This is a genomic window from Lysobacter sp. M2-1 (genome assembly GCF_022662495.1).
Taxonomy (GTDB): Bacteria; Pseudomonadota; Gammaproteobacteria; order Xanthomonadales; family Xanthomonadaceae; genus JAKPBU01.
The window spans coordinates 56,813-172,155 of the sequence record NZ_JAKPBU010000005.1 but is presented as its reverse complement, the minus strand read 5'-3'; the positions used below and the strand labels follow the sequence as shown (position 1 = coordinate 172,155).

The window sequence follows — 115,343 nt, the reverse complement described above, 5'->3', positions numbered from 1 at the left end:
GTAGCCGAGCTCGAACAGGTCGGAGTAGAAGAACGGCAGTTCGACATAGGGTTGCGGCTGGCCTGCCATCGCCAGGCCCGCATGATGGCCGGTGGCGATGGCCGCGTTCTCGTGCTCCACGCGCAATCGGCCCAGCGCCGGGCTGGGGAAGCTGGCGACGTCGCCGGCGGCGAAGATGTCCGGCACGCCGGTGCGCAGGTATTCGTCGACGTGGATGCCGTTGTCCACGACGGCGCCGACGGCTTCGGCCAACCTGGTATCCGGCACGATCCCCAGGCCGGCGACCACGGCGTCGGCTTCGAGCATGCTGCCGTCGTCCAGCGTCAGCGCGACGCGCGCACCGCGCTGTTCGCCACCGGCGGCGCGGCGCCCGGGTCGCATGTCGATGCCGTGCTCGCGGTAGTAGTCATCGAGGAAGCGGCTGAGGCCGGCGGGATACACGCGCGCGCCCAGCGCGTCCTCGGGGAAAACCATCGTCACCCGGCAACCGTTCGCGGCGAGCGCGGCGGCGATCTCGCAACCGATGAAGCCCCCGCCCACGACCGCGACCTGCGCGCCTGGCTGCGCCAGTTCGCGCAGGCGTCGGTAGTCGTCGATGCCGCGATAGGCGAGCACTCGGTCGCCCTCAAAAAGCAGGCGCCGCGGCGCGCCTCCGGTGGCGAGCAGCAGCTTGCGGTAGCGGTAGGTATCGCCGTGGTCGTCGGTAACCGTATGTGCCCCGGCGTCGATGCCCACCGCGCGACGGCCAAGATGCAGGCTGGCGCCGCTCTTGCCGACCGGGCGCCAGATGCTGTCCTCGGCGGCGTCCTTCCACAGGGCCTTGGTGAGCGGCGGACGGTCATAGGGCGGATGGTGTTCCGCGCCGATCATGCCGATGGCGGCGGCCGGATCGGTGTCGTGGATCGCCTGCGCGGCGGCTTCACCGCACATGCCCGCGCCGATGATGAGGTGGTCGTATTCGTGGCGCATGCGTTGTTCCTCCGGCTGGCCAAACCGACGCCGCGGGATTGTCGCGCAGCGCGTGCGACGCTGCCGTCACGCGACCTTGCCCCCGATTCCAGCGCTTTAGGGCGGACCGTAGGGTGGGCTCAAGCCCGCCTGACATGGGCTGCTCGTCGCCTCGAAGCTTCCATTGCCTCGGCCCCTTTGGTTCCAGGTATCAGGCAATGCTGCGTCACACCACCCACGCCATCATCGAAGGCGGGCTAGGGCCCGCCCTACGTCGCCGCCCTGTGCAAGACTCTGCGTCTCCCCGTCACGCGAGCGTGCCCATGGCGCTGCCGTCGTCGTTGTCCGAGCCCGTGCTGCTGCTCGACGAGGCCCGCGTCCGTCGCAACCTGAGGCGCATGGCCGAGCGTGCCGCTGCTGCGGGGGTTCGCGTGCGTCCGCATTTCAAGACGCACCAGAGCCATGCGGTCGGGCGTTGGTGCCGCGCGCTCGGGGTCGAGGCGATCACCGTCTCCTCGCTGGCCATGGCGGAATATTTCGCCGCCGACGGCTGGCGCGATATCACCCTGGCCTTTCCCTTCCATCCCGGCATGCGCGATCGGGTCGAGGCGCTGGCCGGGCGCGTCGCCTTCGGGATCGTGCTGGCCGATCCGCTGGCGCTGGACGGCATGCGCTTCTCCGCGCGGGTGGACGCGTGGCTGAAGATCGATGTCGGCAGCCATCGCACCGGCTTCGCGCCCGAGGATCCTGACGGCCTGCGCGCCCTGGCCGCGACGCTGGTCGGACGCGACGATATCCGTCTGCGCGGCCTGCTCGCCCATGCCGGCCATAGCTACGATGCGCGCGGCGCCGAAGCGATCACCGTCGTGCGCGACGACACCTTGGCGCTGCTCGGCCGCCTGCGCGAGGAACTCGCCTCCATCTCCGGCCCGCTGGAGCTTTCGGTGGGAGATACGCCCACTTGCTCCACAGCCGATGCTTTTCCGGGAGTGGACGAGATCCGTCCGGGCAACTATGTCTTCTACGATCTCTCGCAGTGGCAAATCGGCGCCTGCGGCGTGGACGATATCGCCGTGGCCATGGCCTGCCCCGTGGCGGCGCGCCACCCGGCGCGCGGCCAGCTGGTGGTGCATGGCGGCGCGGTGCATTTCTCCAAGGACGCCATGCAACTCGACGGGCAGCGCGTCTTCGGCCTGGCGGTGGACGCCACGCCCGATGGCTGGGGCGCGCTCCGTCCCGAGATCCGTCTGGTCGGGTTATCGCAGGAGCACGGCATCGTCGCCGCGCCTGCCGATGTCATCGCCCGTCTTCGCCCCGGCGACACACTGCTGTTCCTGCCGGTGCATTCGTGCCTGACCGCAGACGCCATGGGGCGCTATGTCAGCTTGACGGGCGAATCCATCGAAATGATGGGATAGAACCGTAAGGCGGGCGTAGCTGGCGTGGGGCGTGCTCAAGCCGCCTTCCGCGGGTCCGTAGAAACCATCAGGGGCGATGCGATGGCGGCGACAAGGTGGCACGCCGTAGGTCGACCGTACGTGGCCGATGTCGCAGGCCGCGCGGCGTCGGGGATGTGGTCCCGACCCACACAGAAGCGCGCGTCCTGTGTAGGAGCGCTTCTCACGCGCGACCGGAAAACCGGGCGTGCGAGTCGCGCCTGAGAGGCGCTCCTACAGGGATGGCGAAACCCATCAGGCGCATTCGCTTCTGACGAGGAAAGCGGCGCGCCGTAAGTCGGCCCTACGTGGCGACGCCCTCGTCATTCCCGACCCGTTTCCCCTGCATCCGCAGCCTCATCCTTCACGAACCCGATGGCATCCAGCGCGGGTTTGATCTCTGGGTTGGCCATGAACAGATTCCAGAGCATCCCCGTGCGGTGGTTCTCGATCATCACCGTGATCGGCGCCTGGTTCAGCGCCATGTACACCTCGTCGTACCAGTTCTGGGTTTCGTTGAAGCCGTCGTGGAAGCCGTAGATGCCCCAGACCTTGGCGCCGAGATCGCGGTAGTAATGCTTCAGCGCGGCCAGCGATTCCTGCGGCGTGTACGGCATCGACGCGAGCGATGCCATCACGTTGATCGTGCCGTTGTCGTCGCGCGGCTGCGGCCGGCCGCCGCCGGTATTGATGCCGGCCGACAGGCCCCAGGTGTCCGGACCGTAGCCCTTGAAGCCGCGCGGATTCTCGATGGCATAGGCGTGGCTGATCAGCGCGATCGCACGGTTGTTCCGGAAATAGTTCGTGTAGCGGTCGCGGATGCCGCGCGGATCGAAACCGAAGAAGGAGAAGTGGGTGAAGAACAGATCCGAACCATTGCCGACTCCGACATCCAGCTTGTGGCCGTACCAGCTGCCACCGTTCGTGTAGCGGTTGCCGACCGTGGTGCGGCTCCAGTTCTGGCGATACTGGATATGGCGCTCGGAGGTTCCGGCCCAGCCGGTGTGGTAGAGCTCCGCCGGCACCGGATGGGTCGGCGATGCGATGGCCAGCAGGTAGACGATCATCGTCTCGTTCCAGCCAATGAGAGGGTGATTGATGTGGAAGCCGTAGTCCGGCGACCAGTGCCAGTACAGGACATCGCTGTCGGGCGTCTGCCGGTACCAGGCCCAATCGACCTCGCGCCATAGCCGCGTGACGGTGTCGCGGATTTCGCGCTCCACCGGTGTGTCGCCGTCGAAATAACGGCGAGCCGCCAGCAGGCCCTGGATCATGAAGGCCGTCTCGACCAGATCGCCGCCGTTGTCGTACTTGCCGAAAAACGGCACCGCCTTGCCCGTGTCGCCGTCCAGGAAATGCGGCCACACCCCGCGGAATCTGTCCGCGCGCTCGAGGAACCGCACGATCTTCAGGATGCGCTCGGCCACCGCATCGCGCGTCGCGAACCCGCGTTCGGCGCCGACCAGCATGGCCATCACCCCGAAGCCGCTGCCGCCCAACGCCAGCAGGTTCGCATCGCCGGGGAGCACCTCGGGCGCCAGCCCGGCGACCGGGTGCCCGGCTTCCCAGTAATAACGGAACGACGCTTCCTGCACCATCGTCATGAGCTCGTCGTCGGTGAACGCGCGCGTGCTCGCGGCGGTGGAGACCGGCGACGGCGCCGACTCATTGCCCGCCAGATCCAGCGCGGTGACGCGATAGAACGCGGTGCGCGGCGGCGCGCCGACGAAATCGGTGAAACGTGCGCGCGAGCCTTGCTGCGTGCCAACCGGTTCGAAGGTCTTCCCGTCCGAAGAACGATAGATGCGATACGCCAGCAGATCGTCCGCGGCAGCCGGTGTCCAGCTCACGTCGAAGTGCCGCTCGTACCCACGCACCGTAATCGCCCCCGGCACCGGCGGCGCGGTGGTGTCGTCGGAGTCGATGTCGCGGATCTGGAAGTCGTCGAGGTAGAGCGTGTGTTTGCGATTGTCGTCCAGGCCCTGCACGAAGGTCACGCCCACGGTCTCGCGCACATCGAAGCGGGGGTCGTCGGTGCCCCTGGAAGCTGCGAGCGCTTCGGCGAACGGTAGTTTGACCTGCGTCCATCGCCCGGCCGGGATGCGCTCGCCCTCGTTAACCAGTGCGACGGCAGGCGTGCCGTTGTCGTTGGCATCCTTCAGGTAGACGCGCGGCGAGTTGGCCGCGGTGATCTCGGAATCCGAGTAGCACCAGAACGTGAGCGCCTTGCCCTCGAAGCGGTACGGGCGCGCATAGCGCTGGCCGATTCCGATGGTGGCCTCCCACGCGCCGCCCGGTGCGGAAGTCCATGCCAGCCTGAGCGCGTTCGGCGGGCTCACGAAGCGCCCTGTCTCCACCGGAACGGTGTCGTCAACCAGCTCGAGCGCACTGGGCGCGACGAACCAGCCATTGCTCGACCCATGCCCGCCCACGGACTCGCTGTTGTCGAAAATGACGTGGCGGTCGTAGAACGACGGTGTGCCCTTGCCTACCGCCAGAAGCGCGGGGCTTGCGAGGCCGAGCAGCACGAGGACGAGCAATTTCGAGAGCGGCCGGTTCATCTGTCTACCTCAGTGGAGGGTTTGCGGACGATGGTCCGGTACGGACAGTGTTTCAAGTCACTTGAGTCAGGGTACGTTGCTGGACCGGATTCGAACAGGCAGTCCGCCGCGGCGTTGCAGGCCCGCTTCCGGAAAATGCTGCAGCACACCAAAGGCTTCAGCCATGCCGCGTCGCGCGGGCCAGGCATCACCGACGGCGGGCCTGGGTCCGCCTGCAACACTGCGCGGCGCGGTATGTACGACGCGAATGCAGGGCCGTCGCAGGACGGGCTCAAGCCCGCGTTACATGAGTTACACGGGTTTTTCGCTGCTCCGGTGGGAAACTTCAACTTCGCTTCACACATCCCACATTCCATCCTCGCAGCGCGCGGGCATGGTGCAGGCATGCCTTCCGCCGCATGCGGCATGCCCGCCACCGCAACCTCGTTCGCCTTCGATGTCGTGGTCGTGGGCGCCAGCTTCGCCGGCGCCGCATGCGCCATCGCCGCCGCGCAGCGCGGGCTGCGGGTGTGCGTGCTGGAACGCAAGCGCGACCCCGGCGACAAGCTGCGCACCACCGGCATCATCGTCAAGGAGGCGGCCGAGCAGACCCTGCTCAACCAGCTCCCCGCCTCCCTGACGCGCCGCATCGAGGAAGTGCGCCTGTACGCGCCCAGCCTGAAGCAGGTGACGCTGGCCGCACCAGGTTATTACTTCCTCACCACCGACACGCCGTCCGTGATGCGCTGGCTGGCCGAGCAGCTGCGCGTATCCGGCGTGGACCTGCGTCTGGGCAGCGCCTTCACCGGCTGCACGCGGCTCGCCGAGGGCGCACAGGTCACGGGCTGGCAGATCGAAGGCGTGGGCGTTGCGCGCTATCTGGTGGGCGCCGACGGCGCGCGTTCGCGCGTGGCCCGATGTTGCGGTCTGGGCGAAGTCCGCCGGTTCCTCTTCGGCATCGAATACGAGTTCCCCGGTGCCCGCCTCGCCCGCCCCGGTGCCCTGCACTGCTTTCTCAGCAAGCGCTACGCACCAGGTTACATCGGCTGGCTGGCGCAGAATCCCACTGGCGTGCAGGCCGGACTGGCGTTGCGTCACGACCCGGCCAACGCACGCGTGCCAGACATCGATGGCTTCCTGCTGCGCGTGGGCGTGGCGGGTGGTCTGCCGCGCCTGCTCAAGCCTGGCCCCATCCGCGCCGGCCTGATTCCCTGCAGCGGTCCCGTGTCCGGCCTGGCCCGCGACCGTGCCATCCTCACCGGCGACGCCGCCGGCATCGTTTCACCCGTCACCGCGGGCGGCATCCACTCCGCGTGGCAACATGGCTGGGCCGTCGGCGCTGCCATCGCTACGCACCTGCGCGATGGCTGCACGATCACGCCGGAGCAGGCCGCCGTCGATGCCGCGCCGCGTTTTCGCAGCAAGCGCGTCCTGCGCTGGGCCTACGACCGCCTGCAGTACGACTGGCCCTTCGATCTGCTGTTGCATACCGCGCCGCTGCGCTGGGCGGCGGAGCGGGTGTATTTCCACAAGCGAAGGTGCTGAAGGTTCGGTCGATGCAATTCGCCCTTTCGCGGGGCATCAGCCGGCGGCGTAACCCACCAGGAGGTCGGCCAACTCTTTCGGGTGGCTGAGCGCAACGCAGTGACAGCCGGGAATCTCGTTGGGGACGATGCCCAGGCGCTCTGCCGCAAGCCTGCGCAGGAAGTCGGGCGGGAAAAGGTGGTCGTCCGTGCACAGCACAAATTTCGTCGGCACGTCTGGCCATGCGTCGAGCGGCCAAGGCATAACCCAGGCCGTCGACGACTCTTCGCGTGCCCTGCTCAACGCCTCCTCGGCCAGGGCGCGTGGCACACCGTTGTAATAGCTGACGAAGGGGTCATCGCTGCCGGTCTTGCCGCCATCGCGCGCGGCCTGTTCCTTCGCGGCCAGGCTGTAGCCGGTGTTGGACCACCAGTCTTCCGGGGTCTCCCCCGGGGACGGGATCATCGCGGCCAGCAGAACCAGCACCTTCACCGGGAGCCGATCGGCCACCAGCGGTGCGGTGAAGCCGCCATACGATTGGCCGACCACAACCAGGTCTCTCCGCCCACCGACTGCCTCGACCACGGCGTCCGCGTACTCACCCAGGCCCGCGGAGTCGTCGTCGCACGGCAGGTCGGGGGCAACTACATCGTGCCCGCGCGAACGCAACTCCGCCTCCAGCAGATGCCAGTACCAGCCGACGTCTCCGCCACCGTGGATCAACACGAAGGTCGTCATATCCGCGAATCCCTGCACTTGTGGTCGCCATTCGGGCGAAAAGGTATCAGGAACAAATTGTCCCGTCCCGCCGCACGAGATTGGCTCTTCTGACCACCGTTTCATTGGTTGCGAATGATTCCATCCGCAACTTGCACCCAATCCGCCTGTACAGTTCAACCGTGTGACCAGCAACCTCATCACCCGCCATGACCATCGATCATCTTCGTCGCAACTTCCTGCAGAAGCTGGTGGCTTCGGCCGCAGTCGTGCCGATGCTGTCGTCAACCAACGCGTTCGCCCAATCGGATCGGCCCGGCACCACCGATGGCCGCCAGGGGGCGACGTTGCGCGTCGCGCTCATGGGACTGGGCAGCTATGCCGAACGGGTGGCGGAAGCCATGCAGTCGAGCAAGCGCGCCAGGCTCACCGGACTCATCAGTGGAACGCCTTCCAAGCTCCAGGAATGGGGCACGAAGTTCGGCGTGGCGGAAAAGCACCGCTACAACTACGAGAATTTCGACCGCATCAAGGACGATCCGGACATCGATGCGGTTTACATCATCACCCCCAATACACTGCATCGCGACCAGGCGATCCGCGTCGCCAGGGCGGGCAAGCACGTCATCTGCGAAAAGCCGATGGCGGTCAACGCCAGGGAAGGCCAGGACATGGTCGACGCCTGCAGCGAGGCCGGGGTGAAGCTGCTGGTGGGCTACCGCATGCATTTCGAGCCCAAGACGCTGGAAGTGATCCGCATGCGCAAGGCGGGTGATTTCGGAAGCATCCGGTTCTTCCAGGGCCTGTGCGGCTTCCGTATCGGCGACCCCGGCCAGTGGCGGCTCGACAAGGCGCTGGCAGGCGGCGGGGCAATGATGGATATCGGCATCTACGCCATCAATGGCGCCCGCTACATGGTGGGCGAAGAGCCGGTGTGGGTGACCGCGCAGGAAACCAAGACCGACCCAGTCAAGTTCAAGCAAGGCGTGGACGAAACCATCCAGTTCCAGCTGGGCTTCCCCAGCGGCGCCGTGGCCTCGTGCCTGTCCACCTACCAGATGAACCATCTGGACCGCTTTTTCATGACCGGCGAAAAAGGATTCGCCGAGCTGCTGCCCGCCACGGGCTATGGCCCGATCGAGGGACGCACCCACAAGGGCGAACTCACGCAGCCGCACGTCATGCACCAGACCCTGCAGATGGACGAGATGGCCGGCATCCTGCTCGACGGCAACACACCCGTGGTTCCTGTCGACGGCGCAGAAGGCCTGAAAGACCTGAAGATCATCGATGCCATCTACGCCGCCTGTGCCACCGGCCGCAGGCAGGAACTACGCCTGGGCTGAAGGGCGGGAAGCTGCGCCCACAGCGCTGGAAGGCGGAATTCACTGCGTGAGTTCCGCCTCACGAATCAACGCGCCTTGCGGCTTTATCCTCCGCTTTTGCGGCGGCGCGAAAGCAGGCCGCCGATACCAGCCACAGCACCGTGAATGCGCCGCTGAACAGCAGGGCTCTGAATCCGCCATCCGGCGTGCTCGCGGTCGACGGCGCGGTTGCAATGGCTACGCCCAACAATACCTGCATGACCGCCACGCCAAGCATGGCCCGCGCCATGCCCGCGGGCTGAAACCAGGCAGCGAACCCACCTGTGGCTGCCGCCAGGATCAGCAGGAAGAAGCCGATGCCGGTGCCATCGTCGCGAACGATCGTGGTCCACACGGTCAGGAACGACGTGACCACCGCGACGGCAACGCCTGCGCGGAAGGGCCGACTGCCGCTCGCCCGTTCGGCGATCTCGTAGAGCAATCCGGCTCCGCCGATCATGATGCCGGCAAAGATGAAGCCGCGCGGGGTCCAGTGCCATTCGTCGCTGATTTGCATCATCACCAGCGGCATGAGCAGCAAGGCCAGTGCTGCACTCCAGCGCGCGATCCACCAGTAATTCCGGCGCCGCGTGGCAACACGTTCGCCCGACCCGGTCATGTGTGCGTCTCCTTTGGAAACCTGTAGTTCCATCCTGGCGCACACCCGGGTGGGCAGCATGAGCGGAATGTGTGGCGGAAGTGAAGCGCGAACTTCCGCAGCGACGTACCGGGTACGGCCGGCGACCGCACCCGGGCTGCTTTCGCAACGAGCCCGGGTGCGCTACGCGTGCCCGGGCTACGCCGTCTTCGGCACCTGCGTCCGGCGCGGTCCTTCGCGCCGGACGCCGGATGCGCGAACCGCTACGCCGTCGGTGCCAGCACGAAGGCACGCACGTCGCCGTCGTCGTACTGCGACTGCCGGCTCCAGCCGTCGGTGGCCATCGCATAGACGTGCAGGTTCTCGCTGAAGCCGGCCACGGTGCAGCCGCCCTCGGCGCAACCCGGCGGCAGGTTGTCATTCATCAGCTGGTAGACCGTGCGCGTTGCGCTGAAGCTGCCGCCGGCGACCGCACCGCTGCTGCTGAAGACGCCCTGGGTGCCGCGCACCACGCCGAAGCCATAGGTGGCGTAGCCATGCGGGTGGCTGGCCGTCCACGGCATGGTGACGGTGTCGCCCGGGCCGTATTCGAGCACGCCGCAGCACGGATCGGCGGTAGCACCACCGATACTGGGCGCGGCGATGCCGGCGTTGCAGGCCTCGTTGTTGATGTGCAGGGTGATCACCATCGTGTTGCCTACCACCAGGTTCAGTCCGGGCACCGACGCATCGACGGTGTGGACGGTGCCGCTGAGATCGGTGGAGGTCGGCACGAAGTAGCGGATCCCCTTCGCGGCGATGTTCACCGCCGCGCCCGCGTTGTCGAACAGCTCGACGCGGATCTGGATCTTGCCGTCCAGCAGCGGCGTGCCATCTCCCGCCGGGCTGTTGAAGATGCCGCTGGCGGTGTCGGCGACGACGTCGGGGAGACTCCACTGTCCGAGCGGCGGCACCGCCGGCGGGATCTCGAACAAGCCACCGTTGCCGCCCACGGTGTTCGGGCCAAGCGGATAGGCATCGAGCACCAGGTCGGTGCCCACCATGTGCGCGTAGTGGCGGGCGATGTCGCCGACCAGCGGCTTGTAATCGCTGTCGGCCTCGGCATTGCGTTTCCACGACAGCCGGTAGTACTTGACGCCCAGGCTCTCGCGCAACGCATTGTCGAACTCCAGCCGCGGCCGCAGCGTGCCGCCCCAGGGCGCCAGTGCGCTGGTGAGCCCGCGGTTGGTCGCATTGGTGGCCGGGATCAGGCTCTGCCCGGTGCCGTGGATCAGGCTCAGCGGATGGTTGCCGATCGCCATGAACAGCACCCAGTTGTCGCCAGCGACGATCGGCGGGCAGGGCTTGCAGGTGATCGCGAGCGGATGGGTCACGTGCAGCGTCACTTCGCTGCCGCAGGTGTAATTCCACCAGGTGTGGCAGGCGATCGGCGTCGGCGCGTAGATCACGACATCGAAGAAGCCGAAGATGCGCTGGCGCACCTTGAAGTACAGGTCAGGCTGGTCGTGGTTGTGGCAGCCCTTGAAGATCAGCGTGCGGAAGTGGCCGCAGTCGTCGGTGGTGACGGTGCGGATGCGCTGCATCGTCACGAAGCGCGGGAACAGCCAGCACAGGATCGGGCGGATCAGCGCCGCATGCTCGATCAGCGCCTGGCGGAAGGCCAGATCGCTGCCGCTGATCGCTGCGAAGCGCAGCGCGCCGGTGCCGCTGGCGGCATGCAGGGCCTCGATCGCCTCGGCGTCGACGCGATGCGTGCTCGCCGAACGTTGCGCAGTGGTCTTGGCAGCGAACGTGCGGAACGGCGGCGGATCGGGTTCCGGGATCGGCGGAATCGGCGGAACCGGCTCCGGGAACGGATCCGGCAACGGTTCTGGAATGGGCGGGATCCTCCCGGTGATCACCTCGCGCAGACGATCGATCACCAGCGGCGGCAGCTTCGGCAGGATCAGGTAGAACGGATCGACTTCGTAGATGTCCACCGTCGCATGGCAGACCGGGAAGTCGACCGGGATCCCGTCGCGCACGATGCGCTTGAGCACGGTGCCCTTGACCACGCACAGGCCGAGCAGCCAGCAGTGCCAGACGTCCGGGAAAATCTCGAACTCCAGCGCCGACAGCTCACCCCTGGGCTCCACGCGCAGATGGCGCTCCACCGCGCCGCGACGCAGCAGTTCCTCGAGCTCGGGCTCTTCCCCGCGCGGCAGCGCCGGCCCGACCAGCACGCGTACGCCGGTCGGTTCGGACGAGGTGGGGAGTTGCAGATTCGCGTGGCCGCTTTTCGCGTCCACTTCGGCAGAAGCGAGCAGGCGCCCGCCGGCCGAATAGGCATATGCGGCGCTTGCTGGAAGTTTTCCGTCCGCCGGACTCTCGACGAACGTCGTGTTGATGCGAAGTGAGCGGGTGTCGCTCGATACCTTGGCCATGACAGGGCCTCCTGAAAGGCTGCGCCTGAAGAGCCCCCTGTCGAATTCACCTCGGGTGCCGCGATGTGGACGAATGACCCGGATCGGGAGACCCGGGCGGGCGGCAGCCGGACGCGAAAACATCACTGGTGCCGCGGCTGCATTTACGGGAACGCCGGCCCGGATCGAAGGCGGTCAGCGGAACAACTTCGATGCGAAAACTGTGATCAATTGCTCTAAAAAAAGAAGAAGGAAGCTTCTCGATTGCGGGACAACTCTCTTTGACCAGCAGTGGTCGCTGACCGGCGCGCCAACGCATTGCGCCAACGCGCACGGCCAGCACGTCGACGGGTTCAGAGCTTGGCATTAGCCGAACGGCGATGTGATCTTCTTCGGCCCGGCGGCGGATCATTCCCATCGCCTGATCAGAATCATGCACGGCGTAGGGCGGGCTCAAGCCCGCCTGCGCGCATTTCACGCCCTGGACCAGTTACCCGCGCAACAGCAGCACCGGCAGCGCCACCAGCCCCAGCAGGAACAAGATGGCGAGCACGGTCAGCACCACGCGCACGGGCTCGGTACGCAGCACCGTCCAGAAGGTCTGCGCGGTGCCGGCACGCACCGCGGCGGCGTGTTCGGCGCGGACGCGGGCCTGCCGCTCTTGCTGGTAGTCGGCCATCAACCGCTTGGCCTGCGCGATGTCGTCGTCCTCGGTGACGAAGATGCCGCCCGCCGAGATGCCCCACAGGCTCGGCGGGGTTTCGTAGAAGGCGATGCGGTGCGCGTCGAGCATCGCGCGCACGTCGTCGGCTTCGTCATCGGGAACGTGACGCAGATTGAGCAGCAGCTTGGACATGGCGCGATGATAGCGGGCGCAGGGTGGACTCAAGCCTGCCCTACCCGCTCTTCCGGGTTGAGGACGCATGGCACGGCCCCCAGCTCTGGAATCCCGCCGTACGACATCGGATGCACTGCCGTGACCGACTGGTTCAAGGCCCTCACCAGCATCGTTAATCACCACGAACCCGTTGCCGATCCGCATGCGCTGCCCAGGGCCGCCGCCGCGCTGCTGCTGGAGATGGCAGTCACCGCCGACGGTGGCGATGAGGTCGAACTGGACGTGGTCCACGAGGCGATGGCCACGGTCTTCGGCATGGCCCCGGCCGAACTCGCATCGCTGATCGATCAGGCCCACCAGGCACGGCGGCAATCGATCTCGCTGCATGAATTCACCCGCGGGCTGCGACCCGGCCTGGATCCCGGGCAGCGCGCCGAACTCGTCGAATGGCTGTGGCGGGTGGCCTTCGCCGACGCGCGCCTGGACAAGCACGAGGAACTGATGGTGCGTCGCGTGGCCGACCTGCTCGGCGTGCCGCATGCCGAATTCATCCGGCGCAAGCTTCTGGCGAAGGCGAGCAGCAGCAAAGCAGCGTCGTAGGGCGGGCTCAAGCCCGCCTTGCGCAGATCACGATTGCGTCCCCGGCGTGGTCGTCGGTACCCCGAAAAACGAAACAAATGAGGGGGACGCTTTTTTCCCACCCGGTGAGCACCCGGGCCAGTGTCCCCTCAACTCACAGGAAGGGAACCAGCGGAACATCGTCGGGAAGCGGCCCCGGCAGGTCGATGTCCGGCAAGGCGTTGTCGAGGGTCGGCAACGGCGCCACCACCCATTCCACGCCCGGCGGCATCCAGGACTGCTCCGTGGCCCGCTCCCACAAGCGCTGCGTCTGTGTCCCGACCTCCAGGCCGGGCCCGAATGGCGTGAACGCAAGAATCCCGTTGTCGTCCACATATTGCTGGCCGGTGGAGAGCAGGATGTCGGGTACGTCATCAAGTTCCAGCTCTCCGCCCGTGATCAGCGACTGGTCGATGCCTTCCTGGCTCAACACGTCGTTGATGTCCGGCGTACCCGCGATGACCAGGAGATCCTGTGCCGGCAAGTCGTACAGCCCCGAATCGACGTAGGCGTCTGGATGGGTTTCGAAGGCGAACCTGCGAAACGCGTCCGGATCACGCTCGAGTTCGGCGAATCCCTCGGGATCGCTTATCCGCTTGTCCTCGATCGCCTGCTGCAGCGCCACCAGGGTCTTGTCGCGCCATGCCAGGCCTTCGTCCGAAAGATCCCGGTCGTCCAGCGAGCTGAAGCGGTCGGCGTACTTCTGGCCATACTCCAGATAGTAGTCAGGCGGATCCACGCCAGGATTGCGGCTGACGAAGTCATCGTACCGCTGCCGGTAGTAATCGGGCGTCCCCGGCTCCACCGCCGCAGGCTGGGTGGTGGTCGTTGGAACGTATGGCGTTTGTCCGATCCCATCGATGAGCATGGTCAGTCTCCCGGAGTCGGTGGAAGCCTACCGGTGGGATTGCAGGCACGGTACTAGGGGCGCCCCTAGCGTCCCATCGCTGTCCAAGGCATTGTTGCCGGCCTGCCTGCCCCGCCTGGCGACCGAACATCAGGCTCCGATGCTGGTCGGTATCAGGGAATGCCGCGCCGTACATGGCGTGCAGTTATCGAAGGCGGGCCAGGACTTGCCACGAACCATCGATGCGAAGGCCGGGCAGTGTCAGGGCAATTCTTCGAGCAACGTGGCACTGGATTAGGGTTCCGTGACTCGGCGCGGCAGCCTTAGGCAGGCCCGTAGACCGCGTCCGTTGGGACCGGATTCGAGCGTGAGTGTTCCGCCGTGCAGCTGGGCGGTGCAATCGGCGATCGCCAAGCCCAAACCGCTACCCGGCTCCAACGTGCCGGGTATTCGGAAGAAACGCTGCTTGGCATGCTCAAGGTGCTCGGCAGGAATGCCGGGGCCGTCGTCGGTTACGACCAGCATGACTACGCCCTCTTCCTCAACCAGGTCGATCGACACGTGCGACCCGGATGGCGAGTAGCGAATCGCATTGTCGACGAGGTTGTCTACTGCCGCCATCAGCGTGTCCTGGTCAAATCGATACCTGCACGTTCGTGGACAATGCAAGTCCAGCTCGATGTTCTTGGCGATGGCACGGCTGGCTGCCGCTGCGACACGCTCTTGCAGCGGTGGGACAAGATCTCCCTCCTGGAGGAATGCCGCCGGGGCGGTCGCCCCCGCTTTTGCCAACATAAGCAATTGGCGTATCAGCGTGGAGACGCGCTGCAATCCCTCTTCCAGGTGCGTGGCCGCTTGTTCGCGCGAATGATCATCATCAGCCACGCGAAGAACGTGCGCCTGCGCCTGGATGACGGCGATGGGTGTCAGCAGTTCATGAGCGGCATTGGAGAATGCATCGCGTTCCACCAACAGAAGCTTCTGAAGTTGACCCAGCAGCCGGTTGGTCTCCGAGACCAGCGGCGCGATCTCGCTATAGTCGACATCCGGCCGCAACGGCGAGAGATCCGTCGAGCTTCTGGCGCCGATCAGGCGAGCCAACCGATGCAGCGGGGACATGGTGTAGCGACCGATCAACCATGTCATCAGAACTGCTAGGGGCAGGATCCAGGCGCCCTGAATCAACAGAGGTCCGAGCGAAACCAGAACGACCTTGCGTGCCCAATCGCCTGGGATGCCGGCTTGGACTTCGTTACCCCGTGCGTCCCGCAGCCGGACGAGGCGCCAACGCTTGCCGGCGATCTCCACGTTTTCGAAGCGCGGTTCGCCCCAGGTCGATTCAATGGGCACGGGCCCAAGGGCGGAAGCGGCGCTGGCCGATTGCTGCGTCCGCAATGCCAGCGGGGCGCGCATGTTTCGCGCGCCACCGGTCGCCTGGCCAGGCTGCGATCTCCCTATGCCCGGGCCCGCTGGAGGTGACGGATACTGCATCACCCCGGTGCTGAACTTCGCCGATGGCGAACCCACGTCAAGTTCGAATACCGGCCGGCCTCGCGCACCCGGGGGCGGCGCCAGGCCTTTTTCTTCCAGTTCACGCGCAGTGAGTTCGCGGGCAGTTTGGTTGGCTGTCCGCACGTGGCCATCGACGTCAATTTCCGCGGACCAGTGCGCCTGCTCGCCAGCCCCGCTCGGCGCCACTGCACCGGTCGGGCTGGGCCCTGCGCCCTTCGCTGTCCTGTCCGGGAACATTGGTAGCGCGGGCGCGTCCGCGGACCGGATAAGCAGCTCGTGCCCGGCATCAAACAACTGATACAGCAGTTGCGGCTGCTCCTTCACGTCGAAGGCGCTGCGCATGCTTTGCGCATGATATCCGACGATTTCATCCGCAAAGGCGGCTGCTGCGGGAGGAGAGGCTTCGGCGATTGGCATCAGACTCGCGGCAATGCCGGTGGCGAACAGTTGAAGTTGCCCATCGATGCGCTGGGAGCCGGCAATGTAGAAGGCCACCGTCACGACCGCCGCCGCCAAGGCAACGATCGAGGTCTGTGCAAGCACGAGCCGCGCCGAGAGCGAGTGTCTGTTTCGTCGAAACTTCATATGTTCAGCATGTAGCCAACGCCGGGGACGGTGCGAATGGCACCCGAGAGTTCGCCCAGCTTTCGCCTCAGGTTATGAACGTGAACATCGAGCAGGTTGCTCCCGGCGACATCGGCCGCGGGGAGCATCACGGTTTCCAGCTGCGCTCTCGTAACGACCTTTCCAGCCTGGCGGGCCAGCTCGAGAAGCAGGGTGAACTCCTTCGGAGAAAGCGGCAGAAGATGATCGCCGACCCACACTTCGCGCCGGTCTGGCGCGATGCGCAAATTCCCGACCTGCCATTCCGAACTGGCTTGCCCGGCGCCCCGTCTGATCAGCGCACGAATGCGTGCCAGCAGTTCGACCACCGCAAAGGGCTTGATCAGATAATCGTCGGCGCCCGCATCCAGACCACGGACACGGTCGGCAATGTCATAGCGCACCGTCAGGAACAGCGCCGGCGTGGTGTCTCCCCGGCGGCGGGCATCTCCAAGAACATCGAATCCGTTGCCGTCCGGCAGCTGGATGTCCAGGATCATCGCGGCGAAACCGCCGCGCTCAAGGGCTTCCCTGGCTTGCGCAGCCAACCTGACCCATACCGCATCAAATCCAGCATGGCTCAGCGCCTGCCGCAAGGCATCGCCCAGTTGCAGATCGTCTTCGACTAGCAGTACACGGGACATGTCCAGTCCTCTCCTCTCCGTGATCGTACTGCGGGTCTCCGGCCGCTCCAACTTCGCTGCACGCAGCCGATCTTCGGCGAGGTTTTCGCCTGGCGGGAACGCCACCCGGCTCACGCGTTTCGTCATTTAGAGCCGATTCGTGGCACAGGACATTAAGAGCGCCTTAAGACGCCTGACTTGCGCTCCGAGCGAGCCCAAGCTCACGCCAAAGGACTTAATCGGTTCTTCATTTCAAAGGCGCCATGGCTACCTAGCATCGGGACCTTCGTACTAACGGAGGTCGCGACACCCTTACTCGCTCTTGCGCTTGCGCTGCCGACGGCGCGCCCGCTTGTTTCCGCTCTTGGTTCTCTTCCTTCATGGCGTGCGCACGTGACTGCATGCACGGGGGCCCGTCCCAAGCCAGCGCCTTGAGGCCGGCCGCCCCACGTCAATCAACTGTCCACACGAGGTCATCCAGATGACTGGCTTGTTCAGTACTCGAATCATTCGCACGTTGTCGCTGGGGGTGGTGCTCGCCTTCGTAGGTGCTGCCGTGGCGGGTGCGCCACCGGGCAAGGTCAAGACCCGCGCGAACGCAAAGCAGCCGATCGCATCGCCGAAGGCGCCGCAATCGGCCAAACGTTTCATCGTGACGTATCGAAAGGGAGCTTCACGACAATACAACGACGCCAAGGTCCAGAACCTGGTCGGCGTGGCCGGGAGGGCGCTCGGCGTCCGCATGCACCGGTTGCGGCGCCTGGCCGTGGGTTCCGACGTGATCGTGGCCGACCGTGCCCTCGACAGTGCCGGCATCGGGCGCCTCAGGAAGGAACTGGCGAAAGACCCGAACGTCGCCTACGTATCGGTCGATGCGCTATGGAAGCCGATGGCGGTTCCGAATGACCCGATGTATCCGCAGCAGTGGCACTACCGCAACGGCTTGGGCGGCATCGACGTGGAAGGCGCGTGGGATGTCACCGCCGGTGCCGGCGCCGTGGTCGCGGTGGTCGACACCGGCATCACCGACCATCCCGATCTGAATGGCAACGTGATCCCCGGCTACGATTTCGTCTCCGATGTCTTTAACGCAGCTGACGGCGATGGTCGCGACCCGGATGCGCACGATCCGGGAGACGGCTCACCATTCCGTTCCTCGAGCTGGCACGGTACCCATGTCGCTGGAACTATCGCTGCGGTCACCAACAATGGCCTCGGCGTCGCCGGCATCGCGCATCAGGCCAAGGTCCAACCCGTGCGGGTGTTGGGTGCGTATGGCGGCTTCATGTCCGACATCATCGACGGCATTGTGTGGGCATCTGGCGGCGCCGTCGTGGGCGCACCGGACAACCCAACCCCCGCCGACGTGATCAATGTCAGCCTGGGCGGCTTTGGTGGCGGGCCCAACTTCACGTGCGATCCCGCGACGCAGGCGGCGATCACGCTTGCCGTCGGCAACGGAGCGACGGTGGTCGCAGCCGCCGGAAACAATGGGGCGCCGGCACGCTACTTCTCCCCCGCGAACTGCATCGGCACGATCACCGTCGGGGCAACCGATCCGAATCGCGCGCGTTCGTTCTTCAGCAACCTGGGTGAGAAATTGGCCATCTCGGCGCCGGGAGGGCTCGGCTATGCGCCAGCCGAAGCCAACATCCTGTCCACGCTGAACGATGGCATGATCGCTCCTGGAAACCCCACCTACCGGTGGTATGCCGGCACCTCGATGGCGGCACCGCACGTCGCGGGCGTGGCGGCCCTGATCCAGGCGGCCTCGGCGACGCGCAAGACCCCGGCTGAAGTCGAAAAGATCCTGATCAACACAGCCTACGACGGCAGCCTAGGCTTCCCCACGGGTTGCTCCTTGGACTTCCAGTGTGGCTCGGGCGTATTGAACGCGAGTCGCGCGGTCGCCGTCGCCGCGGGGCGTCTACCGCTCCCGCCCGCGCCGCCCGCCTACCCGGGACCGACCAGGCCAATGGTCCCCATGGCCAATGGATCCGAATTGAGCGGCTTGGCTGCGAGCGACTCCACCAACGATCCGGACGATGCGCAGTACGTTCCCAAGCCGAACGACAGCCTCTGGTACACCGTTGAGGTGCCACCCGGTGCCAAGCATCTGCTGATCCAGAGCTGGGGTGCCAGTGGGGATCTTCGGATGTTGGTCCGGCAAGGCAAGCTGCCGCATTTGGGCGAATCCGACTGCAACTCAGGAAATGTTTCAGAGCATGCATGCGGTTTTACCGCGCCGATTCCCGGCACCTATTACATCAGGCTGATGCCTTTTGGCACCAATGCATCGTTTTCCGGGGCATCCCTCTACGCGGCATTCGAGGACGGCAACTGGCCGAGAAACCTGCAAGCCAGCGCCGGGCAATACGGCAAAGAGGGTGTACGCGTCACGCTCACGTGGAAAGCGGGTAAGCGGCGCGTCGACCTGTACCGCAACGGCGCCTTGCTGCGCACTCTGAACAACACGGGCTCAGCTACCGACTCGTTCCGACCTTCCGGTAGCGGCCGATCGATCTACACGGTTTGCAACAGCGACACCACCGAGTGCGCACCGACGGTGACCGCCAAGTACTGACGCCGCTGAGCCGCAAACCACCTTCATTCAATGAGGTTGTCCATGAATCATTCCCTTAAGTGGCCTCGCGCATCTGCCTTGGCGCTTGGCGTAATGCTCGTCTTCACCCAGCAGGCTCTTGCGGGTGGTCCACCCGACCAGCCGGCATCGAAGACCTCTCGATCCGGCGCAAAGCGCGTCACCTTCGGCCCGACGGCAGCCAAAGGCACAGCAACGGTCAAGGGGTCCGATCAATCGGCCAAACGTTTCATCGTGATGTACCGGCCCGGAACGGAAAAGAACTACAACGCCGCCAGGGTCCAGAGATTGATCGGAGGCGCGGGAAAAGCGCTGGGGCTGCGCATTGGTCGCTTGCGGCGGCTTGCCATCGGCGCTGATGTAATCGAGGTCGAACGTGAACTCAATAGCGCGGACATCAAACGCCTGAAGAAGGAACTGGTGCGAGATCCGAACGTCAAGCACGTATCCGTCGATGCGATCTGGACTCCTTTGGGTACTCCGAACGATCCGCTCTATTCGCAGCAATGGGATTACCACAGCAGCGGAGGCGGCATCGCCGTCGAGGGCGCCTGGGATATCGCCACCGGCCTGGGAACGGTCGTGGCGGTGATTGATACCGGCATCACTGACCACCCTGACCTCAATGCCAATGTCATCGCCGGCTATGACATGATTTCGGACCCGATCGTGGCGGGCGATGGCGACGGTCGAGATCCCGATGCGCATGACGTTGGCGACTCGTTTCAGGGTCGCCCGTCAAGCTGGCACGGCACCCATGTCGCCGGCACGATCGCTGCCGTTACCAACAATGGTATCGGCATGGCCGGCATCGCGCACCACGCCAAGATTCAGCCGGTTCGGGCGCTGGGCAAGCAAGGTGGACACCAATCCGACGTTCTCGACGCGATCGTCTGGGCTTCGGGCGGCACGGTGCCTGGCGTGCCTGATAACACCACACCTGCGGATGTCATCAATCTGAGCCTGGGTGCATCGCAGCCTTGCGATCCGGCGGCTCAGGCGGCGGTGACGAGAGCCATCTCCAATGGCGCGATCGTGGTGGCGGCCGCCGGCAACAACAACACGGGCGTCCGTTACGCGACGCCTGCGAGTTGTGATGGCGCGATTGCAGTGGCCGCTACCGGTCCAGAGACCGAGCGGGCCTTCTACTCGAATTTCGGTGAGCGCGTCACGGTGGCTGCTCCTGGTGGCTCGGGCCTCTGGCCCATGGAGTCCAACATCCTGTCGACACTGAATGATGGCGTGACCGGAGTCGGAAACCCGATCTACGCCTGGTACGCCGGCACGTCGATGGCGACGCCCCACGTTGCCGGGGTCGCCGCCCTCATGCAGTCGGCAGCGGCCACACCCAAAACCCCTGCCGAGATCCGAAAGATCCTCGCCTATACGGCTTACGACACGGGCCTTGGATTTCCCAAGGGTTGCTCGTTTGATTTCCAGTGCGGGACAGGCGTGGTGAACGCGACCCGCGCGGTCTCCGTTGCCGCCGGGCACACGCCCCTCCCACCGGCACCGCCGGCCTATCCCGGGCCGACCAGATCCATCGACGTGCTTCGCAGCGGCTTGGAGTTGACGGGACTTAGCTCAAGCAACACCGTGCCACCTACCGAAGCGACCTTCAATCCCGACGACAGTCTTTGGTACGCCATCGACATACCGCCAGGCGCCAAACATTTGCAGGTCAAGACCTGGGGTGGCGCGGGCAGGGTTGGCATGTTCGTGCGGCGGGGCAAGCTGCCCACACTGGGCGACAACGACTGCGAATCGGGCGACGGAGCAACCACGACATTCTGCGCGGTCGTCGCGCCGACCCCGGGGCCTTATTTCGTGCGGCTCGTTCCACTCCACTCGGGCACGGCCAATGGATTCACCGGAGTTTCGCTGTACGCCTCGTTCGTCGACAACCTCTGGCCACGGAATCTGCAGGCCAAGAGTCTCCGTGGCAAGCAAGGTGTCCGCGTGACCCTGAGCTGGGACTCCGGCAAGAAGCAGGTCGATGTCTATCGCAATGGCGCCTATGTACGCACCGTCAGGAACGACGGCACCGCAACCGACTCGTTCCGGGCCACAGCTGGCGGGCAGGCGTCGTACACGGTGTGCAACACCGATACCACGGAGTGTGCGCCGTCGGTCACGACAACGTACTGACTTGGAACATGGGACGCACAGGTTAGCGCCTGCGCCTCCTTTCCGTGCCCCGAGAAGCCTCGGGGCCGGGGCAAAGCGTACGGAGCTTTTCAGTGTGTCTGCACCTGCGACAACCCGGTATCGAGCCATCAACTGGGGATTCGAAGGATCTCCGCCCTTAAGCAAACTACTCGGAGCATGCGGTCTCCCCCTCTCCCCTCAATTCCCGCATGCGAAAGCACGTGTGACCGAGTATTGCCGAACCCCCGGCTATTACCTCGTCTGGCCGGGGGCTTTTTTGACCAAGAGATTCGTCATCGCTGTATTGTTTTGCGCAGCTACTGCTTCTGGTTCCGTAGTTCAGGGGGCGCGCCCCAAAACAGATGACGGCAAGTTCGAGTCCCAAACAGATGAACATGACAGCATTCCGGCCGAACTGCAGCGGTCTTTTTCTGTCAAACGCTGGACATCACACGATAGTGAGTTATTTGTCAGGAGCCGTATGGGCCACTCCATCTTGTGGGCGTTGACCAGTACGCCAAGAACGATGCCTAATAGCCCATTCAAGCCGAAGCCGATCGCAGAGCGTCGGATTACATGCGGCAACCATCATGACAAGAAGCGAACTGCTCAAGATTCGTACGGCATCGGTCAGCGATCTAGTCGCTATTCAAATCATCGGAAGAGAAACATATCTCGATCATTTTCCGTCCATCTGGTCCGAGAGGGGCTTGCAGGAATTCTTACAGCAGGACTTTTCTGAGCCTGCACTGCAGCGCTCCCTTTCGTCGCCTGATCATATGTGGCTGCTCGCCCAAGACGCCAGGGACGCCGTCATTGGCTACGCCAAGATTAACTGGAATAGGCCGGCGCCGATCTCAGGCGCCATAGGCGCAGAGCTTCAGAAGATCTACTTCCTCGCCTCTGCGACCGGCAAGGGATATGGCGAACAGCTTGTTGACTTCATTGCGCACGCAGCAACAGAGCGTGGCCAGGATCTGATATGGCTCGACGTGCTCAAGTCGAACCTAGGCGCACAGCGCTTTTACGCGGGCAAGGGGTTCGTGAAACAGGGCGAGATACCGTTTAGAACCGATCTTCGTGAAATGAGCATGGTGGTCATGCTGCGTCAATTGACGATTGACGGCTGACAATTCATTCCAATGGAGTCCGCCTCGCCGGGTCGTCTTAATTCAGGCAGTCCCACAACCAGGTTCGTGGAGTGCTTATGACAGATTTTGGTATTCGCCCCGCTACGCCGGCCGACCTGCAAGATCTGCTTGATCTAATCAATGAACTGGCCGTTGCAGAGGAATTCCCATTTCCAGTAACGGTCACGGCAGATGACCTTGCCGAGAGCCTATTTGGCCAAGAGCCTGTCGCCGAGGCTGTCCTTGCTTTCGCCGGGAAAAGGTTGGCCGGATTTGCAGTTTTTTACCAGACCTTCGCAACAACGACTGGTAGACGCGGCCTTCATTTGGATGATTTGTTTGTTCGGCCAGAGTTCCAAGGCCTTGGCTACGGTCGCTTGCTGCTGCGCCACCTCGCTCGAATCGCACAAGAGAAGGGCTGCGTCAGATTTGAGTGGTGGGCGCTCAAGACGAACACCAGCGCCATCAAGTTCTTCAAACATGTTGGCGCTCGCCCAATGGATGAGCTCCTGATCTTCAGGACCAGTGGGTCAAGCCTCGCAGGCCTGGCTTCCGGCGAGGCCTAACAATCCGTTCAAGCCGAAGCCACTTCGCGGCTGGACATCTTGGTGCGCTCCGGGAATCTTTACTGAAAGAAAGGAAAATCCGCATGAAGCTTGTCTCGCATAACCCAACCGCTGGGATTTATCCGGCCACACCAGATTACGTGCATGCCATCGAGGTTCAGGAGCCCAAGCGGATCCTATTTGTCGCCGGCACAATGGGCCTGGACGAACATGGCGTCGCTGGCACGACGCTCGACGAACAACTCGAATTGATCTGGTCGAATATAAGGACGATTCTCGCCAGCGCTGACATGACCATCGAGAATATCGTGCGGTTGACCAGCTATCTACGTGACCCGTCATATGCCGAGGCTAACGGTGCCGCACGCACGCGTGCGCTAGGCGATCGCCGCATTCCGACGACGGCGATCGTTGCACAAACCCTGATGACCGATTGGCTGGTTGAGATCGAAGTCATTGCTGTGGCTTGACCGCGTGAGCATCTTTGATCGAAGGTCGGCGTCCGCGACCTCCGTGCGAGGATTGTCCCCGCTTCGTGGTGTCCGAAAAAACTCGGACAACCCCACTCTGACCCCTTTTTCTCCTTCTTCCTGACGACCCTTCGAACCCTGGCTACACGCCCATCGCGATTTCAAGAAGGATGCGCCAGGCATTCATTGGCAACCATTCGTCGTATCCGTCCCATGTTTCGTACTGCGGCAGCTTCACCGTCATGGGAACCTGCATGAACGGCGTGCCCTGCTTGAGTTCAGCCAGTACCGCGGCCCGCAGGTCCTGCAGATACCTGAGTTGATCCGCGACGCTCGACCGCGGCCCCACGGCCGCGTTGTGCGCGTACATCACGCGGTCGAAATCGAGTGCGCCCATCTCGGCGAGCGTGCGTTCCCACTCCTTCGGCGAGAAATCGGGCATGTAGGTGAAGCCCACGCGCTTCGGCACGACGAGGTCGACGGTGTAGATCGTCTTCTCGCGCGGAAACAAAAACACGGTCATGCCTTCGCCGTGGTTCGCGCCAAAGTAGAGGAGATCGATCTGGCTGTGCCCAAGCTTCAGTACGGACCTGGTCCCGGACCACGTCTCGTCGGGCATGACCACGTCCGGGCTCGGATGCGCCCTCAACCAGGCGGCGGCCGTTTCGTGACTCAGAATCTTCGCGCCTTCGGCCTTGAACACGGCGCCGCCGCTGATGTGGTCGTAGTGGTTGTGCGAATAGACGAGATATCGGATCGGCTTGTCGGTCAGCTTGCGGATCGCCGCGAGCGATGCCTTGGCGAAGTCCTCGTCGAAACTGTCCATTACGATCACGCCATCGTCGGTGATCATGAACGCGTTGAACGCCATCCCGGCGCCGAAACTGTAGAGCCCGGGCGCGATTTCGATGCTCTCGTAGGGAGGACGCGCGTGCGCGCGGCCGGCGGACAGGCCTAGCGCCAATGCGATCACGGCACCCGTGAAGAATGCGCCGAAGAGACGGTTGAGCGACATCGGTATGCGACCTCGTATCCAGGGATGGTGACGACCCGCGGCGCGGGGCGGGATGTGCCACTTCCACACGATAGGGCAGGCGGTCGCGCGGCAAGGAGCCACTTCCGACAAATCATCCAGAACGGCCCGGAGCCATTCGTGCGGCAGGAAATGCCTCTGACACCGCTTCCACACATTTCCTAGGCAACGAGCGTAGGAGCCTAGCGGGGGATCGCTATGCGACGAGGGCCTTCGTTCAACCAGCGCTCCATCGCATCGGAGGGGAGCGCTTTACCAAACAGGTAGCCTTGCGCGATATCGCAACCGCTGGCGCGCAGGGCTTGGAACGTCGCATCGTCCTCGACACCCTCGGCTACCACCGACATTCCGAAACGATGGGCCAGATCGATGATCAGGTTGGAGATATGACCTTTGGCCTGGTCCGTGAGCAGCCCGATGACGAAGGACCGATCCACCTTGAGCTCGTCGGCCGGCGTGTTCTTGAAATAGGCCAGGCACGAATATCCGGTACCGAAGTCGTCGATCGACACTTTGGCGCCGAGCTCGCGGATGCGCGAGAGGATCTCGAAACTGTGCTTCGAGTCCATCAGCGATCGTTCGGTGATCTCCAACATCAGCCGGATATCCTTCCTGCCCCATAGTTTCATCGCGTTTTCGACCAGGTCCGGCAAGTCGTCCTGGGCGACGAGTCCGGCTGGAATGTTGACGGCGACAGAAAGCTCGCCCCAGTCGTGCTTCCAGTTGCTGGACTGGCGCAACACGGTATTCAGTGCCCACACTGTAAGCTGCTTGATCTGGCCGGTGCGTTCGGCGATCGGGATGAACACATCGGGCGACACCGGACCGCGCGAGCGACTGTTCCAGCGCATCAGGGCCTCGGCTCCGACCGGTCGCATGTCGGACATGCGCACCTGCGGCTGGTAATGCATGACGATCTCGCCGCGTTCGAGCGCGCCGTCCAGCTCGATCTCGATATCCCAGAACTCGGACAGGCCTTCGACTTGCGGCCCATCCGGAGCAAACGCGCAGCGCTGCCCGGTGACGCGCGCCGTGTCCACCGCTTTCTCGGCCAGGCGCAACAGGTACTCGGGATGGGTGGCATGAGCGGGGCATAGCGCCACGCCGACCGTGACCGGAATCCTGAGCTGGTGCTCGCCGGAACGGAACGGAACGTCGAGCAGGCGGTACAGCTTCTGCACCGCCAGCTCGGCATGGCCCGCGTTCATGACCCGCGGCAGGATCAAGGCGAAACGATCGCTGCCGATCCGGGCTGCGTAGTCGTACTTGCGGACCGCGGCGCCAAGTTGCTCCGCCAGGTGCTGCAGCAGCGCGTCGCCGAATCCATAGCCGTGCGCACCATTGATCCGCGCGAAGCCGTCCACGTCGACGACGATCAGGGCAAGATTGTTTTGCCGGTCGTTGGCATAAGCGATATGCCGACGCAGCAGCGACAAGAAGCTGCGGCGATTGTGCAGACCGGTCAGCTCGTCCTCGGGCGTGCTCATGATCGTGCTAGTCGAGGAAGAGTTCGACCGGATCGATGCCGTAAGCGCCTAGCGGCAGCCCACACTTGATGCTGAGCGGGCGCCCATGAGCGTCCTCCTTCATCTCGCCAAGATCAATGGTACGGAACTGCGGCAACGGCAGCTTGTCTTCATCCAGCAGCAACATGACGCTGGGCCGCAGCCGCTTCAGGCTGTGCACGGCGGTGACGACCCCGACCTGGCCATTGGAAAGCTCGACCAGCGACCCGGTCGGGTAGATACCGCAGGTCAGAATGAATTGCTCGACCAACTCGGACTGGAACAGCGTGCCCCGGCATTTGTACAACTCGGTGACCGCCTGGTGCGGCGACAGGGCATCGGCGTAGAGACGGTTGTTGGTCAGTGCATCGTAGCTGTCGATCAGGCCGAGGATCCGCCCTTCGATGGGGATGTCGCTGCCGCTGAGGCCGCGCGGATAGCCGGTACCGTTATAGCGCTCGTGGTGCGTGGCCACCATATCGATGATCTTGCGCGACACCCCGGGTGTGTTCTCGAGGATCTCCAGGCTTTGTTCGACGTGGCCCCGCATCTGCTGGGTTTCGCGCGCATCGAGCGATGCTTTCTTGGCCAGAATTTCGGCTGGCAAGCGGGTCTTGCCGACGTCGAACAGCAGTCCGCCGAGCGCCAACTCGCGCAGCTCCTCGATTTCCAGGCCAAGGTGCCGGCCAAAGGTGGCCGCCCAGATCGAACAACCCAGCGCATGCTGGTACGTGTAGTTGTCCTTGCGCTTGATCTCCTTGAGCCAGACGAACGCCGACGGGTTGCGCGTGATCGAACCGATCATGGCCTCAACGCCGTCGTGCAGTTTCTGCAGGTCCAGTTCACGGCCGCCCTTCAGGTCCTGCATGACCTCCTCGATGCCACGCTCCAGCGTGTCATGGGCCGCATCGGCGTGCACCAGCTCACTGTTGAAATCGTTCTGGATGCTCCAGTCGGTCTTGCGCAGCTCGGCGAGCTCGTCATGGCCGCGCGCACCCTCGACCAGCGCGGTCTCCTCGAGCTCGACGAAGCGCGGATCGGGCGAGCGCCCCGACGCGATGTCGACATAGACGTGACTGCAGATGCGCTGCAGTTTCTGCAGCTCTTCCTCTGTCTTGATCTCGAAGCCTTCCAACGGAAATGAGGTCTCCAGCCAGGGGCGATCCAGGCGGCTTACAAACATGCCCAGTTCGATACCCTGGACGCTGACCTTGAAGACCTGGCGCATTTTGTCCATGACCATCCCCAGATCGGCCCACGGTAGCAAAGGACCTTTGGCGTAGACATGAGTGCGGGCCACGTCTTCAGCTTTGTCTTGCTATCCGCTATTCCCGGGCCATGGTTTCAACGATGCCGGCAACCGGTCTCAGACCTCTCTGACACCGTTCTTGTTTCGATTTCAGGAGACAGCTTGCCAATCAAAGGGTTCAGGTTCATTTACCCGCTTGCGGCGTGAGTCCGACCCATGCCCCCGAACCGGTCGGTGCCGAGCGCCTTCCGCTGCGGGTCGGCGCGAGTGGCGTAGCCCGTAGTGCGGGCGTAGGGCGGGCCCTGGCCCGCCTTCCGCGGGTTTCAATTGCCTCCGTCTGCGTTGCCTCGGATCTTCATTCCGAAGCGTTTGACAAGCAGTGCACCGGTCACCGCCACGGGAATGCTGACGCCAAGCCAGACCAGAAACGCGGGATCGTACGCACTGGGCCACGGTTCGTGGAACACCATGGTGGCAATCCCGGATTTGCCGCTCATCCCGAGCACTTCGTGCAGAAGCACATTTCCAAATACGTGCAGTCCGACTGCTGTCCACAACGAGCCGCTGAGCACATAGCCATAGGCAAAAACAAAAGACATCGCGCCCGTGGTGCAGACCATCTTGACCGCCTGCATGCCAGACAGGCCGGGAAGATGAAACAGGCCAAATAACACCGCGCCGATCAACAGCGCCCTCGTGAGCCCGAGGTAACGCGTGAGCACGACCAGCATGTAACCGCGAAACGCCAGCTCCTCGCCGAAATTGCCGGCAAAGTACTCCGCGGTTTTCCAACCGAGCTGCGACCACGCCATCGCGCCGCGCTCCCAATGGAACGGCACCAACAGCCAGAGCGCTCCGGCCATCGCGAGAATCACGGGCACGATCAGCATGGCGCCAGCGAAGAACCAACCGATTCGGCGGAGGCCCAACCCCAGCGTGTCGCGCGGGAACCCATCGCGCATCAGAAACGTTCGATTGAGGGCGATCAGTCCGATCACGACCAACAGCGGAATGAGCACACGCGCCGAGTGCGCGAGGACGCCACGTTCCGGAAAGAACATCCACGCAGGGATCGCAAGCATCCGCAGGACCACCGCACCCACCACAAACCAGACAAGCGACGCCATCGGAAACGGTCGCTTCTCGTCGCGAAGGGCATGCGCACTAACGGCGGAAATTTCCATGACGCGCCGTGTACCACTGCGCAGACACCACCGTCAACGTGCGATCGCGTTGGCCAAGCAACCGCGCATCTGCTCGATCCGCCGCAGGAGACAGGCATTGTCGAGCGCACGCCGACCGGAACGCCGACCGCGCCAGGCGCAGCAGCTGCTGGGCGATACGCCCAGCGCTGCGCTGGGCGTGTGTACCGGATACCTGGCCTGGTCGCGGATCCAGATTTACTTCACGGCAGCTCCCGCTGTGCGGCTTTCCGCCTTACGGCTTTGCCGACTCCACGGCTGGGGCCGGATCGTTGGACGGATGATCCACTATGTACAGCCACTTGCCGTCGATCAGCTTTTGCACGTCCACATAGCGGCCGTGCTCGACCGATTCCTTCTGCGTCGTCTTGTGCGCGCTGGTGATCGTGTAAGTGCCCCACGTGGTGCGGGTATCGGCCGAGGCCGCCTCGCCCATCTGGGTCAGGCTGGCGTCTTTGATCTCGAACTCCCCGAAATGGTGCGCGAACCCGTCGCGGATCGCGGTCCGGCCCTGCGCCATCGGTCCGCCCGGGAACCAGATGATCGCGTCTTCCGCATAACAGGCCGCCACGGCGTCGGCATCGTTGGCCTTGAAGGCCGCCACGAAGCAGTCGCCGGCGGGGGGCGGATCCGCCGCCATCGCGGCGCCGGTGGCGGTCACGAACCCGCACAGCAACAGCGCGGCGGCCAATCGATTGCGCATGGACATGGCGTGGTCTCCATTGGATGGTGGGCTCGGAATGGCCCAGCCAGGGGAACGCGCGCTCAGGCGGCCAGCGGCCACCGCGCCCGGGTCTCCACGCAATGCGTCCCGGGTGCGCTGCGCTTACCGGGCTACGCTGGATTTGGTTTTATTCTCGCCCTTCGCAATCGGACCAGGAGCACGCCCATGCCCAAGCCAACCGCAGGCGCATCCAACCGAAAGCCGCCCGAGCCATCGGGCAGCCACGCCGAGGTCGCGGACTGGCTGACGCACGTGACGCCGGACCTGCAGCCCATCGTCGCCGACCTGGACGGACTGATCCGCAAGACCATCCCGGGCCTGCAGTACGCCGTGAAATGGAAGAAGGCGTATTACGGCTTGCCGAAGAACGGCTGGATCATCGAGATGGTGGCGTACGACGTGTCGGTGAACCTGGTGTTCTTCGCCGGCGCGAAGTTCGACCCGCCGCCGCCCCAGGGCGAAGGCTCGCGGTACGTGAAGATCCGCACCCTGGACGAAGCGCGCGCCCCCGAAATCCGCGACTGGATCGCGCAGGCGGCGAAGCATCCCGGCTGGAGTTGAGGCGTTCGTTTCCCGCACTCCGGCGGGTGCGCCACAGGCCGCGCATCAGCTTTCCTTCCGCGCCAGCAGGGTGCGCCACGCGCCGCCGCGGCCCTGCATGGTGGTCTCCCATATGCCGGCCAACCCCGCCTGCGCGAGACGCGCATCGAACGCAGCGGGCAGCCATCGCACCACGCGGTAATCGCCCGCGGTGCCGTGCTCCCACTGGTCGGCCTCGCCTTCGGGATACATCAGGAGCATCAGCCCGCCCGCTTCCAGCGCCCTGGCCAGCTTGGTCAGCGCGCCGTCGAGCTGGGTGCGCTCGAAGTGCTGCAGCACGCACAGCATCATGACGCCGCCGTAGCGCCCGTCGATGGGGTCCGACAGCAGGTCGAGCCGATCGCAGTGCTTGCCGCGTTCGGCCTGGAACTCGCAGAACGCGGAGGCCGCATCGGTGCGGTAAACCTCCACGCCCAGCGCTTCCAGGCGATCGGCGTCCCAGCCCGGGCCGGAGCCGATTTCGAGCACGCGCGTGCCCTGCTTCACCGCCGCCGCCAGCCGGCGCAGCGCCTCTTCGCTGGCCGACGCCCTTCCGTCCACGGTCTCCACGTAGTCGCGCACCGTGCGCTCGTAATCCGCGACGGTGCGCGAGTTGTTGGCATGGCGAGCCTCAGGCATCGTCGCGCCTCCGGAAGGCGGGCGTTGTCGCTTGGGAGAGTGTCCTTGGCACCATCTTCGTCCCCACTGATTGCCCCTTTCCTGGCTGAAAGCCAGGACACGGGGCTTTGCCGGCACCGGGCCCGCCTCCGGCCGCCCAGGACCCGGTCTACCGATCGGTGAACCTGACCCGCTTTCGGGCCCGCTTTCGCGCCCTTCGGCGCTAGACCTTCTCGAGATGTTGCGCGGCCTGGGCCGCGGCTGCCTGCAACGCGCGGGCATAGGCGCTGTAGATCCGTCCCTTCGCGCGGGCGGCGGCTTCCAGCCCCTCGATATATGTGGTGAGCAGGTCGCGGGCGTTGTACTGGTGACCGAGCGCCTCGATCGTCCTTGACACGGTTTCCCGCAGGTGCCACTCGATGTTGCCGCCGATCTCGGCCTGCTTGGCGAGATCGACGACGCTGAGCAGATGTGGCGTCACGAGATTGGCGACGGTGGCCTTCATTTCCCTGTCCCTGTTTGCGAACGCCCGGAAAGATACCGCGAACCGGCGGCGATGGCGCCGGGCGACCCCTGGGGCCCAAAGGTCCGCGCCTTTCGCGGATCGCCGGACCGCCGCGCTACGAGACGGCATCACGCCTTGCGGCCCTTCCGTCTCAGCGCCGACCTGGGGCAAATCAATTCCCCGTCCCCTATCGTCCGACAGTGCCGCCCTATACTCGCAGGCCCGCAGGCTATGCACTGAAGGACCCGGATCATGACCGATCGCTCGCGCCGCGATGTCCTCGTCGCCGCCACCGCCCTGGCTGCCGGCGTGGCCGCCACCGCTCCCCGCGCGGCCGCTTCCGCCCCCGCCAGCAAGGCATCGTTCGCGCCGGTCGTGCACCACGTGTTCTTCTGGCTGAAGAATCCGGATTCCAAGGAGGACCTCGCCAGACTGCTCGCCGGACTGCGAACCCTGGCGGGCATCGACACCGTGCGCGGCATCCACATCGGCGTGCCGGCCGATACCGAGCAGCGCGGCGTCGTCGACGGAAGCTACAGCGCCTCGGAACTCCTGTTCTTCGACGATGTGGCCGGGCAGAACGCTTATCAGGTCCATCCCATCCACAAGCAGTTCGTCGCCGACTGCGAGCACCTGTGGGAACGCGTGGTCGTGTACGACGCCACAGCCGTCGCGCCATAACTCATTCTGAGCAGGGACGGCAAAGAGGACGACGGCAAAGGGGAGGTATGTCAGGGCAACTGGTCCTGACCGGCGGCCGGCCGGCCCGACGCGGGCTCCGGAAATTGTCCCTGACACCGAAGGATTGGCCCGGGTGGCACCACGCCGCAGGTCCATGGCGAGCAGCAGGCGCTTCCGGTCTCGGGCTGGCGGTCCTTGGAGCGGGTCTGGAGAAACTGTCTCTGACACCGTTCTCCTGCTCCGCGGGACATACGAACGAACGCCAGGCGCGCTGCGCTTGGCTGGCCGGGGTGAGGGCGTGCCCGCGCTTCGCCGGTGCCGCCCTTCACTGCGACCAGATAAAGCGCGCGCCGTCGCTGTCGTCCGGCATGGGGCCGGGACTGTCGGCCCGGATATCCCGGGTCCGCGGATCGATGCGCAGGAAGCGGTTGGTGGCCAATGACATCAGCACCAACTCGCCCGTCGGTGTTTCGATCCATTGAAAGGTTTGCGCCGTGCCGGGCTGGCCGGCGGCAAGCGTCACCGCTCCGTCCTTATCGACCGTGACATAGCGTGTGCCCGATCGCAGCGCGACGCGGCCCAGTTCGCGGTCGACGATCTCGAACCGCGTCGGAGCATCCGACGCCAGGCGCCCTTCGCTTGCGGCTAGTCCGGTGGTCGCGCGAAACGACGTCAGCCGGATCGATCGGCCATAGGGAACGGGCCGCATCAGGCCGTGGGTATGCGGCTGATGGACATCGATGCTGTCGAAGTCGGCAAAACCGCCCTCGGCGCCGCTCGCGTTGTAGTTGAACAATCCGTAGCGGACGCCCTGGAAAGTGAAGGTCTGGTAGAACAGCTCGACCTCGTTGCCGATCGGGGTAAAGGTGATGCCGTCGAACGAATAGCTGAAGCGCGCCCGTTCGGTGAGGAAGTCGCAGTCCGCGCGAAGCCAGATGCGCGTCCCGCTCATCTTCACCCGCACCCGCTGGTCCAGGCGCTGGTCGTAGAAGACGACCTTGAGTTCGTCGGTGAGTTTTTCGACGCCCAAAGTCGCATAAGGCAGATTGAGCAGGCCCAGACCCGCCGTGTCGCCCGGCTTCAGGTGCGACGCATCGAGCAGGACGCTCGGCGCCGACATCGGCCCGATCGCCCGCTGCGTCAGCGTATTGCGCGCGTCGTAGAACGAAGTCGCCGGCAGGGCGTGAAGCCGCAGGAAGCCCGGGCGTTCCGACAACGACCACTTGTCGTCGACCGGGACATGGTTCCACTGCCATATCGGCTGCAGCCGCGGCGCCGAAAAATCATCGCTGCGCTGATAGGGCACACGCACCGGCTGCGGTGTGGCGATTTTGGGCTTCACCCAGGTCCGCGGCGTGCGCGTCAGATTGCCCGGCAGTCCGAAATAGGGCCAGCCATCCTTCCAGGTGATCGGAGACAGGCTGAGCAGGCGACCGACGGAATTGAAATCCATCATTGAAAGGCCCCACCACTCGCCCCCGGGCGTCTGGACGATGCCTCCCTGGTGCATCGCCAGGCTATGTTTGGCGGCGGGGTCAGGCCCCCAGAACTCGAACGGCGGCTTGGGCGTACCCAGGCGCCTGCTCGACGCCATGCCGAAGTCCTCATGCGAACTGATCGATTGATGGACCTCGTAGGGCCCCAGCACATGATCCGCCCGCGCCGCCGGCATGCGAAAGCCGCCTTGCCAATTGGCGCTGATGATGTAGTACTTGCCGTCGATCTTGTAGAAATGCGCGCCCTCGCCCATCCCGGCGTCGTCGGCGAACAGGGCGCGCTCGGTGCCTGGAACGATGTCGGTCAGGTCGTCCGTCAGCTGGGCCAGGCGCATCGACTTGTGGCCCCAGACGACATAGGCCTTGCCGTCGTCGTCGAACAGGACGGACAAGTCGTGGAGGCTGCGTTTCATCGGCATGCGCGTCCACGGCCCCTTCGGATCGGTGGCCGTGAACATCTGGGTCATCTGGTCGTTGACGTTCGAGAAGATGTAGAACTTGCCTTCGTGATAGCGGAAGGACGGCGCCCAGATACCCTGGCCGTAGATGTTGCGGCCGCCCTCCAGCCGGTAGGCCGGGCCAAGGTCAAGCTTGTCCATGGCATAGGCGACGAACTCCCAGTTGACCAGATCCTTCGAGCGCAGGATCGGCACGCCCGGCATGGCGTGCATGGTGGTGCCGGTCAGGTAGAACCAGTCGCCGACGCGGATCAGGTCCGGATCCGAGAATTCGTCATAAAAGAGAGGATTGGTGAAGGTGCCGTTGCCGTTGTCGGGCGTCCAGGTCGCGGTCGACATGCCCTTGGGCGCGCTCGCCACCGGACCCTCCCGGTTCATCGCAGATGCCGGCGACGCGCATGCAATCAGCGTCAAGGCCGCGCATAACAGCAGCCCGGATATGACAACTGCGGGCGATTTCGGTCGATGCCGCATGACGCTTCACCTTTCAGGCTGACCAGTTCACGCAGTCGGAACCGCTACGCGCGGTCCGCCCTCCGCGGTCTGGTTGCCGGCTGCTACCGTTGTGTCACGAACTGCCTTGGATCAACTTCGAGGGGAAGCATAGGCAGGCGCGTCGTCTCATCTCCAATGAATTGTTCAGCGCGAGCTATGTCCTTTTTCGCAGGCGCCAGCAACAGTTGTTGTCAGAACCTGTCCTTGGCACCTTTTTCGGCATCCTGTGACGTCTCGGCGACAGCGCGATGGCGACGCGGATCATTGCCAACGTCGCTCCACAGGTCTATACCATCGCCGTAGCCGATGGGATCGGTTTGCACGGGCCGTCGCCCGTTCGGGTCCCTTGCCCCCAGGCACCATGGACTTCGCCGTTACCAGTGGTGGAAGCGCATTGAACGAACCAGGGTCTGCAATCGGCAATGAAGACCGGGGACAGCCCCCCGATCTTCATCAGCTATGCGACCGCCGACCGCGAACTCGAAGTCCACGGAGCGGCAAAGGGGACCGGAATTGCACTGCGTCCGGCTTCGTCTAAACCATCTGGGCCCAGAAACGCACCCCATCGGGGGGATCGAGCGGAGATAGCCATCATGAGCCACGCATCGCGCGTCACCATTGCGGCTCTCCTGTTGGCGCTGGGCGCGACCGAAGGGCGCGCCCAACCCGCGGACGACGGGCGCGACCTGCACCTAATCGAAGGCTTCGAGCAGCAGGTCGAGGCGCACCGCCGGGCGCTCGGCATTCCCGGCATGTCGACCGTGGTGGTCCGGGACGGCGAGGTGCTGTCCGCGCGCGGGTTCGGTTACGCCGACCTGGAGCGCCGCGTCCCTGCCACCGCCGACACGCTCTACCACCTCGCGTCGGTGACCAAGACCTTCACCGCGGTGCTGGTGCACCGGCTCGTCGAGCAGGGCAAGCTCGGTCTCGACGAACCGGTGGCGCGTTATTCGCCTGAGTTCAAGGACAACGGGGCGCAGGTGCGGCACGTGCTCAGCCACACGTCCGAGAACACGCCGGGCGACGCCTTCAACTACAGCCCCGACCGCTTCGAGGGTCTGAAGGACATCCTCGAGAAGAAATACGGCAAGCCGCTGCGGCAGATCTACGTCGAGGCGTTCCTCGAGCCGCTGGCGATGCGCGACAGCGTGCCCAGCCATGACGTCGCCGACGATGACACCACCCACGCCGCGCTGGGCCTGGACAACCTCGCGCGTTATCGCCGCAACCTCGCGCACTTCGCCAAGCCGTACACGTACTGGGCCGAAGGCAACGGCACGTCCGAGTACGCGGGCTATCCGCCACGCGAGCTCTGGGTGTCCGCCGGCCTGCTGTCGACGGTGCTGGACATGGCCCGGTACGACAAGGCGATAGACGACCACACGCTGCTGAAGGCCGAGACGCTGGCGCACGCATGGACGCCGGTCCTGTCCAACGCGGGCAAGCCGTTGCCGTTCGGGCTGGGCTGGTTCGTCACGGACTACCGCAGTGAGCGGCTGGTCTGGCACTACGGCCACTGGGGCACGGGCTTCTCGTCGCTTTATCTCAAGGTCCCCGCGCGCCGCCTCACCCTCGTCGCGCTGGCCAACAGCGAGCACCTCGCCGACCACCCGTACAAGCTCGGCGACGGCGACGTCACCAACAGTCTGTTCGCGTGCAGCTTCCTGGCGAGCTTCGTACGGGGCATCTCGAATGCCGCCCGCGGCGCGGCGCCACCGGCGAACCTCGAGGCGCTGCTCGCGGACAAGCAGGCGCGCAACGCCTTCGCCAAGTCGGCGGAAGACCCCGGGTGCGAACTGACGTCCCGCATCGCCTATGCCAACTGGCGGGACCTGCGTCGCGAGGAAGCCGCGAAGCGCAAGCCCATCCCCTACGACGCGGCCCTCGCCGCCGAATATGCCGGCACGTACCGCCTCCCCCACCGCGACATCCATGTCACCAACGAAGGCGGCCGCCTCTTCATCAACGTCCCGGCCGATGGTGGCCACACCGAGATGTACGCCATGTCGCCGACGGAGTTCTTCATCCGCATCCGGCCGTGGGACCTGCGGTTCGTCAAGGAAGGCGGCAAGGTCGTGCGCCTGGATTTCGTCGAAGGCGACGTGACGGATTCGGCACCGCGGGTCGAATGACGCGGGGCGTCCGACAAAAGTTGGCGGGGACTATTCCACAGAACCGCAGGGCGGGCTCAAGCCCGCCTTCCGCGGTTCTATTCCTTGTAAGCAATAAAGAGCGATCCCCACGCGGTTGAGGTGGAGCTACTTCTTCGAGTCGCCGACCAGCTTGCGGATCTCAGCTGCTCCGTCTCTTATCTTCCACTCCAGGAACATCTTGCCCAAGTCGGGAGACGATCGACGGGGGTCACCTTCAACACCGACCGTACCCAATGACAAAGGGCTGCCCGTTGGCGGCACCGGAGCGCCTACGACGATCTGGCCTGGGCGAACATAATCGGGATCGACAGCCCAGGTGAGCGACGTGTCGGAAACGCCGCCGTGCCGGCTCGGGGGGTAGCCATTTGACTTGAGGTATTCGTCTATCTCTTTGTTCGCTTTCGCGTAAGCGTCGCTGGAAAAAAACACGCGCACGCCATGGGCGCGATGCTTCTCGTCCAGCTTGGCGGCAAGCGCACGAAGCGGGGGCTGGTTGCCGTCGTGATCGCCCATCAAGACGATGTACTTGAATCCGGCTTTCACCATGCTTTCCGCGACATCTTCGTTGACGCGCGAAAATGTCTCCGCGGACAGGTTTACCGTCCCCGGGAAGCGGCTCTCGTCAGAAGTGGGTGCAAAAGGTATGACGGGCGAAACGAGCGCATTGCCTAGTTCTCGAGCGATGTGCTCACCGAGGTACTGCGCCCGAACAATATGCTTTCCAAGCGCGATCGCCGGGCCGGTCGCTTCAGTGCTGGCATTGAAGATCAGCACCGTCGTTTTGCCGCCTTTGATGGCGTCGCGGATTTCAGCAGTCGTCATTCGCTCCATCATCACGGGTGCAGGGCGTGGCGGTGCGGCTGACACGTTGAACACGAAACTCAGGAGTGCTGCAGCGATTGCCAGCAACGAGCCCTTCATAAATCCTCCTCGAAGGAAGAACTTTCGTATCCGTCCATGGGTGAACGATTTGCCCGTGATCCTTCCCACCCAGACCCCGTCGTACGCCATCACCTGGGAGCCAGGGTGAAGTCGATCCGTGCGATCGGATTCGCTTCGGTGAGCGGTGTGCCTTGCTTGTCGGGAGTGAATGCCAGCGACCCCAGGAAGGGGCGGCCACGCGGCCCGTTGTCCCACGCAACGCTGACAGCCGGGGTCAGGATGTATCCGCCATTCATGTTGTGGCCGTGGCCGTCGCGCGGATAGGCGTCGAAGCCCAGCAGGGACAAGCCTCGCACCACGTAAGCGACGGCGGGTCCGGTGTCGTCGGAAGCGTCGTGGAACCGGACCACGCAATCGCACGGTTGCGGTTGCGCAGGGTAAGGGTCTTCGGCCCGGGTGACCTCAAGGCGCTCGACCTGGATCGCGAACGCCTGATCCAACGGACCTTCGGGCCTGCCGATCCAGCCCTCCCAGCGGATCGTCCCGAGGATCATCGGGACGGCGCCGGTACGCTGCGGGTCGATATCTTCGACGGGTTCGAGGGGATCCAGGCCGCCCTGGCGATGGGTCGGAAAATCGTGCTTGTCCCGGTGCATGGCGCTCGACTCCTCTGGGTTTGCCAGGGCCAACGCGCTGCGCGTCCGCATACGGCCGCCAGGCCCGGCGACCGCCCCCGCACCGGGTCGTATATCCGACACCCGCAGGGAAAGGGGCTAATGCAACGCCTCTAAACCCTTTCTCGTTCACAGCCATCTCAATCCGCAGGTATCTACGGAATATGTCAATGCAGACCACCTTCGATCGCCTCGCGCCGTGAACGGACTCGCCATGACATCGAACGGCGTTCGCGCGCTAGTCGCGGCGACCCTGCTGTTGCTATCGCTCAACGTCGCCCATGGCGAAGCGGGCAAGCCACACCGTGGCCCGTGGGGATTTGATCTGGCCGGCATGGATCGAACGATCAAGCCGGGAGACGATTTCTTCCGCTATAGCGGCGGGGCATGGATGACCAATACCCCCATCCCGCCGGATCGCGCGTCATGGAGTACGTTCTCAATTCTGCGCGCGAATGCCGAGACGGCTGTCAAAGCCATCGTCGAAGCGGTCGCAAGCCGGCCGAATCCGGCGGGATCGATCGAACAGAAGGTCGCCGACTACTACAACTCGTACCTCGACACGGAAGCCATTGAGAAGGCGGGATTCGCACCGATCCGCGACGACCTGGCCGCGATCGTTGCAGCGCGCTCGCATGAGGATGTCGCGCGCCTCATGGGACGCCGCGACATCGACGTGGGCGGCCCCGTCTCGATCACGCCCTGGCCTGACGCAAAAAACCCCAATCGCTACGCGGTGAACATTGTGCAGTCCGGCCTGAGCCTTCCGAACCGCGACTACTATCTGAAGGACGACGCAAAATTCGCCGAGATACGCCGCAAGCATCACGCCTACATCGAGGCACTGCTGTCGATGGGCGGCTATCCACAGGCGGCGCGTTCCGCCAACGCCGTTGCCGCGCTCGAAACGAAGATCGCGACACTGCACTGGTCCGCGGAGAAGCGCGCCGATCGCGATCTGACCTATCACCCCAAATCGCGGGCCGAGCTGGTGGCGTTCGCGCCGGATTTCCCGTGGCTGGCGACCTTGTCCGCGGCAGAGATCCCGCATCAGGACTTCTTCGTCCTGAAGGAACGCGATGCCATCGGTGAGCTTACGAAACTATTCCGCGCGACACCCGTAAAGACATGGCGCGCGTACATGGCGTTCCAGTACCTCAACGCCATGGCGGATGTATTGCCGAGAAACCTCGACGACCTTGCATTCGACTTCAACGGCAAGACGCTCTCAGGACAACCGCAGAAGCGTGAGCGCTGGAAACGCGCGACCGTAGCGTTGAATGCCGCGCTAGGCGAAGCCGTCGGCGAGTTCTATGTGCGCAAGCACTTCAAGCCGGAAGCAAAAGCGCAAGTGGCATCGCTGGTCGAGAACTTGCGTGCCGCCTACCGCACGCGGATCGCGCGTGTGACGTGGATGTCCGAGGAAACGAAGCAAGCGGCATTTCGAAAACTCGATACGTTTCGCGTCAAGATCGGCTACCCGGACACGTGGCGCAACTACTCGACGCTGGATATTCGCTCCGCCGATCCCGTCGGCAACCGCAAGCGCGCGAGAGCGTGGGAATGGCGTCGCCGCATCGCACGCCTCGACCAGCCGACGGACCGCGACGAGTGGGGCATGACACCGCAAACCGTGAACGCCTACTACAACGCGTATTTCAACGAAATCGTGTTTCCCGCAGCGATTCTACAGCCCCCCTACTTCGATGCCGAGGCCGACCCCGCGGTCAACTACGGCGGCATTGGCGGCGTGATCGGCCATGAGATGGGGCACGCGTTCGACGATCAAGGATCGAAGTCGGATGAAAACGGCATCCAGCGCACCTGGTGGAAAGCCGAAGACGTCGCCCACTTCAAGACGTTGGTCGCGAGCCTCGCGACACAGTATTCGCAATTCGAACCCCTGCCCGGCACGCACCTCAACGGCAAGCTGACCCTCGCCGAGAATATCGGCGACAACGGCGGTCTCAGCGTCGCGCTGGAGGCCTATCAGATTTCATTGCGGAACAACGAACCGCCCGTCATGGACGGCTTTTCGGGGCTCCAGCGTTTCTTCCTTTCCTGGGCCCAAACCTATCGCGAGAACATTCGCGAAGCGCAACTGCGCGCCAACCTCACCGCCGACCCCCACAGCCCCGCGGAATTCCGCGTCAATGGCGTCGTACGCAATATGGACGCGTGGTATGTCGCGTTCGACGTCAAGCCCGGCGACAAGCTCTATCTCGCGCCTGCAAATCGAGTGCGCATCTGGTAGGAACCATCAGGAAATCAGAGCGTGCAAATGGCCGAATTTGAGCGGCGCCCCCGCTTCTCACGCCTCCATGTTGAATCTCGTGGACCTTGCGCAGTTGGACATAGCCAACCCGCGCAAGTCCAAGGGAAAGTCCGCCGCGGCCGCGATCAGTTCAGCCAGAAACTGAAATACAGATACATGCCGAGGACCAGCGCGACGATGAGCCCAGACAACACTTTATTGCCGGTGTCCCAGCTGCGGCTGATCTCATCGCCGTGCAGCTCGCGGATCGAGGCGTAAGTCAGGCCTTTGATCTGCTCGTCCGCCGGCGGCTCGCTGGTCAGAGAGCCCACGATCATCAGAATGGCGCTAGCGACGAACAAAATGCCGGTCGCGTACAGGAAATTGAAATCGCCGATCGCGGCCAGGAACGCCGGCTCTTCAATCTTGCCTGCGCCAAAAAACGCCTGGCAGGTCAGCTTGAACATGCCGAGCACGAAGCCGCCGGCCAAGGCCCACACCGCGCCCTGACCGTTCAAACGTTTCCAGAATAATCCGAGCAGGAACACCGCGGTGATCGGCGGCGCGAGATAACCCTGCACACTTTGCAGATACTGATACAAGCCGCCGCCGGAGATCACTTTCATTACCGGAATCCACAGCAGGCCCGCGACGACGACCACCGTCGTCGCGATGCGGCCCACGGCCAACAAGTGCCGCTCCGACCGACCCGGCCGAAGCTTCTCGTAAATATCGACGGTGAACAGCGAGGCGCTCGAGTTGAACAGCGACGCGAGCGAGCTCATCAGCGCCGCCAGCAGGCACGCGACGATCAAACCGCGGATGCCCGAGGGCAGCAACGTGGTCACGAGCGTCGGGAACACCGTGTCGCCGTCGATCACCGAGACGCCATCGACCATCTTCATGGGCAGCGCCAGCAAGCCCTTCTGATGCAAGGCCCATCCGATCATGCCGGGCACCAGGAAGATCAGCACCGGCCACACCTTGAGCAGGCCGCCGAACAGCGCGCCACGACGCGCCGACTGCAGATCCTTGGCCGACAGCGCACGCTGCACGATGTATTGATCGGTACACCAGTACCAGATGCCGATGATGGGCGAGGCGATCAGGACGCCGAGCCAGGGGAAATCGGGATCGCTCAGCGGCCGCCACAGGGCAAACTGCGCGGCGTTGGCGCTCGCGGTGCTGACCAACTCGCCCCAACCTGCGCCCACACCGGCACCGGCGCCGAGCCGGCTCAAGCCCGTCAACGTGATCACCAACGAACCGAACAAGATGATCACGGCCTGTGGTGTGGCGGTCGCCATGATCGCACGCATGCCACCGAACACCGTGTAAATGCCCGTGAGAATCACGGTGGTGAATGCGCCCACCCAGAACGCGTTGTCGCGCGAGCCGAAGGTGTCCGGCAGCAGCGCCTGAAACACGATCGCGCCGGCGTACACGGTCACGCTGACCTTGGTGAACACATACGCAACCAGCGAGACTACCGAGAGGATGGTGCGCGCCCGCGCGTTGAAGCGGCGCTCCAGAAACTCGGGAATCGTTTGCACGCCGGACTTGTAGTAGAACGGCACGAAGAAGCCGGAGAGCAGGATCAGCACCCACGCGTGCAGCTCCCAGTGCGCCATTGCCATGCCGGTCGAGGCACCCTGGCCCGCGAGGCCAACGATGTGTTCCGAGCCGATGTTGGACGTGAAAATCGAGGCGCCGATGGTAATGAAGCCGGCGTTGCGGCCAGCCAGAAAGTAATCGACGCTATCCTTCTGGTGCCGGCCGTACCACCACGCCACCACCCCTATCACGGTGAAGTACAACCCGATGACGAACCAGTCCAAGGTGGTCAGAATTGAGGTTTGCACGTCGGTCCCTTGTATTGTTGAGGCGGCGATACCGGGCGCCTTGAATCCAGGCCGCGGCCCCAGCCGTGCCTCGAGCTGTTGTGTCACGACCTGTCATGGATCAACTTCGAGCGAAGGATAGGCAGGCGCTTCGCGTCATATCCAATGAATTGTTCAGCGCGAGCTATATCGGTTTTTTTATGCGGCGCTGCACCACATGCCCGTTCCGCTTCAGTCAAGACAATAAAGCAATCAATGGGTCAGGTTCATTTATACGTGGACCAAACATCAGGTTTCAATCGGATACGCACACCTCCCTTCTTTCCAGGCTGCCTCATCCCCTCTGATCAAGTGAACTGGCCGCTCTTACGTCGCTTCGCCGGAGCCCGGCCCGCGCACCGGCCGCCCAGGTGCAACTCATCCGACAAGTGAACCTGACCCCGCTCTTGGCAATCGAGCCCTGTCCGATTCCAACTTGCGGCATCGTTTTCCTGCTTGCAGGGGTCACTAGCAATGGAGCAGGCACATGCGCATCGGAATCACGTTTCTATGGGCTTCTCTCCTCGTACTGACGCTTGCGGGCTGCGGAAGCAGGCCGCCTCCCGGCAGCGACGGCATGGAGAAGCGTATAGCCGACCTGGAGAAGGGAGCCGCGGCCATGCAGGAGCAAAACCGCGACCTGAGGGCGAAGCTGCGAGCCGCACATACTTTCGGGCGCTCGCCGCTGGAGGACTTCTTTGCCAGCCCGGAGTTCTGGGAATGCACGTACGACTCAAGCTGGTCCGACTGTTCCAGTCGCTGCTCCAAGCAGACTGCGGACGGCTACCAGGCATGCATCAACGCGCATCCCGAAGGGCCGGAACGCGTGGCGTGCATCGAGGAAAATTCAACGCGCGGCTCGAACTGCCTGAAGAGCTGCCCCGTGCAAGTCTCGCCAACCAGTCCCCCCACGTGCCGTGGCGGAGGCGGACCCATGTGAGATCCGCTGGGCCGACATGGGGACGAGGCAACTCGGGAAGAACAGGGGTCAGAGTACAAATTCATCAATGCAAAATGGATCTCTGACCCCTATTTCCCCCGGCTCTTGTGTCGATAAAGTAAACCTGACCCCGTTTTCAGGGCGGATCGGCCTTCACGTGGCGCTCGATATAGGCCGCATGGCCTGGCATCTCGGCCACCGTGCCGGCAATCGCCTGGCGTAAGCGCATGAAATGGGCCAGCAGCGCCTGCTCGTCCACGTGCTCGACGAATGGAGCAAGCCGATCGGGCCGCAGGCCCAGGCCGAGGTACATGGACACCCACGAGGGCTCCAGGAACCCCAACTGGTGGTGCATGACCACTCGCCCGGTGCCGCGGAACATGTCGATCTGGTGCGCCAGCGTCTCGGGCAGCTTCATGTTCGCGCAGTAGCGCCACAGTTCGGAATCATCGCGCTGCGTCAGGTGGTAGTGCATCGCGATGAAATCGCGGGTCGACTCGAACTGCTCGGCGTGCTGGCGGTTGAATTCGACGGCCAGCGAGGGATGGAAGTCGCGATCCGGGAAGTACTCCACCAGCCAACCCACGCCGTCCATGATGATGTGGATGCTGGTGGACTCCAGCGGCTCCACGAAGCCCGCCGCCAGCCCGAGGGCGACCACGTTCTTGACCCAGGCACGCTTGCGCCGGCCGGTCACGAAGCGCAATGGGTTGGGCACGCCCTGTGGCTTGCCTTCGAGGTTGGCGACCAGCAATGCGCTGGCCTCGTCGTCGGAGATGCAGTCGCTGTTGTAGACCAGGCCACTGCCGGTGCGATGCTGCAGCGGGATCGTCCATTGCCAGCCGGGCGCGTGCGCGGTCGAGGTGGTGTAGGGCCGCAGCGGCTCCGTGCGTTCACTGGAAACCGCGAGCGCGCGATCGCAGGGCAGCCACTTTCGCCAGTCCTCGTAACCGGCCTTCATGGCGCCTTCGATCAGCAGGCCTCGGAACCCCGAGCAATCGATGAACAGGTCGCCCTCGATGCGCCGACCGTCGGCCATGCGAACGGCCGCCACGAATCCGTCCTCGGGCCGCAGCTCGACGTCGACGACGGTGCCAAGCTCGCGCTGCACGCCACGCGCCATCGCGTACTCGCGCAGGTAACCCGCGTACAGCGAGGCATCGAACTGGTAGGCGTACGAATACGAATTGTGGGCCGATCGCGGCCCGGCCAGTGGCGGCGTGAACTTCATGTGCCGCGCCATCACGCTGGACGTGGACCAATCTTCATACGACGGGAAGTCGGGGTGCTTCGCGCTCAGTCGCAGCCAGTGCTGGTAGGGCGCGCGGTTCTGGATCGGCGGGCCGAAATCGCCGAAGCCGTGGAAAAAGCGGTGACCGATGCGTCCCCAATTGCGGAACTCGATCCCCAGCTTGTAGGTCCCCTGGGTGCGCTTGGTGAACTCGGTGTTGTCCAGGCCCAGCAAGTCGTTGAAGACGCGGATCGGCGGAATGGTGGCTTCGCCGACGCCGACCGTGGCGATATCGGGCGCCTCCACCAACACGATCTCGCAACCCATCGGCCCTTGGCGGGGCAGTCGCTGCGACAGGGGCGCCGCCGCCATCCAGCCGGCGGTCCCGCCGCCGACGATGATGATCCTGCGTATGTGGCGCTCGTTCATGGCCATGCCTCCCCGGAAACGGGGTCAGGTTCACTTCCGCCACCTTGCCTGACGGCATCGACCGACGGCAAGACGTTTCGGGAACGGGGTCAGGTCAAAGGGGTCAGAGAATCTATCGGTTTCAAACAGATATGTTCTCTGACCCCTTTTTCGGCAAGGTAGAAGTTCAGCCGCATCAGCTGGAGGTCATCGACCTCTTCACCGGAATTCTCTACACGGCGCGCGAGCCGCGGGCAGAGACGCTCTGGACGTTGGAAGAGATGGCGCGGTTGATCGAAGGGCAGTGGGAAACGATCTAGCCGTTAGGCTTCAACTGTGTTGGAAAAGGGGCCGCAATCCGGCCCCTTGTCTTTTTCGAGGTGATCGTCATGAGCCAGATCGAGAACGAGAACCCAACCACTTTCCCCATGAAATAGTTCTCTGACCCCTGTTTTCGTGCTCTGACCCCTATTCCCCCGGCGGCGTAGGGCGGGCTCAAGCCCGCCTTACGCGGGTTACTGCCTTCAATTCGGGAGGCGAAGAAGATTTGGCGACTCAACTACCTCGTCGTTCCCACCAGTGCCAAGTGGAATCAAGGTCACAGCCACATTCGTCTGGCTTGATACATTTCGCGAGCATGCCATTGGCAGAATCGTCGCTCAGCGCATGCATTCGCAATCACAGCCAAGGAGGAGTACGACATGAAAGCATCAGTGCTTTTCACGCTTGCAGTTGCTGTCGTTCCGGCATTCGCGATCGGGGCCGCCCATGCCCAGACAGCGCCCCGATGCTCATGTGAGCACTACGGTAATCCATACGACGGGTACTGCGAGGCATGGCCCCAGAGCGGTACAGAGACCTACGGATGGCAAACGACAGGCAATGCCTACTTTCCATTCCAACCCAGCCCAACTCAGCCTGCGATGGTGTACGGCTGCCCCTTAAACCACCCAGATGGTTGCGGTTTGAAAGTAACGATCTCTCGGCCAGGCTATTCTCCGGTCACCAAGAATTGTCTCAATGGCACGCCGCCCAACTAAGTGGCGCATTCGTCGGGGTTGCCTGCAACCCCGACGTTCTGCGCAGGCGTAAAGGAGAAGGGAGGGTTTCTGAGTGCTCGGCAAGAAAGTCAGATAACAGGGCGAAGAACAGGGGTCAGAGTACAAATTCATCAACGCAAAATGGATCTCTGACCCTATTTCCCCTCCTCCTTTCGATTTACAAAAAAGTACTCTGACCCCTATTTCCCCTTCGTTGTCGAACGAGTGTTGGGCGCAAACCGCGTGGGCCGCGTGAGCGGCTAGATCTCGAAGGGTGACGGAGGCGGCGGTACCACTTCGAACCGAAACACTGCGGCAGCCGGGAGGGCGTGGCCGGCTGACAATTGCGAGACTTGTATCCTAGTTCCGACGCTCTGCACGCACTACTGAGTTATTAGGGTTGTTATAGAGGGCAGTATAGAAAGCGTGTCCTCGTGCGCTATTGATAAACTGCTCCAGGGTAACGTCGTCGCCGATCACCTCATTCGGCAGTACTCGTTGAACACTAGTCCGCCAGGCAGTTTTATAGGCAGCTTTGTAATGACCATCTGCCTCGGTTTTGCGGTACCCGATACCTACCACGTCCTCGCTCTTAACATCTATCCCAACGGACTCCGGCCAAGTGGTCCACAGATCTTCCGGCACGAACGCTCGGCCACTTGGGCGACTATTCGTGCCCGTCGTGAATTTTTCCCATTCGACATTTCCGATTTGTTCTCCGATGAAATCGGATGCCACAAGGGACTGCCGGGTTCCGGTTATGATGCCGCCGTCGCCGAAATCAAGGAGGTAAACCTTGGTGTCAAACGAGGCTACGTCGAGCGGGGCAACTGCACCATTCTTGGCAGTGAGCTCCCATACCGCGTTCTGTCCATGGTAGCCGGCTACGAGAGTTAGACCGGTTATAAGGTGCATCTTGGCAAATGTCTCGGCCGCATCTTCTACATATTTTCTCAAGAAAACCAGCCGTTGTTGTTCCGTGATGGGTCCCGGCCGCTCTTGCGGCTGGATTGCGAGCTGCGGAACAACATCCATCCAGAAGGTGTTCACGGCGAAACCCGGAACAAGCCAGGAACGATCATGGAACTTGTATTCACGGTACACCGTTCCGTGCGTTTCTCTATTCTCGAACTTGCCGCACGTGTTGAACCTGCTACAGAGGTGGGTGCCCGTGTTGTCTTGTCCGACCTGCCTTTCCTCCAAGAGGTAGGCATACTCATCGTAGATCATGTTCGGGAACAAATCTTTGAAATCGTCTCTGATGCTAAGTTGGAGCGCCTTCACATACGCACTGACGGCTATCGTTTTGCGCAACTCGGTTCTCTCCATTTGCTTTATGTCGAGTCCACGGTCGTCGATTGCTTCTCCGAAGTTGAACGTCTGGGACGTCTTCCAAGACCACAATGACCCTTGGCCGGCGGTGGTTGGGTCCATGAATACGCTTCGCGATGCACTGAAGTACTGCCGCCCTACCCCCGCAGATCCAAACAATTGACTGTAGTTCACCTTGTTTAGCATCCGAATGGGACAAATTTCCTTGTCGCCGTTTATTTGATCCTTGGTCGTCTGAGCGAGTCCCTCTTCGGGGGCGATGTAAATGTCTAGATGCCCATTGGTCGTCACCGGCGGTGTTCTACGCCCTTCCTCCGCCGCGGCAAAGTATTCGGTGAGTAACACGGGCAGTTGGTTTCCGAAGGCAGTCTTTGGCACATGGAAGAAATGTGTAGGAACGTGAAGGTTGACTGGAAGTGTTGGAATTGTTCGTGCGTTGGTCAAACTAATCGTCGCTCCCTGACCATCAACGATCTGATGTGTAGTGCCTCGTTTTTCGAACTGCTGTAACTTGACCGCCGTGACTGTATCGCTGGGCTGAAGCCCGCACGCTAGATTTTTTGTTTCTCCTACGCCAGCCGTTTGCGGAAAAAGGTTGGTTGTCTCTGGGAGCTGGCTTAGCCAGCTGTTTCCGCACGTCTGGAGGTAGACGAACAGGCCCTTGCGGCCCTGTTCCGATTGAATATCGTTTGGTAACTCTGATATCGACGCTTTGAAATCATCTACCATCGCCTGGTAACCGTTAGCACTGCGAATGCAGGTCGCTGCCTGGGCGGGCCGAGCGAAGGTCGCCACCAAAGACAAAGTGACCGCACCGGCTATCCAGAGGGACCGAATCGTCGTGGAGGTCGAGAACGAGAAGGTATGCATGACATCCCCTATGGTGGTGGTCGGTGCGGCGCGTCTGAGAGCGCCCAGCGCAGCAAGTAATATGGTCTGCATTTCCTGTCTATTTCGCATGATGCGTACTCCCGAAAATTGACTTCTGAAGAGGTGCCGACTCAGCGGAGCGCACGCGTGCCACTAGAGGGAGTCGCGTCATGATGCGTCCCAAGTGAACGCGTCGCGTCTCGAGTGAACACATCACGTCCCAAGCGGACGCAATGCAACGACGCGGGTCGTCCGCGCCCAGCAGACTGACTTGGGTCCTGCAGAATCCAGGCCGAACCTGGTCACTGCAAAACGCAAAACAATGCGGGGAACTGTTTTGATTCGTGCCGAACGCTTTGAATTCACGGCCGCACGGTAATGGCGATATTGGCTGTCTGATCGCCGAACCAGGCGACGCCGTCCTGCACCATCCGCATCGGAAGTTGTGAGTGCCCGGTGTGGTGGGCGACGTTATGGCGAAGTCGATAGTGGCGGTTTGTCCAGAGGCTCTCTACAGAGGGGCAGGTCAACCTGCCCCCTAAGTGTGCAATCAAGCCTTGAACAACTTGAAATCCGCCTTACATTTTTCGATAACCTGATCCATTGGCATGTCAGGGTGGCCCGCCGTGATTATGTCTTGGTACCTATCTAGAAATGTATCAAAGTCCAACTTTTCAATATCAACCGTGGCCTTATATAGACAGAATGCACTAACTTGCTCCACCTTTGTGGTCAAGCTAGTGGACTTCACAGCCCGACTCCACGCCATGAAGTCCAGCCTGATAAGAGCGACTCCTTCGTTAACAAGGTAATACTCGTTCTTGAGGCTTTCGCTACCCTCTGACTCGCCAAAAAGTGCAGTGACCATTTCTGTAAGCAAGCTTGTAACACCGTTCTGGATGTTCTCCGAGCCCCCTTTGACGAAGCCCTTGATAGCACCAGAGACAACGCTGGATATCTTGTCGGCGTCCGACGAAACGTACGCTTTGGTCACATTCTTGTACGACTGGATTTTGCTGATCGCAACAGTCTGATCTTGTCCAACCCCAGCGCCCCGCAGCCTGTTCTCGATCAGCTGTTGGAAGTATTCGGCCTTCACAGTCGCCAACGCCTCCAAGTTATCGAGAAGCTCTTTGGCTTCCTCATTTAGATTCTTAGCTTCATCAGCACCCTTGAACAAATCTCTTATTACGGCCATCGTAAATCCTCCTTCATTTCATCATGACTAAAAGATTCATTACACACATGGGGGCGCAACGAATCGCGTTCCGCGCATACTCACTTTTGCAAGCATCGTTCTCGGGGCTCTCAGCCCACACTCCCACTGCTTCTGCCGCATTCCTTGCGTAAGGCAGTGCCATTGGAACCTGGAACCTTTTCGATCTCTACCGAATCCGTAGAGATCGCATGCGTCTCCTTGGTCGTATCAATCCAGGACTCGACCGGAAGCGACTTGCTGTATTCCGAATCGGCTTAAGCGATGTACTTCTCGATCTGAAGCGCGAACGAATCGGCCTTGGCGTCGGCTAGTTGTGCGAGCGCCTCGATGAGTTCTTTCTGTTCGTTGTATTCCGGTTTACTGGAATCCAGGCCGTCGATGAATGATTTGATAGCGCCCATTTCGATAACTCAATTAGTGATTGAAAGACCCGTTGTTCACGTGGCGACCGTTCACCGTAGGTGCGGTTCGGCACCTGCGGCGACGGCCACTTTTCGGCTTCGAACGTGTGCGCCGCGAGCAACCCGGCTGCACGAACGCAGACATCTCACAACGTGGCGGGTGTCGCAACGGCGAGAGCGGGTGCTGGCGCGTCAGTTCCGCTCACTCGGCGTCTGGGCACCGTCGTTTGCGCTGGCCGGAACCGGTTACCGACAGCGTTTCTGTACGAAAGCACGACAGAATCCCTGACGAGTCAGTACTGCTTCCCTCGGCGTTGGGCAAAGTTCGGAGGAGTTGCCGTGTACGCGATGCCGGTTCGCATTCGGCAGTGCAGGACTGCCGCGGGACTGTCACAAACCCAGTTGGCGGCACAGGTGGGCGTGCGCCGTAGCGCGGTCGCGCAGTGGGAGCAATCCAACGGCGGCACGTCGCCGAGCGTCGGTCACCTGGCGCAGGTGGCGGTGACCACCGGGGTGTGCTTCGAATGGCTGGCGACGGGCCGGGGGCCAACGCGGCCGAGCGGGGCGGAGTTCGAGTCCGCCGCAACGATCCTGGATTTCGCTAAGGACGAGCTGGAGAACCGGGTGCTGGACTCGATCCGCCGGCTGTCGTATCGCAACCGGGTGATGGCATGCCGGATTGTGGAGTTGATGTCGACTTGAGCCGGCGCCCGATGTCAGACAAAAGGCAGACAAAAGGTGTCAGGGAAAAACAGCACGCTGACCCCCTGTTCGTTTCCGACAGCTCAGAGTAGGACCCGTAGGGCGGGCTCAAGCCCGCCTTACGCGGATCGGTGCAGACGCACCCTACTCGATTGCCTGGCATGGTCCGGCGGCCGATGTGCTGGCATTTGCAACACTGAACTCCGCAGGCCATCCATCGCCAAGGACGCGAGCCCCGCACAGTAAGCACCCCGTTCTTCGCCAACGCCGGTTCGCAAACGAGCCCCCTCACCGAGCCGCTGCGCTTCCACCTGATCCAGGATGGCTCGCAGGGTGACTGCGGCGTCGTAGATCGCCTGGCCCAGCAGTGGCAGAGTGCCGCCAGCCAGTTCGGCGGTGTGGCCGGCCGCCACAACATCGCCGTGGGCCGAGATCGCCTGGATCAAGCGGTCGAGCGCGTCGATCTGATCCAGGGTGACACCGAAGGCAAAGCGCGCGTCTGCCGTGTCGGACACCTCCGGCGCCGCCCCGGACACGGCACTGCGTTCGCCTGCGCCCGTCACGATCTGCCGCGGCGCAAACCATGACATCTCCTGCAAGACGAGGTCGGCCTGCTCTGCCAGCAACTCCAGGCAGACCGCAAGCTCACCCACGGGCACCTCCGGCGCTAATTCCTGCTCCTTGTACGTGCGCGGCTGCGCCAGCCGTGCAAGAAACCTGATGTGATCGCTCAGCTTTGCCAGCCGGAGTTGGCTGTCCTCCGGCAGGAAATAGCCCGGCACGCCCGGATCGCTGGATTCACCCTTCGACATCGTCGCCTCCTCACTCCATGAAGTGGCCGCCCGCCGCAATTCGGCGGACGGGAAGTCGGGAGGTTCGAAACCGCACGTAGACGGCGGGCGTATTTCCCCGAAGGGTGTTGTATTAGCCGCCCTCCCGACGCAGGCATCGCGTCGGTTCATGCCCGCAGTAGCGCGGGCACAAAAAACCCACCGGCATGACGGAGGTGGGTACCGCTACGTGAGGAGTTTCGACGCTCCTTGGAATCGAGTCTGCTACTGGATTTGAGGGGTGTCAAGGCAGGTACACGTTGACTCGATTGCCTTCAACGAGCCTTCGGCCTGCCGCGCTACGTGGTAGAAATGCCCCTGACACCTTTCTCACAGAAAATCCCCTCTGACCCCTGTTTTTCGTGGGGTCAGAGTACAAATTCATCAACGCAAAATGGATCTCTGACCCCTATTTCCGACCCCTATTTCCCGGGTGAGCTGGCGGCGGGTGGCGTTGTCCATCGCGATCAGCCCGGTGGTGGCGGCTTCCAGCGCGGTCAGCGCGTTGTTGATGGCGGTCAGCTGGTCGTCGGTCAGGGTGAGGGACAGCAGGTTCTGGCTCACAGCAAACTCCTTTGCATTCCATGTGTCGCCCGAAACCCCGGGCGTGGGCGCCCCGCCACCCGGCGGGACGGACGGAATGCTGCCGATCCCGGCACGGCCTGTCCCTCAGGCAAAGCCGGAATGGCGGCTAGGAAAAATCTGAGTAGCACGGCTCGTCGGGCGGGCGTAGGGCGGGCCCTGGCCCGCCTTCCGCTCCCAAAATCGGAGCAATAGTGCCGTGAGCCACAACTCAACCACCAGCGCTTACAAAGCTAGAAGTCCTCAATCCGGTTGACCCGCTTTGCGATCAGCTCTGACAGCGCACAACGCTGCTCTGGATCCCAGATATCACCGTGAGATCCGGACAGTGAAGCGTCGGCCCACGCAATCCATACGCCCTTGGCGTATGCAACCTCGCACTGCTCGGCAAACTTTGGGTCGACCTGGATTGTTAAACCGCTGTCGAGCGCTGTCTTGCACTTGTCAGGCACACCGCGCGCAGTGAGCGGCGCGCACGAGTGTCCCAACGGGCGCGCCGTCGCGGTGTGCGTTCGTCGATTGAGGTCGAAGCCGATCGGCAGTCCATACGCGCTTTGGAAGATCTTCCCGACCGTGGTGTCCTTGGTTGCCTGCAATAGAAGCACTTTCCGATGTTGCCTGCGGGCGATGCGCTCTCGGGCAGCGATCACCGTCCCTTCTCCGTTCAACGCCCCATCTTGCTCTCCAGTGAGCGCATCGAACAGCGCGAACTCCTTCGAGGTAATCGCCGGATTGAGCAGGAAGTACTCGTGTCGATCGGCGACCTCCGCATGAGGCTCTTCGCGTAAGGCGTTGTAGAGTGCGTTTGCACCGAGACTGTGGCCAGCCACGAAGACATCCCGATCCTTGAAATCGCGAACGAGGTCAAGCACCTGTCGCAAATCCCCCATTCCCACGCGCGAGGACGCCTCCTTGCGCTCATGGAACGTAGGTGCATCCGTGAACTCGAGTATTCGGGGCAAGAAAATGGCGTCCTGCGCGTCGCCGCGCCATCCCACGTAGATTCCCTGCACTGCCGCGCACGCGCGGCGCACCTGCCGACCGACCGCGCAGATGTCGCGATCGAGCTGCGCAATGAATTCGCGAAACTTGGGTAAGTTGTCCTTCTTGCCCGATGCGTTGTGATGCCAGCCGTGGACATACAGCACGATCGGCGAATCAGGACTTTGGCGTAACCACTGGGCCAGCTGGTCCTTATGCTCCGGCGTGAAAAGCTGACCAGCCACTTGGGGATATCCGGCCGAGCCCTCGTTGATTTGGATAATTCGAATACCGCCTGGACTTCCGGTATTGCTTGGGCGCTCTCCCGGATCGACCGGCCACTCCTTGTCGGCAATGGTGCGACATCCCCCAATCGCCAGGGACACCAGCAAGCAAAGCGCGAATCCCCAGCGTCCACACATTGGCCACCCCCATTGCTTTCACGCTGCAACGAAGTTTGCGCGAACGGCCGGCCATTTGTTGAATGCTGGTAGCCTCACGATCGGAAAACCGGAGGGAAAACCAGGCTCAGGGGAAAAACAGGGGTCAGAGTACGAATTCATCACTGAAATAGTTCTCTGACCCCTGTTCTCCCTCGGGAGCGCTTCGCTTACCCGGGCTACGCTGGCTTAAACCCAACTTACGCGGGTTACGAATATCGCGAGGCGGCAGAGGTCGCTGGATGAGCCATCTCGTGGACAGGGCGACCCGATACCTAGCCGAATCACCGCCAATGCGACGGCTTAATTGCCTCCGTCCCGTTTGAATCTGGGTCACTCCAACCTGACCCCCTTTTTTCGCGCTTGGCGCCGTTCTTCGTAAACTATTGGCAGGTGCACTCGGGCGGGCATATGAAGATATTCATCAGTTCCCTGATTTCCGGGTTGGAGGCCGAGCGTGCAGCAGCCAAGCGCGCCATCGAGCTGCTTCGGCATGAGGCAGTCATGGCCGAAGACTTTGGAGCTCAGGCCAGATCGCCCCAAATCGCTTGCCTAACCGGACTGCGCCAGTCCGACCTGGTCGTGCTAGTTCTTGGAACTCGATATGGCGCTAAGCAAGCGTCAGGGCTGTCGGCCACCCACGAGGAATATCGGGAAGCTCGTGGGCGCAAGCCAATTTTGACTTTCATCCAGCAAGGCGAGGCCGAACCCGACCAAGCCGCGCTGATCGACGAGGCGGGGGCATGGGAGAGCGGGCTGTTCCGGGCGGCGTTCTCGACTCCGGACGAGTTGCGGGACTTGGTTACCCGGGCGCTGCATGACTACGGGTTGGCCCATGCAAGCGCACCTCTGGATCCAAGTGCCCTGGCCCGTCGTGCCCAAGAGCTTCTGCCGGAGAGCGGGCATGGTCGCTCGTCGGGCGTGGCCCTGCATTTGGCGGTTGCCGCGGGGCCAGAGGCCACAGTGCTTAGGCCCGCAGAGTTGGAAACCCCAACTCTGGGCGAGGAAATGGAGCAGCGGGCACTGTTTGGCAACACGGCCTTGTTCGATCGTCGCGTAGGAACGGAAACCCGACTGCAGTCGGGCTCGCTGATCTGTTTTCAGGAACGTTCCTACAACGCGCGCGCTGAGATCCGCCTGTGGGGCACCGGCGATGTCCGCTTCATCCTCCCGGCACGCGAGGAAGAAGAGCGCGGCGGGATGGGGCTGCCGGTCGTCATTGAAGAAGCGGTTGCTTCTCGGCTGGCAGCTGCGCTCGGCTACACCGCCTGGCTGCTCAATCATATCGACCCTACCGAGCGCATCACCCACGTTGCCTTGGCAGCCGCGCTGATAGGCGAGGGCGCGATGGGATGGCGGACCCGAAGTGAGCACGCCGCCAGCCCCACATCTGGCTCATTCGACGCATTCGGTCGCGAGCGGGAGCGTGAAGCTCCTGTCATGCTTGCGCCGCCCCACCGAGTGCGTGCAGCCTTGTCGATGGATGCACGACGGATCGTAGAAGACCTAGTCGTGCTGTTGCGGAGGCGCTGGAAGGAGCCGGGCGGCCATGACTTATAAGGAGCAGGAGTAATGAAGATCCCGGCACAGGCGTATGCATACCTCCACCCCGCAGATTTGGCTCCCGGACAGTTGTTCAAGTTTCGTGGCAGTTGGGCGCTGCGCGTTCTTCATGGCGAGGACCGCCAAGGATTTCTCATGCTCGAAGGCGAGCGAGCCGGCACTGTGTTCGACCTTATCGCGGGAATGGTGCGATCTGTGTCGATCATCGAGCCGTTCGGCTGGTTTCCCATGGTGTCCGGCGGGGACACACCATCACCGGATGCGGACATCGCCCTAACGCTGAACCTCACTAATGAGGGGCCTCTCATCGGCGGGACTGACGCTCGGGATACTTGGGACCGCACCTACATCGCGTTCGGCCTGGATGGATGCGGTGTCGAGATGGAAGACCTGCACCGCGCAATGCGATTTGACCAGTGGTCCGTGGAGCTTTACCACCGGGATCGTCCGTTCTCTAGCCTGGGCGTACTACTGGAGTTGGATCGGCGCCAGAACCAGGACCATCATTCCTCGTAAAAGGCTACGGCCATTGGACCTCTGGATCCCCCAACGCCTTGCTTTCGGGAACCGGGACTAACGGGCAAGGCTGGACTACCCTTGTTGTCCTCCTGTACACAGCAACCCCTGTTCTCAGCGCCCGAAATCAGCGACCGAGGATGATATCAAGATTCTCCAGCGCCTCACGCAAGAAAGTCACGCTGCGTGTACCGCCGCCGACACCGCCCGATCTATCCGCTTCCTCTCGACGCTCCAACCTGAGCTCAAGCAAACGCCCGTAATTGACCTGCCCGCCAATCCGCAGCAAAAAAACACTACTCTGACCCCTCTTCTTTGTAGCTACCAAACCGCTGAAAGCAGCTCTCCAAGTACCTCTTGGCGGCGCTTACGATTAGCTAGATCACTTGCTGCTCGACTGACCGATAGAGCGTATTTGGCTATGGCATCTGTATCCGCCACCTGGACTTCCATCGGGAGTTGTTCGCCAACCTCATCATCTTCAGGAACTTGATTCACAAGCCAAGCGTCTACGTCGGAAGCAAACCTTAGAAGGGTCCCAGCCACGGCTGCGCGAACGTCCGATGCTAGCGGGAGGTTGGCAGCTTTAGACGAGAAGGCTAGAAACAAAGTGTAAAAGTCTGATTTCTTTTTCCAGCGTGTATGACGCAAATCCGGAAGCACTCCCACGATCTCGTCTAAGACTCTCCGGAAGACCGTGACAACTTCCTCTGCCCTATCAAACTCTGTTTCGTACGCGCGGTAAAATTTCTCAAGCGATGATTTTTTGTTTTGCAATCCATGAAGGTATGCGATGACAATCTCACTCACATACTCAGCATCAAGCATTCGCTTTCTATCGTTCGCTGAAAAAACCCCAACCTCGTCCCACTGGGCATACTCAGCTATCAGCTCAATAATTCCAATGAATTTTCCGTAATACGTAGCGTGCCTAAGCTCTTGGGCATTGAGCGTTACGGTGTTTCGATTAATTCTCTGAAAAATCGCGCGCAGCTCGTCATCAGGCATTTCAGGCAACTGCCTTACCACGAACACGTACTCAAAGAGCCGCTTTTTATCTTCAGCCGTCAACTCATCAAAAGAGCTTGACGCTCCACGTTGTGCGTCATCCGCAAGCGGGAACTTGCCGGCCAGATACTCCAATACTGCTCGCAGACGCTGTTGACCATCCACAACGACGTGCTCCTCAGCACCCTGGGAGGAAACGAGCGTCTGCATATACAACTCGGGGATTGGATATTCCAGAAGGATTGTTTCGATCAGCGAAGCTTGCTGCTTTACTGTCCAAACAGGATTTCTCTGGAATGGGGCATGGAACTCGAGCTCGGCGTTCTGGCTCGCTCGCAAAAACCAGACAACGGACCGAGTTGTGAAATTTAAGTATCTGTGCATTTCGATTCCAGTTAGATCGCCGCGTCCCTCAACTTTGAGACGCTATTGATACTGTATGCAGTGAGAGACTCCGCGTCGCCATACAAACGGAAATTAATCTCTCTGCCATTGATAGGAGATGCCGCAGCCATCTTTGATGATGCACCCAGCCAGTCAGCACCAAATGGAAAGTAGCCTAGGAGAATGTCAGTGGCGACGGTGCCCCAGTAAATAAGTCGTTTGCGATGATCATCGTATGACGCCCTTTCCTTGTAGGTCATCGCGGCGCGCAGGTGCGAGTTGTTTCTCAGAAAGCGCCAAGCCACTTGGAAGTGATATGGCGATATAACGGCTACATCAATATCGGAACCGTCCGAAAACTCTCTGAAATCTTTACTTGGGTTCAGACTCACCCCCACTGAGGCGCTACCGACAACTACTAAAGAGGACGCGTCTACTTGAATTAGCTTAGCGAGCGCTCTCCGCCATGACGCGTATGCTGCTCGATCGTCCGAGAAAACGTGTGGAGTTCTGTCGAAAACATGCTTAGAGACGAACTCCTCGACATCACTGGTGAGGAGCTCCTTCTTGAACAACTTAACATCAATAGCCATGTTGAGCTCTCACATATTCCTCCGATACTCCCCACCCACGTCATACAACGCATGACTGATCTGCCCCAATGAGTGGGTCTTGACCGCCTCCATCAACGCCGCAAACACGTTCTTCCGGTCCCGCGCCGTCTTCTGCAGATAGCCCAACCCATGCCCATCATGCGGCTCGGTTGCGGCAGCGGCATCGTCCTCCACCGGATGCCCATGCGCGGTCTCCCCCACCGGCGCCAGCGGGTTGCGTGAGGCCTGCCAGCCGCGCACGTTGTCGATCTGCTGGCCCTTCTCTTCCTCGGTCGAGCGGATCAGCTCGATCTCGGTCACCACCTCGCCCGCATGTTCCTTCGGCAGGAAGGTGTTCACGCCCACCAGCGGCAGCGAGCCATCGTGCTTCTTGTGTTCGTAGTAGAGCGACTCGTCCTGGATCTTGCCGCGCTGGTACATGATGTCCATAGCGCTGAGGATACCCCTCTCGCTCACGGCATCGGCGCTAGACGTACCGGTGCGACCTCACCCGCGCTTTCGGCTCCGGCCTTTGCCAACGCTTCGAGAAACCCCTCCGGCAACCCAACCACCCCCATCCACCCCCTCCGCGTCCCACTCAACACCCGCAACATCTGCCCCCGCCCTCCAGGCACCCGCGACAGCGGATGAAACACCCGATCGCGGATTGCAGCGACGCGGTCGTGTTCCGACTGGAACAGCGGGGTGAGCCAGCGGCTCCAGAAGTGATAGATGGCCACGTGCACGCGGCGTTCGCGCTCGTACGCGGCGAGCGCCGCGGGCACGGCTTTGTGCGTGCGCAGCGCATCGCGCAGGGCGCGTGCGTCGAGCAGGGCCATGTTGACGCCCTGCCCCAGCTGCGGGCTCATGGCGTGGGCGGCGTCGCCCAGCAGCACGGCGCGGCCGCGCGACCAGCGCGCGTGCACGGCGTCGCGGTAGCGGGCCATGGCCAGGCCGTGCGGGATATCGGTGGCGTGCAGGCGGGCGGCGGCGTCGGGCCACAGGGTTTCGAGGTCGCCGCGCCATTGGCGGGCGGATGCATCGCCATCCAGCGCGGACACCGGCAGGCTCCAGAAGAAGCTGAGCCTGGGCACCGGGTCGCCCGGGCGGGTGCCGACCGGCAGCATGCCGGCCATGCGCCGCGCGCCGACGTAGCGCTGCTGCAGTTCCGCAGGCCACGGCCAGGCGCCCTGCTCCACCAGGCACCACTGCGCGCCCCAGGCGTAGGGCCGGTTGAGGCGCGCGGGCACCACCTGGCCGCGCAGGCGCGAGGCCGCACCGTCGGCCACGATCACCAGGTCGTAGCCGGCGTGGCGTGCGCCGTGTTCGTCGGTGAGGGTGCCGGCTTCGGCATCCATATCGACGATGGCGCTGCCGCAATGGATCTGGCGGCCGGATTGCCAGGCGGCATCGAGCAGGCCGAACAGCGCGCCGCGCTGCAGGCCCAGGCCGAAGTAGCGCGCGTCCAGGTCGGCATAGCGCATGTCCATGACCGGCCGCCCCGCGCCGGTTTCGCCATACAGGCGCGTGATGACCGCGCCGTGCGCCAGCACCGGCGCCAGCAGCCCCATCTCCCACAGCACCGACAACCCCACCGGCTGCAGCAGGAAGCCCGCGCCCACCGGCCCCAGCGCCGCGGCGCGCTCGAACACCGTGACCTCGTGACCATCGCCCGACAGCAGCAGCGCGCAGGCCTGGCCGCCGGTGCCGTAGCCGACGATCGCGATGCGCAGGCGTCCTGCCATGGGGGTCAGTTGAGGTGGGTGGAGTGGATTACGGCGAAGCGGGCGATGCGCCCTGGCGTGTGCTGGCCGATGTCCATCGTGTTCCCCCGTCCTTCTGCTGGGCGCATGGCCCAGCGGGATTTGCGTTTGAATACTTCAACGGCGCCCCGCGGGGGATCGGGACGCGGGAATGCTTGCATGTTGTGGGGGGTGGGCGCCAGCTGTGGCCAAGAAGGTAGACGACGGCATTTCACTGCCCGGGCAGTGTCCACTCCGCCCCGGCCAGCTGCGCAACCTTGATCTGGATTTGGGAGTTGCCGAAGCGCCAGATGACATTGGCGCCAGTGCTGGTGTTGCGCCAGAACAAGTCGGAGACGCCATCGCCGTCGTAGTCGCCCACGGCACCCACCTGCCAAGCCAGGTTGGTCACGTCTGTCAGCGGCTGGGGGAATTCACCGTTTGCTTGCGGCCAGATCATGTTTTGCCCAGTACCCGCATGACGCCACACGATGTCCGAGCGGCCAAGACCATGGAAATCGCCCACGCCCGCTACCTTCCAGCGCACATCAGTCATGGGCGCGATGAACTGCTGCGTCGCATGGTTGCCGGACTTCCAGATCGCATTGGCCCCGGTCCTGGCATGACGCCACAGGATGTCCGAGCGGCCATCGCCGTTGAAGTCACCCACGCCCACCACCTGCCAGTACACGTCGGTCACGGCGGCGATTGTCTGCTGCGTGGCGTAACTGCCGGATTTCCAGATCGCATTGGCACCCGTCGTGGCATGGCGCCAGAGGATGTCCGAGCGGCCGTCGCCGTCGAAGTCGCCCACGCCCGCCACCCGCCAGCGCACGTCGGTCAGGGCCGTGACCGGTTGCTGCGTCGCGTAGTTGCCGGCTTTCCAAATCGTATTCGAACCTGTCGTGGCGTTGCGCCAGAGGATGTCCACACGGCCGTCGCGATCGAAATCGCCATGTCCTACAACCTGCCATGCCATGCGCGTCACCGCCAACAATGGCTGGTCGAGACTCGCATTGCCAGAACGCCAGATCACGTTCTGCCCGGTCACGGTGTTGCGCCAGAACACGTCGGACCTGAAATCGCCGTCGAAATCGTAGATGACGTCGCTCTTGCACTTGCCGCGCAGGATGCTCATGCCGAAGCTGTTGCCGACGACGAGATCGGTGCACGCGTCCCCGTTGATGTCGCCGAGCGCCAAGGAGCTCGGCGTCGGCAAAGGGGTCTCCACCATCGAACGGACCGCCTGCCACGAGAATCCGCCGGCACCCCCCATGTACCGACTGACCGAGCTCCAGCCTCGATGGGAGACGAGGAGGTCCAGGCGACCGTCGCGATCGATGTCGTAGACGATCGGAGACACGGGATTTTGGTACGTTGAAATGTCCTTCGCATATTGGAAGAAACCGGTTGCATCCTTGCGATACACATGTAACGCCGCGCTGGCGCCGTTAGTGGTGCTCGTGGTGACGAGCTCGTCGATCCCATCCGCGTCCACGTCCAGCGCCACAATGCCTCCTGGGGAGAGGGGTCCCCAGGCGACGCTCGGATAGCCATAAGCCGGAAAGAATCTTCCGCTGCCGTTGTTGGGGTGGACGTAGAAGCCCGCGGTCGCCGACGCCATCAGGACGAGATCGGGATACCCATCTCCGGTGACATCCCTCAGCTGCAGCTGGCCAGACCCGTATGCCGGCGTCCACATGAAGATCGGCGCGGAGAAAGTACCCAGGCGATTATTGATGTAGAGACTGACGATGCCGCGAGTGTCCATGCATGCGATGTCGGACCAACCATCGAGGTCGACGTCGCCGGCTGCCAGTTGGTTGCATGCAGCGCTTGCCGGCACGTAGCGCCAGCCGCGCGAACTGGCATACACGGCCAGGCCATTGTGATGGCCCGCCACGAGCTCGCTGGATCCGCTGCGATCGATGTCGATGGCTCTTAGGGTATGCACCGATGCGACCTGGAGGCGATGCGCCTTCGGCGACTGCAGCGATCCCGTGGCGGTCTGCAGGTGCATCCAGACCGTATCGTCGCTCTGGCTGATCGCGATGTCATCTCGGCCATCTTGGTTCAAATCGCCGATGGCCACCGCCTTCCCGCTACTAGTCAGGCCGCCGCGCATATTGACGGGCAATTCGAACGCGAAAGGTTTGGCGAGACAAGGCTGAATCGACACGGCGCACCCCAGCAGCAGCAACAACCATCGCGTAATGGCCGGCTTCGACGGCGCTTCATTTATTCCGGTCCCGCTCACCTCCCCTGGGTGCCGCATGTGCCGGCTGCACTGAGTTCGCTCTTCCCTTGCGCGCTGGGCGCAGGCGGTTGGACTTTGATTTCCTGGCACACGATGCTCCTTGCTCACCGATCCGGCGCTCTTAGCGAACCAACGTGTTGGAAAGGGGCCATTGCGCCACCTGCTGCTGGGCTGTGGAACGCGCCGTGCGCCAGATGGTGTTCTGACCCGTCTGCCCGTTTCGCCAGACCAAATCGCTCAAGCCGTCTCCGTTGTAATCGCCCACCGCCACAACATCCCAATCCAGGTTACTCACGGCGGTAACAGGCTGTTGGGTGCGAAAATCTCCAGAAAGCCAGATGGCGTTCGTGCCGGCGCGTATGTCGCGCCAAACTACGTCGTCCTTTCCATCGCCGTTGAAGTCGCCGACACCTCGGACCTTCCAGTAGATGTTGGTCACGGCGGTGATGGGGTATAGCGTGTCATGGCGACCCGAGCGCCAGACGGCGTTCTGGCCGGACGCTGCATGCCGCCAGAGGATGTCTGAACGCCTGTCGCCATCGAAATCGCCGATGCCGACGACCTGCCAGCGCACATCCGTCACGCCCCGCACCCATTGCTGCGTGGAGGAATTCGCGGACTTCCAGATGCCGTTGGCTCCCGTGCGCCGATTGCGCCACAACAGGTCGGCCCGGTCGTCGCCATTGAAGTCGCCGGCACCCACGACCTGCCAATCCTGGCTCGTGACTGCAGTAATCGTGCGGGAATAGAACGACCCCAATCGCAACTCGTTGCTACCGTTGGTGGAGTGGCGCCAGAACACGTCCGAGTTCCCATCGCCGTCGAAATCCCCGACGGCCTGCCCGACCATCCTGCGTTGGAGCAGGTACGGGCACTGATAAGGATACTGGCTGCGCAGACAGAGGTGCCAGGCATTGAGGTCAGCCCGTTGCCACAGATACTGCGTGGCGCCTTCGTCTTGGTACCACAACAGGTCCGACACTCCGTCGCCATCGAAGTCGCTGACCGGCAACGAAGATTTGAACGCTTCGCATCCGTATAGGACGGTCGCACCCGAGTACGTCGCGGCGGCCAGGTCATTGCAGCCGTCACCATCGAGGTCGCCCATCGCTATCGCGTACTGATTGCGATAGTCGCCATAATCAGTGTGGTTGCCGAACCCTGGAAGGTCGTAGACGAACTGGCTGCCAAATCCACCGCCGTCTTCGCCAAGCACGCTCGCGGCATTGAACGTGTAGTGCCCGAGCACGACGTTCGCATCTCCATTTCCACCCGCATCGCCCACCAGGATTGCCGTGGGACTGTCATGGACGGGAATCCGTTCCGACAGGACGAGGTATCCATGCGGGCCGCGGCGATAGACGTTCAGCGTGGCGTCCGGCCTGTTGCCCGGAGTCGCGGTGAACACTTCCTTGATGCCGTCCCCGTCGATGTCAGCGGCACGAATGGCCACGGACGCGGCCACGGTCCCGTTGGCCGATTGCGGATGCGGATACGCGACGCTTGGGTAGAAGCCTCCCATGCGATTGTTGGAAAAGACATGGAAAGACGTGCTATGCCCCGCGGAGATCAGCAGGTCGGGATAGCCATCGCCGGTCACGTCGGCGAGTTGCATGGACTTGAAGTCCCACTGGACGACGTACCAGCCCGCTACCGTCTGAAACATGCGCGCGGAACGGAACCCTCCAAGGCCATTGCCAAGGTAAACAACCGCATACTGCTGTTCATCGTGGCAGACCACGTCCGCATTGCGATCCAGGTCGATATCGCCAGCCGTGATGAACTCGCAGTTGAAGGCCGGTCCGGCATGCTTCACAACGGAAGCGGTTCCGGCAGAGGTCATCCGTATGACATAGAGTCCGGTCAGGTTGGGCGTGCCGACCACCGCTTCGAGCGCGCCGTCGCCATCCATATCGGCAAGTGCGATCCGATACTCGTTGTTGAGATTCTCGGGCAGTGGGACATTGACGGGCGGAGCCAGCGTCCCGTCCGCCCTTTGCAGGAAGAACGAGAGCTTGTAATCCCAGTCCAGCGACTTCCTTGTCGTCACGGCGAGATCCTTGCGACCGTCGCCGTTTACATCGCCGATGGCGACGTCGAAGGTCGCCCTCCAGGCATCCGTCAGTCGATGGGGCCGGCCGAACGACGACCCGGCAGCCATCGCGACTTCCATCGCCGATAGCCACAGCAGAACCACTAGTGCGTAGCGCCCCATCCCCTCCCCCTTGCCATGGACAACCGCTACCGGCTGTCACATGTTCCTTCGGTACTCCCCGCCCACATCGTACAGCGCATGGCTGATCTGCCCAAGCGAGTGGGTCTTGACCGCTTCCATCAGCGCCGCGAACACGTTCTTGCGGTCGCGGGCGGCCTTCTGCAGGTAGCCCAGGCCGTGGCCGTCGTGCGGTTCGGTGGCGGCGGCGGCATCGTCTTCCACCACATGGGCGTGTTCGGTTTCGCCTTCGGGCGCCAGCACGTTACGTGACTGCTGCCAGGCCAGCACGTTGGCGATCTGCTGGCCCTTTTCTTCCTCGGTGGAGCGGATCAGTTCGATCTCGGTGGCGATCTCGCCAGCGTGCTGCTTGGGCAGGAAGGTGTTCACACCCACCAGCGGCAGCGAGCCGTCGTGCTTCTTGTGTTCGTAGTAGAGCGACTCTTCCTGGATCTTGCCGCGCTGGTACATGGTGTCCATGGCGCCGAGCACGCCGCCGCGGTCGCTGATGGCTTCGAACTCCTTGTAGACGGCCTCTTCCACGATGTCGGTGAGCTGGTCGACGATGAAGCTGCCCTGCCAGGGGTTTTCGCAGAAGTTCAGCCCCAGCTCCTTGTTGATGATCATCTGGATGGCCACGGCGCGGCGCACGGACTCTTCCGTGGGCGTGGTGATGGCCTCGTCATAGGCGTTGGTGTGCAGGCTGTTGCAGTTGTCGAACAGGGCGTACAGCGCCTGCAGCGTGGTGCGGATGTCGTTGAACTGGATCTCCTGCGCGTGCAGGCTGCGGCCGCTGGTCTGGATGTGGTACTTCATCATCTGGCTGCGTTCGTTGGCGCCGTAGCGCTCGCGCATGGCGCGCGCCCAGATGCGCCGCGCGACGCGGCCGATGACGGTGTACTCCGGGTCCATGCCGTTGCTGAAGAAGAAGCTCAGGTTGGGCGCGAAGTCGTCGATCTTCATCCCGCGCGCCAGGTAGTACTCGACGATGGTGAAGCCGTTGCTCAGGGTGAAGGCGAGCTGCGATATCGGGTTCGCCCCGGCCTCGGCGATGTGATAGCCGCTGATCGAGACCGAATAGAAGTTGCGCACCTTGTGGTCGACGAAGTGCTGCTGGATGTCGCCCATCATCCGCAGCGCGAACTCGGTGCTGAAGATGCAGGTGTTCTGGGCCTGGTCCTCCTTGAGGATGTCGGCCTGCACTGTGCCGCGCACGGTGGCGAGCGTTTCTGCCTTGATGCGGGCGTAGGTGTCGGCATCGACCAGCTGGTCGCCGGTGATGCCGAGCAGGCCCAAGCCGAGGCCGTCGTTGGTGGGCGGCAGGTCGCCGTGGTACTTCGGGCGTTGCCGGCCTTCGAAGAACTTCGCGATCTTCTGCTCGGCGTCGGCCCAGCGGGCGTCATCGGCCTTGAGGTATTTCTCCACCTGCTGGTCGATGGCGGTGTTCATGAACATCGCCAGGATGATCGGCGCCGGGCCGTTGATGGTCATCGACACGCTGGTGCTGGGCGCGCACAGGTCGAAGCCGGAGTAGAGCTTCTTCATGTCGTCCAGGGTGGGGATGTTGACGCCGGAGTTGCCGATCTTGCCGTAGATGTCCGGGCGCGGCGCCGGATCCTCGCCGTACAGGGTGACGCTGTCGAAGGCGGTGGACAGGCGCGCGGCTGGCTGGCCGACGCTGAGGTAATGGAAGCGGCGGTTGGTGCGCTCGGGCGTGCCCTCGCCGGCGAACATGCGGATCGGGTCCTCGCCGGTGCGGCGGTAGGGGTACACGCCGCCGGTATAGGGATACGAACCGGGCAGGTTTTCCTTGCCCAGGAATACCAGCAGCTCGCCCCAGCTCTTGTAGCTGGGCGCGGCGATCTTGGGCACCTTCTGGTGGCTGAGCGAGTCGCGGTAGTTCTCGACCCGGATCTTCTTGCCGCGGACTTCGTATTCGGTGACCTCGTCGGTGATCGACTTCAGGCGCTGCGGCCATTCGCGCAGGAGCTTGAGCGAATCGTTGGTGAGGGACTGGACGGCGTCGTTGTAGCGCTGGCGCAGGGTCAGCAGCGTGCGGTCGACGCTCTGAGCCCCTCTCCCCTCGGGAGAGGGAAGCAAAGCGTCGGCAGCATAGAGGTCGAGGGCCTTGGGCAGAGCTTCGTCGCCCAGGTCATGCAGCGACTGCCAATAGCCCTGCGCGCGGTCGGCGGCTTCGCCCTGTTTCTCGATGCTGGCGTTGATGGCCCTGCCCTGCTCGGCGATCTCGGCCAGGTAGCGCACGCGGGCGCCTGGGATCAGCACGGTGGCGCGCGGTTCCTTGAGGCTGGTATCCAGGCGCGGGGTCCACCGGGCGTCCGGCAGCGACAGTTTTGTGCGCAGCAACCGGCACAGGTTGGTGAACATCCAGCTGATGCCGGGGTCGTTGAACTGGCTGGCGATGGTGGGATAGACCGGCACGTCCTCGTCGGCGGTCTTGAACGCGGTGCGGTTGCGCTTCCACTGCTTGCGGATGTCGCGCAGCGCGTCCTCGGCGCCGCGCTTGTCGTACTTGTTGAGCACGATCAGCTCGGCGTAGTCGATCATGTCGATCTTCTCGAGCTGGCTGGCCGCGCCGTAGTCGCTGGTCATCACGTACATCGGGAAGTCGACCAGGTCGACGATCTCCGAATCGCTCTGACCGATGCCGGCGGTTTCCACGATCACCAGGTCGTAGCCCAGGCCCTTGAGGAAGCCGATGCAGTCCTTGAGCACGGCGTTGGTGGCCACGTGCTGACGGCGCGTGGCCATGGAGCGCATGTACACGCGATGGCTGCGCAGCGAGTTCATGCGGATGCGGTCGCCCAGCAGCGCGCCGCCGGTGCGGCGGCGGGTGGGGTCGACGCTGATCACCGCGATGCGCATCTGCGGGAAGCTGGCCAGGAAGCGGTTGAGCAGTTCGTCGGTGACCGAGGACTTGCCGGCGCCACCGGTGCCGGTGATGCCGATGACCGGGGTCTTGCCGCCGGCGAGCTGCCACTGCTTGCGCAGCTTGGACAGCTCGGCCTCAACGATGGCGCCGTCCTCGAGGTTGGAAAGCACGCGGCCGATGCCGATTTCGTCGTCGATGCCGGGCGCGTGTTCGTGCCTGCCGCGCGCCGAAACGCTCCGTGCGTCGCCGGCGCGCTTGACCACGTCTTCGATCATCTCCACCAGGCCCATCTTCATGCCGTCGTTGGGGTGGTAGATGCGCTCGACGCCGTAGCCTTCGAGTTCGCGGATTTCCTCCGGGGTGATCGTGCCGCCGCCGCCGCCGAACACGCGGATGTGGGCGGCGCCGCGTTCGGCCAGCATGTCGACCATGTACTTGAAGTACTCGACGTGGCCGCCCTGGTAGCTGGACAGGGCGATGCCGTCGGCGTCTTCCTGCAGCGCGGCGCGGACCACGTCCTCGACCGAGCGGTTGTGGCCCAGGTGGATCACTTCCGCGCCCTGCGCCTGGATCAGCCGGCGCATGATGTTGATCGCCGCGTCGTGGCCGTCGAACAGGCTGGCGGCGGTGACGAAGCGCAGCGGCGTGCGGCTCTCATCAAAAGTGGGGGCCTGGCTCGCAGGCAGGTTCTGTGCAGGCGTGCTCATGGGCGCGTCTTGGTGCCGAAAACGAGAGAACCCGATTGTAGCGCGGGGGTCCGGACGGCCCGGGCACGCGGGCGCAAGGCTTGTGGCCGGCGCGGGATGCCGCCAATACTGCACGCGCAGCGCGCGCTGCACATATATCCGGATGGCGCATGGGGAATGCGCGCCGGACTTCGCACCGATTCCACCGCCGGCGGACGCCCTGCAATGACACGATTCAAACGCATGCTCGCGTGGTGCCTGGTCGCGCTGGCGGTGCTGGTGGCCAGCGGCCTGCTGCTGGGCGGCTACCTGACCCCGGCGGCGACCGGCGCGCCGGGACGGGCCTTGCCCGTGCAGCCGGCTGCCACCGTACTGGACCGCGAGGTCGCGCCGCTGGTGGCACGCCACGGCGGCAGGACCGGCGCGATCCTGGTGCCGGACGGACTGGACGCCTTTGCCGCGCGGGCGCTGTCCGCGCGCCAGGCCGAACGCAGCCTGGACCTGCAGTACTACATCTGGCACGACGACCTGACTGGGCGACTGCTGGGCCGCGAAGCCTGGCTGGCGGCCGAACGCGGCGTGCGCGTGCGCATGCTGCTGGACGACATCAACGCCGGCGGCAAGGACCTGGCGCTGCTGACGCTGGACGCGCATCCGGGGATCGAGGTGCGCCTGTACAACCCGCTGCGCAACCGCAACGGCATCGGCCGCGCGCTGGAGATGCTGCAGCGCTTCTTCCGCCTCAACCACCGGATGCACAACAAGGCCTGGATCGCGGACGGGCGCATGGCGGTGCTGGGCGGGCGCAACATCGGGATCGAATATTTCAGCGCGTCGAATGAGAGCAATTTCCACGACCTGGACCTGGTGCTGTTCGGCCCGGCGGTGCAACAGGCCAGCGACATCTTCGACCGCTACTGGAACAGCGCCGCGGCGGTGCCGGTGGCCAGCGTGGGCGATGCGCGGCCCAATCCACCGCAGAACGATTCGACCCAGGACGACCCGGCGCAGGCACTGATCGCCCGCGCGCGCGCCGAGGCCGACAGTCCCGCCGCGCGCGCCTACCTGCAGCGCGTGGAGGCCTCGCCGAACGTGCGCGCCTACCTGGCGCAGTCGCTAAGCCCGTTCTGGAGCGACCGCATCGCGATCGTGTCCGATCCGCCGGTCAAGCACGGCCTGGCCCGCACGCAGCTGCTGGTGGACAGGATCGAGCGCGACCTGCGCAGCGCGCGGCGCAAGGCCTTCCTGATCTCGCCATACTTCGTGCCCGGCGACGACGCGACCGCCGGGCTGGTGGCGCTGGCGAAGCGCGGCGTGCAGACCGGTGTGGTGACCAATTCGCTGGCCGCCAACGACGTGGCCGCGGTGCACGGCGGCTACAGCAAGTACCGTCCGCGCCTGCTCGCCGGCGGCGTGCACCTGTACGAGATCCGGGCGCACCACGGCGACCCGGCGCACCGGCCGGGCAGCAGCAGCGGCGCCAGCCTGCATACCAAGGCGTATGTGATCGACGACGCGCGCGGCTTCATCGGCTCGTTCAACATGGATCCGCGTTCGGCCAACCTGAACACGGAAATGGGCGTGTTCTTCGACGATCCGGGTATCGCCGCCGCCCTGCGCGACGAGTACCTGCACCTGGCCAGCCCGGCGATGAGCTACTGGCTGCATCGCAACGATGCCGACGCGCTGCGCTGGCTGGACCGCAGCACCCGGCCGCCGAGCCTGCTGGATCGCGAGCCCGAAGCCACGGGCATGCGTCGCGCCCAGGCCGCGCTGTTCCGCTGGCTGCCGGTGGAATCGCAGCTGTAAGAGGTGCCCGAGGAACCCCTCCCGCTGTGGGAGCGGCCTTGGCCGCGAATGCGTTTTGGCCACTCGTCGAAAGGCATTCGCGCGCAAGCGCGCTCCCACGGCGAGCGGGTTGAAATCGCTTTCCAGCCCCGCCCTTCATGGCGCCTGAGGGGCCGCCGAAAGCCCCGTGCAGGTAGGAACACCCCCTGTGGGAGCGGCCTTGGCCGCGAATGCATGCCGGCCCCGCGTCCAAAGGCATTCGCGCGCAAGCGCGCTCCCACGGGTTGAAATCGTTTTCCAGCGCGGGCCCTCATGCCGCGTGACGGGCAGTCGAAAGCCCGATTCCGGCATGGGCGTAAAATGCCGCCCCTGTTGCGCCGGCACCCGCCGGCGCAGTCGCTTTTCGTCCACGGTCCGGCCCAGGCCCGGCCACACAGCAATCGCCATCGCGCCCCGTGCGCAACCGGCGCGGAGTCTTCGAATGATCTTTGAAACCCTCGACACCACCGGCCACGAGCAGGTCGTCTTCTGCCACAACAAGGACGCGGGCCTGAAGGCGATCATCGCGATCCACGACACCACCCTGGGTCCGGCACTGGGCGGGACCCGCATGTGGCCGTACCGGAGCGAGGCCGAGGCGCTCAACGACGTGCTGCGCCTGTCGCGCGGCATGACCTACAAGAACGCGGTCGCCGGCCTGGACATCGGCGGCGGCAAGGCGGTGATCATCGGCAACCCCGCCACCGACAAGTCCGAAGCGCTGTTCCGCGCGTTCGGCAAGTTCGTCGATTCGCTGGGCGGGCGCTACATCACCGCCGAGGACGTGGGCATCGACGTCAACGACATGGAATACGTATTCCGCGAGACCGAGTACGTGACCGGCGTGCACCAGGTGCACGGTGGATCCGGCGACCCGTCGCCGTTCACCGCCTACGGCACGCTGCAGGGCCTGATGGCCACGCTCAACCGCGCGCACGGCGACGAGGAAGTGGGCAAGTACTCCTATGCCGTGCAGGGCCTGGGCCACGTGGGCATGGAGTTCGTGAAGCTGCTCAAGGAGCGCGGCGCGAAGATCTTCGTCACCGACATCAACCAGGAACTGGTGGACAAGGCGGTGGACGAGTACGGCGCGGAGGCGGTGGGCCTGGACGATATCTACGACGTGCCGGCCGACGTGTATTCGCCCTGCGCACTGGGCGGCACGATCAACGAGCAGACCCTGCCGCGGCTGAAGGCCAAGGTGATCTGCGGCGCGGCCAACAACCAGCTGGCCAACAACGCGATCGGCGATGAAGTGGACAAGCGTGGCATCGTTTATGCGCCGGACTACGCAGTGAACGCCGGCGGCGTGATGAACGTGGCCCTGGAACTGGACGGCTACAACCGCGAGCGTGCGATGCGCATGATGCGCACGATCTACCACAACCTGGCGCGCATCTACGAGATTTCCGAGCGCGATCGCATCCCCACCTACAAAGCTGCCGACCGCCTGGCCGAAGAGCGCATCGGCGCCATCGGCAAGCTCAAGCTGCCGATGGGCCGCACCGCGCCGCACTTCCGGGGCAGGATCCGGACGGGGCACTGATTTTCCAGCCTGCGTCTGGAAGATCCCCAAAGTTTGCAAAGCAAACTTCGAGCCCCTGCCAACGCTGCCACAACCCCCGCCGCTGTCGCGGCGCCCCCCTTGACTCAAGGGGGGCTATGGTTCTCCGAAAGCACAAGTCTGCAAAAGGATCGAACTGATGCGCGCGTTTCCTCTTGGTGAAGACATCGACGCCCTGCGCGAGGCCGTGCGCCGCTTCGCCGAGGCTGAGATCGCGCCGCGCGCGGCCAGGATCGACGAGGACAACGCCTTCCCGCAGGACCTGTGGCCCAAGCTGGGCGAGCTGGGCCTGCTGGGCATCACCGTGCCGGGCGAGTACGGCGGCAGCGACATGGGCTATCTCGCCCACCTGGTGGCGATGGAGGAAATCTCGCGCGCCTCCGGTTCGGTGGGCCTGTCGTACGTGGCGCATTCCAACCTGTGCGTGTCCAACCTGTACGCCAACGGCAGCGAAGCGCAGCGGCACAAGTACCTGCCGAAGCTGTGCACCGGCGAATGGAAGGGCGCGCTGGCGATGAGCGAACCGGGTGCAGGTTCGGACGTGGTCGGCTCGATGAGCTGCCGCGCCGAGCTGCAGGGCGATGTCTGGATCGCCAACGGCAGCAAGATGTGGATCACCAACGGCCCCGAGGCCGACGTGCTGGTGGTCTACATGCGCACCGCGGCCAAGGACGCGGGCAGCAAATGCATGACCGCCTTCATCGTCGAGCGCGGGATGAAGGGCTATTCCACCGCGCAGAAGCTGGACAAGCTCGGCATGCGCGGCAGCAATACCTGCGAGCTGGTGTTCGAGAACTGCGAGATCCCGGCGGAGAACGTGCTGGGCGAGGTGCACCTGGGCGTGAAGGTGCTGATGAACGGCCTCAACACCGAGCGCCTGGTCATCAGCGGTGGCCCGATCGGCCTGATGCAGGCCGCGCTCGACGCCGCCCTGCCCTACGTGCGCGAACGTCGCCAGTTCGACGCGCCGATCGGTACCTTCGGCATCATGCAAGCCAAGATCGCCGACATGTACACCTCGTTGCAGTCGGCGCGCGCCTTCGCCTACCAGGTGGCGCGCGATTACGACGCCGGCCACCGCTCGCGCATCGATGCGGCCAGCTGCCTGCTGCATGCTTCCGACGCCGCGGTGCAGGTGGCGCTCGAAGCGATCCAAGCCCTCGGCGGAAACGGTTACATCAACGAGTACCCGACCGGACGCCTGTTGCGCGACGCCAAGCTGTACGCGATCGGCGCCGGCACCAACGAGATCCGGCGCATGCTAATCGGCCGGGAATTGTTCGACGGCAAGGCCTAGGCCGCAGCTTGAGTTTTTGCCCGCGAATCAGAGGCGCCGCGCCGTCTGAATAGCCGCGCCATGTTGCTGCCATGTCGCAACGTGGCCGGTCCATGACCCGTTCAGCGTTGTGCCGCGACCTGCTGCGACGCAGCTGGTTGCGGCCGCGAATTCGTGGCATCGTGCGGCGGCGCAACGAGGCTGGCGGTTCGTCCAGGGGTTCGTTGCGCACACCGTGTCGACCGATCCCCGGCTTTCCCCCGCGAGCCGGATGGCATCCATCCTGTCGAGGAAACCCCCGATGTCCACTACACCGCATCAATCCATGAGGCGCGGAGCCGCCGCCGTGCTCGTGGCAGGGCTGGCCAGCATGGCCGCCTGGGCCGCGATTTCCAGCGGCCTGTTCTCTTCCAGCGCTAGCAGCACCCAAGCCGCGGCCAGCACCAACGCAGTCGTCGCTGCAGGCGGCGGCAAGACCGACACCGCACTGAATCAGTCCGACGACAGGCCCCGCACCTACATCGTCGTGTTCAAGGACGCGCCGCTGGCCACGTACAAAGGCGGCGTCGCCGGTATCGCCAAACCGGCGCGCAAGGGCAACGGTCGCGGTCGGCTGGATGTCGCCAGCAAGGAAGCCAAGGCCTATGTGAAGTATCTCGGCGACCGCCAGCGCGGATACGAGGCGCGCATGAGCAGCGCGCTGGGCCGCAGCCTGAAGGTGAGCCTGCGCATGCAGCACGCGCTCAATGGCGTGGTCACCGTGCTGTCGCCGCTGGAAGCCGAGGCGATCACGCGACTGCCGGAAGTGCGGATGGTCGAGGCGTACCGCGAGTACGCGCTGGACACCGACCTGGGACCTGCCCTGATCGGCGCGCACACCATCTGGAACGGTCTGTCCATGCCGCTCGGCGACGGACCCGACCGCGCACGCGGCGAGGGCATCCTGGTCGGCATCCTGGACACCGGCATCAACTTCGGCAGTCCGTCATTCGCCGCCGTGGATCCGCTCGACGGCTACGTGCACACCAACCCCAATGGCAGCGGCACGTACCTGGGCACCTGCGCCCCGGGCGGCGTCGACGAAGGACGCTGCAACGACAAGCTGATCGGCGGCTACGACTTCATCTGCGGGCCGACCGCGCCGGCCGATGCTTGCGCGTTCCCGGCCCTGTACCGCGAGGAACCTGGCTTCGGCGACACCAACGGCCACGGCAGCCACACCGCTTCCACCGCCGCCGGCAATGGGCGCACAGAAGTGGTGGGCGGCACTCCGACGACCTTCTCGGGCGTTGCGCCGCGTGCCAACCTGATTGCGTACGACATCTGCTATACCAACATTTCCACCGGACAGGGCTCGTGCCCGAGCGTTTCCTCGGTCGCAGCGGTCAACCAGGCCGTCGCCAACGGCGTCGACGTGATCAACTTCTCCATCGGCGGCGGCGCTTCGCCGTGGAACGACGCGGTCTCGCTGGCGTTCCTCAATGCCACCGACGCCGGCGTGTTCGTTGCGGCCTCGGCCGGCAACTCCGGGCCTGGCCCCGCGACGCTTGGGCACGTGGAGCCGTGGACCACGTCCTCTGCCGCATCGCGCCATCGTCTTGGCGGGTTCACCTCGGTGCTGACCGTCACTGGGCCGGGCACTGCGCCTGCCGACCTCCAGCGCGTTCTGCTGAGCGCCGGCTCGGGCGGCGTTGGCCTGAATGCCCCACTGCCGGGAACCACTCCGCTGGTGGTTAGCCCAGGCATCAACAGCGCTGACGACGGCTGCGTGGCGTTTGCCCCGAACCAGTTCCAGGGTGCGATCGCCCTGATCCGCCGCGGCACCTGTTCGTTCTCGATCAAGACCAACAACGCGGCCGCCGCGGGCGCGCTGGTCGTGATCATCGCGAACAACGCGGCGGGCGGTATTACGCCCAGCGTTCCCGGGACCACCATTCCGGCGTTCGGTACGACCCAGGCCATCGGCAATGCGATTCGCGACTTCGCCGCCGCCAACGGCGGTTCGGCCACCGCGGGTATCAATGTCTCGCCGAACGTCATCGACTCTCTGGCTTCGTTCAGTTCGCGCGGTCCGGGCGGTTACGATGTGCTCAAGCCGGACCTCGCCGCGCCTGGTGTCGACGTGCTGGCGGCGTATGCCGGCACCACGCTCACCGGCTTCGAGAACCTGGTGGTGATGATCAGCGGGACCTCGATGGCTTCGCCGCATACCGCGGGCGCGGCAGCGCTGATGCGCCAGCTGCATCCGTCCTGGACGGTGCCGGAAATCAAGTCGGCCCTGACCATGACTGCGGTGCGCACCGTGCGGCTGGAAGACCAGGTCACCCCGGCCGATGCGCATGCCACCGGCGCCGGACGTCTGCAGGCCGATCTGGCTGCACGCTCGGGACTGGTGCTTAACGAGACCAAGGCCCGCTTCGACGCCGCCAATCCGGCCCTGGGCGGTGAGGCCTCGACCCTGAACCTGGCCGCGATCCAGAAGGCCAACTGCACCGGCGTGTGCACTTTCACGCGCACGTTCCGCAGCACCTTGTCGTCCAAGCACCAATGGCGGCTGAGCCTGCGGGGCTTCGCGGGTACGATCCTGCCGGCCAGTCTCACGCTGAAGCCGGGTGAGTCGCGCCAGGTGGTGTTCACGATCGACAACACCGGCGCGCCCGCCGACGGCAGCTTCCGCTTCGGTTCGATCGAGATCGCGCCCAGCGGGACGTCGTCGAACGGCAACGCCAGCCTGCCGGCGCTGCACATGCCGGTCGCGCTGCGGGTTCCGCCGCCGCCGCCGGCGTCGACCATCCCGCTCGCCAATGGCGTGCCGGTGGCCGTGGCCGGTGCCGTGGGCAGCCAGACGTACTACAGCCTGGTGGTTCCGGCCGGTGCGACCCAGGTCAGCTTCGTCATGGCCGGCGGTACCGGCGACGCGGACCTGTACGTGAAGTGGGGTGAGGCGCCGACCGCGTCGATCGACTGCGGCTCGGAGTCCAGCTCCAACAACGAGACCTGCGTGCTGGTGGCCAAGCCAGGCACCTACTACGTGCGGATCGCAGGCTTCACCGCCTACACGGGCGCAACGCTGACCGGTACGTACCAGTAAATCCAACAGCAACAACGTGAGTCCTTGAGGGCCCGGAGCGATCCGGGCCCTTTTTTGTTTCCGGAACCGTCCTTGCGGAATCCCGGCGACGAAGCCGTCCAAGGCTTGCCGCGCCACACCAGGTGACTTTCGGCACCTCGAAGTCATGACAGTCGGCATCTCACCGTACTCGTGCCGCCTGCACACACTGGCCGCACCCATCGCAGGAGTGCCGCCATGACCGTTTCGAAACCCTATTCCTTCGCCATCGCCTGTCTCATCTGCGGTGGTCTCGCCGCCCTGCCCGCACGCGCCGCGGATCTCGAGATCAAGGTGACCGATGTGCGCGCGCAGCAGGGCTCGCTCAGGATCGCCGTGATCGACTCCGCGGCCGGCTGGAGCGACGGCGGAAAACCCGTGGCCGGCACCGTCCGCAAGGCCCAAGGCGCGGAGGAGACGTTCCATTTCCCCAACCTGCCACCAGGCCGCTACGCGGTGATGGTGATGCACGACCAGAACGACAACGGCAAGCTCGACAGCAACTTCATGGGCATGCCGATCGAGGGCTATGGGTTCAGCAACAACCCGGCCGTGATGCGCAAGCCGACCTTCGAGGAAGCGCGCTTCGAACTCGAGACCGCAGGCAGCGCGATCACTGTGCGGCTGCGCTGAGGCATCTGCGCTCAAGCCCCACCGCCCGCATTCCAGGGCAGCTCCCACCGTCCGCATGCTTCGAGGTAACACCATGGACCGCCGCCGCTTTCTCCGCAGTTTCCTCGGCAGCACCGCCGCGCTGGCATTCGCGCCCGGCCTGCTGCGCGCCGAAGTCGCCTACGCCTCAGACGCCGCCCGTTTTGCCGATGGGTTGGCGCAACGCCCCTGGCTCGCAGGCTGGAAGACCGTGGGCACGGAGTCGCTCGGACCCACCGTCGCCGCCGTGGAAGGACGCCTGCCGAAAGAACTCGCCGGCGCGCTGTACCGCAACGGGCCGGCCTGGTTCGATCGCGATGGCTTTCGCTACAAACACTGGTTCGACGGCGACGGAATGATTCACGCATGGCGCATCGGCGGCGGCTCCATCGAACATCGCGCGCGCATGGTCGCGACGCCCAAGTTCGTGCGCGAGCAGCATGAAGCCCGGTTCCTGGTGCCGGCCGCCGGGACCACCGTTCCCAACCCGGTGCCGGTGCGCAACAACGACGACGTGAACACCGCGAACACCGCGGTGATCCGCTTCGACGGCCGCCTGTACGCGCTGTGGGAAGGCGGCTCGGCCACTGAGCTTGAACCGGAGAGCCTGCGCACGCTCGGACCGGTGACCTGGCGCGAGGATCTGGTGGCGGCCCCGTTCTCCGCGCACCCGCTGGTCGATCGCGATGGCTCGCTGTGGAACTTCGGCAACATCGCCCAGTTCGGTGGCTCCGGCGTACTGGTCTGGCACATCGGCTCCGATGGCAGGCTGATCCGCACCGCGATGTTGCCGAGCGATGCGCCTGGCTATATCCACGGCTTCGCGATGAGCGACCGCTATCTGGTGTTCATGCTCATCCCCTATCGCGTGCCCGGCGAGGGCGGCGCGTACTTCGAACGCCTGCGCTACACGCCGGAACAGCCTTGCCGGGTCGCAGTGGTGGCGAAGGACGCACTCGACGCGCCGCGCTGGTTCGACATTCCCTTCGGCGCGGTGTACCACTTCGGCCAGGCGCACGAGCGCGGGCGCGAGCTGATCGTGCAGGCGGTGCGGCACAACGATATCGAGGAGATGCGCTCGCCGATGGCCGGCGCAATGCGCGGCGAGCCGGATGCGGGACTGGCCGATACCGAGCTGGTCGCGCTGCGGATCGATCTGGCGAGCGGCCGTGCGCGCTGGGAGTCGAGCGGCATGCGCGAACTCGAGTTTCCCGTCTTCGATCCGCGCGCACCGGACGGACGACCGACGCGGCTGTACGCGCCGACCAACGCCGGCGCGGCCAGTGCGCCGTACTTCAACGCGATCGCGGCGATCGACCCCGACACTGGACACCGCGACATGCATCGTTACGGCAGCGACGTCATGGCCGAAGAACACGTGTTCGTGCCGAAACCCGGCAGCCACAAGCCCGGACAGGGCTGGCTGGTCGGCACCCTGCTCGATCACGGTCGTGGCCGCAGCGGCATCGCCGTGCTCGATGCCGAGCGCGTCGCGGACGGCCCATTGGCCCAGGCCTGGCTTCCATATACGGTGCCGCTCGGTTTCCACGGCTGGTTCGCAGGCAGCGGTTGATCAGCCGCATGACGATCGACGACGCGACCTATACTCGGCCCATGGGGACCGACGCGCATACGGATCGCGACGATTCGCCGGCCGCGACCGGCTCGCGGCTGTTGTGGGACGGCGGGCCGCTTTCGCCGCTGAACGTCGCGGCCTACGTGACCTGGCTGCCGGTGAGTTTCGGCATGCTCGATTTCGCGCGCCTGTCCGCGGCCGATCCGGTCGAGTGGCTGGGCGCCGCCTGCCTGCTGGGTTTCCTCGCCCTGTTCGTGGCCCGCGTCTTCCTGGGGCGCGACCACTCCCGGCACGAGCGCTGGTGGATGGCTGTGGTGCTGCCGCAGGCGGTGCTCGCGTTGCTGGCGATCTGGCTGCTGGGCGGCGGCAGCGGTGCGGTGCTGCTGATCCTGGTGGCGGTGCAGCTGTTCGCGATCCTCAACTGGCGCGTGGCGATCTGGGGGCAGGCGGCCTTCAACCTCGGGCTCGCGTTGATCTGGCGGCAGGCGTTCGGGATGGACTGGGACCGTTTGCTGGTGGAGCTGTTTCCGATCATCGGCTTCCAGGCCTTCGCTGCGCTGACGGCGTACTACGCCACTGCGGTCGGCGACACCCGCGACGAGTTGGCGCGGGTCAACGCCGAACTGCTGGCGACCCAGTCGCTGCTGGAGGAAAGCGCGCGCGGCGAAGAGCGCCTGAAGCTGTCGCGCGAGCTGCACGACGTCGCCGGCCACAAGCTGACCGCACTCAAGCTCAACCTCGCGCGGCTGGCACGCGACCCGGCGCTCGCCGGCCGCGAGGAGCTCGGCACGTCGACTGCGCTTGCGCATGACCTGCTCGATGACATCCGGGCCGTGGTCGGCGAGCTGCGCAAACATGACGGTGTCGACTTGCGCGCCGCCATCGAATCCCTGGCCAGACAGGTGCATGGCCCGCGCTTCCGCATCGAGGTCACAGACGATGCCCGTACACACACGGTACAGGCCGCCGAAACGCTGCTGCGCTGCGCGCAGGAAGGCATCACCAATGCGCTGCGCCATGGCCATCCCGGCGAGATCGTGGTGTGGTGTGGCCGTCGCGACGCGACACTCGAATTGCGCGTGCGCGACGATGGCGCCGCCGCGCCCAGGCTCGCCTTCGGCAATGGCCTGACCGGCATGCGCGAGCGGCTGGCCGCGCTTGGCGGAACACTGCAGGTACTGCCTGCCCCGAGGCGTGGCGTGGAACTGATCGCCAGCCTTCCGGCGGGCGCCTGACATGCCCGCGCCGGAACGGATGGCGCCGGTACGGGTCGCGATCGCCGACGACCAGGCCCTGGTCCTGAAGGGCCTGTCGGCGCTGCTCGGCGATCTCGGCATCGAGATCGTGCTCGAAGCGGGCGACGGCGCCGCGCTGCTCGTGGCGCTGGAGAAGCGTCCGGTGGACGTGATCCTGAGCGATATCCGCATGCCAGGCATCGACGGCATCGCCCTGGTGCGGGCGCTGCGCGAACGTGGCGACGCGACTCCGGTGATCCTGCTGACCACCTTCGACGACAGTGCCTTGATGCTGGCGGCGGTGGAAGCCGGTGCGCAGGGCTTCCTGCTCAAGGATGCATCGCCCGAGGATCTGCGCGAAGCGATCCTGCGCGTCGCCGACGGCCACACCCTGCTGCAGCCGGTCAGCATGGGGCCCGTGCGCGCCGCCTGGGGCGAGCGTGGACCGGTGCCCGAAGGGGCGCGGCTGAGCGCGCGCGAAGTCAGCATCCTGCGCCTGGTCGCCGGGGGCTATTCCAACAAGGAAATCGGGCGCAGCCTGCATCTGTCCGAGGGCACGGTGAAGAACTACATCTCCGACCTGCTGGTCAAGCTCGACTGTCGCGACCGTACGCATGCGGTGCTCAAGGCGATCACGCGGCGTCTGCTGTAGCGCCGCTTCTGCACAACTGCATGCATGCGGGATGCGCCGAGGGGACGACTAACGCCGGATCACGCCACCCCAGGGGTGTTTCGCGGGATAATCCCCGGCCTGCGGTCCGGCCGCGTCCCCCACAGGAGTCGTTTCATGTCCGACGTCGTCATCGTCGGTGCCAAGCGCACCGCCATCGGTTCCATGCTTGGCCAGTTCACCGGCGTGCCCACGCCGACGCTCGGCGCGGCGGCCATCGTCGGCGCGCTGGAGCACGCCGGCCTGGCGCCGGACCAGGTCGACGAGGTGATCATGGGCTGCGTGCTCCCGGCGGGCCTGGGCCAGGCGCCCGCACGCCAGGCTTCGCGCGCCGCCGGCATTCCCGATGCTGCCGGCTGCACCACCATCAACAAGGTCTGCGGCTCGGGGATGAAGGCCATCATGTTCGGCCACGACCTGATCAAGGCCGGCTCGGCCAGCGTGGTCGTCGCCGGCGGCATGGAGTCGATGACCAATGCGCCGCATCTGCTCAACGGCTCGCGCACCGGCATCCGTTACGGCACCGCTGAATTCCTCGACCACATGGCCTGGGACGGCCTGACCAATCCCTACGACGGCAAGGCCATGGGCGTGTTCGGCGATGCCGCAAGCGAGAAGTACGATCTGAGCCGGGAAGCCCTGGATGCCTATTCGTCCGAAAGCGCGAAGCGCGCCCAGGCAGCCATCGCCGATGGCAGCTTCAAGGACGAAATCGTCGCGGTCACGGTGAAGGGCCGCAAGGGCGAGGTGGTCGTCGAGGTCGACGAAGAACCGGGCAAGATCCAGCTGGACAAGATCCCCACCCTACGCGCGGCCTTCGGCAAGGAAGGGCGCCTGACCGCCGCGTCCTCGTCCAAGATCTCCGACGGCGCGGCCGCCACCGTGCTCATGTCCGCGGACGAAGCGCGGCGACGCGGGCTCACGCCGCTGGCGCGCATCGTCGCCCATGCCGGGCACGCGCAAGCGCCCGAATGGTTCACCACTGCGCCGGTGAAAGCGATTTCAAACGTGCTCGCGAAAGCGGGCTGGAAGGTCGAGGACGTCGATCTGTTCGAGGTCAACGAGGCGTTTGCGGTGGTCGCGATGGCACCCATGAAGGACCTCGGCATCCCCCACGACAAGCTCAATGTCCACGGCGGCGCACTGGCTCTGGGGCACCCGATCGGAGCCAGCGGTGCACGGCTGCTGGTGACATTGCTGCATGCGCTCAAGGCACGCGGCGGCAAACGCGGCGTGGCCTCGCTGTGCATCGGTGGTGGCGAAGCGACCGCAGTGGCTGTGGAGCTGGCGTGAAGGTCCTTTGAACCGGGCCGAAAGTTAAGAACGGGATAACGAAAATTTACCGGCCAGCCGCTTGACACCTGCCATCGGCTTGTCATCATGTTAACGGCGCGCTCCTGCGCGTTGCCAAACTTCAAATTGACGAGGAAGACTGATCATGACCATCAACAAGGCTCTGCTCGCCCTGGCTCTGGGCTTCGCCCTGGCCGCGTGCACCAACCAGCAGCAGGCCGAGGATTCGGCCGCTGAAGCTGCCGAAGCCGCTGGCGAAGCCCAGCAGGCCGCTGACAACGCCGCCACCACTGGCGACGCGATGGCGACCGATGCCGCCCAGGCTTCGGCCGACGCTGCTGCCACGGCTGCCGACGCTGCTGCCACCTCGGCTGACGCCGCTTCCGCTGCCGGCACCATGGGCGATGCCGACGACGCCGCCGACGCTGCCGAACAGGCTGCCGACTCGGCCGAGCAGGCTCAGGACGCCGCCGAAGAAGCCGCTGCTTCTTCCGACGCTCCGACCAACAACGACGGCAACTAATCTGCCCGAGTTGTGCAAGCAACAGGAAAAACCGCCGGCATCGCCGGCGGTTTTTTTATGGAAAGCGCGAAGGAATTCGGCGGATGCTGTCTGACCTCGCCGCGTCTTCACGGCGTCTTACGCGCCCATGGGAATATTCCGCACGCCGGCAGCGATCCGGCGTTACCAGCCTCAACTGCCGACAGGAGACCACCATGAAATTCAAGCTCACCGCACTCGCCGCCGCCAGTCTGTTCGCGCTCGCCGCGTGCAATTCCCCCACCGCCGACCAGAAGGCCGACGAGGCCGCCGCTTCGGCCGAAGCCGCCGGCGACCAGGCCGCCGAAGCAGCCACCGCAGCGGGTGATGCCGCTGCCGCCGGCGCCGAAGCCGCCGGTGCCGCCACCGCGGCTGCCGCAGGCGCTGCCGCCGCCACCGTCGACGCCGCTGCCGATCCGGTGCAGGAAGCGTACGAAGAAGGCAAGGCCGATGCCGCCGGCGCCGTGGGCGATGCCGCCCAGGACGTGGCCGACAGCATGAAGCAAGAGCAGGCCGAAGCCGAGACGACTGCAGAGGAAGAGAAGCAGGACTGATCCGCGCCCTGCGCAGTCAGTTGAAGGGCCCGCTTCGGCGGGCCCTTTTTTTTGCGCAACGCGCGTTGCGGAGACCGACAGGCGGGGAAAACGCGCCGGGTTATGCTTCCGCCACTTTCCGACTGGGCCCGCCCATGCCCGCACTCGTCACCCAGCTCGACCCGCGCTCGCCCGAGTTCCAGGACAACGCCACGTTCCATCGGGCGTTGGTCGACGAGCTCGATGCCCGCCTTGCGAAGGCGGCTGATGGTGGCGGGAGGGCGGCCCGGGAACGGCATACCGAACGCGGCAAACTGCTCGCGCGCGACCGGATCGCCGCCCTGCTCGATCCGGGCTCTCCCTTCCTGGAGCTGAGCGCACTGGCGGCCGAGGACATGTACGACGGCGCCGCGCCGGCGGCCGGCATCGTCACCGGCATCGGCCGGGTAATGGGCCAGGAAGTGGTGGTCGTGGCCAACGATGCCACCGTCAAGGGCGGCACGTATTTCCCGATGACGGTCAAGAAGCACCTGCGTGCGCAGGAAGTCGCGCGCGAGAACTGCCTGCCCTGCGTCTACCTGGTGGATTCGGGCGGCGCCTTCCTGCCGCTGCAGGACGAGGTCTTCCCCGACAAGGAGCATTTCGGCCGGATCTTCTACAACCAGGCGCGGCTGTCGGCGGACAACATCCCCCAGATCGCTGTGGTGATGGGCAGCTGTACCGCGGGCGGTGCGTACGTGCCGGCCATGTGCGACGAATCGATCATCGTCAGGGAACAGGGCACGATCTTCCTCGGTGGCCCGCCGCTGGTGAAAGCCGCAACGGGCGAGGTGGTCGATGCCGAATCGCTGGGCGGCGCCGACGTGCACACCAGCGTGTCGGGCGTGGCCGATCATTTCGCCGAGGACGATCGTCACGCGCTGCAGATCGCGCGTGACATAGTCGGACATCTGAACCGCCGCAAGCAGCTGCCCCTCGCCACGCGCGCCTCGCGCGAGCCGCTGTACCCGGCGCAGGAGTTGTACGGCATCGTGCCGAAAGACACGCGCCGCCCGTTCGATATCCGCGAGGTGATCGCCCGGATCGTCGACGGCAGCGAGTTCGATGAGTTCAAGGCCCGCTACGGCAAGACCCTGGTGACCGGATTCGCCCATCTGCATGGCTACCCGGTCGGCATCGTGGCCAACAACGGCATCCTGTTTTCCGAGTGCGCGCTCAAGGGCGCGCACTTCATCGAGCTGTGCAACCAGCGCGGCATCCCGCTGGTCTTCCTGCAGAACATCACCGGCTTCATGGTCGGGAAGAAATACGAGAACGCGGGCATCGCCAAGGACGGGGCGAAGATGGTGACCGCGGTGGCGTGTTCGTCGGTACCCAAGTTCACGGTCGTGATCGGCGGCAGTTTCGGCGCGGGCAATTACGCCATGTGCGGTCGCGCCTATGGCGCACGCTTCCTGTGGATGTGGCCGAATGCGCGCATCAGCGTGATGGGCGGCGAGCAGGCTGCGGCGGTACTGGCGACCGTCCGGCGCGACGGTATCGAGGCCAAGGGCGGCAGCTGGACGGCCGCGGAAGAGGAAGCGTTCAAGGCGCCGATCCAGTCCCAGTACGAAACCCAGGGAAATCCTTACTACGCCACCGCCCGGCTCTGGGACGACGGCATCATCGACCCGGCCGACACGCGGCGGGTGCTGGGGCTGGCGCTCTCGGCCGCTCTCAACGCGCCGATCGAGCCTGCGCGATTCGGCGTATTCAGGATGTAGGGCCGCGCCGTCGCGCGCCTTCCCAGCAGCGACAAGGACTTGCAGCGACCTTTGTATGCGATCGGTGAGGCCGGTCACGGTCAGGATGTGTACGCCGCGTGATAGGCTCGGCCTCCCCTGTCGCCCTGTCTCCCGAGGAACGTTCCGCATGGCCATCTTCAACAACCAGCAGACCGCCACCAAGCCTGCCCCTTCGTTCGCTCCCGAACCCACCCCCGCCGCGCCGGTCAAGGAAGTCCAGGCCAACACCGACTTCGCGCCCGCCCAGCCCATGGTCGCGCCGCGCGCGTCCGCCTCGGCCGCCAAGGAGTCGCTGATCGCCGCCGACCTGACCATCGAAGGCAAGATCGAAGGTTCCGGACACGTCCGCATCGCCGGCCGCTTCAAGGGCGACGTCAACGTGCAGGGCGACCTGACCATCGAGCAGGGCGCCAAGCTCAACGGTGGCGTGCGCGCCAACCGGGTCAACGTGGCCGGCGAGCTCGAGGGCAACATCGAATCCGCCTCGCGCGTGGAGCTGGTCGAGTCCGGCGCGATCAACGGCGACATCAAGGCCGAAACCCTGACCGTGGCCGCCGGCTCGCGCATCCGCGGCCGCGTCGAATGCGGCACCTGGAGCGACTCCTCCAAGACCTCGGTCAAGTCGAGCAGCCGCACGGATAGCGAGGCGGCGTGATCGGCGCGCGCCCGGGTACGGCAGGCGCCACGCGCGCCTGTCCGCACTGCAAGGCCACCATCCTGGAAAGTTCCGCGGTGTGCCCGGCCTGCCGCGGGCACCTGCGCTTCGACTCGGCCGCGCAAAGCCTCGGGGTGCGACCGACCAGCACATCACTGAAAGTCGAAGGTGCGATCCGTCAGCCGAGCGACGGAGCCACCACCGAGTATTCGATGCTGCTCACGATCCGCAACGAGCGCGGAGAGGAAGTCGCCCGCCAGCTCGTTGGCGTGGGCGCGCTGCGGCCGGGCGAGGAGCGGACCTTCAGCCTGACGGTGGAAACCAGCGAACCTGTCGGGATGCGGGCGAAGAAGCACTGACGATTCGTCGTGCTCGATACAGCGCCCGATCTGGGAATCCTTAGAGCTTTCACAGCATTAGGGCTAATAGAGCTTTCGCCTTGCGGCGACCTACTTTCTTTGCCGGTGCAAAGAAAGTAGGCAAAGAAAGCACCTTCCTCGACAGATCGCTCAAGGCGTCTGGGTGGCGAAGCAATTTTCGGACTCGGCCTCCTGCCTCGGTCCGAAAACGGCGGCCATCCATGGCCGCCGCCCCCCTTCGGGGTTTCCAGGTGCTGACAGCTACTGCGGGACCAGGAAAGTCAAAGGCATGGGCCATCGGCGCCACCCCGCGCCCGCACCGGACTGCCTGGATCTTTGGCCTTTGATCTACTCGACGCTGCGCATGCGACCTGCATCCGAACACCCGGAGGGCGGCCGGCATGGATGCCGGCCGTTTTCGGACCGAGCCATGGATGGCGAGTCCGAAAATGGCGGCAACACCGCACATCCCATGAGCGGTTTTGACCTCACGAGTAGGTGCTTTCTTTTGGTTACTTTTCTTTGCACCAGCAAAGAAAAGTAACTCGCCGAAAGGCGAAAGCTCTGCTCCTAAAGACGCCCCCGCCACTACGCAACCAGCGGCAACATCCATAGATCCCCCCGCCTTCGCAAGCGCAGGCTCTACACGGGAAGGACGACGTTGTTCAGAGCGCCCTAATCGTCGCAGCCGCTGCAACCACCACACCCCGCAGCAGTGGCGGACGCCTCGGGCGCAAGCCTGCGCCCGAGGCGGCGCAGCGCCGGCGCCCGCTGCTCGCGCAGCAGCCACAGCGCCGAGGCCGTGCGCAGGCGCCGGACCGTACCCGGAAACTGCTTTCGCACCACCACCACCGCGCTGCCGATCACGGCCAGAGCGATGACGACATACTGCAAGGCAAGCGAGGACATCACCCTGCCCCCATCGCGACGGCCACCTGATAGGTGAGCAGCGACGCGAGATAGGCCAGCGCGAACAGGTAGCCCGTCGCGATCCCGACCTGTTTCCAGGAATTGGTCTCGCGGCGAATCGTCGCCAGCGTCGAGATGCACTGCGGCGCATAGATGAACCAGACCAGCAGCGACAGCGCGGTGGCCAGCGACCAGCCGTCGCTGATGATCGGCGAAAGCGCCTGTGCGGCGGCATCGTCATTGGCTGCGGACAGGGCGTAGACCGAAGCCAGCGACGAGACCGCGACTTCGCGCGCGGCCATGCCGGGGATCAGGGCGATGCAGATCTGCCAGTTGAAGCCCAGCGGCGCGAACACCGCGGTCATCGCATGGCCGATGCGACCGGCGAAGCTGTAGTCGATCGCCGGGCCGACCGCGCCATCCGGCGGGCCGGGAAACGACAGCAGGAACCAAAGCAGGATGGTCAGCGCCAGGATGATCCCGCCCACCCGCTTGAGAAAGATCATCGCGCGCTCGTACAGGCCGATCAGCAGATCGCGCGGATGCGGCAGCTTGTACGAGGGCAATTCGAGCAGCAGCAGGTGCTCGCCCTTGTCGCGGCGCCATTTCTTCATCACCCACGACACCAGCAGCGCGCTGAGGATGCCGGCCATGTACAGCGCGAATAGCACCAGTCCCTGCAGGTTCAGGAAGCCAACCTTCTGCGGCGGGATGAACGCGCCGATCAGCAGCGCGTACACCGGCAGACGCGCCGAACATGTCATCAGCGGCGCCACCAGGATCGTCGCCAGGCGATCGCGCGGATCCTGGATCGAGCGCGTGGCCATGATTCCAGGGATCGCGCAGGCGAAGCTCGACAACAGCGGAATGAACGAACGTCCCGACAGCCCCGCCACCGACATCATGCGATCCAGCAGGAAGGCGGCGCGCGGCAGGTAACCGGATTCCTCGAGCGCCAGGATGAAGGCGAACAGCACCAGGATCTGGGGAAGGAACACGATCACGCCGCCCAGGCCGGCGATGATGCCGTCGACTAGCAGGCTGCGCAGCGGCCCGTCGGGCATGGCATCGCCGACGACACCGCCCAGCCACGCGGTGGCGGCTTCGATCCCGTCCATCATCGGCGTGGCCCAGGCGTAGACCGCCTGGAAGATCAGGAACATCACGACCGCCAGCGCCAGCAGGCCTGCAACCGGATGCAGCAGCCAGCGATCGAGCGCATCGTCGATGCGCGAGGTGCGGGCCGGCATCGCCACGGCCTGGGCCAGCAGCCGCCGGACCTCGGCATGCGCATCCTGGCCGGGCGCGAGCCGCGGCTTGGGGGAGTCCAGGCGCATGCCCATGGCGTCGATCCGCTCGACCAGCGCACGCGCGCCGCCATGGCGGATGGCCACGGTCTCCACCACCGGCAAGCCGAGTTCGCGCTGCAGCGCATCGACGTCGATGCGGATGCCGCGACGCTGTGCCGCATCGACCTGGTTGAGCGCCACGATCATGGGCTTGCCCAGCTCGCGCAACTCCAGCACGAAGCGCAGATGCAGACGCAGGTTGGTCGCATCGACCACGCACACCAGCAGGTCCGGCGTGGGTTCGCCCGGATAGAAGCCTCGGCAGACATCTCGCGCGATCGCCTCGTCCAGACTCGCCGGATGCAGGCTGTAGGCGCCGGGCAGGTCGAGCACCGCGTACTCGCGCCCGGATGGCGCGTGCAGGCGCCCTTCCTTGCGCTCCACCGTCACGCCGGTGTAGTTGGCGACTTTCTGGCGGCTGCCGGTGAGCAGGTTGAACAGCGCGGTCTTGCCGCTGTTCGGGTTGCCGATGAGAGCCAGGCGCAGCGCGGCCACGTCGCTCATGCGGCTGCTCCGCCGTCCCTGAGATGTATGCGCGCGGCTTCGCTGCGACGCAGGGCAAAGCGCGTGAAGCCGATCTGGACCAGCAGCGGGTCGGCACCGAACGGTCCGGTCGCCATCACTTCGACCGGCTCGCCCGCAACGAAGCCGAGCTCGCGCAAACGGCGCGCAATCGCGTCGTTAGGAGCGACGTCTTCAACCCGGTCGACGATGGCGATCATGCGGCGCGGCAGTTCGTCCAATGTCACGAACTGTTCTCAAATGGGAACAGTTCTCATTATAGACCCGAAACCGCTGCGCGGCCCGCCGAACCCGCGTTTGCCGCCCGCTATGATGCGCATTCCCCGCGACGGACCCGCCCGCCGATGAGCCAGACCCTGCAACAGGAACGCGCGTCCGGGGTCGCCCGCATCCGTCTGCACCGACCCGCACTGCACAACGCCTTCGACGCGGCGCTGATCGGCGAGCTCACCGCCGCGCTGGAAGCCATCGGGACCGATTGCGAGGTGCGCGCCGTCGTCCTGGAGGGCTCCGGCGCCTCGTTCTCGGCCGGCGCCGACCTGAACTGGATGCGCGGCATGGCCGCCGCCAGCGAGGCCGAGAATCGCGCGGACGCGCTCGCCCTCGCCCGGCTGATGCGCACGCTGGACGAATTGCCCAGACCCACCATCGCCCGCGTGCATGGAGCCGCCTTCGGCGGGGGGCTGGGGCTGGTGGCCTGCTGCGACATTGCCATCGGTGTGCCCGAGGTGCAGTTCGGCCTGACCGAATCCAGACTCGGCCTGTTGCCGGCGGTGATCTCGCCGTATGTCATCGGCGCGATCGGCGCTCGCAACGCCCGCCGTTACTTCGCCACCGGCGAGATCTTCGACGCCGCCGAAGCGCTGCGCATCGGACTGTTGCACCAGGTGGTCGGGGCCGACCAGCTCGACGCCGCCGTGCAGCGCCAGCTCGATCTGCTGCTGCGGGCCGGGCCCATCGCCAGCGCCAAAGCCAAGCAGCTGGTGCGCGAAGTGGCGGCGCACGCCGACGGCAAGCGGCACGATGCCGACAACGCCGCGCTGATCGCGCGTCTGCGGGTCTCGCCCGAAGGCCAGGAAGGTATCGGGGCGTTCCTCGACAAACGCAAACCCTCCTGGACCGATTAGGAGACCCCATGCTCGACCACGTCGGTATCTCCGTCAGCGACTATGCACGCAGCAAGCGCTTTTATACCGCTGCACTGGCGCCGCTCGGCATCGCCCTGATCATGGAGCCGGTGCCCGAGCAGGCCGACTCCGGCGCGGGCGCCTGCGGCTTCGGCACCGACCGCAAGCCGTTCTTCTGGATCGGCGCCGAGGCCACGGTCGGCCATAGTCACGTTGCGTTCGCCGTACCCGATCGCGCCACCGTGGACGCCTTTCACAAGGCCGCCATCGCCGCCGGCGCCCGCGACAACGGCGCACCGGGACTGCGCGCGCACTATCACCCGAATTATTACGGCGCATTCGTGCTGGATCCCGATGGCCATAACATCGAGGCGGTCTGCCATGCGCCGGTGTAAGCGCCTCAAGTCGATCGTCCAAAGCCGAAGGCCGGATACGTGTTCGACAAGATCCTGATCGCCAACCGCGGCGAGATCGCCTGCCGCGTGATCCGCACTGCGCGCCGCCTGGGCATCCACACGGTGGCCGTCTATTCGGAGGCCGATGCCGATGCGCAGCACGTGCGCCAGGCGGATGAAGCGCATCCGATAGGCGGGCCGCGCCCGCAGGACAGCTACCTGCGCGGCGATGCGATCATCGAGGTCGCGAAGCGGACCGGAGCGCAGGCCATCCATCCGGGCTACGGCTTCCTCAGCGAAAATGCGGACTTCGCCGATGCGGTGGCCGCAGCAGGCATCGCTTTCATCGGCCCGCCAGGCGCATCGATGCGCAAGATGGGCAGCAAGGCCGGGGCCAAGGAGCTGATGCAGGCAGCCGGCGTGCCGGTGGTGCCCGGCTACACCGGCGAGGACCAGGCGCCGGAGCGGCTGCAGCTCGAAGCCGATCGCATCGGCTATCCGCTGATGATCAAGGCCGCGTACGGCGGCGGCGGCAAGGGCATGCGCATCGTGCACAGCGCCGAGGAATTCCTGCCGAACCTGGAGAGCTGCCAGCGCGAGGCGGCCAACGCATTCGGCCGCGACCGGGTCCTGCTGGAGCGTTACATCGAATCGCCGCGCCACATCGAGATCCAGGTGTTCGCCGACACGCACGGCCATACGATCCACCTCAACGAGCGCGAGTGTTCGGCGCAGCGGCGCTACCAGAAGGTGTTCGAGGAGTCGCCCTCCCCGCTGCTCACCCCGGAGCTGCGCGCGCAGATGGGCGCGGCCGCGGTGCGCGTGGCCCGCGCGATCGACTATGCCAATGCCGGCACGGTCGAGTTCATCGTCGCGCCGGGCGGCGCCGGCTCCCAGCCGGAATTCTTCTTCATGGAGATCAATACCCGGCTCCAGGTGGAACATCCGGTGACCGAGATGGTCAGCGGGCTGGACCTGGTGGAATGGCAGCTGCGCATCGCTGCAGGCGAGGCCCTGCCCCTGGCGCAGGACGAGATCCGCCAGGATGGGCATGCGATCGAGGTGCGCCTGTACGCCGAGGATCCGGACGCCGGCTTCCTGCCCGCTTCGGGCAGGCTGGACACGCTGCGGCTGCCGCTGGCCGATGCGCACCCTTCGACAGGGCCCGGGGGCGCCGTGCGCATCGACTCGGGCGTGGTCCAGGGCGACACGGTCACGATCTTCTACGACCCGATGATCGCCAAACTGATCGTGCACGACCACGACCGCACAGCCGCACTCGCGCGCCTGCGCGATGCGCTGGCGCAGTGCAGGATCGAAGGGCCGAAGTCGAACATCGAATTCCTCGAACGGCTCGTGCGCCATCCCGCGATCGTCGAAGGCCGGATCGATACCGGCTATCTCGACCGCCATCTGGACGAATTCATCGCCGACGGCGATGCGACGGCCAGCGGCACCCTCCTGCTCGGCGCCGCCACCGCGCAGCTGCTGCATGAGGAAGGTGAGCAGCAGGCGCGCGCGCAGCTCTCCGGCGATCCCACCTCACCCTGGGCGTTCGCGGACGGCTGGCGGCTGGGCCACGCGGGCAAGCGTTCGCTCGCATTCCTGTATCGCGGCAGCGAGATCGCGCTGACCGCACATGGTGCCGATGGTACGTATGCGGTCGATGCGCCCACCGGCGCCCGTGCCGTGCAAGGCGCGCGATTGGCCGATGGCTGGCTGGAAGCGCGTTTTGATGGGGTAGCGCATCGCCTGCGCGTGGATCGCGACGCGGCTGCGCTGCTCGTACACGACGGGGATCGGCGGTTGCGGCTGCAACCGGTCGCGGCTTATCGCCACGCCGGGATGTCCGGTCAGGAAGCGGAGCACCGTATCCGGGCACCGATGCCCGGCCGGGTCGTGGTGGTCAGAACGAAACAGGGGGACAGCGTGCAGGCCGGCCAGGAAGTCCTCGTGCTCGAAGCGATGAAGATGGAACTGGCGCTCAAGGCGCCGCGCGACGGCGTGGTGGCCGAGGTGCGCGCGGGGGCGGGCGATTTCGTGGAAGCCGACACCGTTCTCGTCGTGCTGGAAGACGCTTGAGTCCGGCCGGGTGGAACCCATTCTCGAGACCATGAGCGCCCTCCCCGCCCAGGTCCGGATCGTCGAGGTCGGCCCGCGCGACGGCCTGCAGAACGAGAAGGCCATCGTTGCGACCGCGGCCAAGATCGAACTGATCGATCGTCTCTCCGCCACCGGCCTGCAGAGCATCGAAGCGACCAGCTTCGTCAGTCCCAAATGGGTGCCCCAGCTGGCCGATGCGGCGGAGGTGTTTGCCGGCATCACCCGCAAACCCGGCGTCGCCTATCCGGTACTGGTGCCCAATGAACAGGGTTACGACCGGGCGCTGGAGGTCGGCGCCCGGGAAGTGGCGGTGTTTACCGCAGCCTCGGAGGCGTTCAATCGCAGCAACATCAATGCCTCCATCGACGAATCGATCGAGCGGTTCGTTCCGGTGCTGGAACGCGCACGCAACGACGGCGTGCGCGTGCGCGGCTATGTATCGACCGTTCTCGGCTGCCCCTATCAGGGCGAAGTGCCGCTGGGCGATGTCGTGCGCGTGGCCAGCCGCCTGCATGCGCTGGGCTGCTACGAGGTCTCGCTCGGCGATACCATCGGCGTGGGTACACCGGCCAAGGCGCGTGCGATGCTCAGGGCCGTGGCCGCCGAGGTTCCGATGCCAGCGTTGGCGATCCACTTCCACGACACTTACGGTCAGGCGCTGGCGAACATCCTGGCCTGCCTCGAGGAAGGCGTGACCGTAGTCGACAGTGCGGTATCCGGCGTTGGAGGTTGTCCTTACGCACGGGGCGCCAGCGGCAACGTGGCGAGCGAGGATGTGGTGTACATGCTCCACGGTCTGGGCATCCGCACCGGTGTCGACCTGAACACGCTGGCCGAAACCGGCCGCTGGCTGGCTGGCCTGCTCGGGCGCGAAACCGGCAGCAAGGCCGGCAAGGCGCTGGCGGCGGCGTGACCAAGCCCAGGCCAGCATCGATGGATGCCGGACACGCCACGGCCGATCCGGCCGGCCTGCTCGGGGCGCTCCGCGGTGGCGTCGTAGACACCTCACTGACCGCGGAAACGCGCCAGTTGCTGGCCCTCGCCGCCTCGGCCATCGAACGTGCGCACAGCGAAATCCAGGCAGAGCGCCTGCGCTACCGCGCGCTGTTCGATGCGGTGCCCGACCCGGTCAGCGTGATCGCCTTCGACGGCACCGTGCTCGATCTGAACCGAGCCGGCATGAAGGCCTACAACCGGCCGCGCGACGAGATCGTGGGTCAGCCCATCCATGTGCTCAACCCCGACCTGCCGCGCGATCACATGCTGCCGGTGCTCGACACCCTGCGCCGCGGCGATACCTATGTGGTCGAGGTGACCAACATGCGTGCCGACGGCAGCCGCTTTCCGGTGGAAGTGCATTCGGCGAATTTCCATTACGAAGGGCGCGAAGACGTGCTGGTGGCCGTGGCGCGGGATCTCAGCCAGCGCCAGGAAGCCGAAATCCGCTACCGCGAGCTCATGGAACTGATCGACAAGGGCATCGTGATCCAGGACACCGCCGGCCGTTTCGTCTACGGCAACTCCGCCGCTCTGCGCATCCTGGGCATCGGCAACCAGGAATCTCTGGCCGAGGCGATGGGCGACGAACACTGGCTCGTGCTGCGCGAGGACGGATCGCCGATGCCGCTGGAGGAATATCCGGCGACTCGCGCCATGACCACCGGACGCATCATCGAAAGCACGCTGATGGGGATGCAGCACCGTCAGCGGCGGCAGATGGTCTGGCTCTCGGTGACCGTGGTGCCGCAGTTCGCGCCTGGGGCGAGCACGCCGCACCAGATGCTCTCGCTCTTCAGCGACGTGACGGCGATCAAGCGCGACAGCGCCATGTTCGACCGCGTGCAGGCGCTGGCGCACATCGGCGGCTGGGAATGGGATTGCGCCAGCGACTCCCTGTACCTCACCCACGAATCGCAGCGGATCATCGGCCAGAGCGAACCACCCGCTTCCATGCGCGAGCTTGCCGGCTGCCTGCGCAGCATCGATGGCGTGCGCCTGCAGGTGGCTGCGGAGGCAGCGCTGCAGGCAGGTTCGCACTTCGATCTCGAACTGCAGGGCATGCGCGCCGACAAGCGCGACTTCTGGGTGCGCGCGATCGGTGAACCCATGCGCGATGGCCCGGCCACGACCCGGGTCAGCGGCACCCTGCAGGACATCACCGAACGCAAGCAGGCCGAGGAGACCCTGCGCGTGCAGGCGCGCAGCGACCCGCTGACCGGACTGATGAACCGCGATGCCGCGCTCAACGAACTCGAGGCCAGGCTCGCCGATCCGACCCAGTCGCAGGTTGCGGTGCTGTACATCGACCTGGATCGCTTCAAGGTGGTCAACGACGTGCTGGGCCACGCCGCCGGCGACCAGTTGCTGGTCGCGGCCACCGAACGCATCCGGCGTGGCGTGGGCACCGAGGGCCTGATCGCCCGCTTCGGCGGCGACGAGTTCCTGGTGATCTGCAGCTGCGGCGACGATCCGGACCGGCCGCAGCGGATCGCCGGCGAGATTCTCGGCCAGTTCGGCGAGGCCTTCCGCTTTGGCGGCGAAGAGTTCGGGATCACCGCGAGCATCGGCATCGCCTTCGCGCCGCCCACCGGCGGCAGACCGCAGCCCATGATCCAGAACGCCGACATGGCGATGTACGACAGCAAGCGCCGCGCGCGCAACGGCTTCCAGTTGTTCACTCCAGAACTGGCGCAGCTGCAGCAAGAAAAGCTGCAGTTGGAAACCCATCTGCGGCGCGCGGCCGAAGAAGACGAGTTCCAGCTCGTATTCCAGCCGCAGGTCGACCTGCGCAGCGGCCAGGTGGTCGCCGCCGAAGCGCTGATCCGCTGGAACAACCGCAAGCTCGGCGAGATGCGGCCCGACCGCTTCATCGCCCACGCCGAGAGCACCGGCGACATCGTGCGCATCGGTAGCTGGGTGCTGCACGAAGCCTGTCGCCAGGTCGCCGAATGGCGCGACGCGGGCCTGGGAATCGTGCGCGTGGCGGTGAACGTCTCCTACCGCCAGTTCACCGGCGACGACCTGCCGCGTCTGGTGCGCGAGGCGCTGGAGATGCACCGCCTGCCCGGCAGCGCGCTGGAGCTGGAGTTCACCGAGCGCGTGCTGATCGAGGACGCGCCCGACACGCTCAAGACCTTCGCCGATCTGCGTGCGCTCGGGGTGATGCTCACCATCGACGATTTCGGCGAGGGCTACAGCGCGCTCAATTACCTGCGGCGCCTGCCGATCCACGGGCTCAAGCTGAGCCAGCTGTTCGTCGAGGGCGTGCCCGGCAACCAGTCGGACGTGGCGGTGTGCCAGGCGGTGGTCGGCATCGCGCGCAGCCTCGGATTGGGCCTGGTCGCCGAAGGGGTGGAATCCGAAGCGCAGCGCCAGTTCCTGCTGCGCCTGGGGGTACCGGTCGGGCAGGGGTTCCTGTTCGCGCCCGGCCTGCCCGCGGACGAATTCGTGCGCCAACTCGAAGGTACCCATGTCCTCACCCATGCCTGAGCCCGAACGACTGCAGATCGAGCCGATCACGCAGGCCGACGATGCGCAGATCGCCGCGATCATCCGCAAGGTCATGCCCGAATTCGGCGCGAGCGGCTGCGGATTCGCGATCAACGACCCCGAAGTCGACTGGATGAGCCGCGCCTACGCCGGGCCGCGCAGCGCCTATTTCGTGCTCCGGCGCGACGGACGCGTGCTCGGCGGCGGTGGCGTGGCGCCGCTGGAAGGCGGCGGCGCCGACACCTGCGAATTGCGCAAGATGTACTTCCTGCCCGAGGCGCGTGGACTGGGCGCCGGCGCGGCGATGATGGAACGCTGCCTGGAAGCGGCCCGCGCCTTCGGCTTCAGGCGCTGCTACCTGGAAACCCTGACCGGCATGGACGCCGCGATGCGCCTGTACGAGCGCAGCGGCTTCCGACGCATCGACGGCCCGATGGGCGCCACCGGCCACGGTGGTTGCAACACCTTCTACCTGCGCGACCTGTAGGAGCGCCGCTTCCGCGCGACCGCGCCACATACGCGTTTCGGCCGCCACCGCTTTCCGGCCGCCGCAGCGGGCTTGGAGATGGATCAGGTCAGGGGTTGGATCGCGCAGCCTTGGATAGAGCCGTCGCGCCGAAGCGGCGCTCCTACATTAAAATTGCGGTTTCCGTCTCTGGAATCCCCGATGCAGCTTTCCGATGTCCGCGCCATCGTCACCGGCGGTGTTTCCGGCCTGGGCCTGGCCGTGGCCCAGCGCCTGGTTGCCGATGGCGGCCGGGTCGCGCTGTTTGACGTCAACGACGACAAGGGCGCGGCCGCGGTCGCAACGCTGGGGGACGCCCATGCGCGTTACTTCCGCACCGACGTCACCGACGAATCCGGCGTGGCGGCCAACGTCGCGGCGGCCAGAACGTTCCTGGGCGGGTTGAACACCGCCGTGAACTGCGCGGGCATCCTCGGCGCAGGGCGGGTGCTGGGACGCGAGGGCGCGATGAAACTCGCCCAGTTCCAGTCCACCGTCATGGTCAACCTGGTGGGCAGCTTCAACGTCGCCAAGGCTGCGGCCGAGGCGATGCAGCACAACGACGCCGGCGAGGACGGCGAGCGCGGATTGATCGTCAACACCGCCTCGGTGGCGGCCTACGAGGGCCAGATCGGCCAGGCGGCGTATTCGGCATCGAAGGGCGGCGTGGTCGGCATGACTCTGCCGATGGCACGCGAACTGGCGCGCTTCGGCATCCGGGTCAACACCATCGCGCCGGGCATCTTCTGGACGCCGATGGTCGACAGCATGCCCGAGGAGGTGCAGGCGTCGCTGTCGGCCTCCATCCCCTTCCCTTCGCGCCTGGGACGGCCGGAGGAATTCGCCGACCTGGTGGCGTACATCGTCGGTAACCGCTACCTCAACGGCGAAACCATCCGCCTGGACGGCGCGGTGCGGCTGGCACCGAAGTAGGTCGCGGTGACCGTAGCCTTGCGTTTGATGTTGCTGTCGCTGAGCCTGCTCGGCGTGGCGGGCGCCGCGGCGCGCAACGCCAACACCCTGGCCCTGGACGGATACAGCAGCATCGCCCTGACCCGCATGAAGACCGGGCACCTGACCTTGCAGGCGCGCATCAACGGGATTCCGGGCCGCTTCGTCCTGGACACCGGCGCAGGCCGCAGCGTGATCGAGGCATCGCGTCACGCCAAGTTCGGGTTGGCGCGCATCGCCGACAGCACCGGCGTGGCCATCGGCGCCGGCGGCAGCCTGCCGTTGCGCATGTCCCACGGCAACCGGCTGCAGATCGGGCGCTACGTCGATTACGGCTTCACCGCCTACCTGATGCCGCTGGAGCAGGTGAACCTGGCGTTCCTGCGCCGGGGCCATGAGCGCATCGACGGCGTGATCGGCGCCGACGTGCTGCGCAGCGGCCATGCGGTGATCGACTACGCCAGCGGCACCCTGCACCTGAAGCCGAAGGCGACATCTTCCATCCCTACGAACCACGCAACGGAAACCGCGCAACGATGAAGGCTTACGACGTCAGGAAAGGCAATGTGGTCGAACACAACGGCACCGTGTACCAGGTGCGCGACATCGAGCGCAGCTCCCCGCAGGGGCGCGGCGGCAACGTCAAGTACCGCTTCACCATGTACAGCGTGCCGGGGGGCACGAAGTACGACCTGAGCGTGGGCGCCGAGGACGAGCTCAAGGAAGTCGAACTCTCGCGCCGTCAGGCGACCTTCTCCTACAAGGACGGCGACGCGTTCGTGTTCATGGACGACGAGGACTACACGCCCTACAACCTCGACGCCGATGTCGTCGGCGAGGGAGCCGGTTACATCAGCGATGGGCTCGCCGGCTGCTACGTGCAGATCATCGACGACCTGCCGGTGGCGCTGCAGCTGCCGCAAAGCGTGGTGCTGGAAGTGGTGGAAACGCCGCCGGAGCTCAAGGGCGGCACCGCGACCAAGCGCCCGAAACCGGCGAAGCTCAGCACCGGCATCGAGATCCAGGTGCCCGAATACATCGGCAACGGCGAACGGGTCTGGGTGAATACCAGCACCGGCGAGTTCGCGGGGCGGGCCGACTGAACCGCGCGCCGTCCGCAGCCGACCCGGTCGTGCTTGAGGGCTGTGGCGTCCGCCTCGAAGCCCTGACGACCGGCCACGCGCCAGAGCTGCTCGAGGCGGCCGGTGACGGCGCACTCTGGGAGCTCAACTACACCAGCGTGCCAGGGCCGGACCTCGCCTCGGTGCACGACTACATCCGGGTCGCGCTCGATGGCCAGGCCGGCGGCGGCATGTCGCCGTTCGTGGTGCGCGTGCGCGACACCGTGGTTGGCTGCACGCGCTACTACGACATCGACGCAAGCGTGCCGACCCTGGCGATCGGCTACACCTGGTACGCAGCGCGCGTGCAGCGCACCCACGTCAACAGCGCCTGCAAGCGTCTGCTGCTGGGACATGCCTTCGAAACCCTGGGCATGCGCACCGTGTATCTGCACACCAGCCATCAGAACCTGAGATCGCAGGCCGCCATCGAACGCCTTGGGGCACGCCGGGACGGCGTCATCCGCCAACACAGGAAACACAAGGACGGCAGCCTGCGCGATACCGTGGCTTATTCGATCCTCGACAGCGAATGGCCGGAGCTGCGCGCGAGGCTCGACGCGCGCCTCCTGTAGGAACGCCGCTTCGTCGCGACTGCGGTACCAAACGCCATGTCGCGCCGAAGCGGCGCTCCTACGGATCGAAGAGCTTGCCGGGATTCATCACACCGTTCGGATCCAGTACCGACTTGATCCCGCGCATCGCCGCGATCTCCGCTTCGCTGCGGGTACTGGACAGATAGGGCTTCTTGACCAGGCCGATGCCGTGCTCGGCCGAAATGCTGCCACCGTGGGCCTGCAAGCACGCAGCCAGCAGTTCGGTCACACGCCCGCATCGGGCGACGAATTCGTCCTGCTCGAGCCCCTCGGGCTTGAGCACGTTGATGTGCAGGTTGCCGTCGCCGATATGCCCGAACCAGACGACCTGAAAATCGGGGTATTCGTCCGCCAGCAAGGCCTGGGTTTCGGCCAGGAATGCGGGCATCGCCGAGATGCGCACCGACACGTCGTTCTTGTAGGGCGTGTACCGGGCCAGGCTCTCGGTGATGTCCTCGCGCAGCCGCCACAGCTGTGCGGCCTGGGCACCACTCTGGCTGATCACGCCGTCGCTCACCAACCCCCGCTCCATGCATTGCTCGAACGCCGCCAGCGCCTCGCCTTCCTCGGCCTCGCCGCTGGCGAATTCGGTGACGACGTAGAACGGATGGGTCTCGGCGAAAGGCGGTTGCGCGCCGTGCGCCAGCACATGGCCCAGGGCGCGGTCGGTGAAGAATTCGAAGGCCTGCAGCTGCAGGCGCAGGCGGAATGCATCGAACACCTGCATCAGCGCTTCGAACGACGGCAGCGCCAGCAGCATCACGTTGCTCGGCGGTGCCGGATCGGTGAGCCGGAGCGTGGCTTCGACCACGATGCCGAGGGTGCCTTCGGATGCGATCGCGAGATGCCGCAGGTCGTAGCCGCTGGAGTTCTTGACCAGGCCGCGATTGAGGTCGAGCACATCGCCATGACCGGTGACGAGCTTGAGGCCGGCGATCCACTCGCGGGTGTTGCCGTAGCGAAGCACGCGGATGCCGCCGGCATTGGTCGCGATGTTGCCGCCGATGCTGCACGAGCCGCGCGACGCGAAGTCGACCGGATACTGCAGACCCTGCGCGCGCGCCGCGTCCTGCACCGTCTGCAGGGCAATCCCAGCCTGCACGGTGAGCGTGCGATCGATCGCGTCGAAGCCCAGCACCTTGTTCATCCGATCCAGGCTGACGACGAGTTCGCCATTGGCCGCCACGGCGCCGCCGGACAGCCCGGTGCGGCCGCCGGACGGCACCAGCCCCACGCGGTGTGCGTTCGCCCAGCGCACGATCTGCTGGACTTCGGCGACCGTGCCCGGCAGCGCGATCGCCAGCGGTGCCGGGGTCCAGCGCCGGGTCCAGTCGCGACCGTAGTGCTCGAGGTCGGCCGGATCGGTTTTCAGGCTCAGGCCTGGGACCGCTTGACGCAGGGACTCGAGGCGAGGATCGGGCATGTGGGAGTGTCGGCCGCGTGGCTCGGCCCTACGCGGCCGACAATGCGATGGATGCGGTGCTGCTGCGGCGCCGGGGGCGTAGCCCCGGCCTCAAGGCGCAGGGTGCCAGCCGGCCCCCTTTCCGTCCAGTGCGGCAGCGCAGCAAAAGCGTTCCCGAACTGGCACACTCGACATCCGCCTCCAGTTACCCCGATGAAGAAGACTTCCTACCCCAAGCAGGACATCAAGGTTGTATTGCTCGAAGGCATCAGCCCCAGCGCGGTCGAGACCTTCCGCGCCGCCGGCTACACCCGGATCGAGCAGCACCCCAAATCGCTGCCCGAAGAGGCGCTGCGTCGGGCCGTGGCCGACGCGCACTTCATCGGCATCCGCTCGCGCACCCACCTGAGTGCCGAGGTGCTGGCCGACGCCCGGCGACTGCTGGCGGTCGGCTGCTTCTGCATCGGCACCAATCAGGTCGACCTGGAAGCTGCCGAACTGGCCGGCATCCCGGTCTTCAACGCGCCCTATTCCAATACCCGCAGCGTGGCCGAACTGGTGCTGGCCGAGGCGATCATGCTGCTGCGCGGGATCCCGCAGAAGTCGGCGCAATGCCACCGCGGCGGCTGGAGCAAGTCGGCCGAAGGCAGCCACGAAGCGCGCGGCAAGACCCTGGGCATCGTCGGCTATGGCCATATCGGCACCCAGGTCGGCGTGCTGGCCGAAGCGCTTGGCATGCAGGTGCTGTTCCACGATATCGAGACCAAGCTGTCGCTGGGCAACGCACGGCCGTCGCTGGATCTCGACGATCTGCTGGACAGGTCGGACGTGGTGACCCTGCACGTGCCCGAGACCCCGGCGACGAAGTGGATGATCGGTGCGGCGCAGATCGCACGGATGAAGCCCGGCGCGCACCTGATCAATGCCTCGCGCGGCACCGTGGTCGACATCGATGCATTGGCCGCGGCGTTGCGCACGGGACACCTGGCCGGCGCCGCGGTGGATGTGTTCCCGGTCGAGCCCAAGGGCAACGACGATGCTCTGGAATCCCCTTTGCTCGGCATCGACAACGTCATCCTCACCCCGCACGTCGGCGGCAGCACGCTCGAGGCGCAGGACAACATCGGCATCGAGGTCGCGGCCAAACTGGTGCGCTACAGCGATAACGGCAGCACGCTGTCGGCGGTGAACTTCCCGGAAGTCACCCTGCCCGAGCATGCCGGCAGCCATCGCCTGCTGCACATCCACCGCAACGTGCCGGGCGTGCTGTCGCGGATCAACGAAATCTTCGGCCAGCGCGGCATCAACATCGACGGCCAGTTCCTGCGTACCGACGCCAACGTCGGCTACGTGGTGATCGACGTGAGCGCCGACGACGCCCAGGCCGCCGAGCTGCGCGCGGACCTGGCGGCGATTCCCGGAACGCTGCGCACGCGGGTGTTGTACTGAATGACACCGCGCAGTGGGAGCGATCGTGGGAGCGGCCTTGGCCGCGAATGCTTTTTCTTCCCCGACCACAGGCCAGGCGGAAGGCAATCGCGAGCAAGCTCGCTCCCACGGGGCAATCGCGAGCAGGCCCGCTCCTACGGGGCGTAACCCAGACGCACGAGGAGCAATGACGCGATGAGCCGAACGTCCACCGCCTTCCTGTTCGATCTGGACGGCACCCTGGTCGACAGCGTGTACCAGCACGTGCTGGCCTGGAAAGAGGCGCTGGATCGCGAAGGCGTGCCGCTGTCGGTCTGGCGCATCCACCGCAAGATCGGCATGAGCGGCGGCCTGTTCACCAACATCCTGCTGCGCGAGACCGGCATGGAGGTCACGCCCGAGCGACTCGAACGCCTGCGCCGCTCGCACGCACAGGCCTACGTCCGCCTGTCGGAAGGCGGCGCGGTGCAACCGTTGCCCGGAGCGCGCGAACTGCTGGCCTTCCTGACGGCCCAGGGCATGCCGTGGGCCATCGCCACCAGCGGACGGATGGAGACCGCGCGCCACAACCTGGAGGCGCTGGGCGTGGATCCGGCGCAGGTGCCGGTGATCACCCGCGACCTGGTGCGCCATGCCAAGCCGGATCCGGACCTGTTCGAGGCTGCCGCCGCACGGCTCGGCGTGGACATCGAGCGGTCGCTGGTGATCGGCGACAGCATCTGGGACATGCTCGCCGCGCAGCGCGCGCGGGCGCTCGGCGTCGGCCTGCTGTCGGGCGGCTATGGGCGCGAGGAACTCGAACGCTCCGGTGCGTTCCGCGTCTACGACGATCCTGCCGACCTGCTGCGCCATATCGATGAAGTCGCGGCGCGCAGCTGATCCGATAGCGCAGGAGCGCCACTTCGGCGCGACGGATGGATCAGCGATTCAAGCCACCAGGCCGTGCCCATGTCCAAGGCCGCTGCGGCGGCCTGAAAGCAGATGGGGCGGGGGATGATCGCGGCGCGGTCGCGGCGCGCAGCTGATCCGATAGCGCAGGAGCGCCGCTTCGGCGCGACGGATGGATCAACGATTCAAGCCAACAAGCCGTGCCCATGTCCAGGGCCGCTGCGGCGGCCTGGAAGCAGATGCGGCGGGGAGATGATCGCGGCGCGGTCGCGGCGCGCAGCTGATCCGATAGCGCAGGAGCGCCGCTTCGGCGCGACGGATGGATCAGCGATTCAAGCCAACAAGCCGTGCCCATGTCCAGGGCCGCTGCGGCGGCCTGGAAGCAGATGCGGCGGGGAGATGATCGCGGCGCGGTCGCGGCGCGCAGCTGATCCCATTGGTGTCGGAGCATCGCTTCGGCGCCCCTACAACCTCAGCCATTTGCGGGCCATGCGCCGCAGCGACGGGTCCAGCGTTGCGTCGCCGGCGACCGCGCCGATGTCGCGCCAGGCGAGCGCATGCGATTCGTCGCTGACCCGGAACTCATCGCCGGCGGTCGCACGCACCACGTAACGCACGTCGTAATGCCAATGTCCCGGCACGCCCTTGTGCTCGGGAATCCAGTGCCGGTCGAGATCGAAGATGTCGCCTTCTGGCACCAGGCCGCTCAGACCGGATTCCTCCTGCGCTTCCTTGAGCGCCACCGCGCGCAGATCGCGCTCACCGTCGGCATGGCCGCCCAGCTGCAGCCAGCGATCCAGCTTGCGGTGGTGGGTCAACAGCACTCGGGAACACGTGCGGTCCAGCAGCCAGCTCGATGCGGTGAAATGCCCCTCCAGGCGTGCGCGTGCGTATGGATCCGGTCCCTGCCGCCCTTCACGCCATAGCTCGGCGAATAGCGCCACCTGGTCCGACTCCTCCGGCCAGCGCCGCAGGTAGGCGTCCAGCGCCTTCCCGAACCCCGCATCCGAATCCACCGCTTGGAACATGCTCCGTCGCATCTGTGGCTGAAGAACCTGAATTATCGCCCAGGGTACCGATGCCGCTTGTGCCCGGCTCGGCCCGCGGGGTAAGGTCGCGCGGTTCACATGGCCCTAACGAAGGCCGTCCGTCATTGCCTTGGGAGAGAGCGATGCTGTTTGAGCGAAAGAAGCCGCTAGACCTGATTCTCGAGACCGCGCAGAAGCGCTCGCTGACCCGCCAGCTTGGTGCGTTCGACCTGACCATGCTGGGCATCGGCGCGGTGATCGGCACCGGCATCTTCGTGCTCACCGCGGTCGCAGCGAACAAGGCCGGTCCGGGCATGATGTTTTCCTTCGTCATCGCCGGTATCGTATGTGCGCTGACCGCACTGATCTACTCCGAGATCGCGGCGATGGTGCCCGTCTCCGGCTCCGCGTACACGTATTCCTACGCGGTCCTGGGTGAGGTGATCGCCTGGATGGTGGGCTGGGCCCTGATCCTTGAATATGCGGTCGCCGCGGGCGCGGTCTCGGTCGGATGGTCCGGTTACGCGAACGGGTTCCTGCATGCGCATGGCATCGGATTGCCGGTGGCGCTCACCGCCGGGCCATACGACACGATCACCTTGCCCGACGGCACCACCGCGCAGGGCAGCTTCAACCTGATCGCCTTCCTGCTGGCGCTGCTGGTGACCTGGCTGCTGGCGATCGGCACATCCAAGTCGGCCAAGGTCACGGCGGTGCTGGTGCTGATCAAGATCGCCGCGCTGTCGGCCTTCGTCATCCTGGCGTTCCCGTCGGTGGACAACGCCAACTTCGTCCCGCTGCTGCCCAACGGCTGGGGCACGCCGATGTCGGGCGTGGGCGTGCTGGGCGCTGCGGCTTCGATCTTCTTCGCCTACGTGGGCTTCGACGCCGTGTCGACCGCGGCCGAGGAAACCCGGAACCCGAACCGCAACATCCCGATCGGCCTGATCGGTTCGCTGGCGATCTGCACCATCTTCTACCTGCTGGTGGCCTATACCGCGGTCGGTGCCATGGGCGCGCAGCCGGGCGGCACCCTGTCGCAGTCCAAGGAACCGCTGGCCTTCGTGCTGCGCGAGATCGGCTGGCCGCGGATCGGCGACCTGGTGGCAGGCGCGGCGATCCTTGCCCTGCCCTCGGTGGTGCTGATGATGATGTTCGGCCAGACCCGCATCCTGTTCACGATGTCGCGCGACGGGCTGCTGCCGGAAAAGCTGTCCACCGTGCATCCCAAGTACCACACTCCGTTCGTGGTGACCTGGCTCACCGGCATCTTCGTGGCGCTGTTCGCGGCGCTGTTCCCGGTCGGTGCGCTGGCCGACATCTCCAATTCGGGCACCCTGTTCGCGTTCTTCATGGTCGCCGCCGGCGTCATGATCCTGCGCCGCGTCGATCCGGGCCGGGTGCGCCCGTTCCGCACCCCGTTGATCTGGATCGTCGGTCCGCTGGCCATGGGCGGCTGCCTGCTGCTGTTCTTCAGCCTGGGCTGGTACACGATCAAGCTGTTCCTGATCTGGGCGGCGATCGGACTGGTGGTCTACTTCCTGTATGCCCGCCGTCGCAGCCACCTGGCCCCGGGCAACGAGGCCTTGCTGCACGCGCACGCCAACGATCCCAAGCTCGAACCGGACCCGCTGGTGCAGGAAGGCCCGAACGCCGGCCCCTGACGCACAACGCGTGAAATCCCGGGCAAACATCGAAACGGCCGGCGCCATGCCGGCCGTTTCCTTTTGTCGGAAGCCGTGCCGATGACGACCGGGCCTAAAAAGATCGGCCCGCTGCTGGCGACCTTCGTGGTGGCCAACAACATGATCGGCTCAGGATTCTTCCTGCTGCCGGCCACGCTTGCCCGTTCCGGGGGCGTGACCCTGCTGGCCTGGCTGCTGGGAACGGTCCTGGCGGTCGCCCTGGGCGCCGCATTCGCGCGGCTGGCGCGCGACTATCCGAACCTGACCTCGCCCGACGACTACATACGGCCGGCGCTCGGGCGCGATATCGGCTTCCTCGCCACCACCCTGTACTGGCTCGCATCCTGGGCCGGCAATAACGCCATCGCGGTCGCCGCGTTCGGCTATCTCGCCATCCTGCTGCCGTTCGGCGACGACCAGGGCATGCGCCTGCTCGGCCAGGTGGTGCTGATCTGGCTGATGTTCGCGATCAACCTGATGGGGCCGCGGCCGATCGCGCGTTTCCAGTCGCTGTGCGTGGTGCTCGGCCTGCTGCCGGTGGCGGCGATCATGACCGCAGGCTGGGGGCATTTCGACTTCGACCTGTACCGCTCGGCCTGGAACGTGACCGGCAAGCCCGATGCCGCTGTCGTGCTCACTTCGCTGTCGCCGGTGTTCTGGGCGTTCGTCGGCCTGGAAACCGGAGCGATGGTCGCCGGCGTGGTCCGCGACCCCGACCGCAATGTGCCGCGGGCGACCATCGGCGGGATCGTGCTCGCCGGCGTGGTCTACCTGTTTTCCTCGGTGCTGATGATGGGGATCGTGCCGGCCGAGCAACTGGCGGCCTCGGGCGCGCCGTTCGCGCTGGTGGCAGGCGAAATGTTCGGCCCCTGGGCGATCCCGGTGATCGCGCTCGCCGCGGGCCTCAAGGCCACCGGCACCCTGGGCGGATGGATGCAGGTCAGCGGCGAGTCCGGGGCGCGCGCCGCGCACCGCGGCTTCCTTCCCGCCATCTTCGGACGCATGCGCGCCAATGGTTCGGCCGCCTGGGGACTGTTCTTCGTCTGCCTGGCCATGACCGTGATCGCGGCGCTCACGCTCACGCCGGATGTGGCATCGCAGTTCGAGGTGATCGTCAACATGGTGGTGACGTTGATCGTGATGGCCTATATCGCCGCCGGCCTGAGCCTGCTGCTCGGCACGCCGGCCAAGCCATCGGGCCGGCGAGAAAAGCTGTTGGGCCTGGCTGCGCTGGTGGCCTGCGGGCTGCTGGTGGTGTCGGCGCCGGTGAAGATCCTGATCGGCTCGCTGGTGGTCGCGGCGCTGGTCTGGGTGGCATGGCGCGCGTTCGCGTCGCATCCGCCGGCACAGCGCTAGACTTCGCAACATGAACGATGCCCTGCCCTACGACCACCACCGCCTGTGCGAGCTCGCCGGCGAGATCATCGTCAACGTGCGCGAACTGTCCGCGCGCGGCTGGACGCCCGCCACCAGCAGCAATTTCTCGCACCGGCTCGACGATCGCCACGCCGCGATCACCGTCTCCGGCCGCGACAAGGGCAGGCTGCGCGAGGCGGACATCATGGTGGTGGACTTCGACGGCAATGCCGTCGGCAGCGACCACCGGCCGTCTGCGGAAACCCTGCTGCATACCCAGCTGTACCGGCGCTTTCCCGAGATCGGCTGCGTGCTGCACACGCACTCGCATGCCCAGACGGTGGCCTCGCGTCTGTACGCCGGCCAGGGACACGTGCGGCTGGAAGGCTACGAGCTGCTGAAGGCCTTCCACGGCAACGATACGCACGAAGCCGAGATCCAGATCCCTGTGTTCGCCAATACCCAGGACATGCATACGCTCGCGGCGCAGGTCGATGCGCTGCTCGACCGGCAATGCATGTGGGGCTATCTGATCGACGGCCACGGCCTGTACGCCTGGGGCCGGGACATGGCCGAGGCGCGACGCCACCTGGAGGCATTCGAGTTCCTGCTGGAGTGCGAACTCGACCTGCGCCGGCTACGCGCGCACTGACCGGTGCTTGAAACACGGTATTTTCCCCGCATCATGGGGAATGGGTCCCCGCCGGGATCCGCAACCGCAACGCCTGAGGTCACGCCATGAGCCGACTGCGCATCTTCGCCGACGACACGCCCGATGCACCCGAGTTCGAAAGCCGCGATGCCGACGCCATCGCGCACGAACTGGCGCGCATCGGCGTCACCTTCGAGCGCTGGCAGGCAAGCAAACCCATCGCCCCCGGCGCCGCCCAGGAAGAGGTGATCGCCGCGTACCAGGCCGACATCGACCGGATCACCACCGAACGCGGCTTCACCACTGTCGATGTGATCAGCATCGCACCGGACAACCCCAAGCGCGCGGAGCTGCGCGCGAAGTTCCTCGACGAGCATTTCCACAAGGAGGACGAAGTCCGCTTCTTCGTCGCCGGATCGGGCCTGTTCACCCTGCACGTGGGCGACAAGGTGTACGAGATCGAATGCGTCAAGGACGACCTGATCGCGGTACCCGACGGCACGACCCACTGGTTCGACATGGGCGAGGAACCCGAATTCGTCGCGATCCGCTTCTTCCAGCAGCCGGACGGCTGGATCGGGCACTTCACCGGGACCGACATCGCGCAGAAGTTCCCGCGCTACGAGAAAACCGGAAGCTAGAAACCAGTGGGCAGGAACTAGGAACTAGCATGTTCGGCTCGTCCCCCTCTGGTTCCTAGTTCCTACTCTCTGGTTCCTGGCCCCCGCATGATCCTCACCGACATCGAAGGTACGACCAGCAGCATCTCCTTCATCAAAGATGTGCTGTTTCCCTATGCCCGCCGCGAACTGCCGCGGTTCGTGCGCGAACACGGGCAGGAACCGGAAGTGAGGCGTTGGCTGGACACCGTGGCAGCGGAACACGGCGGCATCTGCCAGGACGCGATGATCGTGGAGACGCTGCAGGGCTGGATCGATCAGGACCGCAAGCACACCGCGCTCAAGGCGCTGCAGGGCATGGTCTGGGAGGACGGCTACCGCAATGCCGACTTCATCGCGCCGATCTATCCCGATGCGGCCGCAGCGTTGCTGGCATGGCACCGCGCAGGCGTACCGATGGCGGTCTATTCGTCGGGTTCGGTGCCGGCGCAGAAGCTGTTCTTTGCATTCAGCAGCGCGGGAGACCTCTCGACGCTGTTCGGACACTGGTTCGACACCGAGGTCGGCCACAAGCGCGATCCGGACAGCTACCGTGCGATCGCGCAACGCCTGGGGCGCGACCCTGGCGACATCCTGTTTCTCTCCGACGTGGTCGCGGAACTCGATGCCGCGCGCGAGGCCGGCATGCGCACCATCCTGGTCGACCGCACGGACGACTACCCCATGTCGCGCACGGGCGATGCGACCCACGGGCATGCGCGGGTCACCGGCTTCGACCAGATCGATCCGGGCGGCTGACCGGCGATGGCTGCCGTGGCTGTCGAACGACCGCAGCGCCGGGCCACGCTGGCGGGCGTGTGTGCGGTTGTGCTGTGGGCAGCGCTGGCGCTGCTCACCACGTTCACCCAGGGCCTGCCGCCATTCCAGGTGCTTGCATTGGGCTTTGGCATCGCGGGCCTGCTGGGCACGCTGCACACGGCGCTGCGCGGCGCGGCGGGCTGGCAGGCCTGGCGTGCGCCGCCGTCCGCCCTGGCGCTGGCGATCGCCGGTCTGTTCGGCTATCACGCGCTGTATTTCTACGCGCTCAAGCATGCGCCGGCGCTGGAAGCCAACCTCATCAATTACCTGTGGCCGCTGCTGATCGTGCTGTTCTGCGGCCTGCTACCCGGCGTGCGTCTGCGCGGCAACCATCTGTTCGGGGCACTGCTGGGTCTGGCTGCGGCGGCATTGCTGGTGACGCGTGGCCAGGGAATCGACATCGATCCGTCCGCATTGCCCGGCTACCTCGCCGCGCTCGGCGCGGCCGTGGTCTGGGCCGCGTACTCGGTGCTCAACCGGCGCCATGCCGAAGTACCGAGCACGGCGATCATTCCCGCCTGCATCGGCGTTGCGGTACTGGGCGGCATCGCGCACTTCTCCTTAGAGCAGACGGTCGCCCCTTCCGCCGGACACTGGCTGGCGCTGCTGGCAATGGGCGTCGGCCCGGTGGGCGCGGCGTTCTTCCTCTGGGATCACGGCACCAAGCGTGGCGACATCGCGCTGCTCGGCAGCCTGTCCTACCTCGCACCGCTGCTGTCGACGCTGTTGCTGGTGCTGGCGGGGCGCGCGCAGCCGCACTGGATCCAGGCGGTCGCGATCGCACTGCTCATGCTCGGTGCCTGGATCAGCCTGCGCGCCGCACCAGGGGCGGAGCCAGTATGAGCCGCAGGTCGACCCTGCTCGGAATGGTGGCGCTGCTGGCGGCATTGGCAACGCCGGCGGCGGCGCGCACGAAGGATCCGGAACCGCTGCCACAGCGCGACACGCGCCTGATCGCCGCGGCCGTGGATGCCCTGCCTGCGCAGCGCTCCGGCACGATCGACCTGTACGCCCTCGGCTTCGCCGGGGACGGCAGCCAGGACGTGTTCCGCAACGAGATCGCGTACTTCCCGCAGTTGATGCGCCAGCGCCTGCAGGCACGCGGTGTGATCACCCTGATCAACCATCTCGACAGCGTCCAGCCCGCACCGCATCCGCTGGCGACCTACGAGAACCTGCAGCAGGCGCTCGCCGGCATCGCCAAACGCATGGATCCGGACGAGGACATCCTGCTGCTGTACCTGACCATGCACGGCACACCCGAGCACGAGCTGGCGGTCTACTTCCCGCCGTTCGTCGAGGACGCATTAATTCCCGAGGACCTGCGAACCGTGCTGGACGATGCCGGAATCCGCCACCGCGTGCTGGTGATTTCCGCCTGCTATTCGGGCGGTTTCATCCGCGAACTGCGCGATGCGGACACCTTGCTGATCACCGCCGCGCGCGCGGACCGGGCCTCGTTTGGCTGCGACAGCGAATCGAGCGTCACCTGGTTCGGCCGCGCCTGGCTGGTGGAAGGCCTGAACCAGGAAAACGATCTGCTCCAGGCCTACGAGTACGCGACCCGGCGCGTGCACGCATGGGAGCAGGCAGAAAAAGTCGAGGCCTCGTTTCCGCAGATGGCGGCGGGCAAGCGCATCCGCCAGCGGCTGCGGCAGTGGCAGGCGCAGTCGCCGCTGGGCGAGGCGGTTGCGTATCCCTATCCGATCGAAGACCTCGACGCGAAGCCGTAGGCCCCACGAGCGCGCAGGCGCGGTTCCTGTGTCGTCTGGCGCAGGCTCGCGCCACGAGTGCTGACTGGTTCGACCGCCTTCGTGTCTTCCGCCGTGCAGTTTCTCGCCGTGCTCCAGCATGCCGACGAACTTCTACGGCAAGGCCTCCTCGAGCCTGTAACGGGTGGTCATGCGCTGCTCGCCCTGCCATGCGTCGAACGCGCGCACCTCGATCCGGTGTTCGCCCGACGCAAGACCGGTCGGCAGCGTGCCGCGCCACAGGTGCGGCGATGGAGCAGCCTCGGGCGAACGGTCGTAGCCGCGCAGCGCTCCGGCGGCATCGTCGCGTGCGTTCTCCGCCTGCAGGCGCGGATCCGGACGCAGCGTCTTCTGCATCGGCGTCCATGCGCCGTCATCGATCCGGTATTCCACCCGCGTGTCGTCGCGCGCCATGTAGATGTTGGCGTACATGGCGAACGCCGGGTAGGCGCCGCGCCGCAGCACCCGCGGGGCATGCAGGCCGATACGGCTGTCGCCCTGTCCGCGCGCGCTGTGCCAGGACAGGCGATAGCCTCCGTTGGCGTCGACCTGCAGCCGCGCATACCCGTTGGGCGTACCATCGGCCATGGTCGAATCCGGGATGCCCTGCGCATCCTTTACGCCCGACCAGTAGGCGCCACAGGCCGCACCGACGTTGTATTCGTGCAGTGGCCGCGCCCCGCGCCACCCCGTTGCCGCGCCGTGCAGCACGTGTTGCTGGGTATGGCCGTGCCCGGACAGCAACAGCACCTTCGGGAACGCGGCCAGTAGCGCGAACAGACGCGCTCGGTCGGCGTCGCGAAAGGTATCGCGTCCCTCCGCTTCGAACAGCGGGATATGCATTCCGACGACCAGCAGGCGCTCCCTGTCGGCGCCGGCCAGATAGCGTTCGAGGAAGGCGAACTGGTCCTCGCGCAGTCCGCCGATGTAGGCCGGCTGCCGTCCGGGTTGGTAGATGACATCGTCGAGCAGGACGAAATTGGCTTCCTGCTCCTCCCATGCCAGCGTGTCCGGACCGTAGTGATGGCGGAAGGTCAGCAGCGAGTCCTCGTCGCGCGCCGCATCGAAATCCAGGTCGTGGTTACCCGGTACGTGCAGCCACGGAACGCCAAGCCGTGCGGTGACGCGGTTGATGTCGGGATACAGCGACAGATCGTCGTGGACGATGTCGCCCAGCGTGAGGCCCATATCGGCCGCGCGAACGGCGCGGTCCTGCGAGGCCGGCATGGCGACGTCATGATCGCCGGAAATCGATTCGATGATGTCGCGGGCGTAGTAATCCACGTCGATGCGCGACTTCGGCTGCGGATCGGCAAAAACCAGGACCTGCAGCCCTTCGCTCCGCGCGCGAGGCAGCTCCTCGCGCCGCAGCCCGATGTCGGCACAGGCACCCGACGCCCGCATGCCACCGTATCCGAGAACGGGCGCCGGAGCCGTGACCAGGTTGCGCCAGAAATCGGGTAGTCCGTCGTCACGGCGCGCGAACGCATAGCCGGCGGGCTTGATCACGAACACGGTCCGAGGGCCTGCCGCGTCATCCGGCAGCTGGAACCTGCCCCGCGCATCGGTCGCGACGATGTCGCTTCCGTCCGAAACCCGGACGTCGGCCAGGCCGGGCTCGCCCGTAGAGCGCACGCCGTCGCCGTCGCCATCCTCGAAGACCACCGCGTCCGCACATGCCCGGCCATGCACCGGTTCGGCCCAAAGGAATGCAGCCAGCACCGGCAGCAACAGGCAGGCGATTCGCGGCATGAATGGCGTCCGGGATACGAGGGTGGAAAGTATGCCGTCCGTCCAGAGCTGGGCGGAACCGTGACGGATGCCGCCGGCCGCCACTGGCGCTAGACTGCACCAGGGCCGGCGGGACGGTCCCTTCACGGAATCGTTTGCATGCTCGGGCGTTGGACGCAGGCTGTGCTCTGGTTGCTCCTCGCCTTCGGCGCTCTCGCCGGGCGCGCGCATGCCGCCGAACCGCTGCGGCTGGTGCCGGGCAATTCGCAGAGCAGCCTCACGCCGTTCGTCGCCTACTACCACGACACCAACGGCACGGACGATGCGGCCGCTGCGCTGCGCCGGGTCGGCGAGGGCGGATTCGCCCCGCTGCCGGACGGCAATACCGCATTCGGCTTCCAGTCCGGTGCGTTCTGGTTTCACGCCCGCCTGATCAATCAGGACCCCGCCGAGCCGCGCTGGCTGCTGCTGCAGGAATACGCCCTGAGCGACCACATCGACGTGTACCTGCGCTATCCCGACGGCCGGCTCTGGCACCAGGCCGGTGGCGACGCCCTGCCTTTCCACGCCCGCAGCATCCGCTACCGGCAGCCGAACTTCATGCTCACGCTGCCCACCGGGCAGCCGGTCGATCTGCTGGTCCGGGTGCAGAGCCAGAGCTCGATGCAGGTCCCGCTCATGCTCTACACGCCTTCGGCGTTCGCCGAACTGTCGCGCGATGCGCAGCTCGCAATCGGCATCTATTACGGGATCCTGCTGGCACTGTTCGTCTACAACCTGGTGCTGTGGCTGAGCCTGCGCGACCCCAGCTACGGCTGGTACCTGCTGCATATCGGTGCGTTCGGCCTGGTGCTGTTTACCCTCAACGGTTTCGGCTTCGAATACCTGTGGCCGAACTCCACTTGGCTGGCCGACAAATCGGTGCCGCTGTCGATCTGCCTGGCGCTGATCGGCATGCAGCAGTTCGCGCGCACCTTCCTCGAACTGCCGCAACGCTGGCCACGAGGCAACTGGGTCAGTCTGGGGCTGATCGCGTTCTTCGTCGTATTTGGATTGGCCGCGCTGCAGCTGCCCTATCGGATTTCGACGCCGGTGGTGACCCGCGCGGTGCTGGTGGGCGTGCTGTGGATCGCGATCGCCACGGTCGTGGTGCTGCGCCGCGGATACACGCCGGCGCGCCTGTTCCTGCTGGCATGGGCGATGTTCCTGCTCGGCACCACGGTCTTCAGCCTGCTTGCCTTCGGCCTGTTCCCGAAAAACTTCTTCACCGAGTACGGTGTGCAGATCGGCTCGGCGCTGGAGATGCTGCTGCTGTCGATCGCGCTGGGCTATCGCTACGCCTCGCTGCGCAACGAGAACGAGCGCATCGTCAGCGAAGCCAACGTGCGCCTGGAACGCCAGGTCGCCGAACGGACACAGGCCCTGACCAGCACGCTGGCTCAGCTGGAGGACGCGCACGGAAGACTGCGCGATTCGAGCCGGCGCGATGGCCTGACCGGGCTGTACAACCGCAGCCACTTCCGCGACGCCTTCGAGCAACTGCTGCGCGATGGGCAGGCCGCGGCGCGCCCTACCACGCTGCTGATGATCGACCTGGACCACTTCAAGGCGATCAACGACCACTATGGCCATCTGGTCGGCGACGAGTGCCTGCGCTGGGCGGCTCGCTGCATCGGCCAGGCGCTGCGTCCCCACGAAGCCCTGCTGGCGCGTTTCGGCGGCGAGGAATTCATCGCCGCGCTGCCGGGATACGACCTGGACGAGGCGGTGCGCGTGGCCGAACAGCTGCGCGATGCGCTGCGCAGCGCGCCGTGCGAGTCGCGCGGGCGCTGCATAGCCTTGTCGGCGAGCTTCGGTGTACACCAGCTGCTGCCGGCCGACGACATCGCCAGCAGCATCGATGCCGCGCTGCAGGCGGCCGACGAAGCGCTGTATTCGGCCAAGGCCGGCGGACGCGACCAGGTCCGGACCTCTGCACCCGCATGAGTCCAGAGACCTGTGGGAGCGGCCTTGGCCGCGAATGCATCTCGCAGCACCGTAGCACGCGCCGTATGCACAAACAGATTTCGATAACGCCGCGAGAGCAATCGCGGCCAAGGCCGCTCCCACGGCACAGGCCTAGCGCGACCGAGACGCGAGCACCTTCGCCACGTCGGCGAAACCCAGCCCGCGCGCGCGCAGCAGCACGAGCAGGTGATACACGAGGTCGGCCGCCTCACCTGTGAGCGCGGCATCGTCGGCGGTCACCGCCGCCAGGGCGATTTCGACGCCCTCTTCCCCCACCTTCTGCGCGATGCGCGCGATCCCGGCCTCGAACAGCGTCGTTGTGTAGCTGCCGGGTGGTCGTTCGCGTTCGCGGGTCTCGATCAGATTTTCGAGTTCCGCCAGCGCCGCGGCGGGCGCCTGCATGAAGCAACTGCTGGTGCCGAGGTGGCAGGTGGGTCCGCGCGGGCGTGCCTGGACGAGCAAGGTGTCGCGGTCGCAGTCGGCTTCCAGCCGCACGAGTTCCAGCACGTGGCCGGAGGTCTCCCCCTTGGTCCACAGCCGCTGGCGCGAGCGGCTGAAGAAGGTCACGCGTCCACTTGCCAGGGTCGTCTCCAGCGCGTCGCGGTCCATGTAGCCGAGCATCAGCACGCGCTGCGTATCGGCATCCTGCACGACCGCGGGCACCAGGCCGCCCTGCTTGTCCCAGGCCAGCGTTTCCGGATCGAAGCCGGCGGTTTGCGCATCCACGCTCACAGCCTCACTTCCACGCCGGCGGCCTGCAGCTCACGCTTCAATGCAGGAATCGCAATGCTGCCGTTGTGAAACACGCTTGCGGCCAAGGCGGCATCGACGTCGGCCTCGGCAAACACCGCGACGAAGTGCGCGGACGCACCGGCTCCGCCGGAGGCCACCAGCGGCACCGCTAACACCGCGCGTGCGGCCGCGAGCTGTTCGATGTCGTAGCCCTGGCGTACGCCGTCGCTGCCCATGCAGTTGAGCACGATCTCGCCGGCGCCGCGCTCCTGTGCTTCCTGGATCCAGTCGAACGTGCGACGCCCAGGCGCGCGCATCCGATCCGGATCTCCGGTATGGCTGCGCACCCGCCATTCGCCGTCCTGCTCGCGCAGGCTGTCCACGCCCACGACCACGCACTGGATACCGAACGCGTCGGCGAGCTCGCCGATCAGCTCAGGCCGCTCCAGCGCGGGGGTATTGATTGATACCTTGTCCGCGCCGGCGTGCAGCACCGCACGCGCGTCGTCGACGCTGCGGATGCCGCCAGCCACGCAGAACGGGATGTCGATGACCGCGGCCACGCGCCGGATCCAGTCTCGGTCGACGCTGCGCCCCTGCGGACTCGCGCCGATGTCGTAGAACACCAGCTCGTCCGCGCCTTCCTGGCGGTAGCGCCGGGCCAGGGCCACAATGTCGCCCATGTCCACGTGATCGCGGAAGCGCACGCCCTTGACCACACGCCCGTCGCGCACGTCCAGGCATGGCACGATGCGCCGCGTCAGCATGCCAGCGCGTCCTGCAGGCGGATGCGGCCTTCGAGCAGCGCCTTGCCCAGCACGATGCCACCGCAGCCCGCATCGCGGGCCCGCGTAACGTCTGCAAGTTCGCGCGCGCCGCCCGAGGCCTGCAGCTGCAAGCCCGGTGCCCAGCGACGCAGCAGCGTATAGAGCTCGAAATTGGGTCCCGCCAGAGTGCCGTCGCGCGCGATGTCGGTGCACAGCAGATGCGCCAGGCCCGAACGCGCGTAGAACCGCACCAGTTCATCGAGCGTGGCCTCACCCGCCTCGGTCCAGCCCAGCGTCGCTGGCCGCCACTGTCCGTCCTGGTCCCGGCGCACGTCCAGCGCAACGGTCAGCCGCTCGCTGCCGAAGCGTTCCAGCCATCCGGCCACCGCCTGTCGCTGGCTTACCGCCAGCGATCCCACCACCACCCGTTCGGCACCCGCGCCGAGCAGTGCCTGTACTTGCTGCACGTCGCGCACACCGCCGCCGGTCTGCACGCGCAAGCGTCCGTCCTGCGCGATACGCTCGAGTAATCCGAGCAGCGAATAGCCACCGTCTCGCGCCGCATCCAGATCCACCAGGTGCAACCAGCGCGCACCGGCATCGGCGTAACGCAACGCCATTGCGAATGGGTCGGCGTCGTAGGAGATCTCGCGCGCGTAGTCGCCCTGGGTCAGGCGCACCACGCGCCCGCCGCGCACGTCGATCGCCGGATAGATGGTCAGGCCCATGCCGGCTGCCAGGCCAGGAAATTGCGCAGCAGGCGCGCGCCGGTGTCTGCGGAACGCTCCGGATGAAACTGGGCGCCGGCGATATGGCCTCGTTGCACCACCGCGGCGAAGCGCTCGCCATGACGGGTGCTGGCGATGCAATCGGACGCAGCCGATGCCGCGTAGCTGTGCACGAAATAGGCGTGGCTACCCTCCGGCATGCCTGCCAGCAGCGCAGACGGCGCCTCGATATGCAGCGCGTTCCATCCCATGTGCGGAATGCGGATTCCCGGTTCGCCGCGCAGGCGCTTCACCGTCCCGGGCAGCAGGCCCAGGCCTTCGACATCGCCTTCCTCGGAACGCTCGAAGAGCACCTGCATGCCGACGCAAATGCCCAGCAGCGGCTTGCGCAGCGTTCGCAGCAGATCGACCAGGCCGAGTTCGCGCAGGCGACCCATCACCGGCGCGGCCGCGCCGACGCCTGGCAGCAGCACACGTCCGGCATTCGCGATCGCCTCCGGCTTCTGCACCACCGGCGCCTCCACGCCCAGGCGACGCAGCGCGGTCTGCACCGACGTCAGGTTGGCGCCACCGGAATCGACGATCACCACACCGCTCATACCGCGCCTGCCTGACGCATCACAGCAGGCCCTTGGTGCTGGGCAGTTCGCTGCCCTCGCGCCGGATCGCCTGACGTAGCGCGCGCGCGGTGGCCTTGAAGCAGGCTTCGACCTTGTGGTGGTCGTTGTCGCCGCGGACCTGCAGGTTGAGATTGAGACCGGCGCTCTCGCATAGCGAGCGGAAGAAGTGCGGCACGAGTTCCGTGGGCAGTTCGCCGACGCGTTCGCGCGCGAAGCTGCCGTCGAACACCAGGTAGGGCCGGCCGGAGA

Annotated in this window: 97 protein-coding genes and 1 pseudogene (2 of these 98 running past the window's edge); 52 read left to right on the top strand and 46 right to left on the bottom strand. The window is 65.1% G+C overall.

Annotation, left to right across the window (positions count from 1 at the left end; genetic code table 11):
• Positions 1 to 969 carry the 5' portion of an FAD-dependent oxidoreductase gene (locus tag MC375_RS11680; RefSeq protein WP_242103571.1) on the bottom strand. It extends 210 nt beyond the left edge of the window, so 969 of the gene's 1,179 nt are visible here — the first part of the coding sequence; its start codon is at positions 967 to 969; the stop codon falls past the left edge of the window.
• A gap of 302 nt (positions 970 to 1,271) precedes the next feature.
• Here MC375_RS11680 and MC375_RS11675 point away from each other — a divergent pair, with 302 nt between their 5' ends.
• Positions 1,272 to 2,366: an alanine racemase gene (locus MC375_RS11675; protein WP_242103570.1), complete on the top strand. Its 1,095-nt coding sequence runs from the start codon at positions 1,272 to 1,274 to the stop codon at positions 2,364 to 2,366.
• A 341-nt stretch (positions 2,367 to 2,707) separates the two neighbouring features.
• Here MC375_RS11675 and MC375_RS11670 read toward each other — a convergent pair whose 3' ends face one another.
• Positions 2,708 to 4,945, bottom strand: a complete 2,238-nt coding sequence (locus MC375_RS11670; RefSeq protein WP_242103569.1) for a glucoamylase family protein — start codon at positions 4,943 to 4,945, stop codon at positions 2,708 to 2,710.
• 405 nt (positions 4,946 to 5,350) lie between these two features.
• Between MC375_RS11670 and MC375_RS11665 the strand changes: the two genes are divergently transcribed.
• A complete protein-coding gene (locus MC375_RS11665) occupies positions 5,351 to 6,469 on the top strand; it encodes an NAD(P)/FAD-dependent oxidoreductase (protein WP_242103568.1) in 1,119 nt (372 codons plus the stop codon).
• 36 nt (positions 6,470 to 6,505) lie between these two features.
• On the opposite strand, the gene MC375_RS11660 is transcribed toward MC375_RS11665, so the two are convergent.
• Positions 6,506 to 7,186, bottom strand: coding sequence for an alpha/beta hydrolase (locus tag MC375_RS11660; protein WP_242103567.1), 681 nt, complete (start codon positions 7,184 to 7,186; stop codon positions 6,506 to 6,508).
• A gap of 188 nt (positions 7,187 to 7,374) precedes the next feature.
• On the opposite strand from MC375_RS11660, the gene MC375_RS11655 reads away from it, so the two are divergent.
• Positions 7,375 to 8,511 carry a Gfo/Idh/MocA family oxidoreductase gene (locus tag MC375_RS11655; RefSeq protein WP_242103566.1) on the top strand — a complete coding sequence of 379 codons (1,137 nt, stop codon included), beginning with the start codon at positions 7,375 to 7,377 and terminating at the stop codon, positions 8,509 to 8,511.
• A gap of 58 nt (positions 8,512 to 8,569) precedes the next feature.
• Here the strand turns inward: MC375_RS11655 and MC375_RS11650 are convergent, their stop codons facing one another.
• From MC375_RS11650 to MC375_RS11635, 4 genes are all read right to left on the bottom strand, one after another.
• A complete protein-coding gene (locus MC375_RS11650) occupies positions 8,570 to 9,148 on the bottom strand; it encodes a hypothetical protein (RefSeq protein ID WP_242103565.1) in 579 nt (192 codons plus the stop codon).
• A 242-nt stretch (positions 9,149 to 9,390) separates the two neighbouring features.
• Entirely contained in the window at positions 9,391 to 11,550 is a 2,160-nt protein-coding gene (locus MC375_RS11645; RefSeq protein WP_242103564.1) for a hypothetical protein, read from the bottom strand.
• 46 nt (positions 11,551 to 11,596) lie between these two features.
• On the bottom strand, positions 11,597 to 11,986 hold the full coding sequence (locus MC375_RS11640; RefSeq protein WP_242103563.1) for a hypothetical protein: 390 nt from the start codon (positions 11,984 to 11,986) through the stop codon (positions 11,597 to 11,599).
• A 33-nt stretch (positions 11,987 to 12,019) separates the two neighbouring features.
• On the bottom strand, positions 12,020 to 12,385 hold the full coding sequence (locus MC375_RS11635; protein WP_242103562.1) for a DUF6164 family protein: 366 nt from the start codon (positions 12,383 to 12,385) through the stop codon (positions 12,020 to 12,022).
• A gap of 120 nt (positions 12,386 to 12,505) precedes the next feature.
• Between MC375_RS11635 and MC375_RS11630 the strand changes: the two genes are divergently transcribed.
• Positions 12,506 to 12,967, top strand: a complete 462-nt coding sequence (locus MC375_RS11630; protein WP_242103561.1) for a TerB family tellurite resistance protein — start codon at positions 12,506 to 12,508, stop codon at positions 12,965 to 12,967.
• 133 nt (positions 12,968 to 13,100) lie between these two features.
• Here MC375_RS11630 and MC375_RS11625 read toward each other — a convergent pair whose 3' ends face one another.
• From MC375_RS11625 to MC375_RS11615, 3 genes are all read right to left on the bottom strand, one after another.
• The gene (locus tag MC375_RS11625) at positions 13,101 to 13,853 is read right to left on the bottom strand and encodes a hypothetical protein (protein ID WP_242103560.1); all 753 of its coding nucleotides are present in this window, start codon (positions 13,851 to 13,853) and stop codon (positions 13,101 to 13,103) included.
• Positions 13,854 to 14,126: 273 nt separating this feature from the next.
• Entirely contained in the window at positions 14,127 to 15,887 is a 1,761-nt protein-coding gene (locus MC375_RS17815) for an ATP-binding protein (protein ID WP_242103559.1), read from the bottom strand.
• A gap of 38 nt (positions 15,888 to 15,925) precedes the next feature.
• Positions 15,926 to 16,717 carry a response regulator gene (locus MC375_RS11615; protein WP_242103558.1) on the bottom strand — a complete coding sequence of 264 codons (792 nt, stop codon included), beginning with the start codon at positions 16,715 to 16,717 and terminating at the stop codon, positions 15,926 to 15,928.
• Positions 16,718 to 17,051: 334 nt separating this feature from the next.
• Between MC375_RS11615 and MC375_RS11610 the strand changes: the two genes are divergently transcribed.
• The 5 genes from MC375_RS11610 (at position 17,052) to MC375_RS11590 (ending at position 23,486) form a co-directional block, all read left to right on the top strand.
• A complete protein-coding gene (locus tag MC375_RS11610; RefSeq protein ID WP_242103557.1) occupies positions 17,052 to 19,154 on the top strand; it encodes a S8 family peptidase in 2,103 nt (700 codons plus the stop codon).
• A 42-nt stretch (positions 19,155 to 19,196) separates the two neighbouring features.
• Positions 19,197 to 21,320 (top strand): S8 family peptidase, encoded by a 2,124-nt coding sequence (locus tag MC375_RS11605; RefSeq protein WP_242103556.1) that lies wholly within the window; start codon positions 19,197 to 19,199, stop codon positions 21,318 to 21,320.
• A gap of 590 nt (positions 21,321 to 21,910) precedes the next feature.
• Positions 21,911 to 22,450, top strand: a complete 540-nt coding sequence (locus MC375_RS11600; protein WP_242103555.1) for a GNAT family N-acetyltransferase — start codon at positions 21,911 to 21,913, stop codon at positions 22,448 to 22,450.
• 77 nt (positions 22,451 to 22,527) lie between these two features.
• Entirely contained in the window at positions 22,528 to 23,016 is a 489-nt protein-coding gene (locus tag MC375_RS11595) for a GNAT family N-acetyltransferase (RefSeq protein WP_242103554.1), read from the top strand.
• Between the two features lie 83 nt (positions 23,017 to 23,099).
• The gene (locus MC375_RS11590; protein WP_242103553.1) at positions 23,100 to 23,486 is read left to right on the top strand and encodes a RidA family protein; all 387 of its coding nucleotides are present in this window, start codon (positions 23,100 to 23,102) and stop codon (positions 23,484 to 23,486) included.
• A 142-nt stretch (positions 23,487 to 23,628) separates the two neighbouring features.
• On the opposite strand, the gene MC375_RS11585 is transcribed toward MC375_RS11590, so the two are convergent.
• The 5 genes from MC375_RS11585 to MC375_RS11565 form a co-directional block, all read right to left on the bottom strand.
• Positions 23,629 to 24,501 carry an MBL fold metallo-hydrolase gene (locus MC375_RS11585; protein WP_242103552.1) on the bottom strand — a complete coding sequence of 291 codons (873 nt, stop codon included), beginning with the start codon at positions 24,499 to 24,501 and terminating at the stop codon, positions 23,629 to 23,631.
• 200 nt (positions 24,502 to 24,701) lie between these two features.
• A complete protein-coding gene (locus MC375_RS11580; protein WP_242103551.1) occupies positions 24,702 to 26,006 on the bottom strand; it encodes a bifunctional diguanylate cyclase/phosphodiesterase in 1,305 nt (434 codons plus the stop codon).
• Positions 26,007 to 26,013: 7 nt separating this feature from the next.
• Positions 26,014 to 27,324 (bottom strand): HD-GYP domain-containing protein, encoded by a 1,311-nt coding sequence (locus tag MC375_RS11575; RefSeq protein ID WP_242103550.1) that lies wholly within the window; start codon positions 27,322 to 27,324, stop codon positions 26,014 to 26,016.
• 272 nt (positions 27,325 to 27,596) lie between these two features.
• Positions 27,597 to 28,457 carry a type II CAAX endopeptidase family protein gene (locus MC375_RS11570; protein WP_242103549.1) on the bottom strand — a complete coding sequence of 287 codons (861 nt, stop codon included), beginning with the start codon at positions 28,455 to 28,457 and terminating at the stop codon, positions 27,597 to 27,599.
• 253 nt (positions 28,458 to 28,710) lie between these two features.
• Positions 28,711 to 29,184, bottom strand: a complete 474-nt coding sequence (locus MC375_RS11565) for a nuclear transport factor 2 family protein (protein ID WP_242103548.1) — start codon at positions 29,182 to 29,184, stop codon at positions 28,711 to 28,713.
• Between the two features lie 180 nt (positions 29,185 to 29,364).
• Here MC375_RS11565 and MC375_RS11560 point away from each other — a divergent pair, with 180 nt between their 5' ends.
• Entirely contained in the window at positions 29,365 to 29,760 is a 396-nt protein-coding gene (locus MC375_RS11560; protein ID WP_242103547.1) for a DUF1801 domain-containing protein, read from the top strand.
• A 45-nt stretch (positions 29,761 to 29,805) separates the two neighbouring features.
• Here MC375_RS11560 and MC375_RS11555 read toward each other — a convergent pair whose 3' ends face one another.
• Positions 29,806 to 30,417: a class I SAM-dependent methyltransferase gene (locus MC375_RS11555; RefSeq protein WP_242103546.1), complete on the bottom strand. Its 612-nt coding sequence runs from the start codon at positions 30,415 to 30,417 to the stop codon at positions 29,806 to 29,808.
• Positions 30,418 to 30,619: 202 nt separating this feature from the next.
• A complete protein-coding gene (locus MC375_RS11550; protein WP_242103545.1) occupies positions 30,620 to 30,901 on the bottom strand; it encodes a hypothetical protein in 282 nt (93 codons plus the stop codon).
• 252 nt (positions 30,902 to 31,153) lie between these two features.
• Here MC375_RS11550 and MC375_RS11545 point away from each other — a divergent pair, with 252 nt between their 5' ends.
• Complete coding sequence (locus MC375_RS11545; RefSeq protein ID WP_242103544.1) at positions 31,154 to 31,582, top strand: Dabb family protein; 429 nt, start codon at positions 31,154 to 31,156, stop codon at positions 31,580 to 31,582.
• Positions 31,583 to 31,907: 325 nt separating this feature from the next.
• Here the strand turns inward: MC375_RS11545 and MC375_RS11540 are convergent, their stop codons facing one another.
• Positions 31,908 to 33,914, bottom strand: a complete 2,007-nt coding sequence (locus MC375_RS11540; protein ID WP_242103543.1) for a glycoside hydrolase 43 family protein — start codon at positions 33,912 to 33,914, stop codon at positions 31,908 to 31,910.
• Positions 33,915 to 34,453: 539 nt separating this feature from the next.
• Between MC375_RS11540 and MC375_RS11535 the strand changes: the two genes are divergently transcribed.
• Positions 34,454 to 36,163, top strand: coding sequence for a serine hydrolase (locus MC375_RS11535; protein WP_242103542.1), 1,710 nt, complete (start codon positions 34,454 to 34,456; stop codon positions 36,161 to 36,163).
• Between the two features lie 126 nt (positions 36,164 to 36,289).
• Here MC375_RS11535 and MC375_RS11530 read toward each other — a convergent pair whose 3' ends face one another.
• Positions 36,290 to 37,105, bottom strand: a complete 816-nt coding sequence (locus MC375_RS11530) for a creatininase family protein (RefSeq protein ID WP_242103541.1) — start codon at positions 37,103 to 37,105, stop codon at positions 36,290 to 36,292.
• A gap of 89 nt (positions 37,106 to 37,194) precedes the next feature.
• Positions 37,195 to 37,722, bottom strand: a complete 528-nt coding sequence (locus tag MC375_RS11525; protein ID WP_242103540.1) for a hypothetical protein — start codon at positions 37,720 to 37,722, stop codon at positions 37,195 to 37,197.
• A 232-nt stretch (positions 37,723 to 37,954) separates the two neighbouring features.
• Between MC375_RS11525 and MC375_RS11520 the strand changes: the two genes are divergently transcribed.
• Entirely contained in the window at positions 37,955 to 39,994 is a 2,040-nt protein-coding gene (locus MC375_RS11520; RefSeq protein ID WP_242103539.1) for a M13 family metallopeptidase, read from the top strand.
• A gap of 146 nt (positions 39,995 to 40,140) precedes the next feature.
• Here the strand turns inward: MC375_RS11520 and MC375_RS11515 are convergent, their stop codons facing one another.
• Complete coding sequence (locus MC375_RS11515) at positions 40,141 to 41,943, bottom strand: sodium:solute symporter (protein ID WP_242103538.1); 1,803 nt, start codon at positions 41,941 to 41,943, stop codon at positions 40,141 to 40,143.
• Between the two features lie 418 nt (positions 41,944 to 42,361).
• On the opposite strand from MC375_RS11515, the gene MC375_RS11510 reads away from it, so the two are divergent.
• Positions 42,362 to 42,814, top strand: a complete 453-nt coding sequence (locus tag MC375_RS11510) for a hypothetical protein (protein WP_242103537.1) — start codon at positions 42,362 to 42,364, stop codon at positions 42,812 to 42,814.
• A gap of 136 nt (positions 42,815 to 42,950) precedes the next feature.
• Here MC375_RS11510 and MC375_RS11505 read toward each other — a convergent pair whose 3' ends face one another.
• Positions 42,951 to 44,474, bottom strand: a complete 1,524-nt coding sequence (locus tag MC375_RS11505; protein ID WP_242103536.1) for a tryptophan halogenase family protein — start codon at positions 44,472 to 44,474, stop codon at positions 42,951 to 42,953.
• Positions 44,475 to 44,605: 131 nt separating this feature from the next.
• Here MC375_RS11505 and MC375_RS11500 point away from each other — a divergent pair, with 131 nt between their 5' ends.
• A complete protein-coding gene (locus tag MC375_RS11500; protein WP_242103535.1) occupies positions 44,606 to 44,773 on the top strand; it encodes a hypothetical protein in 168 nt (55 codons plus the stop codon).
• 1,080 nt (positions 44,774 to 45,853) lie between these two features.
• On the opposite strand, the gene MC375_RS11495 is transcribed toward MC375_RS11500, so the two are convergent.
• The 3 genes from MC375_RS11495 to MC375_RS11485 all read right to left on the bottom strand — a co-directional run bounded on the left by MC375_RS11495 (position 45,854) and on the right by MC375_RS11485 (position 49,315).
• Entirely contained in the window at positions 45,854 to 47,785 is a 1,932-nt protein-coding gene (locus tag MC375_RS11495; protein WP_242103534.1) for a hypothetical protein, read from the bottom strand.
• A 460-nt stretch (positions 47,786 to 48,245) separates the two neighbouring features.
• Positions 48,246 to 48,893 carry a hypothetical protein gene (locus MC375_RS11490; RefSeq protein WP_242103533.1) on the bottom strand — a complete coding sequence of 216 codons (648 nt, stop codon included), beginning with the start codon at positions 48,891 to 48,893 and terminating at the stop codon, positions 48,246 to 48,248.
• A gap of 275 nt (positions 48,894 to 49,168) precedes the next feature.
• Entirely contained in the window at positions 49,169 to 49,315 is a 147-nt protein-coding gene (locus MC375_RS11485) for a hypothetical protein (RefSeq protein ID WP_242103532.1), read from the bottom strand.
• Between the two features lie 348 nt (positions 49,316 to 49,663).
• On the opposite strand from MC375_RS11485, the gene MC375_RS11480 reads away from it, so the two are divergent.
• Positions 49,664 to 50,017: a helix-turn-helix transcriptional regulator gene (locus tag MC375_RS11480; protein WP_242103772.1), complete on the top strand. Its 354-nt coding sequence runs from the start codon at positions 49,664 to 49,666 to the stop codon at positions 50,015 to 50,017.
• A 119-nt stretch (positions 50,018 to 50,136) separates the two neighbouring features.
• On the opposite strand, the gene MC375_RS11475 is transcribed toward MC375_RS11480, so the two are convergent.
• The 3 genes from MC375_RS11475 to MC375_RS11465 form a co-directional block, all read right to left on the bottom strand.
• Positions 50,137 to 50,829, bottom strand: coding sequence for a hypothetical protein (locus MC375_RS11475; protein ID WP_242103531.1), 693 nt, complete (start codon positions 50,827 to 50,829; stop codon positions 50,137 to 50,139).
• A 402-nt stretch (positions 50,830 to 51,231) separates the two neighbouring features.
• Positions 51,232 to 51,411, bottom strand: coding sequence for a hypothetical protein (locus MC375_RS11470; protein WP_242103530.1), 180 nt, complete (start codon positions 51,409 to 51,411; stop codon positions 51,232 to 51,234).
• A gap of 251 nt (positions 51,412 to 51,662) precedes the next feature.
• Positions 51,663 to 52,802 carry a hypothetical protein gene (locus tag MC375_RS11465; RefSeq protein ID WP_242103529.1) on the bottom strand — a complete coding sequence of 380 codons (1,140 nt, stop codon included), beginning with the start codon at positions 52,800 to 52,802 and terminating at the stop codon, positions 51,663 to 51,665.
• A gap of 459 nt (positions 52,803 to 53,261) precedes the next feature.
• Between MC375_RS11465 and MC375_RS11460 the strand changes: the two genes are divergently transcribed.
• Both MC375_RS11460 and MC375_RS11455 read left to right on the top strand, forming a co-directional pair.
• Positions 53,262 to 54,410, top strand: coding sequence for a DUF4062 domain-containing protein (locus MC375_RS11460; RefSeq protein WP_242103528.1), 1,149 nt, complete (start codon positions 53,262 to 53,264; stop codon positions 54,408 to 54,410).
• Between the two features lie 12 nt (positions 54,411 to 54,422).
• Positions 54,423 to 54,929, top strand: a complete 507-nt coding sequence (locus MC375_RS11455; protein WP_242103527.1) for a hypothetical protein — start codon at positions 54,423 to 54,425, stop codon at positions 54,927 to 54,929.
• 321 nt (positions 54,930 to 55,250) lie between these two features.
• Here the strand turns inward: MC375_RS11455 and MC375_RS11450 are convergent, their stop codons facing one another.
• The 7 genes and pseudogenes from MC375_RS11450 to MC375_RS11420 all read right to left on the bottom strand — a co-directional run bounded on the left by MC375_RS11450 (position 55,251) and on the right by MC375_RS11420 (position 66,722).
• Complete coding sequence (locus MC375_RS11450; protein ID WP_242103526.1) at positions 55,251 to 56,321, bottom strand: DUF262 domain-containing protein; 1,071 nt, start codon at positions 56,319 to 56,321, stop codon at positions 55,251 to 55,253.
• 11 nt (positions 56,322 to 56,332) lie between these two features.
• A complete protein-coding gene (locus MC375_RS11445) occupies positions 56,333 to 56,914 on the bottom strand; it encodes a hypothetical protein (RefSeq protein ID WP_242103525.1) in 582 nt (193 codons plus the stop codon).
• 9 nt (positions 56,915 to 56,923) lie between these two features.
• Positions 56,924 to 57,397: pseudogene (locus MC375_RS11440) on the bottom strand (methylmalonyl-CoA mutase); the annotation flags it as partial.
• Positions 57,388 to 58,659 carry an NAD(P)/FAD-dependent oxidoreductase gene (locus tag MC375_RS11435; protein WP_242103524.1) on the bottom strand — a complete coding sequence of 424 codons (1,272 nt, stop codon included), beginning with the start codon at positions 58,657 to 58,659 and terminating at the stop codon, positions 57,388 to 57,390. The pseudogene MC375_RS11440 and the gene MC375_RS11435, both read right to left, overlap by 10 nt.
• Before the next feature lie 229 nt (positions 58,660 to 58,888).
• Positions 58,889 to 60,859 carry a VCBS repeat-containing protein gene (locus MC375_RS11430; protein ID WP_242103523.1) on the bottom strand — a complete coding sequence of 657 codons (1,971 nt, stop codon included), beginning with the start codon at positions 60,857 to 60,859 and terminating at the stop codon, positions 58,889 to 58,891.
• A gap of 175 nt (positions 60,860 to 61,034) precedes the next feature.
• Complete coding sequence (locus tag MC375_RS11425) at positions 61,035 to 63,128, bottom strand: VCBS repeat-containing protein (protein WP_242103522.1); 2,094 nt, start codon at positions 63,126 to 63,128, stop codon at positions 61,035 to 61,037.
• A 36-nt stretch (positions 63,129 to 63,164) separates the two neighbouring features.
• Positions 63,165 to 66,722, bottom strand: coding sequence for a methylmalonyl-CoA mutase family protein (locus MC375_RS11420; protein ID WP_242103521.1), 3,558 nt, complete (start codon positions 66,720 to 66,722; stop codon positions 63,165 to 63,167).
• A gap of 204 nt (positions 66,723 to 66,926) precedes the next feature.
• On the opposite strand from MC375_RS11420, the gene MC375_RS11415 reads away from it, so the two are divergent.
• The 14 genes from MC375_RS11415 (at position 66,927) to MC375_RS11345 (ending at position 83,774) form a co-directional block, all read left to right on the top strand.
• Positions 66,927 to 68,510, top strand: a complete 1,584-nt coding sequence (locus tag MC375_RS11415) for a phospholipase D family protein (protein ID WP_242103520.1) — start codon at positions 66,927 to 66,929, stop codon at positions 68,508 to 68,510.
• A 460-nt stretch (positions 68,511 to 68,970) separates the two neighbouring features.
• The gene (locus MC375_RS11410) at positions 68,971 to 70,074 is read left to right on the top strand and encodes a Glu/Leu/Phe/Val dehydrogenase dimerization domain-containing protein (RefSeq protein ID WP_242103519.1); all 1,104 of its coding nucleotides are present in this window, start codon (positions 68,971 to 68,973) and stop codon (positions 70,072 to 70,074) included.
• A 157-nt stretch (positions 70,075 to 70,231) separates the two neighbouring features.
• Positions 70,232 to 71,389 carry an isovaleryl-CoA dehydrogenase gene (locus MC375_RS11405; RefSeq protein ID WP_242103518.1) on the top strand — a complete coding sequence of 386 codons (1,158 nt, stop codon included), beginning with the start codon at positions 70,232 to 70,234 and terminating at the stop codon, positions 71,387 to 71,389.
• Between the two features lie 304 nt (positions 71,390 to 71,693).
• Entirely contained in the window at positions 71,694 to 74,459 is a 2,766-nt protein-coding gene (locus tag MC375_RS17725) for a S8 family serine peptidase (RefSeq protein WP_277929449.1), read from the top strand.
• 216 nt (positions 74,460 to 74,675) lie between these two features.
• Positions 74,676 to 75,110, top strand: a complete 435-nt coding sequence (locus MC375_RS11390) for a DUF2141 domain-containing protein (protein WP_242103517.1) — start codon at positions 74,676 to 74,678, stop codon at positions 75,108 to 75,110.
• A gap of 73 nt (positions 75,111 to 75,183) precedes the next feature.
• Positions 75,184 to 76,701, top strand: coding sequence for a carotenoid oxygenase family protein (locus MC375_RS11385; RefSeq protein WP_242103516.1), 1,518 nt, complete (start codon positions 75,184 to 75,186; stop codon positions 76,699 to 76,701).
• Between the two features lie 8 nt (positions 76,702 to 76,709).
• Positions 76,710 to 77,939, top strand: coding sequence for a histidine kinase (locus tag MC375_RS11380; protein ID WP_242103515.1), 1,230 nt, complete (start codon positions 76,710 to 76,712; stop codon positions 77,937 to 77,939).
• 19 nt (positions 77,940 to 77,958) lie between these two features.
• Complete coding sequence (locus tag MC375_RS11375; RefSeq protein ID WP_242103770.1) at positions 77,959 to 78,591, top strand: response regulator transcription factor; 633 nt, start codon at positions 77,959 to 77,961, stop codon at positions 78,589 to 78,591.
• A gap of 135 nt (positions 78,592 to 78,726) precedes the next feature.
• Complete coding sequence (locus MC375_RS11370; RefSeq protein ID WP_242103514.1) at positions 78,727 to 79,902, top strand: acetyl-CoA C-acyltransferase; 1,176 nt, start codon at positions 78,727 to 78,729, stop codon at positions 79,900 to 79,902.
• Positions 79,903 to 80,047: 145 nt separating this feature from the next.
• Positions 80,048 to 80,425, top strand: coding sequence for a hypothetical protein (locus MC375_RS11365; protein WP_242103513.1), 378 nt, complete (start codon positions 80,048 to 80,050; stop codon positions 80,423 to 80,425).
• 194 nt (positions 80,426 to 80,619) lie between these two features.
• Positions 80,620 to 80,997 (top strand): hypothetical protein, encoded by a 378-nt coding sequence (locus MC375_RS11360; protein ID WP_242103512.1) that lies wholly within the window; start codon positions 80,620 to 80,622, stop codon positions 80,995 to 80,997.
• A gap of 134 nt (positions 80,998 to 81,131) precedes the next feature.
• Positions 81,132 to 82,739, top strand: coding sequence for a carboxyl transferase domain-containing protein (locus MC375_RS11355; RefSeq protein ID WP_242103511.1), 1,608 nt, complete (start codon positions 81,132 to 81,134; stop codon positions 82,737 to 82,739).
• Between the two features lie 85 nt (positions 82,740 to 82,824).
• Positions 82,825 to 83,415 carry a polymer-forming cytoskeletal protein gene (locus tag MC375_RS11350; protein ID WP_345779284.1) on the top strand — a complete coding sequence of 197 codons (591 nt, stop codon included), beginning with the start codon at positions 82,825 to 82,827 and terminating at the stop codon, positions 83,413 to 83,415.
• Positions 83,412 to 83,774 carry a hypothetical protein gene (locus tag MC375_RS11345; RefSeq protein ID WP_242103510.1) on the top strand — a complete coding sequence of 121 codons (363 nt, stop codon included), beginning with the start codon at positions 83,412 to 83,414 and terminating at the stop codon, positions 83,772 to 83,774. Before MC375_RS11350 ends, MC375_RS11345 begins: the two co-directional genes overlap by 4 nt.
• A gap of 675 nt (positions 83,775 to 84,449) precedes the next feature.
• Here the strand turns inward: MC375_RS11345 and MC375_RS11340 are convergent.
• Genes MC375_RS11340 through MC375_RS11330 form a run of 3 tightly spaced genes read right to left on the bottom strand, consistent with a single transcriptional unit; the run spans position 84,450 to position 86,781 of the window.
• On the bottom strand, positions 84,450 to 84,686 hold the full coding sequence (locus MC375_RS11340) for a DUF6587 family protein (RefSeq protein WP_242103509.1): 237 nt from the start codon (positions 84,684 to 84,686) through the stop codon (positions 84,450 to 84,452).
• Positions 84,683 to 86,536, bottom strand: a complete 1,854-nt coding sequence (locus tag MC375_RS11335; protein ID WP_242103508.1) for a ferrous iron transporter B — start codon at positions 86,534 to 86,536, stop codon at positions 84,683 to 84,685. Before MC375_RS11335 ends, MC375_RS11340 begins: the two co-directional genes overlap by 4 nt.
• Positions 86,533 to 86,781 carry a FeoA domain-containing protein gene (locus MC375_RS11330; protein ID WP_242103507.1) on the bottom strand — a complete coding sequence of 83 codons (249 nt, stop codon included), beginning with the start codon at positions 86,779 to 86,781 and terminating at the stop codon, positions 86,533 to 86,535. The genes MC375_RS11335 and MC375_RS11330 overlap by 4 nt, the downstream gene beginning before the upstream one ends.
• A gap of 117 nt (positions 86,782 to 86,898) precedes the next feature.
• Here MC375_RS11330 and MC375_RS11325 point away from each other — a divergent pair, with 117 nt between their 5' ends.
• From MC375_RS11325 to MC375_RS11280, 10 genes are all read left to right on the top strand, one after another.
• Positions 86,899 to 87,681 carry an enoyl-CoA hydratase-related protein gene (locus MC375_RS11325; protein WP_242103506.1) on the top strand — a complete coding sequence of 261 codons (783 nt, stop codon included), beginning with the start codon at positions 86,899 to 86,901 and terminating at the stop codon, positions 87,679 to 87,681.
• Between the two features lie 8 nt (positions 87,682 to 87,689).
• Complete coding sequence (locus tag MC375_RS11320; protein ID WP_242103505.1) at positions 87,690 to 88,076, top strand: VOC family protein; 387 nt, start codon at positions 87,690 to 87,692, stop codon at positions 88,074 to 88,076.
• A gap of 39 nt (positions 88,077 to 88,115) precedes the next feature.
• Complete coding sequence (locus tag MC375_RS11315; protein WP_242103504.1) at positions 88,116 to 90,158, top strand: biotin carboxylase N-terminal domain-containing protein; 2,043 nt, start codon at positions 88,116 to 88,118, stop codon at positions 90,156 to 90,158.
• 31 nt (positions 90,159 to 90,189) lie between these two features.
• Positions 90,190 to 91,092, top strand: a complete 903-nt coding sequence (locus MC375_RS11310) for a hydroxymethylglutaryl-CoA lyase (protein WP_242103503.1) — start codon at positions 90,190 to 90,192, stop codon at positions 91,090 to 91,092.
• Positions 91,089 to 93,668, top strand: a complete 2,580-nt coding sequence (locus MC375_RS11305) for an EAL domain-containing protein (protein WP_242103502.1) — start codon at positions 91,089 to 91,091, stop codon at positions 93,666 to 93,668. The genes MC375_RS11310 and MC375_RS11305 overlap by 4 nt, the downstream gene beginning before the upstream one ends.
• Positions 93,649 to 94,155 carry a GNAT family N-acetyltransferase gene (locus MC375_RS11300; RefSeq protein ID WP_242103501.1) on the top strand — a complete coding sequence of 169 codons (507 nt, stop codon included), beginning with the start codon at positions 93,649 to 93,651 and terminating at the stop codon, positions 94,153 to 94,155. The genes MC375_RS11305 and MC375_RS11300 overlap by 20 nt, the downstream gene beginning before the upstream one ends.
• 180 nt (positions 94,156 to 94,335) lie before the next feature.
• On the top strand, positions 94,336 to 95,106 hold the full coding sequence (locus MC375_RS11295) for an SDR family NAD(P)-dependent oxidoreductase (RefSeq protein WP_242103500.1): 771 nt from the start codon (positions 94,336 to 94,338) through the stop codon (positions 95,104 to 95,106).
• Between the two features lie 6 nt (positions 95,107 to 95,112).
• Complete coding sequence (locus MC375_RS11290; RefSeq protein WP_242103499.1) at positions 95,113 to 95,664, top strand: retropepsin-like aspartic protease; 552 nt, start codon at positions 95,113 to 95,115, stop codon at positions 95,662 to 95,664.
• Positions 95,661 to 96,227 (top strand): elongation factor P-like protein YeiP, encoded by a 567-nt coding sequence (gene yeiP, locus MC375_RS11285; RefSeq protein WP_242103498.1) that lies wholly within the window; start codon positions 95,661 to 95,663, stop codon positions 96,225 to 96,227. The genes MC375_RS11290 and yeiP overlap by 4 nt, the downstream gene beginning before the upstream one ends.
• A gap of 62 nt (positions 96,228 to 96,289) precedes the next feature.
• Positions 96,290 to 96,820, top strand: coding sequence for a GNAT family protein (locus MC375_RS11280; RefSeq protein WP_242103769.1), 531 nt, complete (start codon positions 96,290 to 96,292; stop codon positions 96,818 to 96,820).
• A gap of 58 nt (positions 96,821 to 96,878) precedes the next feature.
• Here the strand turns inward: MC375_RS11280 and MC375_RS11275 are convergent, their stop codons facing one another.
• Entirely contained in the window at positions 96,879 to 98,264 is a 1,386-nt protein-coding gene (locus tag MC375_RS11275) for an FAD-binding oxidoreductase (RefSeq protein WP_242103497.1), read from the bottom strand.
• A gap of 192 nt (positions 98,265 to 98,456) precedes the next feature.
• On the opposite strand from MC375_RS11275, the gene serA reads away from it, so the two are divergent.
• On the top strand, positions 98,457 to 99,692 hold the full coding sequence (gene serA / locus MC375_RS11270) for a phosphoglycerate dehydrogenase (protein WP_242103496.1): 1,236 nt from the start codon (positions 98,457 to 98,459) through the stop codon (positions 99,690 to 99,692).
• A 174-nt stretch (positions 99,693 to 99,866) separates the two neighbouring features.
• On the top strand, positions 99,867 to 100,550 hold the full coding sequence (locus MC375_RS11265) for an HAD family hydrolase (protein WP_242103495.1): 684 nt from the start codon (positions 99,867 to 99,869) through the stop codon (positions 100,548 to 100,550).
• A gap of 473 nt (positions 100,551 to 101,023) precedes the next feature.
• Here MC375_RS11265 and MC375_RS11260 read toward each other — a convergent pair whose 3' ends face one another.
• Positions 101,024 to 101,587 (bottom strand): NUDIX hydrolase, encoded by a 564-nt coding sequence (locus MC375_RS11260; RefSeq protein ID WP_242103494.1) that lies wholly within the window; start codon positions 101,585 to 101,587, stop codon positions 101,024 to 101,026.
• A gap of 143 nt (positions 101,588 to 101,730) precedes the next feature.
• Here MC375_RS11260 and MC375_RS11255 point away from each other — a divergent pair, with 143 nt between their 5' ends.
• From MC375_RS11255 to MC375_RS11225, 7 genes are all read left to right on the top strand, one after another.
• A complete protein-coding gene (locus MC375_RS11255; protein ID WP_242103493.1) occupies positions 101,731 to 103,251 on the top strand; it encodes an amino acid permease in 1,521 nt (506 codons plus the stop codon).
• Between the two features lie 81 nt (positions 103,252 to 103,332).
• Entirely contained in the window at positions 103,333 to 104,628 is a 1,296-nt protein-coding gene (locus tag MC375_RS11250; RefSeq protein ID WP_242103492.1) for an amino acid permease, read from the top strand.
• A gap of 10 nt (positions 104,629 to 104,638) precedes the next feature.
• The gene (locus MC375_RS11245) at positions 104,639 to 105,280 is read left to right on the top strand and encodes a methylthioribulose 1-phosphate dehydratase (protein ID WP_242103491.1); all 642 of its coding nucleotides are present in this window, start codon (positions 104,639 to 104,641) and stop codon (positions 105,278 to 105,280) included.
• Between the two features lie 86 nt (positions 105,281 to 105,366).
• On the top strand, positions 105,367 to 105,921 hold the full coding sequence (locus MC375_RS11240) for an acireductone dioxygenase (protein WP_242103490.1): 555 nt from the start codon (positions 105,367 to 105,369) through the stop codon (positions 105,919 to 105,921).
• Between the two features lie 87 nt (positions 105,922 to 106,008).
• A complete protein-coding gene (gene mtnC / locus MC375_RS11235) occupies positions 106,009 to 106,698 on the top strand; it encodes an acireductone synthase (protein ID WP_242103489.1) in 690 nt (229 codons plus the stop codon).
• Between the two features lie 15 nt (positions 106,699 to 106,713).
• Positions 106,714 to 107,601 carry an EamA family transporter gene (locus MC375_RS11230; protein WP_242103488.1) on the top strand — a complete coding sequence of 296 codons (888 nt, stop codon included), beginning with the start codon at positions 106,714 to 106,716 and terminating at the stop codon, positions 107,599 to 107,601.
• Entirely contained in the window at positions 107,598 to 108,491 is an 894-nt protein-coding gene (locus MC375_RS11225) for a C13 family peptidase (protein WP_242103487.1), read from the top strand. Before MC375_RS11230 ends, MC375_RS11225 begins: the two co-directional genes overlap by 4 nt.
• Before the next feature lie 132 nt (positions 108,492 to 108,623).
• Here MC375_RS11225 and MC375_RS11220 read toward each other — a convergent pair whose 3' ends face one another.
• Entirely contained in the window at positions 108,624 to 110,261 is a 1,638-nt protein-coding gene (locus MC375_RS11220) for a calcineurin-like phosphoesterase family protein (protein ID WP_242103486.1), read from the bottom strand.
• Positions 110,262 to 110,399: 138 nt separating this feature from the next.
• Here MC375_RS11220 and MC375_RS11215 point away from each other — a divergent pair, with 138 nt between their 5' ends.
• Positions 110,400 to 112,226, top strand: a complete 1,827-nt coding sequence (locus MC375_RS11215; RefSeq protein ID WP_242103485.1) for a diguanylate cyclase — start codon at positions 110,400 to 110,402, stop codon at positions 112,224 to 112,226.
• 132 nt (positions 112,227 to 112,358) lie between these two features.
• On the opposite strand, the gene hisIE is transcribed toward MC375_RS11215, so the two are convergent.
• The 5 genes in view from hisIE to hisB are tightly spaced (at most 19 nt apart) and all read right to left on the bottom strand, a layout consistent with a single transcriptional unit that may run on beyond the window.
• Positions 112,359 to 112,973 carry a bifunctional phosphoribosyl-AMP cyclohydrolase/phosphoribosyl-ATP diphosphatase HisIE gene (hisIE, locus tag MC375_RS11210; RefSeq protein WP_242103484.1) on the bottom strand — a complete coding sequence of 205 codons (615 nt, stop codon included), beginning with the start codon at positions 112,971 to 112,973 and terminating at the stop codon, positions 112,359 to 112,361.
• 2 nt (positions 112,974 to 112,975) lie between these two features.
• Positions 112,976 to 113,746 (bottom strand): imidazole glycerol phosphate synthase subunit HisF, encoded by a 771-nt coding sequence (hisF, locus tag MC375_RS11205; RefSeq protein WP_242103483.1) that lies wholly within the window; start codon positions 113,744 to 113,746, stop codon positions 112,976 to 112,978.
• The gene (locus MC375_RS11200) at positions 113,740 to 114,474 is read right to left on the bottom strand and encodes a 1-(5-phosphoribosyl)-5-[(5-phosphoribosylamino)methylideneamino] imidazole-4-carboxamide isomerase (RefSeq protein ID WP_242103482.1); all 735 of its coding nucleotides are present in this window, start codon (positions 114,472 to 114,474) and stop codon (positions 113,740 to 113,742) included. Before MC375_RS11200 ends, hisF begins: the two co-directional genes overlap by 7 nt.
• A complete protein-coding gene (hisH, locus tag MC375_RS11195; RefSeq protein ID WP_242103481.1) occupies positions 114,465 to 115,073 on the bottom strand; it encodes an imidazole glycerol phosphate synthase subunit HisH in 609 nt (202 codons plus the stop codon). The genes MC375_RS11200 and hisH overlap by 10 nt, the downstream gene beginning before the upstream one ends.
• A gap of 19 nt (positions 115,074 to 115,092) precedes the next feature.
• Positions 115,093 to 115,343, bottom strand: the 3' end of a protein-coding gene (gene hisB, locus MC375_RS11190; RefSeq protein WP_242103480.1) for a bifunctional histidinol-phosphatase/imidazoleglycerol-phosphate dehydratase HisB. 823 nt of this gene lie beyond the right edge of the window; the window shows 251 of its 1,074 coding nt (coding positions 824-1,074); its start codon lies off the right edge, out of view; its stop codon occupies positions 115,093 to 115,095.

What these genes read in the sequence shown, in the direction of transcription:
- MC375_RS11435 (WP_242103524.1), bottom strand. Translation starts at nt 58,659, where the DNA reads ATGGCAGGACGCCTGCGCATCGCGATCGTCGGCTACGGCACCGGCGGC.
- MC375_RS11540 (WP_242103543.1), bottom strand. Translation starts at nt 33,914, where the DNA reads ATGAACCGGGAGGGTCCGGTGGCGAGCGCGCCCAAGGGCATGTCGACC.
- MC375_RS11555 (WP_242103546.1), bottom strand. Translation starts at nt 30,417, where the DNA reads ATGCCTGAGGCTCGCCATGCCAACAACTCGCGCACCGTCGCGGATTAC.
- MC375_RS11525 (WP_242103540.1), bottom strand. Translation starts at nt 37,722, where the DNA reads ATGCACCGGGACAAGCACGATTTTCCGACCCATCGCCAGGGCGGCCTG.
- MC375_RS11645 (WP_242103564.1), bottom strand. Translation starts at nt 11,550, where the DNA reads ATGGCCAAGGTATCGAGCGACACCCGCTCACTTCGCATCAACACGACG.
- MC375_RS11405 (WP_242103518.1), top strand. Translation starts at nt 70,232, where the DNA reads ATGCGCGCGTTTCCTCTTGGTGAAGACATCGACGCCCTGCGCGAGGCC.
- MC375_RS11260 (WP_242103494.1), bottom strand. Translation starts at nt 101,587, where the DNA reads ATGTTCCAAGCGGTGGATTCGGATGCGGGGTTCGGGAAGGCGCTGGAC.
- MC375_RS11415 (WP_242103520.1), top strand. Translation starts at nt 66,927, where the DNA reads ATGACACGATTCAAACGCATGCTCGCGTGGTGCCTGGTCGCGCTGGCG.
- MC375_RS11200 (WP_242103482.1), bottom strand. Translation starts at nt 114,474, where the DNA reads ATGGGCCTGACCATCTATCCGGCGATCGACGTGCGCGGCGGGCGCGTG.
- MC375_RS11535 (WP_242103542.1), top strand. Translation starts at nt 34,454, where the DNA reads ATGAAGACCGGGGACAGCCCCCCGATCTTCATCAGCTATGCGACCGCC.
- MC375_RS11360 (WP_242103512.1), top strand. Translation starts at nt 80,620, where the DNA reads ATGAAATTCAAGCTCACCGCACTCGCCGCCGCCAGTCTGTTCGCGCTC.
- MC375_RS11370 (WP_242103514.1), top strand. Translation starts at nt 78,727, where the DNA reads ATGTCCGACGTCGTCATCGTCGGTGCCAAGCGCACCGCCATCGGTTCC.
- MC375_RS11420 (WP_242103521.1), bottom strand. Translation starts at nt 66,722, where the DNA reads ATGAGCACGCCTGCACAGAACCTGCCTGCGAGCCAGGCCCCCACTTTT.
- MC375_RS11565 (WP_242103548.1), bottom strand. Translation starts at nt 29,184, where the DNA reads ATGTCCATGCGCAATCGATTGGCCGCCGCGCTGTTGCTGTGCGGGTTC.
- MC375_RS11475 (WP_242103531.1), bottom strand. Translation starts at nt 50,829, where the DNA reads ATGTCGAAGGGTGAATCCAGCGATCCGGGCGTGCCGGGCTATTTCCTG.
- MC375_RS11550 (WP_242103545.1), bottom strand. Translation starts at nt 30,901, where the DNA reads ATGAAGGCCACCGTCGCCAATCTCGTGACGCCACATCTGCTCAGCGTC.
- MC375_RS11595 (WP_242103554.1), top strand. Translation starts at nt 22,528, where the DNA reads ATGACAGATTTTGGTATTCGCCCCGCTACGCCGGCCGACCTGCAAGAT.
- MC375_RS11365 (WP_242103513.1), top strand. Translation starts at nt 80,048, where the DNA reads ATGACCATCAACAAGGCTCTGCTCGCCCTGGCTCTGGGCTTCGCCCTG.
- MC375_RS11295 (WP_242103500.1), top strand. Translation starts at nt 94,336, where the DNA reads ATGCAGCTTTCCGATGTCCGCGCCATCGTCACCGGCGGTGTTTCCGGC.
- MC375_RS11585 (WP_242103552.1), bottom strand. Translation starts at nt 24,501, where the DNA reads ATGTCGCTCAACCGTCTCTTCGGCGCATTCTTCACGGGTGCCGTGATC.
- MC375_RS11495 (WP_242103534.1), bottom strand. Translation starts at nt 47,785, where the DNA reads ATGCGAAATAGACAGGAAATGCAGACCATATTACTTGCTGCGCTGGGC.
- yeiP (WP_242103498.1), top strand. Translation starts at nt 95,661, where the DNA reads ATGAAGGCTTACGACGTCAGGAAAGGCAATGTGGTCGAACACAACGGC.
- MC375_RS11350 (WP_345779284.1), top strand. Translation starts at nt 82,825, where the DNA reads ATGTGTACGCCGCGTGATAGGCTCGGCCTCCCCTGTCGCCCTGTCTCC.
- MC375_RS11425 (WP_242103522.1), bottom strand. Translation starts at nt 63,128, where the DNA reads ATGGGGCGCTACGCACTAGTGGTTCTGCTGTGGCTATCGGCGATGGAA.
- MC375_RS11250 (WP_242103492.1), top strand. Translation starts at nt 103,333, where the DNA reads ATGACGACCGGGCCTAAAAAGATCGGCCCGCTGCTGGCGACCTTCGTG.
- MC375_RS11460 (WP_242103528.1), top strand. Translation starts at nt 53,262, where the DNA reads ATGAAGATATTCATCAGTTCCCTGATTTCCGGGTTGGAGGCCGAGCGT.
- MC375_RS11530 (WP_242103541.1), bottom strand. Translation starts at nt 37,105, where the DNA reads ATGAAGGGCTCGTTGCTGGCAATCGCTGCAGCACTCCTGAGTTTCGTG.
- MC375_RS11500 (WP_242103535.1), top strand. Translation starts at nt 44,606, where the DNA reads ATGTTCTCTGACCCCTTTTTCGGCAAGGTAGAAGTTCAGCCGCATCAG.
- MC375_RS11410 (WP_242103519.1), top strand. Translation starts at nt 68,971, where the DNA reads ATGATCTTTGAAACCCTCGACACCACCGGCCACGAGCAGGTCGTCTTC.
- MC375_RS11670 (WP_242103569.1), bottom strand. Translation starts at nt 4,945, where the DNA reads ATGAACCGGCCGCTCTCGAAATTGCTCGTCCTCGTGCTGCTCGGCCTC.
- MC375_RS11545 (WP_242103544.1), top strand. Translation starts at nt 31,154, where the DNA reads ATGACCGATCGCTCGCGCCGCGATGTCCTCGTCGCCGCCACCGCCCTG.
- hisH (WP_242103481.1), bottom strand. Translation starts at nt 115,073, where the DNA reads ATGAGCGGTGTGGTGATCGTCGATTCCGGTGGCGCCAACCTGACGTCG.
- MC375_RS11445 (WP_242103525.1), bottom strand. Translation starts at nt 56,914, where the DNA reads ATGGCTATTGATGTTAAGTTGTTCAAGAAGGAGCTCCTCACCAGTGAT.
- MC375_RS11505 (WP_242103536.1), bottom strand. Translation starts at nt 44,474, where the DNA reads ATGAACGAGCGCCACATACGCAGGATCATCATCGTCGGCGGCGGGACC.
- MC375_RS11510 (WP_242103537.1), top strand. Translation starts at nt 42,362, where the DNA reads ATGCGCATCGGAATCACGTTTCTATGGGCTTCTCTCCTCGTACTGACG.
- MC375_RS11335 (WP_242103508.1), bottom strand. Translation starts at nt 86,536, where the DNA reads ATGAGCGACGTGGCCGCGCTGCGCCTGGCTCTCATCGGCAACCCGAAC.
- MC375_RS11675 (WP_242103570.1), top strand. Translation starts at nt 1,272, where the DNA reads ATGGCGCTGCCGTCGTCGTTGTCCGAGCCCGTGCTGCTGCTCGACGAG.
- MC375_RS11255 (WP_242103493.1), top strand. Translation starts at nt 101,731, where the DNA reads ATGCTGTTTGAGCGAAAGAAGCCGCTAGACCTGATTCTCGAGACCGCG.
- MC375_RS11320 (WP_242103505.1), top strand. Translation starts at nt 87,690, where the DNA reads ATGCTCGACCACGTCGGTATCTCCGTCAGCGACTATGCACGCAGCAAG.
- MC375_RS11615 (WP_242103558.1), bottom strand. Translation starts at nt 16,717, where the DNA reads ATGACGAAACGCGTGAGCCGGGTGGCGTTCCCGCCAGGCGAAAACCTC.
- MC375_RS11570 (WP_242103549.1), bottom strand. Translation starts at nt 28,457, where the DNA reads ATGGAAATTTCCGCCGTTAGTGCGCATGCCCTTCGCGACGAGAAGCGA.
- MC375_RS11650 (WP_242103565.1), bottom strand. Translation starts at nt 9,148, where the DNA reads ATGACCGGGTCGGGCGAACGTGTTGCCACGCGGCGCCGGAATTACTGG.
- MC375_RS11265 (WP_242103495.1), top strand. Translation starts at nt 99,867, where the DNA reads ATGAGCCGAACGTCCACCGCCTTCCTGTTCGATCTGGACGGCACCCTG.
- MC375_RS11590 (WP_242103553.1), top strand. Translation starts at nt 23,100, where the DNA reads ATGAAGCTTGTCTCGCATAACCCAACCGCTGGGATTTATCCGGCCACA.
- hisF (WP_242103483.1), bottom strand. Translation starts at nt 113,746, where the DNA reads ATGCTGACGCGGCGCATCGTGCCATGCCTGGACGTGCGCGACGGGCGT.
- serA (WP_242103496.1), top strand. Translation starts at nt 98,457, where the DNA reads ATGAAGAAGACTTCCTACCCCAAGCAGGACATCAAGGTTGTATTGCTC.
- MC375_RS11385 (WP_242103516.1), top strand. Translation starts at nt 75,184, where the DNA reads ATGGACCGCCGCCGCTTTCTCCGCAGTTTCCTCGGCAGCACCGCCGCG.
- MC375_RS11605 (WP_242103556.1), top strand. Translation starts at nt 19,197, where the DNA reads ATGAATCATTCCCTTAAGTGGCCTCGCGCATCTGCCTTGGCGCTTGGC.
- mtnC (WP_242103489.1), top strand. Translation starts at nt 106,009, where the DNA reads ATGATCCTCACCGACATCGAAGGTACGACCAGCAGCATCTCCTTCATC.
- MC375_RS11520 (WP_242103539.1), top strand. Translation starts at nt 37,955, where the DNA reads ATGACATCGAACGGCGTTCGCGCGCTAGTCGCGGCGACCCTGCTGTTG.
- MC375_RS11300 (WP_242103501.1), top strand. Translation starts at nt 93,649, where the DNA reads ATGTCCTCACCCATGCCTGAGCCCGAACGACTGCAGATCGAGCCGATC.
- MC375_RS11560 (WP_242103547.1), top strand. Translation starts at nt 29,365, where the DNA reads ATGCCCAAGCCAACCGCAGGCGCATCCAACCGAAAGCCGCCCGAGCCA.
- MC375_RS11380 (WP_242103515.1), top strand. Translation starts at nt 76,710, where the DNA reads ATGACGATCGACGACGCGACCTATACTCGGCCCATGGGGACCGACGCG.
- MC375_RS11450 (WP_242103526.1), bottom strand. Translation starts at nt 56,321, where the DNA reads ATGCACAGATACTTAAATTTCACAACTCGGTCCGTTGTCTGGTTTTTG.
- MC375_RS11480 (WP_242103772.1), top strand. Translation starts at nt 49,664, where the DNA reads ATGCCGGTTCGCATTCGGCAGTGCAGGACTGCCGCGGGACTGTCACAA.
- MC375_RS11610 (WP_242103557.1), top strand. Translation starts at nt 17,052, where the DNA reads ATGACTGGCTTGTTCAGTACTCGAATCATTCGCACGTTGTCGCTGGGG.
- MC375_RS11660 (WP_242103567.1), bottom strand. Translation starts at nt 7,186, where the DNA reads ATGACGACCTTCGTGTTGATCCACGGTGGCGGAGACGTCGGCTGGTAC.
- MC375_RS11485 (WP_242103532.1), bottom strand. Translation starts at nt 49,315, where the DNA reads ATGGGCGCTATCAAATCATTCATCGACGGCCTGGATTCCAGTAAACCG.
- MC375_RS11225 (WP_242103487.1), top strand. Translation starts at nt 107,598, where the DNA reads ATGAGCCGCAGGTCGACCCTGCTCGGAATGGTGGCGCTGCTGGCGGCA.
- MC375_RS11580 (WP_242103551.1), bottom strand. Translation starts at nt 26,006, where the DNA reads ATGAGCACGCCCGAGGACGAGCTGACCGGTCTGCACAATCGCCGCAGC.
- MC375_RS11390 (WP_242103517.1), top strand. Translation starts at nt 74,676, where the DNA reads ATGACCGTTTCGAAACCCTATTCCTTCGCCATCGCCTGTCTCATCTGC.
- MC375_RS11625 (WP_242103560.1), bottom strand. Translation starts at nt 13,853, where the DNA reads ATGCTCATCGATGGGATCGGACAAACGCCATACGTTCCAACGACCACC.
- MC375_RS11490 (WP_242103533.1), bottom strand. Translation starts at nt 48,893, where the DNA reads ATGGCCGTAATAAGAGATTTGTTCAAGGGTGCTGATGAAGCTAAGAAT.
- MC375_RS11355 (WP_242103511.1), top strand. Translation starts at nt 81,132, where the DNA reads ATGCCCGCACTCGTCACCCAGCTCGACCCGCGCTCGCCCGAGTTCCAG.
- MC375_RS11240 (WP_242103490.1), top strand. Translation starts at nt 105,367, where the DNA reads ATGAGCCGACTGCGCATCTTCGCCGACGACACGCCCGATGCACCCGAG.
- MC375_RS11665 (WP_242103568.1), top strand. Translation starts at nt 5,351, where the DNA reads ATGCCCGCCACCGCAACCTCGTTCGCCTTCGATGTCGTGGTCGTGGGC.
- MC375_RS11655 (WP_242103566.1), top strand. Translation starts at nt 7,375, where the DNA reads ATGACCATCGATCATCTTCGTCGCAACTTCCTGCAGAAGCTGGTGGCT.
- MC375_RS11375 (WP_242103770.1), top strand. Translation starts at nt 77,959, where the DNA reads ATGGCGCCGGTACGGGTCGCGATCGCCGACGACCAGGCCCTGGTCCTG.
- MC375_RS11245 (WP_242103491.1), top strand. Translation starts at nt 104,639, where the DNA reads ATGAACGATGCCCTGCCCTACGACCACCACCGCCTGTGCGAGCTCGCC.
- MC375_RS11325 (WP_242103506.1), top strand. Translation starts at nt 86,899, where the DNA reads ATGAGCCAGACCCTGCAACAGGAACGCGCGTCCGGGGTCGCCCGCATC.
- MC375_RS11275 (WP_242103497.1), bottom strand. Translation starts at nt 98,264, where the DNA reads ATGCCCGATCCTCGCCTCGAGTCCCTGCGTCAAGCGGTCCCAGGCCTG.
- MC375_RS11635 (WP_242103562.1), bottom strand. Translation starts at nt 12,385, where the DNA reads ATGTCCAAGCTGCTGCTCAATCTGCGTCACGTTCCCGATGACGAAGCC.
- MC375_RS11215 (WP_242103485.1), top strand. Translation starts at nt 110,400, where the DNA reads ATGCTCGGGCGTTGGACGCAGGCTGTGCTCTGGTTGCTCCTCGCCTTC.
- MC375_RS11455 (WP_242103527.1), top strand. Translation starts at nt 54,423, where the DNA reads ATGAAGATCCCGGCACAGGCGTATGCATACCTCCACCCCGCAGATTTG.
- MC375_RS11600 (WP_242103555.1), top strand. Translation starts at nt 21,911, where the DNA reads ATGACAAGAAGCGAACTGCTCAAGATTCGTACGGCATCGGTCAGCGAT.
- MC375_RS11220 (WP_242103486.1), bottom strand. Translation starts at nt 110,261, where the DNA reads ATGCCGCGAATCGCCTGCCTGTTGCTGCCGGTGCTGGCTGCATTCCTT.
- MC375_RS11310 (WP_242103503.1), top strand. Translation starts at nt 90,190, where the DNA reads ATGAGCGCCCTCCCCGCCCAGGTCCGGATCGTCGAGGTCGGCCCGCGC.
- MC375_RS17725 (WP_277929449.1), top strand. Translation starts at nt 71,694, where the DNA reads ATGAGGCGCGGAGCCGCCGCCGTGCTCGTGGCAGGGCTGGCCAGCATG.